Annotated in this window: 124 protein-coding genes and 1 pseudogene (1 of these 125 only partly in view); 67 read left to right on the forward strand and 58 right to left on the reverse strand. The window is 59.2% G+C overall.

Going from position 1 to position 110,486, the window contains the following annotated elements; genetic code table 11:
• Positions 1-101 carry the start of an ArdC family protein gene (locus PGB28_RS11655; RefSeq protein WP_271421693.1) on the reverse strand. Its footprint begins 838 nt before the window's first position, so 101 of the gene's 939 nt are visible here — the first part of the coding sequence; the start codon lies at positions 99-101; its stop codon lies off the left edge, out of view.
• Positions 102-141: 40 nt separating this feature from the next.
• Positions 142-612, reverse strand: coding sequence for a hypothetical protein (locus PGB28_RS11660; protein ID WP_271421694.1), 471 nt, complete (start codon positions 610-612; stop codon positions 142-144).
• Positions 613-903: 291 nt separating this feature from the next.
• On the opposite strand from PGB28_RS11660, the gene PGB28_RS11665 reads away from it, so the two are divergent.
• Positions 904-2,106, forward strand: a complete 1,203-nt coding sequence (locus tag PGB28_RS11665) for a Fic family protein (RefSeq protein ID WP_271421695.1) — start codon at positions 904-906, stop codon at positions 2,104-2,106.
• Between the two features lie 212 nt (positions 2,107-2,318).
• Here PGB28_RS11665 and repC read toward each other — a convergent pair whose 3' ends face one another.
• The 4 genes from repC to PGB28_RS11685 form a co-directional block, all read right to left on the reverse strand.
• Positions 2,319-3,374 carry a plasmid replication protein RepC gene (gene repC, locus PGB28_RS11670; protein WP_271421696.1) on the reverse strand — a complete coding sequence of 352 codons (1,056 nt, stop codon included), beginning with the start codon at positions 3,372-3,374 and terminating at the stop codon, positions 2,319-2,321.
• Between the two features lie 238 nt (positions 3,375-3,612).
• The gene (gene repB / locus PGB28_RS11675; protein WP_271421697.1) at positions 3,613-4,581 is read right to left on the reverse strand and encodes a plasmid partitioning protein RepB; all 969 of its coding nucleotides are present in this window, start codon (positions 4,579-4,581) and stop codon (positions 3,613-3,615) included.
• Complete coding sequence (gene repA, locus PGB28_RS11680; RefSeq protein ID WP_271421698.1) at positions 4,581-5,780, reverse strand: plasmid partitioning protein RepA; 1,200 nt, start codon at positions 5,778-5,780, stop codon at positions 4,581-4,583. Before repA ends, repB begins: the two co-directional genes overlap by 1 nt.
• 341 nt (positions 5,781-6,121) lie before the next feature.
• Positions 6,122-7,030, reverse strand: coding sequence for a recombinase family protein (locus PGB28_RS11685; RefSeq protein WP_271421699.1), 909 nt, complete (start codon positions 7,028-7,030; stop codon positions 6,122-6,124).
• Positions 7,031-7,256: 226 nt separating this feature from the next.
• Here PGB28_RS11685 and PGB28_RS11690 point away from each other — a divergent pair, with 226 nt between their 5' ends.
• Positions 7,257-8,324: a hypothetical protein gene (locus PGB28_RS11690; protein WP_271421700.1), complete on the forward strand. Its 1,068-nt coding sequence runs from the start codon at positions 7,257-7,259 to the stop codon at positions 8,322-8,324.
• A 328-nt stretch (positions 8,325-8,652) separates the two neighbouring features.
• Here PGB28_RS11690 and PGB28_RS11695 read toward each other — a convergent pair whose 3' ends face one another.
• Positions 8,653-9,054: a MerR family transcriptional regulator gene (locus tag PGB28_RS11695; protein WP_271421796.1), complete on the reverse strand. Its 402-nt coding sequence runs from the start codon at positions 9,052-9,054 to the stop codon at positions 8,653-8,655.
• A gap of 96 nt (positions 9,055-9,150) precedes the next feature.
• Between PGB28_RS11695 and PGB28_RS11700 the strand changes: the two genes are divergently transcribed.
• From PGB28_RS11700 to PGB28_RS11725, 6 genes are all read left to right on the forward strand, one after another.
• A complete protein-coding gene (locus PGB28_RS11700; RefSeq protein WP_271421701.1) occupies positions 9,151-9,558 on the forward strand; it encodes a mercuric transporter MerT family protein in 408 nt (135 codons plus the stop codon).
• Between the two features lie 12 nt (positions 9,559-9,570).
• Positions 9,571-9,876 (forward strand): heavy-metal-associated domain-containing protein, encoded by a 306-nt coding sequence (locus tag PGB28_RS11705; protein ID WP_271421702.1) that lies wholly within the window; start codon positions 9,571-9,573, stop codon positions 9,874-9,876.
• 22 nt (positions 9,877-9,898) lie between these two features.
• Positions 9,899-10,195: a hypothetical protein gene (locus tag PGB28_RS11710; RefSeq protein ID WP_271421703.1), complete on the forward strand. Its 297-nt coding sequence runs from the start codon at positions 9,899-9,901 to the stop codon at positions 10,193-10,195.
• A gap of 97 nt (positions 10,196-10,292) precedes the next feature.
• Positions 10,293-10,532, forward strand: coding sequence for a mercury resistance system transport protein MerF (gene merF / locus PGB28_RS11715; RefSeq protein ID WP_271421704.1), 240 nt, complete (start codon positions 10,293-10,295; stop codon positions 10,530-10,532).
• 109 nt (positions 10,533-10,641) lie between these two features.
• Positions 10,642-12,099: a mercury(II) reductase gene (merA, locus tag PGB28_RS11720; protein WP_408636247.1), complete on the forward strand. Its 1,458-nt coding sequence runs from the start codon at positions 10,642-10,644 to the stop codon at positions 12,097-12,099.
• 82 nt (positions 12,100-12,181) lie between these two features.
• The gene (locus PGB28_RS11725) at positions 12,182-12,370 is read left to right on the forward strand and encodes a hypothetical protein (protein ID WP_271421706.1); all 189 of its coding nucleotides are present in this window, start codon (positions 12,182-12,184) and stop codon (positions 12,368-12,370) included.
• Here the strand turns inward: PGB28_RS11725 and petA (PGB28_RS11730) are convergent.
• Positions 12,341-12,901, reverse strand: coding sequence for a ubiquinol-cytochrome c reductase iron-sulfur subunit (petA, locus tag PGB28_RS11730; RefSeq protein ID WP_271421707.1), 561 nt, complete (start codon positions 12,899-12,901; stop codon positions 12,341-12,343). The genes PGB28_RS11725 and petA (PGB28_RS11730) overlap by 30 nt on opposite strands.
• A 107-nt stretch (positions 12,902-13,008) precedes the next feature.
• Positions 13,009-13,533: a hypothetical protein gene (locus tag PGB28_RS11735; protein WP_271421708.1), complete on the reverse strand. Its 525-nt coding sequence runs from the start codon at positions 13,531-13,533 to the stop codon at positions 13,009-13,011.
• Positions 13,534-13,608: 75 nt separating this feature from the next.
• Here PGB28_RS11735 and PGB28_RS11740 point away from each other — a divergent pair, with 75 nt between their 5' ends.
• Complete coding sequence (locus tag PGB28_RS11740) at positions 13,609-14,175, forward strand: Crp/Fnr family transcriptional regulator (protein ID WP_271421709.1); 567 nt, start codon at positions 13,609-13,611, stop codon at positions 14,173-14,175.
• Positions 14,176-14,180: 5 nt separating this feature from the next.
• Here PGB28_RS11740 and PGB28_RS11745 read toward each other — a convergent pair whose 3' ends face one another.
• Genes PGB28_RS11745 through PGB28_RS11760 form a run of 4 tightly spaced genes read right to left on the reverse strand, consistent with a single transcriptional unit; the run spans position 14,181 to position 17,204 of the window.
• Complete coding sequence (locus PGB28_RS11745; RefSeq protein ID WP_271421710.1) at positions 14,181-14,630, reverse strand: DUF411 domain-containing protein; 450 nt, start codon at positions 14,628-14,630, stop codon at positions 14,181-14,183.
• A 3-nt stretch (positions 14,631-14,633) separates the two neighbouring features.
• Entirely contained in the window at positions 14,634-15,545 is a 912-nt protein-coding gene (locus PGB28_RS11750) for a sterol desaturase family protein (protein ID WP_271421711.1), read from the reverse strand.
• On the reverse strand, positions 15,542-16,540 hold the full coding sequence (locus PGB28_RS11755; protein ID WP_271421712.1) for a cation diffusion facilitator family transporter: 999 nt from the start codon (positions 16,538-16,540) through the stop codon (positions 15,542-15,544). The genes PGB28_RS11750 and PGB28_RS11755 overlap by 4 nt, the downstream gene beginning before the upstream one ends.
• Position 16,541: 1 nt before the next feature.
• Complete coding sequence (locus tag PGB28_RS11760) at positions 16,542-17,204, reverse strand: TVP38/TMEM64 family protein (protein ID WP_110796839.1); 663 nt, start codon at positions 17,202-17,204, stop codon at positions 16,542-16,544.
• Positions 17,205-17,463: 259 nt separating this feature from the next.
• Here PGB28_RS11760 and PGB28_RS11765 point away from each other — a divergent pair, with 259 nt between their 5' ends.
• From PGB28_RS11765 to PGB28_RS11810, 10 genes are all read left to right on the forward strand, one after another.
• On the forward strand, positions 17,464-18,681 hold the full coding sequence (locus PGB28_RS11765; RefSeq protein ID WP_271421797.1) for a sialidase family protein: 1,218 nt from the start codon (positions 17,464-17,466) through the stop codon (positions 18,679-18,681).
• Between the two features lie 2 nt (positions 18,682-18,683).
• Positions 18,684-19,412, forward strand: coding sequence for a response regulator (locus PGB28_RS11770; RefSeq protein ID WP_271421713.1), 729 nt, complete (start codon positions 18,684-18,686; stop codon positions 19,410-19,412).
• 5 nt (positions 19,413-19,417) lie between these two features.
• Entirely contained in the window at positions 19,418-20,851 is a 1,434-nt protein-coding gene (locus PGB28_RS11775; protein WP_271421714.1) for an ATP-binding protein, read from the forward strand.
• A gap of 143 nt (positions 20,852-20,994) precedes the next feature.
• A complete protein-coding gene (locus PGB28_RS11780; protein WP_271421715.1) occupies positions 20,995-21,543 on the forward strand; it encodes a L,D-transpeptidase in 549 nt (182 codons plus the stop codon).
• Between the two features lie 119 nt (positions 21,544-21,662).
• Positions 21,663-21,977, forward strand: a complete 315-nt coding sequence (locus PGB28_RS11785) for a c-type cytochrome (protein WP_271421798.1) — start codon at positions 21,663-21,665, stop codon at positions 21,975-21,977.
• A gap of 20 nt (positions 21,978-21,997) precedes the next feature.
• Positions 21,998-22,615, forward strand: coding sequence for a c-type cytochrome (locus PGB28_RS11790; RefSeq protein ID WP_271421716.1), 618 nt, complete (start codon positions 21,998-22,000; stop codon positions 22,613-22,615).
• A gap of 30 nt (positions 22,616-22,645) precedes the next feature.
• The gene (locus PGB28_RS11795) at positions 22,646-23,524 is read left to right on the forward strand and encodes a c-type cytochrome (protein WP_271421717.1); all 879 of its coding nucleotides are present in this window, start codon (positions 22,646-22,648) and stop codon (positions 23,522-23,524) included.
• Positions 23,525-23,533: 9 nt separating this feature from the next.
• Positions 23,534-24,922: a multicopper oxidase family protein gene (locus PGB28_RS11800; RefSeq protein ID WP_271421718.1), complete on the forward strand. Its 1,389-nt coding sequence runs from the start codon at positions 23,534-23,536 to the stop codon at positions 24,920-24,922.
• Positions 24,919-25,404 carry a c-type cytochrome gene (locus PGB28_RS11805; RefSeq protein ID WP_408636249.1) on the forward strand — a complete coding sequence of 162 codons (486 nt, stop codon included), beginning with the start codon at positions 24,919-24,921 and terminating at the stop codon, positions 25,402-25,404. Before PGB28_RS11800 ends, PGB28_RS11805 begins: the two co-directional genes overlap by 4 nt.
• 1 nt (position 25,405) lies before the next feature.
• Positions 25,406-26,134 (forward strand): DsbA family protein, encoded by a 729-nt coding sequence (locus PGB28_RS11810; protein ID WP_271421719.1) that lies wholly within the window; start codon positions 25,406-25,408, stop codon positions 26,132-26,134.
• A 2-nt stretch (positions 26,135-26,136) separates the two neighbouring features.
• Here the strand turns inward: PGB28_RS11810 and PGB28_RS11815 are convergent, their stop codons facing one another.
• Positions 26,137-26,331, reverse strand: a complete 195-nt coding sequence (locus PGB28_RS11815) for a heavy-metal-associated domain-containing protein (RefSeq protein ID WP_271421720.1) — start codon at positions 26,329-26,331, stop codon at positions 26,137-26,139.
• Between the two features lie 165 nt (positions 26,332-26,496).
• On the opposite strand from PGB28_RS11815, the gene PGB28_RS11820 reads away from it, so the two are divergent.
• The 6 genes from PGB28_RS11820 (at position 26,497) to PGB28_RS11845 (ending at position 33,474) form a co-directional block, all read left to right on the forward strand.
• Positions 26,497-29,007, forward strand: coding sequence for a heavy metal translocating P-type ATPase (locus PGB28_RS11820; protein WP_271421721.1), 2,511 nt, complete (start codon positions 26,497-26,499; stop codon positions 29,005-29,007).
• A gap of 13 nt (positions 29,008-29,020) precedes the next feature.
• Positions 29,021-29,419: a Cu(I)-responsive transcriptional regulator gene (cueR, locus tag PGB28_RS11825; RefSeq protein WP_271421722.1), complete on the forward strand. Its 399-nt coding sequence runs from the start codon at positions 29,021-29,023 to the stop codon at positions 29,417-29,419.
• 130 nt (positions 29,420-29,549) lie between these two features.
• Positions 29,550-31,001 carry a multicopper oxidase family protein gene (locus tag PGB28_RS11830; RefSeq protein ID WP_333908233.1) on the forward strand — a complete coding sequence of 484 codons (1,452 nt, stop codon included), beginning with the start codon at positions 29,550-29,552 and terminating at the stop codon, positions 30,999-31,001.
• An 80-nt stretch (positions 31,002-31,081) separates the two neighbouring features.
• Positions 31,082-32,032 carry a DUF305 domain-containing protein gene (locus PGB28_RS11835; RefSeq protein ID WP_271421724.1) on the forward strand — a complete coding sequence of 317 codons (951 nt, stop codon included), beginning with the start codon at positions 31,082-31,084 and terminating at the stop codon, positions 32,030-32,032.
• 70 nt (positions 32,033-32,102) lie between these two features.
• Positions 32,103-32,816 (forward strand): MauE/DoxX family redox-associated membrane protein, encoded by a 714-nt coding sequence (locus PGB28_RS11840; RefSeq protein WP_456300296.1) that lies wholly within the window; start codon positions 32,103-32,105, stop codon positions 32,814-32,816.
• Between the two features lie 16 nt (positions 32,817-32,832).
• Complete coding sequence (locus PGB28_RS11845) at positions 32,833-33,474, forward strand: DUF3047 domain-containing protein (protein WP_271421726.1); 642 nt, start codon at positions 32,833-32,835, stop codon at positions 33,472-33,474.
• Positions 33,475-33,479: 5 nt separating this feature from the next.
• On the opposite strand, the gene PGB28_RS11850 is transcribed toward PGB28_RS11845, so the two are convergent.
• From PGB28_RS11850 to PGB28_RS11860, 3 genes are read right to left on the reverse strand one after another with little or no spacing between them, the layout of a single operon-like run.
• Positions 33,480-35,537, reverse strand: coding sequence for a protein-disulfide reductase DsbD family protein (locus PGB28_RS11850; RefSeq protein ID WP_271421727.1), 2,058 nt, complete (start codon positions 35,535-35,537; stop codon positions 33,480-33,482).
• A 60-nt stretch (positions 35,538-35,597) separates the two neighbouring features.
• A complete protein-coding gene (locus PGB28_RS11855) occupies positions 35,598-36,071 on the reverse strand; it encodes a rhodanese-like domain-containing protein (RefSeq protein ID WP_271421728.1) in 474 nt (157 codons plus the stop codon).
• A 40-nt stretch (positions 36,072-36,111) separates the two neighbouring features.
• Positions 36,112-36,894, reverse strand: a complete 783-nt coding sequence (locus PGB28_RS11860) for a DsbA family protein (RefSeq protein ID WP_271421729.1) — start codon at positions 36,892-36,894, stop codon at positions 36,112-36,114.
• 181 nt (positions 36,895-37,075) lie between these two features.
• Between PGB28_RS11860 and PGB28_RS11865 the strand changes: the two genes are divergently transcribed.
• Together PGB28_RS11865 and PGB28_RS11870 are read left to right on the forward strand one after the other, a co-directional pair.
• Entirely contained in the window at positions 37,076-37,351 is a 276-nt protein-coding gene (locus tag PGB28_RS11865) for an SHOCT domain-containing protein (RefSeq protein WP_271421730.1), read from the forward strand.
• Positions 37,352-37,460: 109 nt separating this feature from the next.
• Entirely contained in the window at positions 37,461-37,949 is a 489-nt protein-coding gene (locus PGB28_RS11870) for a disulfide bond formation protein B (RefSeq protein WP_271421800.1), read from the forward strand.
• Here PGB28_RS11870 and PGB28_RS11875 read toward each other — a convergent pair.
• Positions 37,946-38,587 (reverse strand): hypothetical protein, encoded by a 642-nt coding sequence (locus PGB28_RS11875; protein ID WP_271421731.1) that lies wholly within the window; start codon positions 38,585-38,587, stop codon positions 37,946-37,948. The two genes, PGB28_RS11870 and PGB28_RS11875, sit on opposite strands and share 4 nt — an antisense overlap.
• A 265-nt stretch (positions 38,588-38,852) precedes the next feature.
• On the opposite strand from PGB28_RS11875, the gene PGB28_RS11880 reads away from it, so the two are divergent.
• On the forward strand, positions 38,853-39,515 hold the full coding sequence (locus PGB28_RS11880) for a L,D-transpeptidase (protein ID WP_110796866.1): 663 nt from the start codon (positions 38,853-38,855) through the stop codon (positions 39,513-39,515).
• On the opposite strand, the gene PGB28_RS11885 is transcribed toward PGB28_RS11880, so the two are convergent.
• Positions 39,512-39,781, reverse strand: coding sequence for a hypothetical protein (locus PGB28_RS11885; protein ID WP_110796946.1), 270 nt, complete (start codon positions 39,779-39,781; stop codon positions 39,512-39,514). The two genes, PGB28_RS11880 and PGB28_RS11885, sit on opposite strands and share 4 nt — an antisense overlap.
• Before the next feature lie 263 nt (positions 39,782-40,044).
• Here PGB28_RS11885 and PGB28_RS11890 point away from each other — a divergent pair, with 263 nt between their 5' ends.
• From PGB28_RS11890 to PGB28_RS11915, 6 genes are all read left to right on the forward strand, one after another.
• A complete protein-coding gene (locus tag PGB28_RS11890) occupies positions 40,045-40,449 on the forward strand; it encodes a hypothetical protein (RefSeq protein WP_271421732.1) in 405 nt (134 codons plus the stop codon).
• Between the two features lie 75 nt (positions 40,450-40,524).
• Positions 40,525-40,746: a hypothetical protein gene (locus PGB28_RS11895; RefSeq protein ID WP_110796868.1), complete on the forward strand. Its 222-nt coding sequence runs from the start codon at positions 40,525-40,527 to the stop codon at positions 40,744-40,746.
• Entirely contained in the window at positions 40,746-42,209 is a 1,464-nt protein-coding gene (locus PGB28_RS11900) for a TolC family protein (RefSeq protein ID WP_271421733.1), read from the forward strand. The genes PGB28_RS11895 and PGB28_RS11900 overlap by 1 nt, the downstream gene beginning before the upstream one ends.
• A gap of 11 nt (positions 42,210-42,220) precedes the next feature.
• Positions 42,221-43,579: a multicopper oxidase family protein gene (locus PGB28_RS11905; RefSeq protein ID WP_271421734.1), complete on the forward strand. Its 1,359-nt coding sequence runs from the start codon at positions 42,221-42,223 to the stop codon at positions 43,577-43,579.
• A gap of 48 nt (positions 43,580-43,627) precedes the next feature.
• On the forward strand, positions 43,628-44,404 hold the full coding sequence (locus tag PGB28_RS11910; RefSeq protein ID WP_271421735.1) for a copper-binding protein: 777 nt from the start codon (positions 43,628-43,630) through the stop codon (positions 44,402-44,404).
• A 129-nt stretch (positions 44,405-44,533) separates the two neighbouring features.
• The gene (locus tag PGB28_RS11915; protein ID WP_271421736.1) at positions 44,534-44,845 is read left to right on the forward strand and encodes a hypothetical protein; all 312 of its coding nucleotides are present in this window, start codon (positions 44,534-44,536) and stop codon (positions 44,843-44,845) included.
• A 129-nt stretch (positions 44,846-44,974) separates the two neighbouring features.
• Here the strand turns inward: PGB28_RS11915 and PGB28_RS11920 are convergent.
• A protein-coding gene (locus PGB28_RS11920; RefSeq protein WP_271421737.1) for an IS3 family transposase occupies positions 44,975-46,101 on the reverse strand; the annotation gives its coding sequence in 2 pieces (ribosomal slippage) (positions 44,975-45,837 and positions 45,837-46,101; 1,128 coding nt in all).
• Between the two features lie 408 nt (positions 46,102-46,509).
• Here PGB28_RS11920 and PGB28_RS11925 point away from each other — a divergent pair.
• The 3 genes from PGB28_RS11925 to PGB28_RS11935 all read left to right on the forward strand — a co-directional run bounded on the left by PGB28_RS11925 (position 46,510) and on the right by PGB28_RS11935 (position 50,793).
• Positions 46,510-46,935: a TRAP transporter small permease subunit gene (locus PGB28_RS11925; protein ID WP_271421738.1), complete on the forward strand. Its 426-nt coding sequence runs from the start codon at positions 46,510-46,512 to the stop codon at positions 46,933-46,935.
• Positions 46,932-48,269 (forward strand): TRAP transporter large permease, encoded by a 1,338-nt coding sequence (locus PGB28_RS11930; RefSeq protein ID WP_271421739.1) that lies wholly within the window; start codon positions 46,932-46,934, stop codon positions 48,267-48,269. The genes PGB28_RS11925 and PGB28_RS11930 overlap by 4 nt, the downstream gene beginning before the upstream one ends.
• Before the next feature lie 181 nt (positions 48,270-48,450).
• Complete coding sequence (locus PGB28_RS11935) at positions 48,451-50,793, forward strand: heavy metal translocating P-type ATPase (protein WP_456300297.1); 2,343 nt, start codon at positions 48,451-48,453, stop codon at positions 50,791-50,793.
• A gap of 292 nt (positions 50,794-51,085) precedes the next feature.
• On the opposite strand, the gene PGB28_RS11940 is transcribed toward PGB28_RS11935, so the two are convergent.
• Positions 51,086-51,436 (reverse strand): ArsR/SmtB family transcription factor, encoded by a 351-nt coding sequence (locus tag PGB28_RS11940; protein ID WP_058314138.1) that lies wholly within the window; start codon positions 51,434-51,436, stop codon positions 51,086-51,088.
• Positions 51,437-51,492: 56 nt separating this feature from the next.
• Here PGB28_RS11940 and PGB28_RS11945 point away from each other — a divergent pair, with 56 nt between their 5' ends.
• From PGB28_RS11945 to PGB28_RS11970, 6 genes are all read left to right on the forward strand, one after another.
• Positions 51,493-52,341: a cation transporter gene (locus tag PGB28_RS11945; RefSeq protein ID WP_037207713.1), complete on the forward strand. Its 849-nt coding sequence runs from the start codon at positions 51,493-51,495 to the stop codon at positions 52,339-52,341.
• The gene (gene lspA / locus PGB28_RS11950) at positions 52,338-52,847 is read left to right on the forward strand and encodes a signal peptidase II (RefSeq protein WP_058314162.1); all 510 of its coding nucleotides are present in this window, start codon (positions 52,338-52,340) and stop codon (positions 52,845-52,847) included. The genes PGB28_RS11945 and lspA overlap by 4 nt, the downstream gene beginning before the upstream one ends.
• A gap of 37 nt (positions 52,848-52,884) precedes the next feature.
• Entirely contained in the window at positions 52,885-53,406 is a 522-nt protein-coding gene (locus PGB28_RS11955) for a TRAP transporter small permease subunit (protein WP_271421740.1), read from the forward strand.
• Positions 53,357-54,769: a TRAP transporter large permease gene (locus PGB28_RS11960; protein WP_271421741.1), complete on the forward strand. Its 1,413-nt coding sequence runs from the start codon at positions 53,357-53,359 to the stop codon at positions 54,767-54,769. The genes PGB28_RS11955 and PGB28_RS11960 overlap by 50 nt, the downstream gene beginning before the upstream one ends.
• Positions 54,770-55,053: 284 nt before the next feature.
• Positions 55,054-55,968 (forward strand): cation diffusion facilitator family transporter, encoded by a 915-nt coding sequence (locus PGB28_RS11965; protein ID WP_072629712.1) that lies wholly within the window; start codon positions 55,054-55,056, stop codon positions 55,966-55,968.
• A 130-nt stretch (positions 55,969-56,098) separates the two neighbouring features.
• On the forward strand, positions 56,099-56,608 hold the full coding sequence (locus PGB28_RS11970) for a L,D-transpeptidase family protein (RefSeq protein WP_271421742.1): 510 nt from the start codon (positions 56,099-56,101) through the stop codon (positions 56,606-56,608).
• A gap of 32 nt (positions 56,609-56,640) precedes the next feature.
• Here PGB28_RS11970 and phnE read toward each other — a convergent pair whose 3' ends face one another.
• The 4 genes from phnE to PGB28_RS11990 are packed head-to-tail and all read right to left on the reverse strand — an operon-like array spanning position 56,641 to position 60,933.
• Entirely contained in the window at positions 56,641-57,399 is a 759-nt protein-coding gene (gene phnE, locus PGB28_RS11975) for a phosphonate ABC transporter, permease protein PhnE (RefSeq protein ID WP_271421743.1), read from the reverse strand.
• Positions 57,399-58,181: a phosphonate ABC transporter ATP-binding protein gene (locus PGB28_RS11980; RefSeq protein ID WP_271421744.1), complete on the reverse strand. Its 783-nt coding sequence runs from the start codon at positions 58,179-58,181 to the stop codon at positions 57,399-57,401. The genes phnE and PGB28_RS11980 overlap by 1 nt, the downstream gene beginning before the upstream one ends.
• A complete protein-coding gene (locus PGB28_RS11985; protein WP_271421745.1) occupies positions 58,181-59,050 on the reverse strand; it encodes a phosphate/phosphite/phosphonate ABC transporter substrate-binding protein in 870 nt (289 codons plus the stop codon). Before PGB28_RS11985 ends, PGB28_RS11980 begins: the two co-directional genes overlap by 1 nt.
• Positions 59,051-59,052: 2 nt before the next feature.
• A complete protein-coding gene (locus PGB28_RS11990; RefSeq protein WP_271421746.1) occupies positions 59,053-60,933 on the reverse strand; it encodes a cytochrome c peroxidase in 1,881 nt (626 codons plus the stop codon).
• A 92-nt stretch (positions 60,934-61,025) separates the two neighbouring features.
• On the opposite strand from PGB28_RS11990, the gene mntR reads away from it, so the two are divergent.
• On the forward strand, positions 61,026-61,487 hold the full coding sequence (mntR, locus tag PGB28_RS11995) for a manganese-binding transcriptional regulator MntR (RefSeq protein ID WP_271421747.1): 462 nt from the start codon (positions 61,026-61,028) through the stop codon (positions 61,485-61,487).
• 39 nt (positions 61,488-61,526) lie between these two features.
• Here the strand turns inward: mntR and PGB28_RS12000 are convergent, their stop codons facing one another.
• From PGB28_RS12000 to PGB28_RS12025, 6 genes are read right to left on the reverse strand one after another with little or no spacing between them, the layout of a single operon-like run.
• Complete coding sequence (locus PGB28_RS12000; RefSeq protein ID WP_271421748.1) at positions 61,527-61,976, reverse strand: DUF411 domain-containing protein; 450 nt, start codon at positions 61,974-61,976, stop codon at positions 61,527-61,529.
• A complete protein-coding gene (locus PGB28_RS12005; protein WP_271421749.1) occupies positions 61,973-62,599 on the reverse strand; it encodes an SCO family protein in 627 nt (208 codons plus the stop codon). Before PGB28_RS12005 ends, PGB28_RS12000 begins: the two co-directional genes overlap by 4 nt.
• Positions 62,599-63,042 carry a copper chaperone PCu(A)C gene (locus tag PGB28_RS12010; protein WP_271421802.1) on the reverse strand — a complete coding sequence of 148 codons (444 nt, stop codon included), beginning with the start codon at positions 63,040-63,042 and terminating at the stop codon, positions 62,599-62,601. Before PGB28_RS12010 ends, PGB28_RS12005 begins: the two co-directional genes overlap by 1 nt.
• A 49-nt stretch (positions 63,043-63,091) precedes the next feature.
• The gene (locus PGB28_RS12015) at positions 63,092-63,751 is read right to left on the reverse strand and encodes a DsbA family protein (protein ID WP_271421750.1); all 660 of its coding nucleotides are present in this window, start codon (positions 63,749-63,751) and stop codon (positions 63,092-63,094) included.
• A complete protein-coding gene (locus PGB28_RS12020; RefSeq protein ID WP_271421751.1) occupies positions 63,748-64,173 on the reverse strand; it encodes a disulfide bond formation protein B in 426 nt (141 codons plus the stop codon). Before PGB28_RS12020 ends, PGB28_RS12015 begins: the two co-directional genes overlap by 4 nt.
• Positions 64,170-64,766, reverse strand: a complete 597-nt coding sequence (locus tag PGB28_RS12025; protein ID WP_271421752.1) for an SCO family protein — start codon at positions 64,764-64,766, stop codon at positions 64,170-64,172. The genes PGB28_RS12020 and PGB28_RS12025 overlap by 4 nt, the downstream gene beginning before the upstream one ends.
• Before the next feature lie 184 nt (positions 64,767-64,950).
• On the opposite strand from PGB28_RS12025, the gene PGB28_RS12030 reads away from it, so the two are divergent.
• The 6 genes from PGB28_RS12030 to PGB28_RS12055 all read left to right on the forward strand — a co-directional run bounded on the left by PGB28_RS12030 (position 64,951) and on the right by PGB28_RS12055 (position 69,300).
• Positions 64,951-65,379 (forward strand): MerR family transcriptional regulator, encoded by a 429-nt coding sequence (locus PGB28_RS12030; RefSeq protein WP_271421753.1) that lies wholly within the window; start codon positions 64,951-64,953, stop codon positions 65,377-65,379.
• A 115-nt stretch (positions 65,380-65,494) separates the two neighbouring features.
• Positions 65,495-66,040: a c-type cytochrome gene (locus PGB28_RS12035; protein ID WP_271421754.1), complete on the forward strand. Its 546-nt coding sequence runs from the start codon at positions 65,495-65,497 to the stop codon at positions 66,038-66,040.
• Positions 66,041-66,145: 105 nt separating this feature from the next.
• Positions 66,146-66,916 (forward strand): transglutaminase-like domain-containing protein, encoded by a 771-nt coding sequence (locus tag PGB28_RS12040; protein ID WP_271421755.1) that lies wholly within the window; start codon positions 66,146-66,148, stop codon positions 66,914-66,916.
• Positions 66,906-67,826: a cation diffusion facilitator family transporter gene (locus tag PGB28_RS12045; protein ID WP_271421756.1), complete on the forward strand. Its 921-nt coding sequence runs from the start codon at positions 66,906-66,908 to the stop codon at positions 67,824-67,826. The genes PGB28_RS12040 and PGB28_RS12045 overlap by 11 nt, the downstream gene beginning before the upstream one ends.
• Before the next feature lie 174 nt (positions 67,827-68,000).
• On the forward strand, positions 68,001-68,375 hold the full coding sequence (locus tag PGB28_RS12050; RefSeq protein ID WP_408636251.1) for a methyltransferase family protein: 375 nt from the start codon (positions 68,001-68,003) through the stop codon (positions 68,373-68,375).
• Positions 68,376-68,544: 169 nt separating this feature from the next.
• On the forward strand, positions 68,545-69,300 hold the full coding sequence (locus PGB28_RS12055; RefSeq protein WP_271421758.1) for a hypothetical protein: 756 nt from the start codon (positions 68,545-68,547) through the stop codon (positions 69,298-69,300).
• 339 nt (positions 69,301-69,639) lie between these two features.
• On the opposite strand, the gene PGB28_RS12060 is transcribed toward PGB28_RS12055, so the two are convergent.
• Both PGB28_RS12060 and PGB28_RS12065 read right to left on the reverse strand, forming a co-directional pair.
• Positions 69,640-70,026 carry a DUF302 domain-containing protein gene (locus PGB28_RS12060; RefSeq protein ID WP_271421759.1) on the reverse strand — a complete coding sequence of 129 codons (387 nt, stop codon included), beginning with the start codon at positions 70,024-70,026 and terminating at the stop codon, positions 69,640-69,642.
• A gap of 196 nt (positions 70,027-70,222) precedes the next feature.
• On the reverse strand, positions 70,223-70,837 hold the full coding sequence (locus PGB28_RS12065) for an EF-hand domain-containing protein (protein WP_271421760.1): 615 nt from the start codon (positions 70,835-70,837) through the stop codon (positions 70,223-70,225).
• 193 nt (positions 70,838-71,030) lie between these two features.
• On the opposite strand from PGB28_RS12065, the gene PGB28_RS12070 reads away from it, so the two are divergent.
• Both PGB28_RS12070 and PGB28_RS12075 read left to right on the forward strand, forming a co-directional pair.
• The gene (locus PGB28_RS12070; protein WP_271421761.1) at positions 71,031-71,753 is read left to right on the forward strand and encodes a response regulator; all 723 of its coding nucleotides are present in this window, start codon (positions 71,031-71,033) and stop codon (positions 71,751-71,753) included.
• Entirely contained in the window at positions 71,750-73,126 is a 1,377-nt protein-coding gene (locus tag PGB28_RS12075) for an ATP-binding protein (RefSeq protein WP_271421762.1), read from the forward strand. Before PGB28_RS12070 ends, PGB28_RS12075 begins: the two co-directional genes overlap by 4 nt.
• Here PGB28_RS12075 and PGB28_RS12080 read toward each other — a convergent pair.
• The 20 genes and pseudogenes from PGB28_RS12080 to PGB28_RS12175 all read right to left on the reverse strand — a co-directional run bounded on the left by PGB28_RS12080 (position 73,115) and on the right by PGB28_RS12175 (position 90,595).
• Positions 73,115-73,585 carry a hypothetical protein gene (locus PGB28_RS12080; protein ID WP_271421763.1) on the reverse strand — a complete coding sequence of 157 codons (471 nt, stop codon included), beginning with the start codon at positions 73,583-73,585 and terminating at the stop codon, positions 73,115-73,117. The two genes, PGB28_RS12075 and PGB28_RS12080, sit on opposite strands and share 12 nt — an antisense overlap.
• Positions 73,586-73,659: 74 nt before the next feature.
• Positions 73,660-74,199, reverse strand: a complete 540-nt coding sequence (petA, locus tag PGB28_RS12085; protein ID WP_271421764.1) for a ubiquinol-cytochrome c reductase iron-sulfur subunit — start codon at positions 74,197-74,199, stop codon at positions 73,660-73,662.
• 58 nt (positions 74,200-74,257) lie between these two features.
• Complete coding sequence (locus PGB28_RS12090) at positions 74,258-74,755, reverse strand: c-type cytochrome (protein ID WP_271421765.1); 498 nt, start codon at positions 74,753-74,755, stop codon at positions 74,258-74,260.
• Between the two features lie 18 nt (positions 74,756-74,773).
• Positions 74,774-75,232, reverse strand: coding sequence for a hypothetical protein (locus PGB28_RS12095; protein WP_271421766.1), 459 nt, complete (start codon positions 75,230-75,232; stop codon positions 74,774-74,776).
• Positions 75,216-76,214, reverse strand: a complete 999-nt coding sequence (locus tag PGB28_RS12100) for a hypothetical protein (protein WP_271421767.1) — start codon at positions 76,212-76,214, stop codon at positions 75,216-75,218. The genes PGB28_RS12095 and PGB28_RS12100 overlap by 17 nt, the downstream gene beginning before the upstream one ends.
• 12 nt (positions 76,215-76,226) lie before the next feature.
• A complete protein-coding gene (locus tag PGB28_RS12105; protein ID WP_271421768.1) occupies positions 76,227-77,555 on the reverse strand; it encodes an APC family permease in 1,329 nt (442 codons plus the stop codon).
• Positions 77,552-78,277, reverse strand: a complete 726-nt coding sequence (locus tag PGB28_RS12110) for a ferric reductase-like transmembrane domain-containing protein (RefSeq protein ID WP_271421769.1) — start codon at positions 78,275-78,277, stop codon at positions 77,552-77,554. Before PGB28_RS12110 ends, PGB28_RS12105 begins: the two co-directional genes overlap by 4 nt.
• Entirely contained in the window at positions 78,271-78,837 is a 567-nt protein-coding gene (locus tag PGB28_RS12115; RefSeq protein WP_271421770.1) for a hypothetical protein, read from the reverse strand. Before PGB28_RS12115 ends, PGB28_RS12110 begins: the two co-directional genes overlap by 7 nt.
• A 28-nt stretch (positions 78,838-78,865) precedes the next feature.
• Positions 78,866-79,591: a methyltransferase family protein gene (locus PGB28_RS12120; RefSeq protein WP_271421771.1), complete on the reverse strand. Its 726-nt coding sequence runs from the start codon at positions 79,589-79,591 to the stop codon at positions 78,866-78,868.
• Positions 79,588-79,845, reverse strand: coding sequence for a DUF2933 domain-containing protein (locus PGB28_RS12125; protein ID WP_271421772.1), 258 nt, complete (start codon positions 79,843-79,845; stop codon positions 79,588-79,590). The genes PGB28_RS12120 and PGB28_RS12125 overlap by 4 nt, the downstream gene beginning before the upstream one ends.
• Positions 79,846-79,987: 142 nt before the next feature.
• Positions 79,988-80,210 (reverse strand): annotated as a pseudogene (locus tag PGB28_RS12130) (amino acid permease); the annotation flags it as partial.
• Entirely contained in the window at positions 80,207-81,301 is a 1,095-nt protein-coding gene (locus PGB28_RS12135) for a Rossmann-fold NAD(P)-binding domain-containing protein (protein ID WP_271421773.1), read from the reverse strand. The gene PGB28_RS12135 and the pseudogene PGB28_RS12130, both read right to left, overlap by 4 nt.
• Entirely contained in the window at positions 81,298-83,652 is a 2,355-nt protein-coding gene (locus tag PGB28_RS12140; RefSeq protein WP_271421774.1) for a copper-transporting P-type ATPase, read from the reverse strand. Before PGB28_RS12140 ends, PGB28_RS12135 begins: the two co-directional genes overlap by 4 nt.
• Positions 83,649-84,635 carry a ribose-phosphate diphosphokinase gene (locus tag PGB28_RS12145; RefSeq protein WP_333908235.1) on the reverse strand — a complete coding sequence of 329 codons (987 nt, stop codon included), beginning with the start codon at positions 84,633-84,635 and terminating at the stop codon, positions 83,649-83,651. Before PGB28_RS12145 ends, PGB28_RS12140 begins: the two co-directional genes overlap by 4 nt.
• On the reverse strand, positions 84,575-86,077 hold the full coding sequence (locus PGB28_RS12150; RefSeq protein WP_271421775.1) for a thymidine phosphorylase family protein: 1,503 nt from the start codon (positions 86,075-86,077) through the stop codon (positions 84,575-84,577). The genes PGB28_RS12145 and PGB28_RS12150 overlap by 61 nt, the downstream gene beginning before the upstream one ends.
• Complete coding sequence (locus PGB28_RS12155) at positions 86,074-87,456, reverse strand: MBL fold metallo-hydrolase RNA specificity domain-containing protein (protein ID WP_271421776.1); 1,383 nt, start codon at positions 87,454-87,456, stop codon at positions 86,074-86,076. The genes PGB28_RS12150 and PGB28_RS12155 overlap by 4 nt, the downstream gene beginning before the upstream one ends.
• A 34-nt stretch (positions 87,457-87,490) precedes the next feature.
• Positions 87,491-88,561, reverse strand: a complete 1,071-nt coding sequence (locus PGB28_RS12160; protein ID WP_271421777.1) for a YncE family protein — start codon at positions 88,559-88,561, stop codon at positions 87,491-87,493.
• 997 nt (positions 88,562-89,558) lie between these two features.
• Positions 89,559-89,798: a hypothetical protein gene (locus PGB28_RS12165; protein ID WP_271421778.1), complete on the reverse strand. Its 240-nt coding sequence runs from the start codon at positions 89,796-89,798 to the stop codon at positions 89,559-89,561.
• 169 nt (positions 89,799-89,967) lie between these two features.
• The gene (locus PGB28_RS12170) at positions 89,968-90,225 is read right to left on the reverse strand and encodes a helix-turn-helix domain-containing protein (RefSeq protein ID WP_028284972.1); all 258 of its coding nucleotides are present in this window, start codon (positions 90,223-90,225) and stop codon (positions 89,968-89,970) included.
• Positions 90,226-90,349: 124 nt separating this feature from the next.
• Positions 90,350-90,595 (reverse strand): hypothetical protein, encoded by a 246-nt coding sequence (locus tag PGB28_RS12175; RefSeq protein WP_271421779.1) that lies wholly within the window; start codon positions 90,593-90,595, stop codon positions 90,350-90,352.
• A 218-nt stretch (positions 90,596-90,813) separates the two neighbouring features.
• On the opposite strand from PGB28_RS12175, the gene PGB28_RS12180 reads away from it, so the two are divergent.
• The 15 genes from PGB28_RS12180 to PGB28_RS12250 all read left to right on the forward strand — a co-directional run bounded on the left by PGB28_RS12180 (position 90,814) and on the right by PGB28_RS12250 (position 102,520).
• Positions 90,814-91,182: a hypothetical protein gene (locus PGB28_RS12180; protein ID WP_055296398.1), complete on the forward strand. Its 369-nt coding sequence runs from the start codon at positions 90,814-90,816 to the stop codon at positions 91,180-91,182.
• A gap of 43 nt (positions 91,183-91,225) precedes the next feature.
• On the forward strand, positions 91,226-91,846 hold the full coding sequence (locus PGB28_RS12185; protein ID WP_271421780.1) for a lytic transglycosylase domain-containing protein: 621 nt from the start codon (positions 91,226-91,228) through the stop codon (positions 91,844-91,846).
• Between the two features lie 71 nt (positions 91,847-91,917).
• Complete coding sequence (locus PGB28_RS12190) at positions 91,918-92,238, forward strand: TrbC/VirB2 family protein (RefSeq protein ID WP_271421804.1); 321 nt, start codon at positions 91,918-91,920, stop codon at positions 92,236-92,238.
• Entirely contained in the window at positions 92,231-92,509 is a 279-nt protein-coding gene (locus PGB28_RS12195; protein WP_012187324.1) for a type IV secretion system protein VirB3, read from the forward strand. The genes PGB28_RS12190 and PGB28_RS12195 overlap by 8 nt, the downstream gene beginning before the upstream one ends.
• Positions 92,499-94,874, forward strand: a complete 2,376-nt coding sequence (locus PGB28_RS12200) for a VirB4 family type IV secretion/conjugal transfer ATPase (RefSeq protein WP_271421781.1) — start codon at positions 92,499-92,501, stop codon at positions 94,872-94,874. Before PGB28_RS12195 ends, PGB28_RS12200 begins: the two co-directional genes overlap by 11 nt.
• Positions 94,871-95,038: a hypothetical protein gene (locus PGB28_RS12205; protein ID WP_169739164.1), complete on the forward strand. Its 168-nt coding sequence runs from the start codon at positions 94,871-94,873 to the stop codon at positions 95,036-95,038. The genes PGB28_RS12200 and PGB28_RS12205 overlap by 4 nt, the downstream gene beginning before the upstream one ends.
• A complete protein-coding gene (locus tag PGB28_RS12210) occupies positions 95,028-96,182 on the forward strand; it encodes a lytic transglycosylase domain-containing protein (protein WP_271421782.1) in 1,155 nt (384 codons plus the stop codon). The genes PGB28_RS12205 and PGB28_RS12210 overlap by 11 nt, the downstream gene beginning before the upstream one ends.
• Complete coding sequence (locus PGB28_RS12215; protein WP_271421783.1) at positions 96,182-96,991, forward strand: type IV secretion system protein; 810 nt, start codon at positions 96,182-96,184, stop codon at positions 96,989-96,991. Before PGB28_RS12210 ends, PGB28_RS12215 begins: the two co-directional genes overlap by 1 nt.
• A gap of 114 nt (positions 96,992-97,105) precedes the next feature.
• Complete coding sequence (locus PGB28_RS12220; protein ID WP_037275527.1) at positions 97,106-97,759, forward strand: virB8 family protein; 654 nt, start codon at positions 97,106-97,108, stop codon at positions 97,757-97,759.
• 2 nt (positions 97,760-97,761) lie between these two features.
• On the forward strand, positions 97,762-98,457 hold the full coding sequence (locus PGB28_RS12225) for a TrbG/VirB9 family P-type conjugative transfer protein (RefSeq protein ID WP_271421784.1): 696 nt from the start codon (positions 97,762-97,764) through the stop codon (positions 98,455-98,457).
• On the forward strand, positions 98,454-99,833 hold the full coding sequence (locus PGB28_RS12230; protein WP_271421785.1) for a TrbI/VirB10 family protein: 1,380 nt from the start codon (positions 98,454-98,456) through the stop codon (positions 99,831-99,833). The genes PGB28_RS12225 and PGB28_RS12230 overlap by 4 nt, the downstream gene beginning before the upstream one ends.
• A 4-nt stretch (positions 99,834-99,837) precedes the next feature.
• Positions 99,838-100,824: an ATPase, T2SS/T4P/T4SS family gene (locus tag PGB28_RS12235; protein ID WP_271421786.1), complete on the forward strand. Its 987-nt coding sequence runs from the start codon at positions 99,838-99,840 to the stop codon at positions 100,822-100,824.
• Positions 100,821-101,015: a DUF4177 domain-containing protein gene (locus PGB28_RS12240; RefSeq protein WP_271421787.1), complete on the forward strand. Its 195-nt coding sequence runs from the start codon at positions 100,821-100,823 to the stop codon at positions 101,013-101,015. Before PGB28_RS12235 ends, PGB28_RS12240 begins: the two co-directional genes overlap by 4 nt.
• Complete coding sequence (locus tag PGB28_RS12245; protein ID WP_271421788.1) at positions 101,012-101,431, forward strand: hypothetical protein; 420 nt, start codon at positions 101,012-101,014, stop codon at positions 101,429-101,431. Before PGB28_RS12240 ends, PGB28_RS12245 begins: the two co-directional genes overlap by 4 nt.
• 12 nt (positions 101,432-101,443) lie before the next feature.
• The gene (locus PGB28_RS12250; protein WP_271421789.1) at positions 101,444-102,520 is read left to right on the forward strand and encodes a type IV secretion system protein; all 1,077 of its coding nucleotides are present in this window, start codon (positions 101,444-101,446) and stop codon (positions 102,518-102,520) included.
• 179 nt (positions 102,521-102,699) lie between these two features.
• Here PGB28_RS12250 and PGB28_RS12255 read toward each other — a convergent pair whose 3' ends face one another.
• The 5 genes from PGB28_RS12255 to PGB28_RS12275 all read right to left on the reverse strand — a co-directional run bounded on the left by PGB28_RS12255 (position 102,700) and on the right by PGB28_RS12275 (position 110,187).
• Complete coding sequence (locus PGB28_RS12255; RefSeq protein ID WP_009807932.1) at positions 102,700-103,899, reverse strand: serine hydrolase domain-containing protein; 1,200 nt, start codon at positions 103,897-103,899, stop codon at positions 102,700-102,702.
• Positions 103,900-103,995: 96 nt separating this feature from the next.
• On the reverse strand, positions 103,996-105,018 hold the full coding sequence (locus PGB28_RS12260) for an AraC family transcriptional regulator (protein WP_009807931.1): 1,023 nt from the start codon (positions 105,016-105,018) through the stop codon (positions 103,996-103,998).
• 246 nt (positions 105,019-105,264) lie between these two features.
• Entirely contained in the window at positions 105,265-107,265 is a 2,001-nt protein-coding gene (locus tag PGB28_RS12265; protein WP_271421790.1) for a type IV secretory system conjugative DNA transfer family protein, read from the reverse strand.
• Between the two features lie 8 nt (positions 107,266-107,273).
• Entirely contained in the window at positions 107,274-109,607 is a 2,334-nt protein-coding gene (locus PGB28_RS12270; RefSeq protein ID WP_271421791.1) for a relaxase/mobilization nuclease domain-containing protein, read from the reverse strand.
• Positions 109,594-110,187, reverse strand: a complete 594-nt coding sequence (locus PGB28_RS12275; protein WP_271421792.1) for a helix-turn-helix domain-containing protein — start codon at positions 110,185-110,187, stop codon at positions 109,594-109,596. Before PGB28_RS12275 ends, PGB28_RS12270 begins: the two co-directional genes overlap by 14 nt.
• Positions 110,188-110,486: the final 299 nt, after the last annotated feature.

Raw genomic sequence — 110,486 nt, forward strand, 5'->3', positions numbered from 1 at the left:
CATGGCTTGCGCCACGGCAGGACGCCGCGCTCAATAATACGGATGATTTCGTTTGTGATGACCTCGGAGGCATCGAATTTGGGCGTGCGGGATCGGGCCATGGCTGGCCTCCTTTCGAGTTTTGGTGAGAGGGAATGGTGATCAGATTGACTGACGGGGTCGCGGATCGTTGATGATCCTGGCGCCGAGCCCTTCGACCATGTCGATGTAGGTGGTCAGCGAGACGGACCTGCCAGGATCCGAAGAGTCAGGGTCGGCCGATCCGTCCCGCGCCACGCACGGCAAGTTCGCGAAGGCGATGACGTCACTGATGGGTCGGATATCGATGAACGGGGTTCCTCGTGCGACCGCGAGGGCGGCCAGGGGAAAGCGCTCGATCGGCGCGAAGGTCGAGACGGTGGTCCAACCGAGATGGATGAATGTCCCGCCCTCGCCGCAGATCACATGCGCGTTTGGCAATGACGCCGCCTGCTTCAGATAGCCGAGATCACGCAGGACGGTCTGGCGCTCGAGCCGCTGTGCCAGCGCCGTCTGGCCGGTTCGGCGTAGTTCCTTGTGTCGCCACCACGAGGCAGCGGTCGCGCGCAACACGCGCAAGACACCTGTTTGCATGGGAATGCCCTTCGTCAGGAACGGCAGACCGGAACCCGGCCCGGACCCATCCGAGGGACCGCAAAGGCCCTCATCCGGCAGTCACAAAACCCGAAGAACACTTTCTCTTTTCCTAGGCCCTTTCTGCACACAACAGAACTGAAACCTGGCCCATCTGCCGAAGCCATTGATTTCATGCAGCAATTTCAGATCGGCAGGCAAGATCGGCAACGCATATCGGCAAAACCTTGCTTGAAAGTACGAAATGTGTTTATTTTTCAGATACTTTGCAAACATAGAAGATCGGCAAAAATGCTGGAAACACTCGCCAGGATCGAACCCTGCTTCTTCGAGGAGCATATTCCAACAGAACTGGCAGACCTTTCGGTCGACATCCAGAGGGAAGCCACCGGGCTGGGACAAGGGTTGCATCCTGACAGCGCAGCCGAACTTGCCGATCTCGTCCGTGTGATGAACTGCTACTACTCCAACCTGATCGAAGGACACAACACGCGCCCCCGCGACATCGAAAGGGCGCTGGCTGGTGCCGAGCTTGAGGAAGAAACCCGTCCCCTCGCCCTTGAGGCCCGGGCGCACGTCATCGTTCAACGGACCATCGACGAGATGCATCGCAAGGGCACCCTGCCCCGCCCCACATCCGTCGAATTCCTGACTTGGGTCCATAAGAGCTTCTACGACGAGATGCCGGATGAGTTTCGGGTCATCGAACATCCCGACGGCACACAAGAGCCCATCGTTCCGGGACGCATGCGCCAGGATGATGATCGGGAAGTTGCGGTCGGGCGCCACCTACCTCCTTCATCGTCGCGCGTCGCGGCATTCATGGACCATTTCGACAAACGGTTTCAGATTGCGGCGCGGTCTTCGAGCGGACGGATCATCGCGATCGCGTCTGCACATCACCGGCTGAACTACATTCACCCTTTCCCGGATGGCAACGGCCGTGTCAGCAGACTGATGTCTCATGCCATGGCCCTCACAGCCGGGATTGGTGGCCAAGGGCTCTGGTCCGTATCACGTGGGCTGGCCCGCGGGCTAACCGATCGGGGCGAGTACAAACGGATGATGGATCTGGCCGACAGTCCACGCCGCGGAGACCGCGACGGACGGGGGAACCTGTCAGAAGCGGCACTGAAGACGTTTAGTGAATGGTTCCTAAAGGTGACGCTCGACCAGATCACCTTCTCAGCAAGATTGTTCGATCTCGGCGGACTGGACCAACGGTATCGTCGTCTTGTTGCAGATACCATCGATGACAAGCGAGCGCCGGAATTAATCTCGGCGGTTCTTCGGCATGGCGCATTGGAACGAGGCGATGCGCAGATTGTGCTCAAGACGTCCGAGCGTACTGCTCGCAACACGCTGAGTAAACTGACCGCCGCTGGATACCTGACGTCCGCCTCGCCGAAGACGCCAGTTCGGTTGGCGTTTCCGTTGGATTATCGAGAGCGGCTCTTTCCAAACCTCTTTGGAGACGGTGACCTCCCACAATAACTTTAGGCATTTAGGGTGTAATGCCTGGCGGCCGATTTCTTCCATGGCCGGCCAGATTTTCATCAAGGCTTGCTCGTGTGTCACTTGTCCACCGCGGTGGACATCTGCTGGTCTGAGATAAACTGAAGAACCACCACGCGCCGCTAGGTGCGTTTGGACAGTTTTGGTTGCCACAAGCGCCGCTCCTCGTTCGAAGTCCACCGCGGTGGACATTAGACAGTTCGCTCATTGTTTTCGGACAGTCGCTTGATCAAAGCTAATGGATCAAATTGGTTTTGCCTTTGACCCAGGGTGATACTGTGAAAATACGCTCCAAAATCCCTGATGCGTTTTCCAAGCTGTAGCATGATGAAGATCGCGCATGACGCTTTCTGAGCTCCTACAGCATTCTTGGCTTTCTCGAAAGTCTCTGGGTGAATGCCCATCATGGGTGCAAGTGTTCGAGCATGGTTTTCAATGTCCAACCAGTTTCTAAGTCTCTCTGTGGAGAACGATGTCGCCTGATCGCAGACTGAGGTCAGCAAGTCTGGTTTCAGGGCCTCAAGGCCTATGTTGCTATCTAAATCTTTTTTTTCTTCTTCAGACTTAGATTGATGCCGGACAGTTTGTCCGTCATTGGCGGGCAATTCCATAGTTTCAGGCGGGTCATCCGGGGCAGACAAACTCTGGCATTCTGCATCTGTATTGGCGAGCAGAGCGTGGTATTCGGGGAGGCTCAGCTTCCTGCGTAGAGCTTTCCGTGCGTGGTTGATGAATGCGTTGCTAGGATCGTGCTCTTCCAAATGGGCGAGCTTTGTAAGGATCTGTTTGCGGACAAATATCCGATCTCGCCGGTTATTCTCCATCTCTTGCGCGATGGCTATAAGCTCGCTCGCACGTTGGAGCAGGGGGGTGAGAGACAATCCATAACTGATGCACTCCCCGCCGGATGAGCGAACGCGGTAGCGCTTTCGGTTCGAGCTGTCATTGCGCTTGATGAACCCGAGTTCAACGAAGCGGTTGATGTGCCTCCGGAGTGTCCGTTCGTCGATTCCGCCAACGCGCTGGCAAAGTGAATTGTTAGACGCAAAAACCGTTTCGCCATGGCCAGGTTTCAGAAAACTGAGCATTGCTTGAAGTGTCTGTATGTGGCCAGGACGTAGACCAAACACGCCGCGTGCATCTCTCAGGGCTCTGAAGATGATCCAGACGTCGGTTTCAGACGGGGGAAATGAGCCGCGGGTTGCATCAGCACCTGCGACTTCGATCGAGAGTTTTGTAAATGCCATGGCTTGTTCACGACGACCGTTCGGCCCACAACTTCCCCGTCTCTTTCCTCGAATTTTCGCGGAAAAAGGCAAAAAATATCAGTCCACCGAATCGGTGACTCTTGACCGGTATGCTGGAGGTTGCTACATCAAAGATGCTAATCAGATGATGAGGGCTCTCCAGGGGAAACTTTGGGGGGCTCTTTTCTTTCGGGTCTTCGCTTTTCTCCTCTGCTCGTGTTGCTCTGTGTGGCCTGGGTTAGGACCCAGAGCCTCTCTCATTCCGCCACTGTACGAAGAGTTGCAAAAGCGTAGCTTCCGCGTGCTCTTCGAGCCATTGGCCGAATTCTGGATTGTCCTTTTTGGTGACCTTGAGCGCGATCGCCTTCTCATCGATTGTCAGCGTGCCCAATGAACTGCCGTTCTCATCATTGATGACCGAAGTCAGCCCACGATTGGGCGGCTTCTTGTCGCTACGTGCTTTGCTCGAGCAAGCCGAATAGACCGCTTGGAACTTTTCGGAACTAGGAGTGTCGTCGGGCAGGGCGGCGAGCGCCTCTTTGGCGATGTCTACCAAATCTACCTTCACCGACAAGGCAGCTAGATCACCCCACTGCCGTCGTCCGATCCCATGTGCTGGCCCGATGAGTTGAACAAGACCGTCTGGCAGTTGTTCTATGACGACCCTGTGGTTGGATACGCCTTGCCGGGTCAGACCTAGAGCATCTTGAATGACACCGGGTTTGTACCCGGATTCTTGCATCTCTTGGATAAAAAGAGACTTTTCTATAAAAGACGGATCAAGCCTGAGGTTGTTCTCCTGGCCTTGAGCGATCAGAGATGCGTCATCGTCCAAGGTTCGAACAATTGCCTTGACCGTTCCACCGACCTTACGGATCGCCGCAAGCCTGCGGCGGCCGTAGATGATGCGATATCTGTCCGGTTGGGCTGATGGACGGACCATGATGGGCACTTGTTGGCCATGCTTGCGAATGCTCTCGGCCAACTCATCGATACTGGAATCTTCCAGCACCAACCGATCGCGCAGCCCATCCATGTCAATCTGATCGGGTTCGATATCGCGAATCGAGTTTGCTGTGATCTCGCGCAAAGAGTCGCGCAATCCTCCAACAGATCCCGGCAGCTTTGCCGCTTTTGGCGGGGTAGGGGAGGGGCCTCCGCTCTCCGTCTCATTCCTTGGAGGCTGGTTGAAGATGTTTCGGGCCATCAGCGACGCCCCCATGCCATTTGGATCGTCTGCTCTAGCTCATCGCCAACGCCATTCACGCTGGTCAGGGCGCGATCAATTGTCTTTCTGATGAATTGGTTTGGATCGACTTCGTAGACGGTCTGCTGGGTCATCCCCGCGTCGGAGATCGCCGTAGACTTCAGCATCGGCTCTGTCATGACCTGACCTGCCAGAATTGATCTCAGGTAGCCTGCCATTTGGGTTTGCGGACCGTCCGACGGTTCATATCTGGTAATCAGGAACTTGACAAAATCCCATGTGACACGCCGACCGATGGCTTCCTCCACGGCCTTGACCGTTTCTGAAGCAAGCTTCAGGAATTGGCTCATGGATGCGATGTCAAGCATGCCAGGTACCACGGTAACCAAAAGCCCCGTCGAGGCTGCCAGCGCAGTCAGGGTTAGAAACCCAAGCTGAGGCGGGCAATCGATCAGGACGATGTCGTAGTTTGCCTCAACCTCTTCAAGCGCCAAGGCGAGGCGCTCTGCAAAGATGGGCTGTACGCGACGGGCGAGAGCGTTTGCGGTCTCGGTTTCGTACTCCGAGAGCATCAAACCGGCGGGCACCATGTCGAGCTTATGGAAGTAGGTCTTCTGGATGACGTTCGAGAGAGGAACTTGGTCCTCATATCTCAAAGCATCATAGATTGTGCCGCCATCGGCGAACTCAAGCTCGGGCCGAAAGCCGAAAAACGTGGTCAAACTTGCTTGCGGATCGAGGTCTAGGACCAGCACGCGGTAACCGCGCAGGGCATACCTTTGCGCAAGATGAATCGTTGCAGTAGTCTTTGATGAACCGCCTTTGAAGTTGACGACGGATATCACCTGGAGACGATCGCCATCACGTCGACCTGGGCGGTAGCTTTCTGCGTTCTTTCCAGTGCGTCCAAGAACATCGCGCAACTCATCAATCTCTTGGGCTGTGTAGAACCGGTGTCCGCGGTTGTCTGTATGCACTTCCGGGAAGCTGCCGTCCTTGTGCCGGTTGCGCAGGTTAGATGTGCTTACGCGCAGGAGGCCGGCGACTTCGGTGGAACTGAAGCGGCGTAGGGACTTTCGTTCTTCGGGTTCGAAAGCGATCTTCATCTGGCGATCCAAAGACTCAGCCAGATTGTCGGCAAATGCTCCGATATCGGAAGAGCCTATGCCTTGCGTGTATCCAATGTTACGATCATCCATGTCCTGCCGCCCACTCTCGGCCTCTGTTGAGGCTCTTAGTCATTCTGACGGTGTACAGCGTGTCTGACGCGTTTTGCCGTCAGAATGGGAATGCCACGATCCAGTGAGTCCGGCAAGAAGAATCTAAATGTAGTGTGAAAGTTATCCACAACACCTATAGGTGTTGCCGCGTAAAAAACTCAGCAAGTCATTGATATAGATATATTAAATGCAGATCTAACCGAATCGAGCCGCTACTCTGTTGAGTTGGCACATTAGCAGCTAACCCCAAGCAACTAATGGCACTTTCTGCCTCCTGCGGAGTTTTCTCCCGGTGAAATTTTTTGGATTCGGGTCAGAAGCTACATCTGATCTTGGCTCGATTCGTACGGCATGAGGCCAAGTCGTTCCGCCCGCTCCAACAGCATTTTCACCGAAGACGGCTGCCATCTTGTTCGGCCACGAGGCGTGCGTTCGCGCATAGATTCCAGCCGTTCACAGATCGCTTGAAGCGTGATGTCGGGATCTGCGCCCTTGATGCCAGCAATAATGGCGGGCAGGCGATCGTCCGTTTCGCGGCGCCCGGCGCGGGCCAGCACCTCGGTAGGCAGGAAGCCGTCGCGGACATAGGCCTTCACAGCGCGCAGCAGGCGGCTTTGGGTCCAGCGACGCGCCTCGGGCAAGGGGCCGTTGATGATGCGCAGCACGTCCTCCCAAGCCAAGTCGGGTCGCAATCGGCGCACGTGGGGCACCCAATCTTGTGCCGTTTCGTTCAAACGCTCCATGTAGCCGTCCTGTCGCGCCAGCCGCACTTTGCGAAGAGCAGCAGGGTCTTTGGCACGCAGCCCAGGGTTCCCGCCCACGCGGCCCTTTGTGCGCGCGCTGGCGAGGCCGGCCTTGGTGCGTTCCCGGATCAGGGCGCGCTCGAACTCGGCCGCAGCGCCCAAGACCTGCAGCGTGAACTTGCCTTGCGGGGATCCGGTGTCGATCGGGTCCTGAATGGAACGAAAGAACGCCCCCTTGGCCTCCAGCCGCTCGATCACCTCCAGCAGATGCGACAGGGATCGCGCGAGGCGGTCAATCCGCACGACCACCAGCGTGTCGCCCTTGCCGATGCGCTCCAACACCCGCGCAAGCACCGGCCGCGCACGATTGCCGCCGGAGGCCTGTTCTTCATGGATCTCGGCGCAGCCTGCGGATTTCAGGGCCTCAGACTGGGGCAGGGGGGTTTGATCCTCGGTTGAAACGCGCGCGTAGCCTAGCAATGGCATCAAAACAGTCTTCTTGCAGTTTCATATAGCGCCAATAAACGACCGTTTGTAAACGAATGCAAGCAAGTGCTCTCTCGTCGTGTTCGTCCAAAATCCCTTGGTTTCCTTGCGCAGAGCGCGATCTGAGAGGTTCCACCGGCAATCGCGCGCGCATACTATATAAAGAGCATGGGCAACGGCCAGAAAATCGCTTGGGTAATATGCATAATATAGGTATTTTGCACATATGAAGCCGCAAGAGTCTACTTTGCCTGATGATTTTGACGACCCCCGCATCACCACCGAGGGGGATGAGGAGTCTCACGAGGACGACCTCTGGTTCCTGCCGGGGCCGCTCGAAGAAGAACCGGATGATTTGCCCCCGGGGCCACGGGCGGAACCGCCTGATAACGCGCTCATCAACGACTGGGCAAAGGCGGAAGCGGCTCACGCTGCGCGGCTGGCAAAGGTGGCTGGACGCCTGGGTGCGCTGGATGACCGGTTGCTGCGTGGCCCGGATGGCTGGCGACACAGACTGGCACTGATCGAGGCGGCAGACCTCAGCTGGCTTGCAGGGGATCGGGTGAGTTCTGACCGCCTCGCTCTTTGGATATCAATGCGATTGTCTGGCGCACAGGATGACCCGAATGCCTTGGCAAGAGTTGGCTGGGCTGTTCGCCGCCTGACGGGTGGTCCGGGTCCGATGGTCGACCTGGCGGCATTTCTGGACCGCCGCGATCCCGAGAACATCGAGGATGCCACCGAGCGGCTAGAGGATCGCGCAGGCGGATGGCTGGAGGTGATGAAATCAGCTGTTCATCTACACCCGATCACGCGGGCTTGCATGGGGTTTCACCTCTGGAGCTTGGCGGGTCTCGGGCAACAAGGCGACCAGATCGAAGCAGCCGTTACCGCGGCAAGGATCACGGCCAGCGACGGAAGGGGAGCGAACTTTGCACCACTAGCTATGGGTGGGGCAGGGGGGTTGCGCGCGTCGGGCTTACCACCGGAGCGTCTTGCTCGCTGGCTGGATGGGATGGAGACTGCCTGCCTGACCGCGATGCGGCACTTGGACTATATCGAGACATGGTCAGCGAGGACAGAAGCAGAGATGATCTCGCTCTCAGGCAAAACTCCACCGGCTTTGCGCGCCGTGCTGACCGAATGGCCGCTCCTCTCCGCACCGATGGCCGAGGCCCTTACCGGCACCAGCCGAGCGGCGGTCCAGCGGAACCTGACCTGGATGGAAGTAAGGGGATTGGTCCGTGAGGTAACAGGGCAGGGAAGGTTTCGAATGTGGCGGACAGCAAATTAGAATTTGCCTAAATGCGAACAGGAACATGCCCAAGCGTGATTTCAGCCATTCAGTTTCCAGTAAAATACGCGACCTTCAGGAGAGGCGTGAGCACCTCGAAGCCGCGGCGCCGGATCGAGCGATGGATCTTGCGGTATCTTTCTGCCTGCACCTGTCCGAGTTGATCAGCTTGGCCGACTACAGCCTGATTCGTGGAGGTGGTGTCAAATGGCTGGTTGCCGGTTTGAGCAGGGTTTCTTCGCTGCCCGCGATATTGGTCACGGTGTTCCTAGCGCGGAAGCCAAGGACTGTCCGGTTTGATTGCCGCGGATTTCCTCAAGCACACCTTTTAGGCCACCTCCGTCAGCGCATCGATGACGGGGCATTCGGGCACATCGTCTCCGCTACATTGCGCCACGGTGGATGACAGGACGTGCTCGATGCGCTTGAGATCCGCGATCTTGGCGCGGACCGAGGCGAGATGCGCATTTGCAAGACCCTGCACCTCGCCGCAGGTCTGAGCCCCGCCATCGACCAATGCGAGCAGATCGCGAACCTCGTCGAGCGTGAACCCCAATTCGCGCGCGCGCATGATGAAGCGCAGACGCGCGACATGCCTGTCATCGTAGACGCGGTAGTTTTTGCTTGAGCGTGGCGGCTCAGGCATGACGCCTATGTTCTCGTAATAGCGAATGGTCTCGAGGTTGCAGCCGGTCAGCTTGGCGAGATCTCCGCGCCTGAGTACCTTCACCGATCTGTGATGATTTTTCACGTTTGACCCCCTTGAGCCTGTACCAGCTACAGACTCTAGATTGAGATCATCACTGAGGCAAGGATGATTCGAACCATGACTGAAACCACATCCGACGGCCCCCAGACGGCAATGGGCGAAACACCGGTAGCTGACAAAAAGGCATGGGCGACAACCGGGCTCGGCGTACTCGGCGCGTTGGCCATGACCTCATGTTGCATCCTGCCGCTGGTGCTTGTGAGCTTCGGCGTCACCGGCGTGTTCATCGCCCAGTTGGGTGCGTTCTATCAATATAAGTGGATCACCTTCGCACTGAGTGCCGCTTTCATCGGATACGGCTTTTACCAGGCGTATAGCCCGATCCCGGCCGAAGCCTGCGCTGATGGCACCTGCGCGCGACCGATGAACCGAACACTGATGCGGTCCATTCTCTGGGCTGCCACCGCGATCGTCGCCGTGGCGATGATCTTCCCCTATCTCACCCCATACCTCCTGTCCTACTGAAAGGCCAAACCCATGAAAACAATCCAACTCGCCATCGCGACTCTGGGAATTCTGGCCGCAATGCCTGCCAGTGCCGAAGAACAGCGCATCAAAGTCGGTGTCGGCGAACTCACCTGCCCGACCTGTTCGTTCACCGTCGCGGCGGCGATGCGCGGCGTGCCCTCGGTCGAAATCATCGATTTCCAGGACGGCGAGGAGTTTGGCACGGGCACTTACGTCGTGGCCTTCGACGATCAGGCTGCCAGCCCCGCCATGATCATCGAAGCGGTTCTGGCCAACGGCTATCCGGCCGAGGTGCTCCAGGCAGGGGAGTCCTGAGCACGGAAGGACGGGTAGGGCCATGAATGACAAGCACATGGGCGGGCTTCTGGCCTTCATCATTGCCGCGCCGATCATGGTGATCTGCTGCGGCGGCGGTGGCGTCATCCTGGCCACCATTCTCGGCGGGATTGGCGGGTGGTTGATGGGGCTCGGCGGTATTGCCGCGGTCGTCGCGGCAATTGGCGCGATGCTGGTTGTTCGCGAGATCAGGCGCAGAGGATCAGCAGGTGTCGGTGGCGCGCCGGATGAGACTTGCACCAAAACCCGGGCCGCCGGTGAGAGTATCCACCACCCGGCCGACTTCGCGGCCGAGTAGAGCAACGCACCGACATGAGGTCTTTTGGCTGTTCGGGTTGATCCCGGATCCGGTGAACCACGCAACCCATGCACCCGATATGAGGAAAGAAAATACGATGCCTTCAGACGACACATCTTCGAATGGCCTTATGAAAGTGGGCATCATCGGCACAATCATTGTGGCGCTCTGCTGCTTTACGCCCATTTTGTTGATCCTCTTCGGAGCAATCGGCCTGGCCGCCGTCGTTGGATATCTGGACCTCGTGCTGTTTCCGGCACTGGGCATCTTTATCCTGCTGACCATCTATGCGCTCTGGCGGAAGAGCGCGCGCGGTTCAGCATCTCAAGGGAATTGACACATAATGAATTCAGTTAATCCGAGCTTCACTTCCGACATCGGGTCGATGGTGGGAAGAGAAAATTTGGCCGAGCCATGAGGACGGCGCGGGTTGCCAGGAAAAGGAAATGAACATGAACCAGACCGTCAAAGCTCATGACTGCTGTCCGACCAACGAAGCCAACAGCGACAGCTATGACCTGATCGTGGTTGGCGCCGGCTCGGCCGGATTCTCCGCCTCCATCACCGCGGCTGAGGCCGGAAAGCGGGTGGCGCTCGTCGGCCACGGCACCATCGGCGGCACCTGCGTGAACGTTGGCTGCGTGCCGTCCAAGGCGATGATCCGCGCCGCCGAAGCGGTGCACAGTGGCGCGTCCGCTGCCCGGTTCCCGGGCATTGAGCCCTGCGCACACGCGGTGGATTGGCCCGCCGTGGTGAAAGGCACCGTCGAGCTGGTTGAGGAGATGCGGCACAAGAAATATATCGACCTGCTGCCGGCCTATGAGAACGTCACCTATATCGAGGAGGGTCCGGCGCGATTGGTCGAGGGTGGCGTCGCGGTCGGAGCACGAGTCATATCCGCCCCGTGCGTCCTGATCGCCACCGGCTCGCGCCCGCATATGCCAGCGATCGAGGGCATCGACACCGTGGATACGCTCGATTCCACCGGTCTGCTGACCCTGCCCGACCGACCCGACAGCATCATAGTGCTGGGCGGCGGCTATATCGGATGCGAGCTGGCACAGATGGCCTCAAGGCTGGGGGTGAAGGTCACGCTGGTGACCCGCTCGCGCCTTCTGCCCGGTGCCGAGCCGGAGGTGGCCGAGGCGCTGACGCAGGCGCTGAAGGCCGAAGACATCGCGGTCGAGACCGGTCTAAGATACGTCGCGGTCGCGCAAAACGCGGGCGGCGCCACTCTGACAATCGACCGGGGCGGTATGACCCAGGCTCTGACCGCTGACCGACTGGTTGTAACCACCGGCAGGATTGCCATTTCCGAGAACCTCGGGTTGGAAGACCTCGGGATAGAGACCGACGCGCACGGCTCGATCAAGGTCGGTCCTGACATGGCCACCACGCGGGCCGGCATCTGGGCTGCGGGCGATGTCACCGATCGTGATCAGTTTGTCTACATGGCCGCCTACGGTGCCAAGGTGGCAATCAACAATGCCCTTGGACTGAAACCGATGCGCTATGACAACGCGGCGATGCCCTGGGTCGTGTTCACCGACCCGCAAGTGGCCGGCGTCGGCCTCTCGGAGGCAGAGGCGAAGGCCGCCGGGCATGAGGTCAAGACGAGCGTGATTACACTCGACAACGTGCCCCGCGCTGCCGCCGCGCGCGATTCCCGCGGCGTGATCAAACTGGTGGCAGACGCCGAGACCGACCGCCTGCTGGGCGGCCAGATCGCGGCACCGGAGGGCTCCGACACGATTCAAACGCTAGCCATGGCGCTCAAGTTCGGCATGACCGCACGCGCGCTTGGAGAGACGATTTTCCCATATCTAACCACGGTCGAAGGGCTGAAACTCGCCGCGCAGACCTTCGACAAGGATGTGGCCAAACTCAGCTGCTGCGCGGGGTGACACCATGGCATCGCCCGAAAGAACGGACCTTTTGTCGACACTTCCTGGTCTGTTAATCGCCTGGGGCTTGCCCATTGCTGCGATGCTCCTGGCGATCGGTGTGCCACATCCGGTCAAGACCTGGGTCTGGGTCGGCACGCTGATCTGCATGTGGACGGCCTGTTTGTTGAATGCCCGCCGGTGCAAACGGCGGCATTGCGTCTGGAACGGACCGTTCTTCCCGGTGAACACGCTGCGCTCACTATCCAAGGGTCAGCACCATTTCCCCTGAAAGCGATAGCGGTGGAATGTGCAGGTTCTCTGGTGCCGGGCCTTTGCGGATCCTTCCCGCGGTGTCGTAATGCGACCCATGGCACGGGCAGAACCAACCGCCGAAGTCCCCAGCGCCATCTCCCAGAGGGACACATCCCAGATGCGTGCAGACGCCGATCATGACCAGGAAGGCTTCGTGCCCGGGGACCGATCTGTTATTATCAGTCGCCGTTGTATCAGCCGGAAGATTGGGGTTTCGAGCGTCGGTGTCCGGAAGTGCAGACACAGTTTCCGAGCGTGCCTCAGAAATTTCCGCATCTGTTCGAAGCCGGATGAATACCGGTTTCCCACGCCAATTGACGGTCAGTTGTGTCCCGGGAGGAAGGTCGGAGATATCGACGGAGATCGTTGCGAGCGCACGGACATCAGCGGAGGGGTTCATTTGGTCCACGAGCGGCCAGACGGCGGCGCCAGCAGCCACGATTCCCGCTCCTGCTGTGGCGTAGTAAAGAAAATCCCGGCGTGCTGTGTCCTCGTACGTGGTACTCATGTTACGTATTCTACGAGGCAACTGCGCAGGAGGGTCAACGGCGCACGTGTAATGTTTTGTAAACGAGACCCGCTTTCGTGGACGCGCAGGCGAGCGATCTCGTCCGACTAGCGATGAGGTGCCGCACCCCTGGCCAACATCAGATGATGTTCCTGGTGATGTGCACCAATCGCCATCAGACCAAAGAAGCCAAGCCCCTGTATCTGCGCGGCATTGCCATCCACAATGAGCGCCACCCCATCGTTTAGGTCCTCTGTCACAACATCCCAGCCAGTCTCGGCCTCGAGAAAGGGCGCATGGGCGGGCACCATGGCGCGGATGGCCTCTAGAATACGTGGGGTCCCCCAGATCTCGAACCGCGCGCCTTCGGGGCGCAGCATGCGGGTGACAACAGCATCCATGGTCAGAAGATCCATATTGACCAGATGGCGGCGCAATCCGTCGATATCGACCCGCTCCCAATCCGTCTCGGGATCGGCCTGCAGGATCCCAACGATTTCCGCCAGGGCGGCAAAGGCCGATTGCCCGGTTTCCTGCGGTCCGCCCATATCGTGACCGGTCGCGGAATGCGCGTGCTGGGCGGCCACGGGTGCCGCCATCAGTATGGCAAGGAGGAGGGGAATGAGACGCATGGACGGATCCTTCAGTGGGGTGCTGTCATATTTAGGCTAGCAGGGGCGGGCGCATCGCAATATGATTTCAATCATATGTTGCCAGACCCTTATGATCATATCCCGAGCTCAGCCCTGCGCCCACTTTCCGGCGCGGTTGGCGATATCGTGTTTCACCAAGGCGACCCCACCCACGGTCTCTATGTTGTACAAACCGGACGCGTACATCTCGAACGGGTCGGTCCGGGTGGCGAGCGGTTCATCATCCACCGTACCCAAGCCGGGACAAGCTTTGCCGAAGCCTCCGTGTTTTCAGATGTCTATCATTGCGATGCGGTCTTCGTGGAGGCCGGGGCGTTGGTCCGGATCGACAAGGCCGCTGTCTTGGCCGCCTTTGCGGAGCCGGAGTTTGCGCGCACCTATTGCCGCCAGGCAGCTCAACAGATACAGGCGCAGCGACAGATGCTGGAGATCGTCGGCATTCGGCGCGCAGAGGACCGGGTGATGGCGGGGTTGGTCGCGGGCCTGCTCGAAGGCTCCGTGGTTGAGTTCGCCGCCCGGTTACAGCTGAGCCATGAAGCGACCTACAGAGGCTTGCGAAAGCTCGTGCAGGACGGGCGGGTCGCAAACCCGTCCCGTGGGATCTATCACCTGCGCCATTGAGCCGATCAGCTGTGGCTGGCAAAGACGGAGGTCGCGCCGTCGGACGCCACAAGCAAGGTATCAAAAGCGTCACCGGCCCCGGGACCGCCCATGCCGGGCGAACTCATCGGCATGCCGGGGACAGTCAAACCGCGCGCCACCAGTTGTTCTGCCAGAAGCCGCTTGATGTCCGAGGCGGGCACATGGCCCTCAATGAAGTAATCGCCTACCACCGCGGTGTGACATCCAGCGAGTTCCGGTACGATTTGCAGACGGTCTTTGAACGCATAAAGCGCATCCTGATCGACATCCTGCGCTTCGACGGCGAACCCTGCCTGGCGAACATGTTCAACCCAGGCTGTGCAGCACCCACATGTCGGGGTCTTCAAAACCCTGATGATGGGGGCCGCATCGGCGAATACGGGGCGCGCCAGTACCACGGCGGCACCAGACATCAGAAAAGCTCGTCTGTTCATGCGTCAATCCTTATCTTTGTTGGTCAGAACAATAGCCTCGTTAGATTTGCCGTCGAGAGTGTTCTCTTCATGCGTCATCGTTCGCTTGGGTATGTCGAGCGCGTGCCCGCTTGCTGGCCCCCGAATTGGCTGAACCAGCATTCTGTCGATCCAAAGATCTCGCTTTGTGCGAAATTGCTCGATGCCAATCTCCATTCCGGTATGACCCTTGGCTGGCTGGGCAACATAGGTGCCGAGCAATCGATCCCACCAGGGCAGATTGAAGCCGTAGTTTGAATTCGTCTCCTTAGGATCCACCGAGTGGTGCACGCGGTGCATGTCTGGCGTGACAAGAACCCATCTGAGCCAGCGGTCGATAGAGACCGGCAAATTGATGTTGGCGTGATTGAAGAGGGCAGTGGCGTTGAGGATCACTTCGAAGAGCAGAACCGCAAAGGCTGGTGGGCCGAGTGCCGCGACGACCGCGAGCTTGATCGCCATCGAGATCACAATCTCGACCGGGTGAAAACGAAGCCCGGTTGTCGCATCGAAATCAAGGTCGGCATGGTGCATGCGGTGCAGCCGCCAGAGGGCAGGGACAGCGTGAAACATCACATGCTGCAGATAGATGGCGAGATCAAGCAGCAGCATCGAGACGAGTGCGGCGGCCCAGACGGGGATGTCGAGATTGTTGAACAACCCCCAGCCACGATCTTCGCCCATCACTGCCAATCCGACGGCAAGGATGGGGAAGGTCAGACGCAGGATTACCGTGTCGACGATGACCAGCGCCAGGTTATTGGTCCAACGGATCACACGCGGAAAGTCCCGGCGCCGGCGCGGAGCCGCAATTTCCCAGAGTGCCATGGCGGCCAATACGCCCAGAAAGGCCGTCAGGCGAATTTCGGGTTCCGCAACAAGGATGGTTTCGATCACTTTCCAGCCTCCCGTGATTTCAACCCGACACCATGGCTCGCGTGCGGGTTTGACGATGACGTCGTTGCCTCTCCTTCGTTGGCTTCGGACGCATTGGAAATGTCGAGATCTTGGGCATGCGCCTCGTCGAGACAATCGGTCTCCAATTGCAAGGTGACCATGTGAAAGCCGTGCTCGTGGGTGAGCCGGTTATAGGCGCTTTCGAGAATGCTGGCGGCGTCAGCGGAATCGGCATGGCGCAGGTGGGCCGAAAACGCGTGTTTGCCACTTGTCAGGGTCCAGGCATGCACGTGATGGACATCGAGGACATGCGCCTGTTCGCGAAGATCTGCGATGACTGCTGGAAGGTCTGTGTCTTCCGGCGTCCCTTCCATGAGGATGTGAACCGCTTCGCGGATCACGCCGATTGAGGCCCAGAGGAGCACGACGCCGAACGCAGCGCCGAGGATCGGGTCGATTGCGAGAAAGCCGGTGAACTTGATGACCAGGGCGGTCACGATGATCAGAAGGCTACCGACGAAGGTCTGGATGATATGCCAGAGCGCGCCACGGGCATTCAGATCGTCTTTGCTTGATTGCCACATAAGGCCGAGCGAGATGACCTCAGTGACCAATCCACCGAAGGCCACCCAAAGCATGGGCCCCGTCGGCAGATGGATCGGATTGCCGAGCCGCATGACGCCCATCCAGATCACGAGAAGCGCCATGCCCAACAGAAAGCCGCCATTGACGAGCGCACCGATGATCTCGGCACGATACCAGCCGAAACTGCGCTCCGGATCGGCAGGCCTGCGGGCGATACGCTGAGCGACAATCGCCACCAGAACCCCACCGACCGCCGAAAGTGTGTGAAAAGCATCGGACAGGACAGCGATCGAACCCGTCCATAGGCCAACGGCCAGCTCGATGACGAAATAGATACCCGTCAGCCATGCGGAGATGACCAGCGCCTTGCCTGACGTGGGCATGTGTCCAGTGTGAGAATGGGATGCCATGTCAGCTCTCTTTCCTTGTAGGGCGGCGTTCGCGCCAAATCGCGACAAGCAGGGACAATGCGGTAAACCCGCCGAGCGCGACTGCCGTCCAGGTGGCAGTGCGGGCATCCCCGTTCATGGCCTCGCTGCCGAGGTGCGCGAGAAGAAAACTCGCCGGGATGATTCCGGCCAGGGTCGCAAGCGCGAAGCGCCACAGATGCAATTTACTCAGCCCGGCCGCATAGCTGATCATGTCGAAGGACAGAAACGGCAACAGCCGGCTTCCGAAAACCAGAAAAGTCAGGGTGTTCTGCGACCCGAGAAAGTACGGGCCTGTCTTTTGGCCGAAGTGGCGTTCGACGAAGGGTTGGCCGAGCCAACGGGCGAGGAGAAAGGCGCCGAGTGCCCCGAGTTCCGCACCGAGGACGACAAGTAACGTCCCGAACGTGTGGCCATAAGCGGCGCCAGCAGCGAGCGCGATCGGGGCGGAGGGCAACGGACTAGCAACGATTGCCGCCGTCATGAGCGCGACCACAAGTATGGGCCCCGTAAGTCCCGCGGCATCGATCCAGCGGTCAAGGTCCTCACGTTCGGGAAGATTGATGTCAAAGCCCAGAACATCCGGCAATGCTAGAACGGAGATCGCGAGCACCAGAAGGAGCAGTAAGGCAAGCCGAAACATCATGGCCAACCCCACGGCTGCCTGGCGTCCTGTTCAGAGTTTTGTTGTCTCGCGCCTATCATGAGGCGTGACATAGGGCTTCCAGTCGCTGGAAGGTCAAGGGCCAACATCGCTTTGATACATTTTGCGACAAAGGAAGTTCGGGTCATTTGGGAAAGAACAATCTATTCTGCGCGTTATGACATGCCGAACAAAAACCAGAGATCATAGACGATCGCAGGGCCTGCGAAGCGCGAAGACTTGGATCGGGCCCCTTGCATTGGTGATCGCGGCGAGTGGCTTCGTGCTGCCGCAACCCGTTACGGCTCAGACGGGAGCTGCACTTATCGATCAGGTAGAAGACATTGTGCTGCCGTCGCTGCCAGGAGCGCATGAGCCCTCTCTTACGCGCCACGATGGCGTAATCTACATGAGCTGGATCGAGCACGAAGGGGGTCAAACCAAAGTCATGATGGGCCTCCGGTCCGCGCAAGGCTGGTCAGAACCGCGCCTTGTGCATCAAGGATTCGATCTGTTCGTGAACTGGGCTGATTTTCCCGGCATCGCGCTCTTCGACGATGGCACGATCGCGGTTCACTGGCTTCGTGAAATCGGTCCGTCGAGTTTCGACTATCAAGTCGAGATCGCGCTTTCGCGCGACGGTGGCGCGTCCTGGAGCGAACCGCTGATTCCGCATGAAGACAGGTCTTTTGCGCAGCACGGGTTCGTGTCGATGCTGCCTGCGGGTGCGGAAACTCTGGCCGTCATCTGGCTTGATGGGCGCGCCTATGGTGCTGATCGCAACGAAGCATCCACGACGCCTGATGCCATGCAATTGCGGGCAACGACGCTGGCAAGCGACGGCTCTCTCGGCCACGACGTTGCCGTCGATGTGCAGACTTGCTCCTGCTGCCAGACAAGCCTCGCAGCGACCGGGAATGGCACGATACTCGCCGCTTACCGAGACCGAACGGATGGAGAGATCCGGGATATCTCCGTCGTGCGGCTGAACGTTGATGGATGGCAAAGGCCCGTGACGGTTCACCATGATGGGTGGGAGTTGGCGGGATGCCCGGTCAATGGTCCGGCAATTGCTGCCGATGGCGATGACGCGGTCGTCGCTTGGTTCACCGGTGCGAACGACCTTGCGGCTGTCAAGGTGGCTTTCTCTGGCGACGCGGGTCGCAGCTTTGGCGCGCCGGTCCGGGTCGATCTCGGCAATCCAGTCGGCCGGGTCGATGTCGAGCTGCTCGAGGACGGGACCGCGTTGGTGTCTTGGGTCGAATGGACCGACGGGAATGAAGCGCTCATGCTGTGCCGTGCGGAAAAGGAAACCGGATGTGTGGCACAGGAGGTGCTGGCGACAAATTCGGCAGGTGCGTCCGTGAACTTTCCAACCATGGCTCGGCTGGACCGTGACATCTTCATCGCCTGGACCCAGCCTGAAGAGACGGGCGACCGCATCGCCATGCGCCGGGTCAGACTGACGGAGATCGACTGATCATGTCCGCCCCGCCACATATCCTCGTGGTCGATGATCATGCCGAAATTCGGCAATCGGTCACACGCTATCTCCAGAAAAACGGGATGCAGGCCACCGGTGCGGGCAACACGTCCGAAATGGATGACCTTCTGGGCAGGGAAACCATCGATCTGATCGTGCTGGATATCATGATGCCGGGAGAAGACGGTCTGGCTGCCTGTGCGAGGTTGCGCCGCGAGCATCGGATGACCCCTATACTCATGCTCACCGCGCTCGGCGAAGATGACGATCGCATCAATGGGCTCGATACGGGGGCAGATGACTATCTCGCAAAACCTTTCAACCCGCGCGAGCTTCTGGCCAGGATCAATGCCATCCTGCGCCGTTCGGGCGAAGCATCTTCGCCACACGGCGGCGCGCTTGCAGGAAAACGCGCGAGATTTGCCGGTATCACGTTTGACCATGACGCCGGCCAGGTGACCAAACAGGACGGCACGGCAAACACGCTGACAACTGCAGAAGCGAAGCTGCTGTCGGTCTTTCTGGAACGTCCACGCGCCGTCATCAGCCGGGATGAGTTGCTCGAGTTGAGCGCCGGGCGCATCGCTGGACCTTTCGATCGAACGATAGACAATCAGGTCTCCAGACTGCGCAGGAAGATCGAACCGGATGTCTTGCGGCCGCGGATCATCACGACAGTGCGCAATGGCGGCTATTGTCTGAACTGCGACGTGGATCTGGAGAGCTGATGCGCATGGGGTTTCGCACGCAGATCGCCATCCTCGTTGTGTCGGTTCTGTTCGTGGCGCAAGTCGTCGGGTTTTGGCTATTCGTGGATGAACGGTCTCTGGCAGTACAGGCGGCCATCGGGAGCGAGGCGGCGGGGCGTGCGGCCAATGTTGCCCGCCTCATCGAAGCCGCCCCACCCGATTTACGCGATGAAATCGTCGCGGCGGCGACCTCGCCCCTGGTGCGCTTCGAGCTTGGTGATGAGCCGTCGGTCACGCATACACATCATGACGAGAATGGTGCCGTAGATGCCCGAATTCGCGCGCTTTTGAACGATGGTTACAGTCGGGACATCCGCGTTGAAGTCCATGAGATTGAACAGGGGCTTCTCCCGTTGCCGAACCTGTCGCCAGAAATGGCCGAGATGCACGCTGAAATGATGCGAGGACGTTTGGCGGCGATCGAAATGGAGGTATCGATCGCGATCGCGGGAGGCCGCTGGTTGAACGTCGCAACAAGGTTCGAGCGTCCGCCGATTCAGTGGTCCTGGGCGTCCACGTTTTCATTTGTGCTGACGTCGGTGGTACTGCTCCTAGCTGTATTCTGGTTTGTTCTGACGCGCTTGACGCGCCCTCTGAACGAACTCGCGGCATCTGCGGACGAATTCGGTCGAGGGGGAGGGCAGGGGCCGATTGCGCCTGTCGGTCCGACAGAGGTTCGGGATCTGACGATTGCCTTCAACGACATGCAGGCGCGCCTTGCACGGTTCGTCACGGACCGCACCCAAATGCTTGCGGCACTTGCGCATGACCTGCGGACACCCCTGACAGCGCTGCGGGTCCGGGCCGAAATGGTGGACGATCCCGAGACCAAAGACGGCATCGCGACATCGCTCGAGGAAATGCAGGAGATGGTCGAAGCCACGCTCGCCTATGCCCGCGGCGTCGGGCAAGGCGAAGAGTTACGGCGTGTCGACGTGGCGGAATACCTCTCTGAACTCCACAAGAACACACAAGGCGACCTTGATCTGCAAGTGGGCCCCGAGGCAGTGGTGCAGATCAAACCCATGGCCATGCGGCGCGCGCTGCGCAATCTGATCGACAATGCACAACGCTACGGTCGCGACCCCGTTCTTTCGTGGGATATGTCCGGGGCGAGCGTTGAAATACGGGTCGACGATTGCGGGCCCGGGATCCCTGAAAGCCGCATCAGAGAGGCGTTCCAGCCCTATCAGCGGATCGAACAATCCCGATCACTGGATACAGGCGGCCACGGGTTGGGGCTCTCTATCGCGCGCAGTATCGTTCTGGAGCATGGCGGTGTCATAGACTTGTCGAACCGCGATGAGGGTGGGTTGCGCGCGCGCGTGGTGCTGCCTCTGACCGGCACGTCCGACGTCGGCGAGCGCTTGGATCGGGGATCTCACGACCTATTGGAGGTGCCAGGACACGGAACCTGACCGGCTTTCCAGCTGCTGCGTTGATACATATCATTACAAAAAACCAAAGCGCCAAACGTTCCTGAATTCTTCCATGTCCGCTAAAATACAAGGCAATCGACATGGAATGAGACAGAACCATGCAATCAAGGAACCGATACCTGATGTCCAGACGCGCCTTCGCGGGCGGTTTGGGTACAACGCTCCTATTTGCGCCGTCCGTTGTCACCGCTGAGACCGCTGAGCCAGTTCGACGGAATGTCTCGTCCTTTCGTACCCACGCTTGGGAAGACCATTTCGACACACTCGGGGTTGGGCTCATCATCTCTGACACGACATCGATGGTCCTCCAACATTGGACCGCTGAGGGAGAGATGCGTCTATATCCGACGTCTGTTCCGATCTCGGATGAATTGACACGGCGCGGCTACACAGAAGTTGTAGAGAAGCGAGAGAACCCGAGTTGGGCGCCGACGCCATCCATGCGCGAACGCAACCCTGAATGGCCACTGCGCATTCCGGGCGGTGATCCAGCCAATCCGCTTGGCACGCGGGCCCTTTATCTTTCCTGGGAGTATTACCGGATCCACGGCACGCAAGACACGCGCAAGATCGGTCGTCGCTCATCGAATGGCTGCATCGGTCTTTACAATGAACACATTGAAGAGGTGTTCGATCGCGTCCCGGTCGGCACACAGGTCAAGCTGATCTGATGGGACGATACACTCTCATCGCGGTTGCTCTGGCAGCATTACTGGGCTTTGGTTTTTGGTGGTCGGGAGAAGGCGATGAGCCGGATGTTGCGTCAAGCTCGGACAGAACTGGCCCAGCAATGGTCGATGTCGCGGTTCCGGAGATGCTTTCAGCGAATGCAGAAATCGGCAAAGCCGCTTTCGATGCAAAATGCGCTGCCTGTCATGGCGCGAATGCGGCCGGACAGGATGGCGTCGCACCTCCCCTTGTTCACAAGATTTATGAACCGAGCCACCACGGCGACGCGGCTTTTCTTCTTGCAGCCAAGAATGGCGTCCGCGCGCACCATTGGCGCTTTGGCAACATGCCGCCAGTCGAAGGCGTGACCGATGGCGATGTGAAAATGATCGTGGCCTATGTGCGCGAATTGCAGCGCGCGAACGGGATCAATTGAGGAACAATGAGGAGCGCAAAATGCAATTGAAGACTTGGGCAATGGCCGCTGCTATCTCGGCCGTCGGACTGGCGGCACTCGCGCATTCCGGCGCGACCGGGGTGATGAAAGAGCGGATGGATGCAATGGGCGAAATGGGCGACGCTATGAAGCGCCTGACGCCCATGATGCGTGGCCAGACCGCCTATGACCCGGACGTCGTGCGCAATGCGGCTGACACGATGATCGGTCACGCGGGCACCCAGATGACCGAGCTGTTCCCGGAAGGGTCAAATGGAGCCCCGTCGGAGGCGCTCGACGCGATCTGGGAGGATTGGGAAGAGTTTGCTGCTCTGGCGGAAGCCCTACGATCCAGTGCTGAGGGCATGAAGCTGGCCGCGGGCAATGGCCTCGGTGGCCCCGGGGACATGCCCGGCAGTGGCATGATGGGGACAGACCAGGGAATGATGGGAACCGGTCAGACCATGATGGGCGGCGGCCAGGGGATGATGGGAACGGGTCAAGGCATGATGGGTGGCACGCCAGGACAGATGATGACCACCGAAATGCTGGCAGAAATGCCCGTCAATGCAGGGTTCATGGCCGTGACGCAGACGTGTTCGGCCTGTCATCAGAAGTTCCGGGCTGAGGAAAACTGACGCGTGCGGTTGCTGTTCCGGGGACTCCTAATGGCTGCGACTGTTGGCGTGACGGGAGGTATAGCCCTCGTTGCATGGCCAATCGGGATCGAGCCGCCTGAGTCACTCGAGGTCCTCGAAGGCGACGTGGTTCGCGGGGCATATCTGGCGCGCGCGTCCGGATGCATTGCGTGTCACAGCAATTTCGAGGCCGGAGGCGCACCGCTGGCCGGGGGCGCACCGCTCGTGACGGACTTCGGAACCTTCTACCCGCCAAACCTGACAACCGATCCCGATCACGGAATGGGAGCTTGGACGATCTCCGACTTTGCGCGCGCCGTCCGGCAGGGCGTGTCGCCGGAGGGTGAGCCGTACTACCCCACATTCACCTATCCGTTCTACGCGCAGTTCTCAGATCAGGACATCGCCGATCTCTGGGCAGCTTTTCAGACCGTTCCAGCGGTTCCAGAACCATCACCAGCGCACGCGGCCAGTTTTCCATTTGATCAACGCTGGGGGCTGAAGCTTTGGCGGGCGGCCTATTTGTCGGAGCCGGACACCGATCCGGTTGAAGAACGCAGCAATGCCTGGAACCGCGGCAAATGGCTGGCGCGAGGGGCGGCCCATTGCGGCGCCTGTCACACGGACCGAAACATTGCCGGGGCCCGGATCGCGGACCGGATATTTGCCGGAAACGACAGTCTGCCGGACGGCAAAAGTGCGCCCTCGATCCTGCCCGCCGATCTTCAGGCCGCAGGTTGGGACGCTGACAGCTTGGCCTATGCTCTCCGCACCGGGATCACGCCAGAAGGTGATGTGTTCGGCGGCAGCATGGCGGAAGTCGTGAATTACGGAACGGCGTTTTTGAGTGATGCTGACCTTGCCGCCATGGCCACTTACATCCTGGACAACGACCTGTCCGAAAATTGAGAGTTATTGATGACCCTGAACCTCAGCCGCAGAAAGTTTATCGCCGCAGGTGCCGCGCTCGCAACGCTTGGCGCAGGGCGTGGCTGGGCAGCCACCCCAATCGACCTGCACACGCGTGTCGCCGATGTCCAGCTTCTGCCAGAGAAATATGGGCAGACCCGTATCTGGGGTTTTGACGGAACGGCGCCGGGGCCGGAAATCCGGGTGGCGCAGGGCGCGCGCGTTCAAAGGCGTCTGATCAATGACCTGCCCGACGCGACCTCCACCCACTGGCACGGGATCCGCATCGACAACGCGATGGATGGTGTTGCAGGTCTCACCCAGGACGCCATCGCGCCCGGTGCATCGTTTCAGTACGACTTCGTGGCACCTGATGCGGGCACCTACTGGTACCACGCGCATAACCAGTCGTTCGAACAGGTAGCACGCGGCCTTCATGGCGCGCTGATCGTCGAAGAGCCGGAGCCGATCGATATCGACCGTGAGGAGGTTCTGATCCTTGACGATTGGCTTGTCGACCCCGAGACCGCCCAGATCGCGGATACCTTCGGGGCGATGCACGATCTGAGCCACGCCGGGCGGCTAGGCAACTACATAACCACGAACGCCACCTATAACCTCGCACTGCCGGTCAAGCGGCACGAACGTCTGCGCCTGCGCATGATCAACGCTGCAAATGCGCGCGTTTTTCAACTGGCGCTCGATGGTCTCGAAGGCTGGATCGTTGCGCTCGATGGCATGCCCCTCGCCCAGCCAAGGCCGATCGATGGGAATATCGTCCTGGCGCCCGCGCAGCGGGTCGATCTGATCGTTGACGTGACTGCGGAAGCTGGTGGCGCCGGACATATCGTGCAGATCGACCGCAACGAGAGTTTTTCGCAAGTGGCTTTCGAAGTGACCGGAGACGCTACCCGCGCGCGACGGGACGCTCCCCGCGCGCTGCCCCCGAACGCCCATGCGATACCGGATCTGGCCGAGGCCACAAAACTTGAATTGCTCATGCAGGGCGGTGCTATGGGCGGCATGATGGGAGCGATGATGGGCGGGCAGATGTCGTCCATGCGCGACATGATGCAGTCCGGCAACTTTTGGGCGTTCAACGGAGCGGTCGGCGGCATGGACGGCGCACCGCTCGCGGCCTTGTCGCGCGGTGAGACGGTGCGCCTGAAGATCACCAATGATACGGCGTTCCCCCATGCCATGCATCTGCACGGAATGCATTTTCATGAAATGGCACCCGACGGGATCCTTGGGCCGCTTCGGGATACGACACTGCTGGATCGTGGCGAGGTCCGCGACATTGCGTTCGTGGCCGACAACCCCGGCAAATGGCTGCTGCATTGTCATATGCTGTCGCACTCAGCTTCGGGCATGATGACCTGGATCGACGTGGCATGAACCGGGGCACTGCCTTTGTCGGGGCTGTTTCTATCGCCATGGTTGGAGCGGGGATCCTTTTCTGGATGGCCAATGCGGCAGGCTCCGATAGCGGGGTCATGCCAAAAGACGTGGATATCACCGCGGGCCAAACCCTTTACGTCGAGAATTGTGCGTCCTGCCATGGTGCCAGTCTGGAAGGACAGGAGAACTGGCAAAGCCCGGGCGAGGACGGTCGCTTACCGGCACCGCCGCATGACGAGACAGGACACACCTGGCATCACGGGGATCAGGTTCTTTTTGAGTACACCAAGCTTGGTGGCCGCGCACTGATGGCGGCTCAGGGCATGGAGTTCGATAGCAGTATGCCAGGCTTCGGGGATCAGCTTTCCGATCAGGAGATCTGGAACATTCTTGGATACATCAAATCGACCTGGCCCGACCGAATACAGGAAATGCAAGCGGTGCGGACCGAAGGCGAGACACGGAAGAGGGAAAATTGAGATGAAAATACTTTTGAGGCTGGTTTTGGCGTCGATCCTCGTTGTCCCACTTGCCGTTCAGGCCGACGGTCTAAGCGAAGATCGCGTCAAGGAACTCGTGCTTGAGGCTATTCGCGAGAACCCCGAGATCGTATTGGAGGCGGTTCAGATCATAGAGCAGCGCGAGCAGCAGCGTCAGGCCGCAGCCGCTGCAACCGTTCTATCCGAGAACCGCGATCTACTGGAAAACGACCCGAATGCGCCGGTGCTCGGCAATCCAGAAGGCGATGTGACAGTTGTCGAGTTCTTCGACTACAACTGTCCTTATTGCCGCCGCGTGAAGCCGCATATCGAAGCATTGCTGGAAGCAGACCCGAATGTCCGGCTGGTCTATCGGGAGTGGCCAATTCTGGGCGACGGGTCCGTCTTTGCCGCACGCGCGGCGCTCGCCGCACGCGAGCAGGGCAAGTACGAAGAGTTCCACTGGGCGCTTATGGGGATGGCCGGACGGGCCGAAGCGGCCTCTGTGATTCAGATGGCCGGGCAGGTTGGACTGGATGTCGCGCAATTGCGGCGCGACATGGAGTCTCCGGAAATCGATGCGCATATCGCAGCGTCGATGGAGCTGAGCCGTGCGCTCGGTTTCAATGGAACACCATCCTTCGTGATCGGCGATGCGCTCGTTCCCGGCGTAATCGAGGCGGACCAGATGATTCGTCTCACGGAAGAAGCGCGTGCAGCAAGCCAGTGATCTTACACCGGTGCCGCCTCGTACCCGGCAGACTTGATTGCTTGGATCACGGCCCCGTCGGTTTGGGAAGTTGTGACTTCAACCGTCCGGGCATCGAGGTCGGTTGAAACCTGAGCTGCAGGATCGAGACCTGCGATTTCTTTTGTGATTGCAGCGGTGCAATGGCCGCAGCTCATGTCTGGTACGTGGAATTTCATGTGAGGTCCTTTCCTGACTTGGGCTCGAGATAGGGATTCCAGCAAGTGGAAGGTCAAGTGGAGGTCGGTGAGTAGGGCAAAACAAAAATATTTTCATCTGCCCTATTGAGCTTCCAGTCACTGGAATCCCTATATCCGTTGTGAACTCAGATAAGGCGAACCGACATGATCCAAAACTCGCAAGTCACTCTTAGCATCGAAGGCATGACCTGCGCGTCTTGCGTTGGTCGTGTGGAAAAATCCCTTTCGGCGCTGGAAGGCATCTCCGATGTCTCCGTCAACCTCGCGTCTGAATCCGCACGACTGTCCGTCAACGACCCGGCCCGTCTGCAAGACGCCGCTAGGGCGCTGGATACACTGGGCTACCCTGCGCGGACCGCGAGGGTCACTCTCAACATTGCATCCATGTCCTGCGCCTCCTGCGTCGGGCGGGTCGATAAGGCGCTGGCTGACGTGCCAGGTGTCTTGTCCGTGACCGTGAATCTCGCCGCCGAGACAGCCGTCGTCGAATTCCTTGAAGGTGCAGTCGCGACGGCTGATCTGATGGCTGCGACTGCGGCCATTGGTTACCCCGCCGAGGTCGCGGAAGCGAACGCCAGCCAGTCGCGCGTAGAACGCAAGGCGGAAGAAGCGGATAAACTCCGCCGCAACGTCTTCTTTGCGGCGGCTCTGACACTCCCGGTCTTCGTTTTGGAGATGGGCGCACACCTTGTCCCGGCCTTTCATATGGCCATAGCGAACAGCATCGGGACCCAGACATCCTGGGTCATCCAGTTCGTTCTGACGACGATCGTTCTCTTCGGCCCCGGCAGGCACTTCTTTTTGAAGGGTATTCCGGCGCTGCTTCGCGGTGCCCCGGACATGAACAGTCTTGTCGCTGTAGGCACAGGTGCCGCTTGGACCTACTCGGTGGTCGCAACCTTCCTTCCCGGCCTGCTGCCTGTGGGCGTGCGCGCAGTATATTTCGAGGCCGCTGCCGTTATTGTCGTGCTCATCCTGATCGGACGCTGGCTCGAAGCCCGAGCGAAGGGACGGACTGGCGCGGCTATCCAGTCGCTCCTGGGACTTCAGGTCCGTACCGCCCGCGTCCTGCGTGATGGTGAGACCGTCGAGGTTGACGTCGATGCGCTCGGCGTTGGCGACACGATCCTCGTGCGCCCTGGCGAGCGGATTCCCGTCGATGGTGAGGTCGTTGATGGGACCAGCAACGTTGACGAGAGCATGATAACAGGCGAGCCTGTGCCCATAACGAAAGCCGCAGGCGCAACCGTCACCGGCGGCACGGTAAACGGCACCGGCAGCCTGACTTTCCGAGCGTCACGCGTAGGCTCTGACACGACGCTCGCGCAGATCATTCGCATGGTCGAAGAGGCGCAGGGCGCCAAACTGCCAATCCAGGGACTGGTGGACCGGGTAACGCTTTGGTTCGTGCCCGCCGTCATGGCCTTGGCAGCCCTGACAGTTGTTGTTTGGCTATTGGTCGGCCCTGACCCGGCATTGACCTTTGCGCTGGTGGCGGGAGTGTCAGTGCTGATCATCGCCTGCCCCTGTGCCATGGGGCTTGCCACGCCGACCTCGATCATGGTGGGGACAGGTCGCGCAGCCGAGATGGGTGTTCTGTTTCGCAAAGGTGACGCGCTTCAGGAACTCTCAACCGTCAATGTCATCGCGCTTGATAAGACCGGAACGGTGACAGAGGGCAAACCAACGCTGACCGATGTCGTCGTCGCAGAAGGCTTCGACCGCGAATCCGTCCTGGGTCTGATCGCTGCCGTGGAGGAGCAGTCAGAGCATCCGATTGCCGAGGCCATCGTCCGAGGCGCGCGCAGCGAAGGCATCACAGTTCCCTCTGCGTCCGGCTTCCGGTCAGTTACCGGATACGGGGTCGCGGCCATGGTCGATGGCAAAGAGGTCATGGTTGGTGCGGATCGCTACATGATCCGCGAGAACGTCGACATCGCGTCCCTTGTCGACACCGAAAAAAATCTGGCCAGCCGTGGTCGCACCGCGCTCTACGCGGCCGTTGATGGCAAGTTGGCTGCCGTCATCGCGGTTGCCGATCCGGTAAAACCCGCGAGCCGTGACGCAATTGCCGCTCTCCACGGCCGAGGCTTCCAGGTCGCCATGATTACCGGCGACAAGCAGGAGACGGCCGAGGCCATCGCCCGCGAGACAGGGATCGACCAGGTCATCGCGGGCGTGCTGCCGGACGGAAAGGTCGCGGCGCTTGATGACCTGAGGGCAGGGGGCCGCAAGATTGCCTTCGTGGGCGACGGGATCAACGACGCGCCTGCGCTGGCGCATGCCGATGTGGGCATCGCGATCGGCACGGGCACGGACGTGGCGATCGAGTCCGCCGATGTGGTGCTGATGTCAGGCGATCTGCGCGGCGTGGTGAACGCGGTCGAGGTGTCGAAGCGGACGATGTCGAATATCCGCCAGAACCTCGTTTGGGCGTTCGGCTACAACGTGGCCTTGATCCCGGTTGCTGCGGGTGTGCTTTACCCCGCCTTCGGGTTGCTGCTGTCTCCAGTTTTCGCCGCGGGCGCGATGGCGCTGTCCTCGGTTTCGGTCCTGACCAATGCGCTGCGCCTGCGCCGTATTGCCCCCGCGATGTATGAGCCGCCAAAGACTGAGACGCCACTCACGCAGGCCCATACCCAACCGGCAGAATAGGAGATTGAGCCCCATGAATATTGGAGAAGTCGCGGAACGCTCTGGTATCCCGCCCAAGACCATTCGCTATTACGAGGATATCGGTCTGGTTCGCCCGCAACGAAGTGGCAACGGCTACCGGGCCTTTCGCGAGATGGATGTGCACAAGCTCGCATTTCTCGGTCGTGCCCGCGCCCTCGGGTTTTCCATCGAGGACTGCCGGACCCTGCTCAGCCTCTATGAGGACGAAAGCCGCGAAAGCGTGCAGGTCAAGGCCATTGCAGAGGACCATCTGACCGCGATTGACGAAAAGATCACGCAGCTTCAGTCAATGCGAGAGACGCTCTCCCATCTGATCAAATCCTGCCACGGCGACCATCGTCCGGATTGTCCGATCCTGAGCGACCTGGCCGGCGATCCGGCACGATCCTAGGCGACGACACGTAATTCTGCAGCGGGCAACGGTGCCCTTTTCGAAAGCAAGTCAAATGAAGTGTCTTTCGAGGCGCTCCTTCCTCTCCAATTCCGCCGCTACGTTCGCCGTTTATGCTGTCCCGGCCGTAGTGGGCGCAGAGGCACTTACGCAGTCGGACGCAACAACCCTGAAAATAACGACCCGAACGCTCGATATCAGTGGCCGGGCGGCAACTGTTAAAGGGATCGTGGATGCGTCAGGAAGATCTGGCCTGGTTCTTGATCCCGCGGCACGTTTCCGGGTCGACCTGTCCAACAACCTGAACGAAGAAACCATCGTGCACTGGCATGGACAGATTCCTCCAAACGTCATGGACGGGGTTTCGAACACGAACCCCATGATCGCGCCAGGCACAAGCCGCTCGTTCGACTTCATGCCGCGTTCAGGCACTTATTGGATGCATAGCCACGTTCCAGCCCAGGAAATCGATCTCCTCGCGGCACCGCTGATCGTGCGCAGCCCATGGGACATAGCGAACGACAGGCAGGAAGTCGTGATGTTCCTGCACGACTTTTCTTTCCGGTCCGGCGAGGAAATCCTGGCGGACTTTACCTCAGGTGCTGCGATGGATCACGGCAGGGTCCAGGATGGCAGCCAGATCGGCGCGAAACCGCGACAGATCATTGGCAGCCACAGCTCTGATCCCATGCAGATGCCCGGCATGGCCGGAATGGACCACGGTGCGATGGCGATGCCCGGCATGGATCACGGGGGCATGACGATGGATTTGAACGACTTCGAATTCGACGCCCATATTGCGAACGACAGGACTCTCGACGACCCCGAGATCGTGCCAGTCGACAAGGGGGGAAGTGTTCTCCTGCGCATCATCAACGCCTCTTCGATGACGGCATTCTGGATCGATCTTGGAGGATCGAACGGCGAACTGGTGGCAGTTGATGGAGATCTCGTAGAGCCAAGTTATGGAACGCGGTTCGGGGTCGCCATGGGTCAGCGACTGGATATCGAAGTGCGGATTCCCACAGACGGCACAACCGTGCCTGTTCTGGCCCTGCGCGAGGGGGCACGAGAACGGACCGGGCTCATCCTCGCGCCCGCTGGTGCGCAAGTGCCCAAAATCGCGACGATGAGCGACAACACTCACCCGGCGTTTTCCGGAGATGTTTCGTTGGAAACGGCGCTCCGGGCGAAGCATCCGCTGGCATTCAAGCGGCCCGACAGGACCCACATGGTCATGCTCGGCGGCGCGATGTCGCCCTACTCATGGACGATCAACGGTCAGCTGTGGGGAAGGCACACTCCAATCGCCGTTCTTCAGGGCGAGCGGATCGAGATGATGTTTCACAACATGTCGATGATGGCGCACCCAATGCATCCCCATGGGCACGTCTTTCAAGTCGTCAATGTTAACGGGATGCAAATTGCAGGAGCCGTCCGCGATACCGTCCACGTCCCTGCCATGGGCATGGTGACGGTGGCTTTCGACGCTGGCGAAGTCGCGCCCTGGATGCTGCATTGCCATCACATGGCGCATATGGCGACCGGAATGATGACGGAGCTGGATGTTCGAAGTGTCTGATGTGGTGCGGTAATTCGGATTTTCGGGAACCTTCCACGCTGGAGGGTCGTTTTGTTGGCAGAACATACCGGAGGTTCACCATGTCCAATACGACACAACAGAACGCAGACGTGTCGCGAGAGGGGTCTCGAACCGATCGTGACACGGATACCCACCGCCCAGGTTCGGCCTATGGCCGCTTCTTTGCCATGGTTGGGACGTCGACCGCGCTGATGTTCGGTCTGATGTATCTGAACACATACGCTTTCGAGCACATCTACTGGAGCGAAACCCGATTTTACATGATGTTCGTCATGGGGGCGACAATGGCGATGGTCATGCTGCTCTTCATGTGGGGCATGTACCGCAACGTGGCGGCCAACGCGGCAATCCTGTTGGGTTCTGCGGTTCTTTTTGCCGGAGCCCTTTGGCTGGTGCGCAGCCAGGAAACAGTTCAAGACGAAAGCTGGATGAGTGCCATGATCCCGCACCACTCAATTGCGATCATGACCAGCGAGCGGGCTGAGGTCACTGACCCGCGTGTCGCCGCGCTTGCGAAAGAAATCGTTCATGCTCAGAACCGGGAAATCGCGGAGATGCGGTTCCTCTTGGCCGATATCGCAGCAAACGGCGAGGCGGGTCCTGACTGGCCACTTGGCAAGACCGAAGGTCCGACGCCGATTGAAAGTCTGTCTCAGGCGATTTCAACGCCGGTTATCGCGGGAATTCGTCCTGCTCCGCTGTCGGAAGAGGAAATCACCCGCGTTCTTGGAGCAGACCCGGCCTGCACTTTCGTTCGTGCTGTGAACGCCGATCCGGTTCTAGCGACCGATGGGAGCGGCAACGGCGTGGCAAAAGTATCGGGCGCACTCGTGACGTTCCAAGCAGACGGTGGTGTTTCGAATGGGGGCGTCATGAGTGGCGATGGCGGCCGGTTGACGGTTAGTCCAGGCGAAGGAAACGACGGGGAAGATGCGACGCTTCTCTTCGAACTGACCAGCGAACCAGCGCTTGCCGTGGGCTTCATGGGTTACTGGAACTGCGCCGCCTAACGGGGAAGAGATTATCGTGCCGAAGGATACAGCATCTCACGAGAAAAAGGCCGTTCTCTACCGAATGGTCATGGCAGATCATCTCTGCCCCTATGGGCTTAAATCGAAAGACCTACTCGAGCGCAAGGGATACGAGGTTGAGGATCACCACCTTACGTCGCGCGAGGAAACCGACGCGTTCAAGAAGAAGCACGCCGTCGAAACGACGCCTCAAACCTTCATCGATGGTGAGAGGATCGGCGGCTATGACGCGCTACGGCAGCACTTTGGACAGGAGGTGCGTGGAGCGGACGAGACCACATATCAACCGGTTATCGCGATCTTCGCGGTCGCGCTTCTAATGGCCCTCGGGCTCAGTTGGGCGTTCTTTGGGTCGATCCTCACAATCCGGGCCTTCGAGTGGTTCATTGCGATCTCGATGTGCTTTCTCGCGGTACAGAAATTGAAGGACGTCGAAGCGTTCTCAACGATGTTCCTGAACTATGATTTGCTCGCGCAACAATGGGTGCGCTATGGCTATGTTTATCCGTTCGGGGAGGCGCTGGCCGGCGTTCTCATGGTTGCTGGCGCTCTGGTCTGGGTAAGTGCACCAATCGCGCTTTTCATCGGGACCATCGGCGCTGTTTCGGTCTTCAAGGCGGTCTATATCGACAAGCGAGAGTTAAAGTGCGCCTGCGTGGGGGGTGGCTCCAATGTGCCGCTTGGCTTCGTGTCGCTCACCGAAAACCTGATGATGATCTTTATGGGGCTATGGATGCTTACGCGCGCACTTGGATGGATTTGACCTGAAGAGGCTGAGTATGAGGAATCTCGCGTTTGCGGCCGTGGTCGCGTTCCAGCCCGCTATTGCCCTCGCATCTGAGACCGTGACATTCGACGGGAGCTGGAAGGAGCAGGGGTTCCTGCGTCTCTTTTCCAACGATTACATTCAGCGTGGACGGCAGCTGGATGTGATCTCTGATGGCACGGTTTCGCTGTTGTGGCGCCCCGTCGGGAAGTCTCATCGTTCGGCGGAAACCGCCAGCTGGGCGTGGCGTGTGCGGGAAGGTGTCTCCGCGACGGATCTCACGATCAAAGGCGGGGATGATCGAAACTTGTCGGTCTATTTTGTCTTCGTGGATCCAGACCGCGCCAATGCGCTCGCTGGCCAGAACGCGCGCCGCATCTTGCGAGAAGACTCCGCGCGGGCCCTGATCTACGTGTGGGGTGGTGCGCATGAGTTGGGGTCTATCTTACCCAGCCCGTACTCGCCACGGTTGCGCACAATGGTCCTGCGAACTAGCGATGCGGGCGAACATTGGGAAAGTGTCGATCTGGCGAGAGATTTCCGAACCGCATTCGGCGAGAACCCAGGCACGCTGGTCGGACTGGCTATTTCTGCCGATAGCGACGACACGGACGGAAGAATTGTCGCCTGGGTTGCGGACCTCGTACTGGAATAGCTTCCTCAATCGCGTACGACGTTTCTTGTCGAGGCACGATTGAGCGCTTCAAGCACGAGTGTCTGGCTCAGGACTTCCGGCAGAGCGATGCCGGACGGGGCTTCTGGCCCGAACACGATGTTGAACGGAATGCCGTACCGGCCATGGCGTTCCAGGAATCGCGCGATCTCGTCGTCAGGTCTCGTCCAGTCTGCCTGCATCGCGATAACCGCCTCGTCGCTTAGTCGGTCAGCGACAGAATCGCGATCCAGAACCAACGTCTTGTTGGCCTTGCAAGTGAGGCACCAATCAGCCGTGACATCCACAAAAACCGTGTGGCCCTCCGATACGTGCCGAGCGATGTCCTGCGGAACGAATGCCTGCCAATAGGTGGTCCCGGTCGAAGCCTCGGATCGCTGTTGCGAGGAGAACAGCCCGACGCCCACGAGCGGTATTGCGAGGCTGGCGGCCATCAAGATGCGCCGCAGAGACACGGATGACCATTCCGTCATGGCCAGAAGAATGAGCACGCCGACGGATACGGCCACCAGCACCGTCGCGCGCCACCCGGCCACACCGACGAGAACGAAAAGAAGCCAAGCGGCAGTCGCGAGCAAGAGAACGCCGAGCAACATCCTGACAAACAGCATCCAGCGTCCGGGACGTGGTATACGTTCGATCAGTGCAGGTCGCGCGGCGATCAGAACATAAGGCGAAGCCAGGCCGATGCCGAGTGCCGTGAAGACGACGAGAACGTCGACCGCGTTACCGGCCAGAGCGAATGTAATCGCCGTCCCGAGAAACGGAGCCGAGCATGGCGTGGCAAGAATTGCCGCAAGCAGGCCGGTCCCGAAATCGGCAGCATATCCGGCGCGATCACTCCCCGCACCGAGGCGGTCCTGGATGCCCACTGGCAAGGCGATCTCGAACAGACCGAACAGGTTTGCGGCGAAAGCGGCGACCACGATGAACATCAAAGCGACAAAAATGGGGTTCTGAAACTGGATACCCCAGCCGACCGAAACGCCGATCCATTTGAGAACGAGAATAAGCACTGCGAGCATCCAGACGAATGTCAGAACACCAAGAGCTGAAAACAGAAAGCCATTGCGGATCACACGTCGGGGCTGGTCTGACACTTTCAGAACCGAGGCGAGCTTGATCGACAAGACGGGAAGTACGCAGGGCATGACATTGAGGATCAGCCCTCCGAGGAAAGCGACCGCTGCAATCAAAACCAGCTGAAACGGGCCGCTTCCAGATGCGGAACGGGCATATGGCGGGGCAGGGATGTCCGCACTCAACACCACGGGAGCCGTGACCGCCCGATCCGCGTCCGTGACGGTCATGAGAGGCGCTACGTAATCGTCCGACCACGCGTTCAGCGGAATCCGAGCCCAAAGCTCGGACCGGTCAGGGCTGAGCCGGATATCCGGTTTGCCGAAAGTCACAAGCGGTCCGAACTCTGGAAAGATATCGACCGTCTGGAACGGTTGGGTGCTCTGAGCGGTCACGAATAGCGAGGAAGTCTTTGCATCGAGGGCGACTGTATCGATCTCGATATCGCTTTCTTCTGGCGCGGCCGGCACCTGAAAAACGAAAGTGGCGATTGCGTTGGCTGAGGCCCGATCAATACCTGTGCCATTGGCCAGATCCAAAGCGAGATCGAAGGTGTGCGGCACGCAGACGTTGGAACACGTCAAAAGCGCCACGCGAGCGCGCAATTCTAAAGGCTCGCCTCGATCTTCCAACATCACCCGGATTGGCAGGACGACCTCGCCAGAATACCCGAAATTCTCGATGCCGAAGGCTTCAAAGCGTTCCGGTGCGGGCCAGAGGATTTCGGCTGAAGCGAGATTGGATGAGCCCGTCCAGTCGATTTCGGGAGCCAGCCCAACTTCACCAGGCGTTCGCCAATACCCTTTCCAGCCTTCACCATATTCAAGGACCAACCCAAGCGAAATAGAGACAGCGTCCGGGGCGACGCCGTTTTCAGCCGAGACAAGTCGAGCGTTGACCGCCGAGTTCGAATAAATGTTCGACTCCGCGGCACGAACGCCTTCGGTCAGTGTGAGAGCGACCAAAGACGCGACAAGCGCTAGGAGGCACAAAGAAAACCGGGAAGCCCTGACGCGTGTCCCCATTCAACGTAGCGCTTCAGGGAGCGTAGCGAGAGCCGTCTCAAGATCAGTTATCGGCAAGCCGCGCGCGATCCATCCAGGGCCGCGGCGAGACCCAAGCATGCCTTCCGAGACGTCGATGAAGCCCGGATATCCGGCGCGCTTGAGGGCTGCGAGCAGCCGCGCGCTACGACCCCCAGTGGCACAAATCAAAGCGACGGATCTTTCAGCAGAAAGATCGCGGGCCGCAAATAGCCGTTGCTCGAAACCTCGCTCGTGCATGCTGATAGGCCATGCACCCTTCGCCAGACCGGTCTCGGTCCATTCCGCACGTGTACGCACATCGATCAGGGAAATGGCATCGTCTTCAAGAGCGTCAGCAGCCTCCTGAGCCGACCAGATGTCGCGGGTCACTGCCCGCGCAAGACCGGGCATCACACTGATGCCCGCAACGAGCGCCAGAAAATGTCTTCTCTGAAAGCGGTCTCCGATCCTCATTGTACAACCTTAGCAAAAGATCTTTTCGGGGTGGATGGTATCACGCGGACATACAGGCTGAATCCCAACCATCCTCGCGTTCCAGATCGATAATTTCGCGGAGCATCCTATCGCTGATTTGCCCTTGAACGACAGTACGGCCAATGACGAGTGCAGGTGTGCCAACAAAGGAAAACACACGCGCAAGAGCGGAGCTGTTTTCCAGTTCTCGGACAACCTCGGCGCTCTCCATGTCCGAAACCAATTGATCCTCATCGACGCCAAGATCGCCGGCGAGGCGGGACAGATATTCAGGCGACGCCTGGAACGGTGTCTTCATCAGTCTCTCGTGGAACGAGACATAGGCGCCCTGACGTTTCGCTGCCAAGGCAGCTTTGGCAGCGAGGTTTGAGCTGTCACCTAGCAGAGGCAGTTCATGCCAAGCGACCGCGACTTCATTCGGCATCGAATTCGTCATCTCCGCCAGCCGCTTGGTTTGAACGCGGCAGTATGGACAGTAGTAATCTGAGAATGAGGCCATCGGCACTCTGGCCGCGCTTGTCTCGAGGTCACCATAGAGCGCGCCGCAGATATTGTCTGAAACACGTTCGAAAGCGGCTTCCTTGCGCGCGACAATCTCGGCACCCTCTGGTGTGTCCAGCCCCACAAAAAGATCAAACCCGCCCGACGTGTCGCCCGCGACATACTTTCGGAAGCCGGTTGGGTTTTCGAGCGGCTCGAGTTCCAACTTTTCGGGCAGAAGGGAGGGAACGGTGCGCAAAGCTGCATATCCCGCGACAATCGCGCCAAGCGTAAGTAGGGTCGATCGCTTCTTGGAATCCATGCCACGCCCTTGTTGGTCCGTGCCACTGGGTATCGTCACGTCGCGGCGCAGGTCAACTTTACAAACTGATACATTTCTCGCCGTGAGATCAGGGCGTTGAGCACGTATAACTTACATCATCGCTATTGGGCGACAAGCAGTGCACGTGGAGGAGAAAATGTACCGATTAGGAGTACCGGCAGTGTTGTTCGCTACACCGGCCTTGGCCGACGCGGATGGCTATGGCCACATGTCGGGCTATGGATATGGAATGGGCATGATGTTCGGTCCGATCCTCTGGATCATCGTCTTGGGTCTGGTGGTCGCAGGTATCATTTGGTTCGTTCGCAGCTCTGGCGTTGGAGACCAAAGACCGGGAAAATCTGATGCCATAAGCGAACTCGACCTGCGTTTCGCCAAGGGTGAGATCGACGCAGACGACTATGCCGCCAGGAAAAAGCTGCTGACCGACAAATAGCCACGCAGGGCGAAAAACGGGGAGGGAAGACCTCGTCACTCTCTCAAACAGGCTGAGCCCCACATCCAACTGAATGGAAGTAGCACAAGTGACCGGCAAACACCTTGGCATGCTCGCTGCCGGAGGATCCGCTGTCCTCCTGCTGGCCGCATTTGTTTTTCAGGCGCTTGGCTATGCACCTTGCGCGATGTGCATCTGGCAAAGATATCCGCATGGCGCGGCAATTGCTGCCGGCGCGCTCTTGGCCGTCGGATTGTCACCCGTAGGTCTCATGGTCATCGGCGCTGCAGCCGCGGCTACCACATCCGCCATTGGCGTTTTTCACACGGGTGTCGAACGAGACTGGTGGCAGGGTCCAACATCTTGCACGGGGTCGGGGCTGGATCTGTCGAACCTTTCCGGATCGGACCTCCTTCCGTCAGCATCATCTGGTCCATCAACTCTGGTGATGTGTGACCAGGTCGCATGGGAATTTCTCACTCTGTCAATGGCCAGTTGGAACGCCTTGTGGAGCGCTGCTCTCGTCGGGCTATGGCTCCTCGCATTCGCTCGAGAATGGCAACATCGCCAGGCTCAGAGTACGTATTCGGCCACCTAGCCTTGCAAGTATGCGATAGTTTCGGCGACGACCGTCAGTAACGCTACCGAAAGCCCAAAGCTCAGGATTGCAATAATGGTCACGGCAAAATTCCGTGGGCCAAGTCTGACGTATGGCCGTAGGGTCTGGGACTGTTTGATTGTTGTGATGTACAGCGGCAGCGCGCTCACCATCGTTGCGTAGAGATAAACACCCGAGATGTTTTCAAAGAATGCAGAGCGCGCAAGCGTCGGCGCGACAACGCTCAAAGCTGTTTTGCGACTACCACCAAACGACCCGAACCAATCCGCTGACAAGACATAGATCAAGGCGTGCAGCGCGAGAAACAGAAAAACCCGAACCCCGATATCCACCAATACAAACATACTTGGGTCTCGGTGACGCGCCGTTCGCTGTTGCGCAACGGCAAACAGGAAGAAACTCAGATAGTTGATGGCAAAGACGACCGGTAGACCGTTGGTCGCAACCTGTCTGAGAAACCGCCCGAGCGCGGGACCCCCTCCGAGCAATGCTGAACCAAATCCCGGGGCGAGCAAGACATAGAGACAGAGAACTGGAACCAGCGCCGCGAGGCTGAACAACAGGACGTTTCTCACGAAATGAACACCTGGCATATCCGTGGAGAAGTATCGTTCCATGTGGCTAGGCTGACATAGCGATCACAGCAAGTCGACCTGCATGCAGCTGGCTTTGAGAAATGACAGCTGTCACTTGTGACCGGCATGGTTCGTCTCGTTCACTGGAAATGCCTGCACGGCGCGCTTTGAGATCCTGCCGACGTTACACAAGCGCGTGTGAAACAGACTTTCTTCTTGAATTACCAGTACATGTAGAATGTACCATCGGTTGAACCGAGCGCGCCGCGGGCTCGCCAACTGACGAAGAAAACCGGAATTGAACCAAATGCTTACGAGACGACATTTCATCGCGACCGGCACGGCGCTTTTCTCAACGCCGATTGCACCTCCCGTGCTCGCAAGTACTTGGCCGACAGCGTCGCAAAAAGCGGCCTGGGATGCGCAGGTGACGCCTGCGAATTTCGATCTTGAGACCTCGAACCCCTGGGGTCTGCAACCGCGTTTCCTGCCGCGCCGGGTTGAAGCGCGGGCTGGTCTGACGCCGGGAGACATCCATGTCGATGCAGTGGCACGGTATCTCTATCATATCGAAGAGGGCGGGACAGCGATGCGATATGGCGTGGCGATTGCCCGTGGCAATCTTTACGAGCCGGGGACCTACACGATCCGACGCAAGGTCGAGTGGCCGCATTGGACGCCAACCAAGTCCATGATCGAACGCAATCCGGAATACGCCCAGTTCGAAGACGGGCAGGAGCCGGGTCCAACGAACCCCCTAGGCTCGCGTGCACTGTATCTGTTTGTCGGCCAGCGCGACACGTACTTGCGGATCCACGGATCACCGCAATCGAGGTCGATTGGCGGGCGGGCCAGCTCTGGATGTGTTCGAATGGTCATGGCGCACATCAACGAACTCTATCCCAAGGTCGCAGTTGGCTCGACGGCCCACCTCTACTCTGCCGAAGATAGTGTCACCGCCCGCAGCTAGGTTGCCGGCTTGACGCAGATCGGATTGCCGCCAGCCGTCCTGAGCGGCAATGGCGTTGTTTCAACCGGACCCGCATGCATGTACCAGTAGCAGTTGTCCTCGGGCCGAAAGTACGCGGTCGCGAGGTCCTGGTTTGGTGCTGCCAGTTCTACGATATTTTCCGGTAACTGCGGGCGTGACGACGCGCCTTTTGAATTCGAGAAAGACTCCGAGCAAGCCCCCAAAGCCAAACCGGTTGCGAGGAAAATCGTGCTTCTTATGTACATAAATCGAAGATCCGTCTGGCTGGTCTGACATCGGTTGCATTGTGTCACAGGTTTCCGAACCATAAGAAATAGTCTTCCCTGCGTCAAATCGCTATCGCTCAGAAAAGATAGGCCCAGCGAGTAAGGCTTCTGTCGAGAACCAAAGTATAGCAGTGCGTACGAAACCTTTCCAAGTGGGGCAGATCACGTTAATCTGAAGTGTATCAGAATGTAACGCACCCAAGTCATTGACAGACTAGGATTTTACCTTCATCGTTTTGACAATGAACGGTTTCTTTGGGATATCTCAAGTGCTTGCTGCAGCTTTAAACCTACTGGCAGTGGTCTCTTTGGTTCTGGCATCATCCGGTGCGGGCCACGCTGAAAGCCATTCCCTTGGGCACGCACAGACAGAGACGATTGTTGGACATGGCGCAAGCGCCGCTGACGAAGTACCAGACCACTCTTCTATCGCTTCATTTGCCGCGTGTAATACTGATAAAACGACCTCGGCTGGACAGCAAACGTCAGATAATTGTTGCAGCGGATTCTGCATGTCTGTTGCGTTGCATCAATCGCACAATGCCGCGTCACATTTTGCGTCCGTCGAAAGCTACGTGCATCATGTCGAACGCGAGACGTCGGTAAATGCACTTGCTTTAGAACGCCCCCCTCGACACCTGATCTGATCCTTAAGCTTTGAGTTTTGTCATGCGGTTCTAGTGCCGTCGTGTCACACGTCTCTTACAAATCAGGTACCATCCATGAAATTCTATATCTTTCCGGGGGCCGCTGCCCTCGCGCTCGGCGCGTGCAGTGTTGACCCCACACCCTTGCCTAGTGTGGCCGATCAACAGGCAGTTTCAAACGCGTCCGTGTCATCACCAATTCAATATCAGAACCCCTTGGCCGGCTACACCTATCGTGCGCCGACCGGCCCACGTGATTGGCGATCTGTCAACGAAGAACAAACGGAGGGTAACTGATGCGTGTTTCAAGACTATCTCTAATTATCGGGTTTCCACTGTTCTTGGGCGCCTGCGCGACGGCTGTTCCGGGTATCTACACCGAGCCAAAGGCCGGGTTCGCAAATGTGTCGAGCCAAACGACGGCAGCGATTGGCAAACGTACCGCCTTTGCAGAAACGCAAGCTGAGAACGAAGCCTTGAAAAAGCAAGTTCGAGCGTTGGTCTACCGCAAAACACTGTCCGCAGACACCGCGGTTCAGGTTGCTCTGCTGAACAATAAAGGTCTGCAAGCCGCGTATGCCAACGTCGGGCTTTCGGCTGCTGAGGCATGGCAACAGTCCACGCCCCAGAATCCAATTGTTTCAATTGGGCTCGTTGGAATTGGAGCACCCGAACTGGGGCTCTATCGGAGTATAGAAGGTCTGATCCGAACAAATATTCTGGATGCGACGACTCGAAAGCAACGAATGGCAATCGCTGAAACTGCATTCCAGCAGGCCCAGCTGACAGCAGTGAACGATACGCTTTCCTTGGCCGCTGAAACGCGAGCTGCCTGGATTGAAGCCGTGTCCGCTTTCGAGACAGTCGGTTATCTCAGGCAGGCAAAGGCGACGTCCGATGCTGGGTCTGAGTTGGCCCTGCGCTTGGGGGAGACTGGGGCGCTTAACAAGGCAGGCCAGGCGCGGGAACAGGCGTTCAACGCTGAACTTGCCGGGCAATTGGCCCAGGCTCGGCTCAATGCCGCGCGTTCTAAAGAGAACCTTGCAAGACTTATGGGGTTGTGGGGATCAGACGTTGAGTTTTTTGTTCCTGATGCTTTGCCACAACTTCCCAGATCGATTGGCCGTGTCACAAGTATCGAAGCCAAGGCATTGGCCAACCGAGTAGATTTACGCGTCGCCCAGTTGGGTTTGGAAGCACAAGCACGCGCTTTCGGCCTCACGGACAAGACTAGGATCGTAAGCGATCTTGAACTTGTTGTCGGAGCTGAGTCGGAGCGGGAACGTGAGGACGGTCGAACCGAAACCGAAACGTTGCCACAGCTTGAGTTGGAATTCGCAATCCCAATTTACGATACGGGCAAAGCGCGTATGCGAAAAGCGGAGCTGATGTATTTGCAATCGGCGAATGTATTGGCGGAAAAGGCCGTCAATGTGCGCTCTGAAGCACGCAGCGCAGAGACTTCCTACCACGCATCCTACCAAATCGCGCGCCATTACCGCGATGTTCTTGTTCCACTTCGAACAACCGTCGAAGAGGAGGGTTTGCTGTCCTACAACGGCATGATCACCAACACTTTCGAGTTGCTTACTGACGTGCGCGAAAAACTAGGCGCGTCACTGGAAGCAGCAAATGCAAAGCGTGAATTCTATTTGGCCCAAGCTGACCTGACCGCTGCCATCTACGGCGGTGGTGAAGGCAGTGCTGGCGCTGGTGGAGAAGGCGCATCACTTGCTGCCGGTGGCGGCGCAGGACACTGAAAGGAACTGACATGTTAAACAGACGTCAATTACTCGGAGCCGGTGCCGCTGGTGCCACACTGGTTTCTTCGCAAGCATGGGGTCAGACCCTGAACATGGGCTTGCCTGAGGCTGCTCAAATGGACAGCGCCGCTACAGCGGTCACGCCCAGGCCGTCGTCAGGTGTGGATTACAATCCTGTCGTCACACTGAATGGCTGGACCTTGCCGCACCGTATGAACAACGGGGTGAAGGAATTTCATCTTGTAGCCGAGCCGGTCGAGCGAGAGATGGCCGACGGAATGATCGCGCACCTGTGGGGTTACAATGGCCAATCGACCGGCCCGACTATTGAGGCCGTAGAGGGCGACCGTATCCGAATCTATGTCACCAACAAGCTGCCGGAGGAGACGTCGGTCCATTGGCATGGGTTGATACTGCCCTCAGGTATGGATGGCGTGGTCGGTTTGAGCCATCCGGGGATCAAACCCGGCAAGACTTTTGTCTATGAGTTCGATCTCATCAAATCTGGTACCTTCATGTACCACCCTCATGCGGATGAGATGACCCAAATGGCTATGGGCATGATGGGCATGTTCGTGGTCCATCCCAAGGACCCGACCTTCATGCCCGTCGATCGGGACTTCCTGATCATGCTGAATGCCTTCGACATTGATCCCGGGACATATGTGCCGCGCATCATGACAATGACCGACTTCAACCTTTGGACTTGGAACAGCCGGATTTTCCCGGACATAGACCCGTTGGTCGTGAACAGAGGCGACAAGGTCCGTGTTCGTGTTGGCAACCTGACAATGACAAACCACCCGATCCACATGCACGGATATGATTTCAAGGTCACTTGCACGGATGGTGGATGGGTTCCTGAATCTGCCCAATGGCCAGAAGTTAGCATCGACATTCCCGTTGGCGCCATGCGGGCATATGAATTCGTAGCCGACAATTTGGGTGATTGGGCGATTCATTGCCACAAATCGCACCACACAATGAACGCTATGGGACACGATGTGCCAACTTTCATCGGTGTGAACAAAAAGCAACTGACCCAGAAGATCCGCGAATTCCAACCGGAATACATGCCGATGGGGACTGCCGGTATGGGCGATATGGGCAAGATGACCATGGAATTGCCGGACAACACCATTCCTATGATGAACGGCTGGGGTCCGCATGGACCACTCGAGATGGGTGGCATGTTCTCAGTCGTGAAGGTGCGTGAAGGTATCGATACAGACGATTACTCTGATCCCGGCTGGTATGAAAACCCTCCGGGTGAGCAAGCATATGAATGGACAGGCGAGTTGCCTGAGTTCGCTTCCAACAACAGCCCACAAACCATCCTCACACCCAAACCAACCTCGAAGGGCTGACCTGCCTTTCGACAATCTTCAAACACTCAGAAAACACAGGAAAAACCGATGAAGAATCTTCTTTTGACAACTGCTATCGCGTTCGCTTTGGGGATGCCGGCATATGCCGCAGGCACCCATTCTGGAGGACATGATGAAGTAAAGACCAAAGAGGCCCACGGTCACGGCGTCGGCGGCCACGGAAATGATGGCCACGGCGATGCGCACGCAATGATGGCGGCGGGCATGCCGGGTATGGCAGATGAAGTAACACGCATGATAGATGTGATCATGCGCGAAACAGATGACGGCGAGATGATCTTTGAGCCCAACACGTTTGAATTTGAACAGGGTGAAACCATCCGATTCAACGTCATGAATAAAGGCGAGCTCGAACATGAGTTTGTGATCGATAATGTCGAGGGCAATGCCAAGCACAAGATGGCGATGGCAGAGATGGATATGGAACATGACGATCCCAATTCGGTGCGTCTTGACGAAGGGAAATCCGGTGAAGTTATCTGGAAGTTCGCCAATGCCGGTACATTTGAATTCGCCTGTCTGATCCCCGGCCACTACGAAGCCGGCATGCATGGGCCAATCAAAGTGTCACAGAAAATGGCCCAGGCGGACGTGGAGTACACCCAAGGCAAGATCAAGAAGGTTGATGCAAAGGGTGGGAAGGTCACCATCGTCCACGGCCCGTTGCTCAATCTCGATATGCCTGCCATGACAATGGTTTTCCGGGCCGATGAGGCCATGATTGCCAGAATGTCCGAGGGCCAGGACATCGAATTCGTCGCCGAGCCGGTAAAAGGCAAACTGACCGTCACAGAAATGAAATGAGAATGCCGGGGGCTATTTCGGCCCCCGGCAAACAACCGTGTAAGGACCAGGTTCCAAGTTCAAACAGAAGTACCGGCTTACACACATGAAACGGGAGCGAAGCTCTCACAACATAAGGAAGAACTAAACATGAAAATTTTTCTCATAGCAACAGCAACCTTTAGCATCACAATCGGCGCGGCTTTTGCCTCCCAAGATTCTACATCAGTCGAGCAGATGCTTCGTTTGAGCAATGACTCCGCAGCCGAGCGCTTGTTGCCAGAAACAAGCACAGGCGATGCCATGGCTGCTAGGAAAAAATTTGCAATCTCAGAGGATTCGGCGGCGGAACGCGACGTTTTGTTGCCTGAAGAGATAAATGCTCACAGCGAAGATATGGCGAAGGAAAAGTTTGCAACGTCGAAAGACTCGGCGGCGGAGCAAGTCGTCCACTTCCACTAGAATGTAGTTCTATGTCAATGGCAACTGAGCAGCGTTCTATAACTACTCAGTTGCCATTTAAACCAATTATGCCGTGGGATAGACGTGATCTCTATTGGCGTGCCCCCATCGGGTGGTCCGATTTGATTGTTAGTGCATCGTTGGCCTCTGGTCCAATGGAACGATGCTTTCCGGCGCAGGCGGGCGGTATCCCAGAGCGCTGTGCGGCCTGACGGTGTTGTAATGGATACGCCATTGTTCGATCAGGATTTGCGCCTCCCTTAGGCTGTAGAAGATTTCGCCGTTCAACAGCTCGTCTCGGAACCGGGCATTGAAGCTTTCGCAGTATCCGTTTTCCCATGGTGATCCTGGCTCGATGTACGCTGTTTTCGCCCCGACGGCGGCAATCCAGTCCCGCACCTTCTGAGCGATAAATTCCGGCCCATTGTCGGATCTTATGTATTCCGGGGGGCCGCGGAGGATGAACAGGTCTGTCAGTGCGTCCAGCACATCGGTTGAGTTGAGCTTGCGATCGACGCGGATCATGAGCGCCTCCCTGGTGTATTCGTCGATGATATTCAGCGTCCGATAGACGCGCCCGTCAGCAGTGCGGTCCTGAACGAAGTCATAAGACCAGACATGGTTTGGACGCTCTGGCCTGAGCCGGACGCATGACCCATCGTTCAGCCAGAGCCGCCCTTTCTTCTTCTGTTTCTGGGGGACTTTCAGCCCTTCGCGTCGCCAGATGCGTTCGACCCGCTTGTGGTTCACACACCAGCCCGCGTTGTTCAACAGACCCGTCACCATCCGATAGCCATAGCGGCCGTACTGGTCGGCCAACTCGATGATATCGTCGGTCAGCCGTTCTTCATCGGCGTGGCCCTGCGGCACCTTGCGCTGCGTGGATCGATGCTGTCCAAGCGTGCGGCAGGCGCGGCGCTCGGATACGCCAAGCTCCTGCCGCACGTGGTCGATGCATTTGCGGCGACGCGAAGGGCTCAGAAGTTTCCCCGTGCCGCCTCGGTCAGAATGAGCTTGTCCAACGTCAGGTCCGACACCGCCCGCCGCAACCTTTGGTTCTCTTTCTCAAGCTCTTTCAGCCGAGCGAGTTGCGACCGCTGCATCCCGCCATAGAGCTTCCGCCATCGATAAAATGTCTGCTGCGTCACGCCGATCTGGCGCACCGCCTCGGCGATCGTCGCGCCTTGTCCCTGCAGAACTTCAACTTGCCGAAGCTTCGATACAATATCTTCGGGCTTCTCTCGTTTTCCAGCCATCGCTGATCCTCCAAGTTACGGGACAAAACTATCCCAGTTGGTGGACCACTTTCAGGGGGCTATTCCAGGTTTTTCCCCGAAGCAGGCGCGACCCTTCGATCTCCGATTTTTGTTTCTCTCAGCCAAAACTTTTTCCTTGAACCTCCAGTTGCTAGAGGGCGTATGCAAGACACTTCAACGTGACTTTGAGAAAACATGATGCGGCTTGATGTCACTTACTAAAGGTGTGGTCACGCAAGGATGCTGTCCCATCGGACGAAGAATTCTGGTGCAAAGCGCAACGCAGTTCGCAGACGCAACGAGGGCCCGTGGGAGAAACAAGAAATGATTGTAAGAATTGAGAGATTTCTACGCCTCGTTGGCATAGCCGCAGCCTGCATACTTATCCCCGCTCAGATACTTGTCTCATTGAGCTATCTGACCGGTCGCCGGATTATCCACTTTGGCACGACACCACTGCAGGAACTTGAGTGGCACATCTTCCTGGCACTCATCTTTCTTTCGTTCGGCCCAGTTTACCTGGCCAATCGCCATGTTCGCATCGATGTATTCAGGGAACGGTTTTCCGAGCGAACACGCGCTTATGTTGAACTCATCGGTATCTTCTTTGCCCTCATCCCATTCGCGCTGGCATTGACATATTTCGGTGCAAGCTTTGCCTGGAAGGCTTACCTAGTCGACGAAGGGTCCCGCGCAGCGCTTGGTCTGCCCAATCGTTGGATTATCAAATCGATGATACCAATAGGCGGGCTTTTAATGCTGCTGGCTGGGCTCGTCAAAGCAAAACAAAGCCTGTCAACTCTTCGCGGGACAGCGGTAGGGACGGGCGCATGATCGAACTATTGCCTCTTTTCATGATCCTCTCGCTTGTTGTGTTTCTTTTTTCAGGCTACCCGGTAGCCTTGGTCCTGACCGGCGTGACAACGGTTTTTACGGCGCTCGCCATTGGGCTGGACCTCATGTCGGTCGCCAAGCTGCAGCTGTTTACCTTAAGGTCTTTTGCGTTACTGGCAGACAGCTTGATTTTTCCGGCTGTGGTACCCCTGATTTTGATGGGCGTGATACTTGCACGCAGCGGACAAATCGAGAGTTTTATGGGAACACTCTCGCATCTCTTGCGCCGAGTGCCAGGTAGTCTTCCAATAACAGTCCTAGTCGTCGGTATCTTGATTGCTCCCTCCGCCGGTCTGATTGGCGCTGCGGTCGGCACCCTCACGATTGCAACGCTCCCAACACTCTTGGCGCAGCGATACAGCGCCTCCGTCGCGACAAGTGCCGTTGCAGCAGCCGGGACGCTTGGGGTGATCCTGCCGCCTGCGGTTATGCTGTTTTTCCTGGCTGATCTGGCGGAATTGCCAATCCTGGAGACCTTCACTGGAGTCCTGCTACCGGCAGGATTGTTGTTCGCACTCTATGTAGTGTATTTTGTCATCCGGGGTCGGTCCGCCCCCGCGGAAGTACAGATACCCCAACCGACGCGGCTGACACTTAAGTCCATGATCAGCATCTTGGGGCCTATTTTTGTTGTTGGCGCCGTACTAGCATCCATCGCAACCGGGTGGGCAACGCCAACGCAATCGGGGGCCATCGGCGCGTTTGCCGCATTTTGCATGATGATATTGACGCGCCCGCTGACGTGGAATTTGTACAAGAAAATTTGCGTCGAGACAGCGACAATCGTCGCCATGGTTTTCCTGATCATCCTTGCGGCCAATGCCTTCACACTGGTCTTCCGGATTTTGGACGGTGATGAAATGGTCGAGGGTTTTCTATTTGCTCTCAATCTTGGAACTTGGGGGACACTGCTCTTCGTACTTGCCGTCGTATTTATCCTCGGTTTTTTCATCGACTGGCTGGAGATTGTTGTGATATCACTCCCGCTTTTCATGCCAGTTCTCGTCGACTTGGACTTTTCTCAACACGTAGGTTCCCCGTTGATGATCAACGTCTGGTTGGCGACGTTGTTTGCATTGGTGCTTCAAACATCCTTCGTCACGCCCCCGTTCGGGTTTGCATTGTTTTTTCTGCGGGGATCCGCACCACCGGGTGTGTCAATGGCAGACATCTATAGAGGTGCAGTTCCAATTGTCGGATTGCAGCTCGTTGTATTGGCGTTGGTTCTCCTTTTCCCCTGGCTTGCTACCGCAATCGCTTCTGGTCTGCGATAAGCAGCAATTTAGAAGACCAAAGCGACTGAAGGTCAGGCCACATAGTGCAGGGGAAAGGAGGTGAGACTTACCCAAGGATACAATAACACAATGAGTAGCGACAAACGTCGCGTTTTCCCTTGAACCTCTAGTTGCTGTAGGTCGTATGAACCCCCCACAGTTTCGAATCCGAGGATAATCCATGCCACATGACGGTGCACAAAACAGTCAGGTCCATTCGCCTGCATCCGAGGACACCTGCGACAGCTGCGGCGGCGGAAAGGCCATTGAGCCAACGAAGGTACAAGCCTCGGATGGTCGCAGCTTCCATGTCAGCGGTCTGGATTGCGCCGAAGAGGTGTCCATCCTGAACCGGGTCGTCGGACCCGCGGTCGGTGGCACGGAGTACCTCGCATTTGACGTCATCAATGCGCGAATGACAGTTCTGGATGGCGGAGAGAACCCGTCCTCAGACAAGATCATTGATGTTGTTGCAACTACCGGGATGACGGCCAAACCATGGGATGCCGAAGACGCCAGCGCAGATCAGGCCGCACATCTGAAGAAACAAAAACTGTTCACTATGCTCAGTGGCGGCTTCTGGGCTGCGGGTTTTCTGTACCACATCGTCGAAACAGGATTTGAAGGCGCAATCGGTTTGTTCTCCGGTCATGGCGAAGCGCCGATGCCCATGGCTGAAGCAGGACTGTTCGCGATAGCTATCCTTTTTGGCGTCTGGCTGGTCGCACCCAAAGCATGGTCGTCGGCGCGCCGGCTCTCTCCTGACATGAATCTGATAATGGTGGTGGCTGTGGCTGGTGCCATCGGGCTTGGCGAGTTTTTCGAGGCCGCAACGGTAGCCTTCTTCTTTTCGCTCTCGCTGTATCTTGAAAGCTGGAGTGTCGGGCGGGCGCGCAATGCTGTCTCCGCGCTGCTCGACCTTGCACCTCCAACAGTCCGGGTGCTCGATGATGATGGTTCGGAAGCCGACGTTCCCGCTGCGGCGGTGGCTGTTGGCGCACGGTTCGTCGTACGTGGCGGGGATCGTATTCCTCTCGATGGAGAAGTTGTCGACGGGGCAGGGGCCGTCGATCAGGCGCCCATCACGGGCGAGAGCGCACTGGTGCCGAAAGAAGCAGGCGATGATGTCTACGCAGGCACGATCAATGGCGAGGGCACTCTGACCGTGCGGGCTACCAAGCTTGCCACTGACACGGTGTTGTCCAAGATTATCCGCATGGTAGGCGATGCCCATTCGCGCCGTGCCGAGGTCGAACAATGGGTAACAAAGTTTGCCCGCATCTACACACCGGTTGTGATGGTGCTCGCCATGCTTATTGCCTTTGTCCCCCCGCTTGTCGCGGGCGGTGACTGGGGCTTCTGGTTCTACAACGCGCTGGTTCTGCTGGTCATCGCCTGCCCGTGCGCCCTGGTGATCTCCACGCCGGTCTCTATCGTCGCCTCCCTTGCCGCCTCGGCGCGCAACGGCGTGCTGATCAAGGGCGGGGCCTATGTCGAAGCGCCCGGTCGCACCACTGCACTGGCCATGGACAAGACCGGCACGATCACGATGGGGGAACCTGAGGTTGCGGCCATATACCCGCTCGGCGGAACAACCGAGCGCGATCTGATGGCACGGGCCGTTGCCCTCGAGGCGCGCTCGTCGCATCCGCTCGCACGAGCCATCCTGGGCCGGGCGGAACAGGATGGGATGCAAGTCGTCGCCGCCGAAGATACCCGTACAGTGCCTGGACGCGGTCTTGAGGGCGAGCTTGATGGCCAATTGATCTGGTTGGGTTCGGACCGGTTTGCCGAGGAAAAGGGCCTTGGCGGGGACATCCCGACAGACCTGCGCGATCGGATCGAAGGGGCGGGGAGCACGCTGGTTGCCATAGGCGATGCCAATGGAGTGAGCGGTGTGCTGGAACTGCGCGACCGGATCCGGCCCGATGCCAAGGGGATCGTTGCTCGTCTGCATGCGCAGGGGGTCAAGAAGATCGTGATGCTTACCGGCGACAACGCGGCAACAGCAAGGGCGGTTGCCGCTGAAGTGGGGATCGACGAGGTGCGCGCCGAACTCCTGCCCGAGGACAAGGTCACCGCCATTGAGGAACTGGTGACACAGTACGGAACTGTCGCGATGATCGGGGATGGTGTGAATGATGCGCCGGCGATGGCACGCGCGCATTACGGCATCGCTATGGGAGCCGTGGGATCGGACGCCGCAATTGAAACGGCCGATATCGCGCTGATGACAGACGACATTGGCAAAGTGCCATGGCTGATCGGGCATTCCCGCCGAACCATGGCAATTATCAAGCAGAACATCGGGCTGTCTCTTGCGACCAAGGCCGCATTCGTGGTGGCAACAGCCTTCGGCATGGCCTCGATGTGGGGCGCGATCGCGGCCGATGTTGGCGTTTCCCTTCTCGTTGTCGCCAACGCCTTGCGGTTGCTGCGCGCGCGCGACAACGACGATGAACCGCGTGGTGGCGATGAGGTTGGCGAAGAAATGGCAAAGGCGGCACTGGCGCACGGTCACTAGCAATGTGACTGGCAAGAACCAGTGGGAGCAGGCGGTTTGCAACTGTTAGATTGGATTGAACGTTGGGTGCAGACTATTGCCCCTCGGTCAATGGTGCCCTGACCGACCAAAGCGGCAAATGGTCCCGCCGTAGCTAGAGTTCGGTCTGTCTGGAACTACCGACCTTATCGTACCCTGAACCGGCAAGGGCAAAAAAACCGCCAAATCCTCAAGGGTTTTGCCGGGGTTTTGTCCAGACTAAGCAATTGACCTGGCATGGGGTGGGTTAGGGCAGAGCAGCAAAAAAGGTCGCTTATGTCCCGCGATAATTGTCACAAGCATCAACACCTTCTGCGACCACATCGAGAAGGACGTCCACATCATTCAAAAGAGCTGTAATGCGCGGGCTGCTGATACGGTAGCGGATGAAACGTCCGTCGCGGTCGCTGGCGACAAGCCCACAATCCAGAAGACACCTGAGATGGTTGGAGACGTTTGGCTGCAATAACTTCGTGCAAGTCACAATCTCATGAACGGCCAACGGCGCTTCGCGCAAGGCGTCGAGAATCGCGAGGCGGCTTGGGTCCGCAAAACCGCGAAACAGCTTCGCTCTTCTCTCAATAGCGGTTGTCCCACTATTGCAGCAGGCGACAATTTGATCCATATCACTACTCACTGATATATTATTTCTTTTCCCACTTTAGCAGGAGAACTGCGATCATGGCCAACGCAGAAAGCGCGATAGCAGATATCCCATCCTTCCGTTACCGCGTTTCCGGTATGGATTGCGCCAAGGATGCCGCCCAGATCGAGCGGGCGGCGCAATCTGCAGGTATCGCGCCTGACGCCGTGAAAGTGTCTACTGCAACGCACATAATGACTTTGACAGCTCCCGAAGCGCGCTTGCCGGAAATTGAAAAAGCCGTCGAGACAACAGGGTATGGGTTTGACCGCATCGAGAGCGACGAAGATATTCAGCAAGGTGCGGCCCATCAGGACCCTGGCTATCGCCGCGCGCTCTGGATCGTTGTGATCCTGAATGTTGGTTATGGCGTTCTTGAAATGATCGGCGGGTTCATTGCCGGGTCACAGGCCGTGAAGGCCGACGCGTTGGATTTCATTGGCGACGGCGCAATCACCTTCCTCGGCCTGTTGGCCATCGGCTGGAGCCTCGCTTGGCGAGCGCGGTCGGCCCTGATCCAGGGCATCTTCCTCGGCCTGCTTGGTCTTGGAGTCTTTGGCACGACCATCATAAGGGCATTCGAGCCGACAACCCCAGACGCCACTTTGATGGGGATTCTGGGCCTGATTGCTCTTGTGATAAATGTCATCTCCGTGCTGCCGTTGCTGCGGTACCGCAAGGGCGACGCGAACATGCGCGCTGTCTGGCTGTTCTCGCGCAACGACGCCATCGGCAACGCCGCAGTCGTTATCGCCGCCGGGCTGGTGGTTTGGCTAGGCAGCGCATGGCCCGATCTCATCGTAGCCTTCGGGATCGCCGGACTGTTCCTGCACTCGTCATGGGCGATCATCCGCGACGCGCGGGCCGATCTGAAGGCGGTGGCATGAACAGCCGCGTTCTCGGTGGGCTTTGCGCCATCGCCGCGTTTGGTGTTGATCAGGGCACCAAGGCTCTTGCCCTGAACTCCCCGGCGCTTGAGAACGGGGTCGAGGTTCTGCCCTTTCTCAACCTCGTGCGGGTTTTGAACGATGGGGTCAGCTTCGGTATGCTCGGCGGGGTCGTACCCTGGTGGGGTCTGGTCGCACTTGCTGCCGTGGTCGTGGCATGGCTGCTGATCTGGCTGTGGAAGGCTCCGGACAGGCTGACAGGTGCGGCGCTCGGTCTGATCATCGGAGGCGCGCTTGGCAATATCCTTGACCGTCTGCGCTATCAGGCCGTCCCTGACTTTCTCGACTTCCATTACGGGTCATACCACTGGCCGTCCTTCAACTTGGCTGACGTGGCGATCTTTTGTGGGGCAGCATTGCTGTTCTGGGACAGCTTTCGCACCTCGAAAGTCAGGCCGGAAAATCGGGAACAAGACAATCGCAAGGGAGATGTCACGGGGGGATAACAGCTAACAGGCAAAGAACTTTGGGAGGGAATTCGGCTTGAGATTTTTGGATTGGATTGACCGTGGCATTCGCGGCATCGGCGTCGTGACTGCGTGGCTGACAGTTGTTTCGATTGCTGCTTATGGCGCGCTTCAGATGCTGGATCGCAAGCTACAACTTGGCGTGTCGAGCTATTTGCCGGACCTGTCCACGTCACTGCTGTTCATCCTAATTTTCTTGACCTTTGGGTATACCTATCTACGCGACGGTCACGTGCGCGTTGATGTTCTTCGCAGACATTGGTCCGCGCGCCGCATTGCGTGGATCGAACTGATTGGCGGCCTTTTTGTCCTTCTGCCGCTCGCCGCCATCCTGACCTACTACGGATGGGACGGTTTGATGCGCACCACGAAATTCGCGGAAACCCAGTTGTGGGCACAACGCATTGCCGGGGTCATCGGCCCCATCCTGCTGGCTCTTGCCGGGATGATCGTAGCCCTGCGCAACGTCGCCTTTCTGACAGGGAGACGTGCGCAAGGTGCACCGGAACAAGCAAGCGGCCTGCACAATGGTGAATGAGGTCCTCACGATCGCCATGCTTGTCGTGATGGCCATCGGGGTCTTCAGCGGCTTTCCGGTGGCTCTGGTGCTCGCGGGGACAGGCTTCTTGGGGTTTGTCGCTGCGGTCTGGGTCGGTATCACTGATTTTCAGCATTTGGGGCTGATCTACCTGCGAGCCCGTGGTGTATTGACCAATGAATCAGTCCAATTCACCAGCGTTCCAATGCTAATATTTCTCGGACTGATCCTGAATGCCAGCGGGGTTGCAGAAACCATGTTTCGCCTGCTGGGGCGTCTTCTGACAGGCGTTCCCGGTCGCTACGCCATTGCGACTTTGCTGATCGGTCTCGTCCTCGCTCCAGCCGCCGGGGTGATCGGTGCTTCCGTCATAACTGTGGCATTGGTGGCTTATGCTCCGATGATGGCGTCGGGCTACGCACCGCGAACAGCGGGAGGTGCTGTTGCGGCCTCTGGTGCACTGGGTGTAGTGTTCCCGCCTGCCGTGATGCTGTTCTTCATCTCGAACGTGTTCTATCTGCGCATCGGATTGATGTATGTGGCCCTCATCGTGCCTGTGCTTCTGATGGTCATGGCCTTCGCGATCTATTTTGCCGTCACCTTGAGAAAAACGGTCGAAATCCCGCTGGACACACCCAAGACCAATCTTGTGTCAGACCTCTTGTTCGTCCTCGCGTCTGTCGCGGTCATCGCATCCATTCCGCTCAGCATCATTCTGGGCTTTGCGACACTCACAGAGGCGGCTGGAGTAGGGGTTTTTGGCGCGCTATTGGTCGCGCTGGCGCGAAAGCGCTTGTCTTTCTCATCGTTGAACTCTGTCACGGTGCAGACAAGCACGATGACGTCGATGGTCTTCTTCATCGTATTGGGCGCATCGGTATTCTCGCTCAGTTTCCACCTGGTCGGTGGACCGGACGTCATCTTCGAGTGGATATCCGCATTCGATCTCACCCGGTGGGAACTGTTGGCGATCCTCCTTGGCGTGATCATCATACTTGGGTTTGTTTTTGACTGGATCGAGGTGCTGCTGGTCTTTGTACCCGTACTGATGCCGATTATTTCAGAGCTCGACTTCGCAGATCACGTCGGCTCTGCCTACTTTGCGCAGATCTGGATCGCTGGCCTGATTGCGTTGGCCTTGCAAACGTCCTTCCTGACGCCTCCTTTCGGCTATGCCCTGTTTTTTGCTAAGATGGCGGCACCGAAGGGTATCAACCTATCCGATATCTATCGCGGAGCGGTACCTCTTGTTGCCATTGAGATTGTATTGATCGTGGCGCTGATCTCGTTTCCTCAGCTTATCACTTGGCTGCCTGAGATGGCCCTTGGGACCGCAGATATGCCGCAGCTGATACAGCGGTGACAGATGTTGCATACTTTGGGTATCGGCTGTGATTGATCCTATTGGGAGCGAAATTGCTTGAACCTCTAGTTGCTAGAGGTTGTAGCATGTGTGTTGAGCTGTGGAGGAGCTAGACTTGCGATAGCAATCTCGCCTGTTTCAAAGATCTTCTGATCGTGTCCTAGAGAGAGTGACAAGAGAAGTAGAGCGTCTCCTGCGTTGCAAGAAGAGCATCGACGCAAGGAGATCAGCGGCAGTATTTTTGGTCGAGCAGAGTGCTCGGCCGGACAAGGTTTGGCCGGTACATGAAGAGCGATAAGCAAATCGAAGTGTTCGCGGGCGTCGCCAGTTGTCAGAGGCAAGCGCGATGGAACAAGTGGTTGTACTTGCCGATTGCCTTGGCGTTGTCTGTCGGCAGCCTTTTTTCTGGAAGCCTTGCCCTTATTGCCATCGCATTGCTCTACGCTTCGGACGTGGTCGAGTTGTTGATGAGTTCAGCGGCGACTAGGCTGACACGACGTCAGAAAGAGGACCGCGTTGTTCTAGGATATGGGCGATTGGAAATTGCGACAGAGTTGGCGAATTGTGTTGCTGTGGTACTGCTATCCGCTTCGGTCATTTACCACGGCGTTATGCGCCTAAATTCCCCTCATCTGGCGCAAGGCTGGATCATAGTGGTGCTCGTCTCTGTCTTGATAGGGATTGAGTTACTGGTGTTCTCGAAACCGGCACCAACATCGTGGCGCCGACGTAAAATCGGCACGTCACCGCCGCTATGGTCAGACCGTTTAGCGTTCTTGCTACCAGTTCTCGCTGGCGGCGTAGCTATTTTGTTGCTTGGTTCCGGGCGAACTGACACGATTATTGCAGTTTTATTGTCCGGCGCGCTTCTTTGGTTCGCCCTCCGCGGTATTGGGGAGGCGCTTAGATCGTCGCTGCTTGGAGCGCCATCAAACCTGGATGCGGCAGATGTTGTGCAACAAATAATTTCCGTAGAAGGGGTGCAAGATATTCATCATCTACACTTCTGGCGGCTCCCGGAACAGAGACTGGCCATCGACGCTCATGTCGTTGTCACAGTACCGAATTGGCCTAAAGCCGAAGCCATCAGGGATCACATCGAAGCAATTCTAATCCATAAGTTCGGAGTAGAACACAGCACCCTCGAGATGGAAACGCCGGACAGGGAGCTGGATTCTTGCCATGTTTACGGCACTTGAGCTTGTTGACATTCATGCACGCCCGCAGCAGTTGGAAAGTCTTTCGCTCGCTGGCAATGGTTGATCCAAAATCAACTTTTAGATACTATTGTCTTAATCAATTAGTCCGAAAAAGGGGCCGCGAGCAGTAATGATTGACAGACTTCCGAGACGCTTCTTTCTCTTGGGTGGCGTGGCGGCCTTTCTCTCGGGATGCGCCAGCAAGTTTTGCACTTACAATGGGCCAGAGGTGACGCGCGTGCGCCTCTACAAGTCGCAAAGACTGCTGGTGCTTGATGGCACGGAGGGCGTTTTGCGCACCTATCCGGTTGGCTTGGGGTTCGCGCCGGAAGGACACAAGCAATTCGAGGGCGATGGACGCACGCCTGAAGGTGCGTACACCATCGACCGCCGCAATCCGGACAGCCTGTTTCATCTGTCTGTCGGAATTTCCTATCCGAACGAGGAGGACATCGCCTTTGCTGAAGCGCAGGGCAAATCTCCTGGCGGTGATATCTTCATCCATGGCGGTCCCCGAAAGGGCATCGACCCGATGAACAAGCGGGACTGGACGGCTGGATGCATCTCGGTCACCGATCGGCAGGTCGAAGATGTCTATGCAATGGTGCGCGATGGGACACCTATCGAGATTTATGCCTAGCAGCTTCTGAGACTCACTGAAGCTCAACCGGATCAGGCAAATCGGCGGCGCAGCGCAACATTGATCCCTTCAATGGCGATCACCATGATGACCACTGCAATCGTCACGCTCGCCGCCTTATCGTATTGGAACGAGCGCACATAGGTCTGAATGTAGAACCCGATCCCGCCAGCCCCGACGATGCCAAGGATCAGCGACTCTCGCAGGTTCAACTCGAACCGAAAGATCGTGTCGCGGGCCACGACCGGGGCCATTTGCGGCCAGATCGCATAGCGCAAACGCAACAATGGCCCGGCTCCGGCACTCTCCAAAGCGGCAATCGGAGCACGGGACACGCCATCAATCGCTTCGGCGTAGAATTTGGCCAGCATGCCTGTCGCGTGGAACGCCACCGCGATGATGCCGGGCAAGGGCCCCAGCCCAACCGCGCCCACCATCAACATCGCCACCAGGATCAGCGGGATCGCGCGGATAAATGCCAGAACGGTGCGGACAGGTCGGTGCACCGCTGCGGACACCATCGTCTCCGAGGCGAGAATGCCAAGCGGAACGGAAAAGAACACGGCACCGAGAGTGCCGAGGATCGCGATCCGCAGCGTCTCGGCGCTCCCCTTCCAGATCTCGTCCATAATGGTCGGATCCGGCGGGAACATGCGTCCAAAGAAATCCGCAATGCGAGGGCCTGCAGACAGTAGTCGGGACAGTTCGACATCGGTGGTGATCAGCGACCACAGCAACACTCCGGCAACGAACAGCCCAGCCCAGAACCCGCCCAGATCGCGCGACCGCATCAGCTTACGACCTTGAGCCGTGCGCCGGATGCCGGGTCTGTATCATCATAGAGCGCCGCCGTCGCGTCATCCGTCAAATCGCGCGTCGCGACATCAAAGACGATCCGACCGTTGCGCATTCCGATGATACGGTCGGCAAAACGCCGTGCCAGTTCCGGTTGATGCGACGAGAACACAGTCGTCGCCCCGCGTGCCTGGGCGGCGCTGGTGAGAAGCGTCAGGATGTCCGCTGCTCTGGACGGATCAAGGTTGCTGACCGGCTCGTCCGCGAAGATCAGCTTAGGCTCTTGTGCGAGACAACGGGCAATTGCCACCCGCTGCCGCTGGCCGCCGCTGAGCGAGTCCACGCGCCGGTCTGCGAGGTCCGCGATGCCGCAGTCGGAGAGTGTCGATCGGGCTATGTCCATGTCAGACTTCGACACATTGCCGAGCAGTGCGCGCCAACCGGGCATCCGGCCCAGCCTACCGTTCAACACGTTGCGCATCACTGTCGATCGTTCGACAAGCGCAAACTCCTGAAAGATGAACCCGGTATCAGCGCGCTTTGCCAAGGGCAGGGCGCGGGTGGGTTCGAATGGCGTGCCAAGGACTGAGACCCGCCCCTGCCAATCGCGCAGCCGTCCGTCCAGCAACGTCAAAAGTGTGGTCTTTCCGGCTCCGGAAGGACCAAGAAGGGCAACGCACTCTCCGGCCGCAATGTTCAGGGATACCTGATCGATGGCGCGCTGCTCAGCACTGTGATGGCCAAAGCTCAGATCGTCGATGTGAATGGCGTTTTGCATCATAGCAATCCGAAGCGCTGCGCCATGGTCCGCACACCGTCGAACACCGAAGGGTCGGCTTCGACATAGCCATCCGGGCCGTAGAGATAGCGGAGTTTGTCACGGTGCTCGGGCGTATTGAGCTTCATCATGGCAGCAATGAAGTTCTCGCGAAGCTCGGCGTCCAGTTCGGGACGTGCGATGACGACGTGGCTTGGAATGGCATCGCTTTCCGCGATCCACGTAACCTGCGATTGCTGCTCGGGGGTGAGAAGAAGGTCGGCGTATTGGCTTGCCCCAGCGGCATCAACCAGGCCTTCCGCCATCGCCTGCATCGCCTGTTGGTAGCCACCGGCAAAGAAAATGCGGCCAAAGAAATCCTCTGCCGCATCCGGGCTGGATACCAGGCCTGCGCGCTCGAACTCGGCCAAGGGGTACATGTATCCCGATTCCGAAATCGGGTCGGCAAAGGCGATGTCGCGACCTTCCAGATCGGCCAGCGTCTTGAAGCCGCTGTCACGGCGCACAAAGACGCGGCCCGTATAACTGGGCGCATCGCGGTAGACCTCTGACAAGAGCGGCACTGCACCGATTTCTCTTTCAGCCAGAACGAAGGGCAGGGCACCCATGAACGAGATATCGGCATCGCCATTGCGCAACGCCTCGACGGCCGCCGCATGGTCAATGGTCACGAACCCCTCGACCGGCATTCCGATTTCAGACGACAGCCAGGCGGTGATCGCCTCGATATCGCCCAGAAGCTTGTCGGGGTTCTCCTGCGGTATAAAGGCCAGGCGCAACGGGCCAGACTGCGCCAGAGCAGGCATCGGCTGCGAGACAAGACCGGCCGCTGCGAGAATAAGAAGGTGACGGCGGTTCAAGCGAGGCATCATCAAAACGCCTTTCCTTCAATGGCGGCGGCATCCGACTTGAACAGACTCCAACTCGCTTCCGCGGCCGCCCAGTCCTCTGCCCGAACGGCTGCGCCGACCTCTGCCAAGCGCTCGGCCAGTGCGTAGACCTCGGGCCGCAACGAAAGATTGGCCATCGTGCCTGTATCGGCCGCAAGATCGGCCGCAACCGTGTCGGTCAGGACCAGGATGTGCTGCGCATCGCGTTTCGGTAGAAGCGTGCCGAGCGTCGAGGCAAAAGTGGTGAGCTCCGCGAAGGCCAGACGGAAAGGCGTATTTGCGGCATTGAAAGCCTCGTATGGCTCATCAGCTGCGCCGACCGTGTCCAGATAGGCGGTCAGGTCCGACCGCTCGGCACCGGTCAGGCCAAGGTTCTTTGTCTCGTCGAACCAATCCACAACGCTTGCCAGCGTCGGCAGGGAGCCGTCGTGGAAATACGGCGCTGTGTAGAGCGTACCGAGCAAGGTGGGCGTGTCGAGGGCGCCCGCATGTGACCCTTCGTAAGCCACCGCCACCGACCCGATGTCATGGGATTTGCGATCAAGAAAGTTGCCGGACGGCGTATGGCAGCTGGCACAGGATTGGTTGCCCATCCCTGCAAAGGGGCGGTTGAATACCTCTTCGCCACGCCGCGCAGCATCCGGCGCGGCCTCCGTCAATTGGCCGTCGCCGGTGACCAGGGAATTGGGCAGGAAATCGAACTCGGTCATGTAGGCCACCAGTGCGTCCAGCATGAAGGGTGTAGGTTCTTCGCCCGCGAATTCGTTGACGATCACATTGCGGGAGAAATCCCGAAGCGACGCGAAACGTCCGTCTCGCCCGTAAGGTCCGGTAAACCGCAGCCCGCGCAGGCTTGGGATATCGATCGGGTCGTCGCGGCGATCGTTGAACATCGGGTTGAAGAAAGCGCCATCAACGTCGACCGCGCCGGGCTGGTGACTGGCGCCGGGAATGAAAAACCGCTGATTGATGTCCGAGCGATTGTGGCAGGTCGAACAGGCAATACCCAGATCGCGGGCCGGGCCGCCGAAGATCTCGGCACTGTCGAACAACATGTCGCCGTAGGCGATGAGCGGAAGGTCCGTTTCGTCGATCCCTTGTTCTTCGAAATTGAGCACGAGAAGTGGCAGGGGGTCCTGATCGAAGATGTCTGAGCCGGGGGGCAGAGCGGCGGGCAATTCAACCGGCTGTCCGGTTCGGGCAATCGCCTCGGGCACGGCAGTCAGCGTCTGGCGCGGGGCAGGATCCGCGACGAGGTAATTTTCGGCCAGATAGGCTGAAATTTCCGCGCGTGCAGCAGTCATTTCCTCAACGTCCCTATCCATGGTTCCGGCGCCGAGCACGCCTGCTGAGCCTGTGGCATTGTTGAGTTCCAACCACGCCCGACCCAGTGTCCGGGCCGCACTAGGGTCCGCGGCTTTGATATGATCGGCAAACGCGCGGTAAAGCTCCTTGGCAGTAGCCACTGCCTGTTGCGATACCGCCGGGTTGTCGGCAGCAATGGCTGCATCCAGCTCTTCTTCGATTCTCAGCGCGATAAGGCGGGTGGCTGCCACATGAACGGCATGCCGATCCTGCCTGCCAATCGCGTCGGACAGATCACCGACATCAATGGCGCTTTCTCGGTCCAGCCAGTCAAGGGCTCCGAGACGATACTCCGATCCGCGATAGGGCTCGGTCCAGGCTTGTTCCACTTTGTCCCACGGGACCGGCGCGAGATTGCCCAGAAACAGCGTCAACCGATAGGCTGCCGCTTCGGGCAGCCAAGGGGCTTCCTTGGCGGGTGTAGCCGAAGAGGGACCAGCCAACACCGAAGCGGTGACAATCGCGTAGAGGATCACGCGCAGGACGTGATGGATCACAGGCGGCTCCATTCAAAAAGTTAGACGCGTCTAACTTATCTACCCAAAGCCAACTTGTTGTCAATCCATCAACCATCGGGCAAAGTCGTCATATGTCGCCCGGCGCATCACAGACGCGTGAAGATTTTACGCCTGATTCCCGCGATCCCGAAGCCCAGGCCGACGGGTTCGCCAACGTGCGCAATGCCCATGAAAGCGAGATGGCGGAAGACTATGTGGAACTGATCGCGGAATTGATCGAAGCCCATGGAGAGGCGCGACCGGTCGACATCGCGGAACGGCTGGGGGTCAAAGCCCCGACGGTAACCAAGAATATCTCGCGCTTGAAAGTGGCGGGGTTGGTGCATCGAGAAAAGTATCGCTCGATATTCCTGACCGACAGAGGCCAAGCCCTCGCTGAGGCCTGCCGAAGGCGCCACAGGATCGTGGTCGCGTTTCTGCAAAGCCTCGGAATTGACGAAGTAACGGCCGAGCGTGATGCCGAAGGAATCGAACACCATGTCAGCGACGAAACGCTCGCCGCATTCGAGAAACATATTAATGGGTCGGGTTGATCGCCATTGCGATGAGGTAGGCTTGGCAGGATCTGCCCGTCAGTCGCCAGGATAGCTGGAGAAAACTTCCGTCGATCCATCGTTGTTGATGAGAAACACGTCATAGGCCTCACGCCAGCGGCTCTGGTCCATTCCGGGTGAGCCGAGTGGCATGTCTGGTACGGCAAGGCCTACAGCGTCCGGTCTTTCGCTGAGTAGTCTCCGAATATCTTCCGCTGGCACATGACCTTCAATCACGTAGCCCTCGACCAGGCCCGTGTGACAGGACACCATGCGTTGCGGGACACCGTTGTCGAGCTTGAAGCGGACGAGCAGCCCAGCAAACATGTCCTCGCCCTTGGGTACGAAGCCGTTCTCCTCGAGGTGTTCCATCCATGCAAGGCAGCACCCGCAGCCATTTGTCTTTTTGACGTCGATCGGTGTGGCTTCCGCGACCGCCTGAGCGGCGAGGCTGAGCGAAAGCATAGTTGCAAGCGTGAACAGCTTCATGACGTTTGTTCTCCGGTTGTTGCAAGAACGCGGCGGATCTTTGGCACCGCGAATTCTCGCGGTTCATGGTAGTCGATGGTACCGGCAAACTGTCCCTCAGCATCGAACAGAAAAACGCTCGCTGTGTGGTCCATCGTGTAGTCGCCACCTTCAACGGCGACTTTCTCATAGCTTGCGCGGAAGCCTGCTGCGGCGCGTGCCGTTTCATCCAGCGTTCCGGTCCACCCCTGGATCGCTGGGTGAAAATAGCTGACATACTCTGCCATGCCGTCCACGGTGTCGCGCTCCGGATCGACCGTGATGAACACGACATTCATCTCCGCGACGTCGTCTCCAAGGTCGTCGAGCCAACCAGAGATATCCGACAATGTGGTGGGGCACACATCGGGGCAGTATGTGAAGCCAAAAAACACCATGGATGGATTGCCCAGAAGCGACGCGGGTCCGACAGTTGCACCGCCTTGATCGGTCATCTGGAATTCCATCTGGGTGAGCGGCAAGGGTCGCTGAGCTACAGGTTCAGGCGCGCCGGGACCGTCCACGCGCCACCAGCCGATGAACAGCGTGAGTGCAGCCACTCCGGCAATTGCGGCACCATAAGTAAGGAGAGTTCTTCGGCTCATCAGCGCTCCGGCCCACGCGCCGCAATACCAAGAATAGGAACATCAACGGTCAGCGTCCCGCCATCGGCAAAGTTCAATGTCAGCGGAAAGGTCTCGCCTTCCACCATCTTGATTTGCAACCGCATCAGCATGGCATGCATGCCACCTGGTTCCAGCGCAACGCTTTCGCCCGCTGGGATGGTGATTTCACCGACTGGGCCCATGGAACTCACACCATTTGCGTCGGTCGTCGTCTCATGGATGTCCGGCATCATAGCGAGCGGCGTTTCCAGCCCCACCAATGTTACCGGATCGGGGCCTGTATTGCGCACAGTCATGTAGGCCGCGCCCGGACGGTTGGTGCCGATAGAGGCGCGGGCCCATGCGTCTTCAACGACAATATCCTCAGAGCCAGCAGAAGAGGTGGTCGGTAATCCGACAAACACACTGAATGCAAGTGCGATGGCTGCAACGGTTGATTTCACAGGTTTGCTCCTAAAATCAGTCTTCTGATCACGACCCGGCCGCCGCGACTTCCGCTGCAACAAGGGCGCGCAGCTCGTCAGCGCCAAAAGGATCGAGGGGTTTGCCGTTTACGAAGAAGGTGGGGGTACCACGCACGCCGACAGCGTCGACATCTGCGCGATCTTGATTGAGAACGCCAACCGTCTGTGGTGCCATCATTTGGGCTTTCGCGGCTTCCGCGTCCAGGCCAGCCTGCTGCGCAATCCCAAGGATCAAGCCAGGGGCGGGCGCACCATGGGACGCCCAACGCGGCTGATACTCGAGGAGCGCTTCGAGGACCGGCTCGAAAACACCTTGCATACGTGCCGCCTCGAGGACACGTATGGCCTGCTCTGAGCCTTCCCCGTGGAAGGGCGTATATCTCAGCACAACACGCACTGCGCCGTCATGTTCCGCCAGTATGTCTTTCACAATCGGATGAAAGGCGCGGCACGCTTCGCAAGCCGGATCAAAGAACTCGACGATGGTGACCGGAGCGTCTTCCGGACCGAGGATCGGAGAGTAGGACCGGATCAGTGCCTCTGCAATTTCGGGTTGGACAGGTTCGACCTGAGCAACCGGCGCAGGGCGGGTTTGGTACCAAACGGCGGCGGCAAAGATCGCAAGGCCAACGATTAGGACCGATAGAACGATAGATTTGTTTTTCATGTGCGCTGCTCCTTCAGGGAGAAAATGGACAGGATCGCGATCAACCCAAAGGCGATAAACGACAAAAGCGGGATTGGGACGCCGAGGAAGACCTGATTGTCATCGGTGCAGGACGGGCCGGTCGCAGTGCAGGGTTGGATACGCTCCGGGAGGAGCCCGGTATAAAGGCCCAGATGCCAGAGTGCGATGGCGGCCCCACCAATGGCGAGCGCAACACCGTAGCGACCGACCCGATGATCCTCCCACCAGAGACCAAGGGCCAGAATGACGGCCAGAGGGAACATGAAGGCGCGTTGAAACCAGCACAGATTGCACGGAGCCTGCCCCAGAACCTCACCGATATAGAGCACGGCCAAGGAACTCCCCAAAGCGACGATCCACGCGGCGGTCAAAGCCGCCTCTTTTGACATCACCCGGCTCATAGCGACATCCGCGCCTTCAGATCGGCAACGATCTCCTCTGCCGGCGTGCCGTATGTCCAGGCCCCGACATATCCGCCTTGCGGGTCAAAGAGAAAGAGCTGGGAGGAATGCCCCATCGTATAGCCGTCAGGGGAGGCGGCTTCCTCGATCTTCTCAAAGTAAACGCGGAAACTCTCAGACGTGCGTTTGATCTGATCGGGTGTACCGGTCAGCCCAATTATGTTTGCCTCAAACGCCGGGACAAATTCCGCTAGTTGCTCAGGCGTGTCACGTTCCGGATCTATCGAAATGAAGAGCGGCTGGACTTGGGTCGCATCTGAACCGAGTGCATCCATTACGGCGGCAACTTCGGCTAGGGTCGTTGGGCACACATCGGGGCAATTCGCAAATCCGAAGAAAACGAGCATCCAGCGCCCTGCGAAATCTTCGTCCGTCTGCACCATGCCCTGGTGATCAGTCAGTTCGAAATCTGCCCGGAACGCAGGCTCACCCGTTCGCTGTTCGCCTTTGGTAGAAACTTGTAGCCAGACGAACCCCACGATCGCGATCGCGACGAGGCCCCAAAGAACTTTCTGAAATACTGATAATCTCATTGGTAGAATTGCGCCTGACTCCGCCCATTTTTTGAGCCTTGTAAATGTTCTAGTAGCTAGAGGTTCAAGCTGTTTCTTTACACAGAGGCGGTGTGTCACGGACCCGTGATTACAAGACTGGCTTGCGCATACCAATAGCTATAGCTATAGCTATAGCTACCAAAACTATAGATATGGAGGTTGCATGCTGACAATCGGAAACCTGGGAAAGAAGACCGGAACGAAGGTTCAGACCATCCGGTACTATGAACAAATCGGGTTGATGCCTGAGCCCGGTCGGACAGAGGGGGGACAGAGGCGCTACGGCGATGCTGATGTCGACCGCCTGTCCTTTATCCGGCATGCGCGACAGTTAGGGTTTCCCCTCGAAGCGATCCGCGAACTTCTCGATCTCAGCGACAATCCGGATCGCTCATGCCATGAGGCCGATTCCATCGCGCGCCGGCAACTTAAGCAGGTCGAGTTGCGGATGGACCGCTTGAAGGCGCTGCGCACCGAGCTGAAGCGCATGATCCACGAATGCAGCGGGGGCAATACGGCCGATTGTAAGGTTCTCGAGGTTTTGCGCGATCACTCGGAGTGTCTGACTGATCACGATGAGATTGGCGCCTAAACTCTGCAACGCTGTGCATTCGCTCTTTGCCCGCAGTTGCTCTGTCTCAATGACGTAGATCAGTTTCGGTGTCAGTTTTGTCGAGAGGAATTACCAACCATAGGAGCGGCCCGCCATGAAGCAGAGAACATTTCTTAGTCTCGCCGTAGTCGCGGCAATTGGTGTTGGGTCAATTGGCGCATTGGCCCAACAGAATAATGGCGGCTGGTGGGGGCACGGTCGGATGAGTTCCGGCCAAATGGGGTCTGATCACATGCAAGGTTGGGGTTGGGGCAACATGGGGCCCGGACAACAAATGCGCATGCAGCGGCATTGGACGTACATGAACGAAGGGGTTCCCACAGCCTATCGCGGTGCCCGCAGTACGGTGCGGGGCACGGCACAGATCATCGCGGACGGTAAGGCGCTCTATTCGAATTCCTGTGCAAGTTGCCATGGCGCAAAAGGCCTCGGAGATGGTGAGGCCGGACGCTCTTTGGTTCCGTCCCCGGCTCTTTTGCAAAGCTTCGTGCAAATGCCTATGGCGGGAGACGAGTACCTTCTCTGGGCGATCTTCGAAGGCGGTGAGCGTTTTGGAACTGATATGCCAGCTTTTGAAGAAGTATTAAGCGAAGACGACGTCTGGAAAATTATTGCATACATGCGCGCGGGTTTTCCGTAAGGCACTGCCTGACATTGACGCTGGATTAGCTAGCAAATTTGGTACTTGAAGCTACAGTAACTATAGCAATTACAACTCTCCTAAATCGAATCAAGGAGAGTGCCGATGACAATCGCTGAACCGTTACTTGCACCAACCCCAATCCTGAACTTCGACCATCCGTCGATTGCACGATTGGTCAAGGCTAGAGCTTGGAACACCCTGTCTACACATGATCGGATCGGGCCTGTCTACGATTTCGTGCGCAATGAAATTGCCTTTGGGTACAACCGCTCAGACGACATCTCTGCCACCGATGTGCTCGCTGACGGTTTTGGTCAATGCAACACCAAGGGCACGCTTCTCATGGCGTTGTTGCGCGCGGTCGGCGTACGCTGCCGTCTTCACGGCTTCACTATTCACAAGGCGCTGCAACGCGGTGTCGTTCCGGAACTGGTCTATCCCCTCGCACCGGAAAAGATTATTCATTCCTGGGTCGAGGTGGAGACCGAGACAGGTTGGGTCAACCTCGAGGGGTTTATTCTCGACGCTGCGTTCCTGTCATCTATCCAATCCACATTTTCCGGGACCCCCAGCCTTTGCGGATACGGGGCAGGGACTGATTCCCTGCAGGCCCCGCCAGTGGAGTGGACCGGCGGCGACACCTATATCCAGGAAACAGGCATCGTTCAGGACTTTGGTACCTTTAACGCGCCCGACGATTTTTACGTCAACCATCGGCAGTCGTTTAGTTTGGTAAAGGACTTGCTGTATCGTCATATCATCCGCCATTGGATGAATGCCCGCGTGCGCCGTATTCGGTCCGGTAGCGTACCGCAAATTCCTGGCTTGGCGTTGCCCAACCATAAACACGAAGAATCCCGTCATGCCTCATGATCACGGCCACGCGCATATCGATCCCGCTTCGGGGGACCGCCGTGTCTCCATCGCGATCTGGGCCAACGCGCTATTAACCGTTGCGCAGATCATCGGCGGGATCTTGTCCGGCAGCCTCGCTCTCATTGCGGATGCGCTGCACAATTTCTCGGACATGGCATCCTTGGTGATCGCCTTTGCTGCGCGAAAGATCGCCAGACGCCCCGCCGACGAACGCATGACCTTCGGCTATGGCCGGATCGAAGTCGTCGCTGCATTGATCAACTACACCACCCTCATCCTCGTCGGCGTCTATCTGATCTACGAAGGCGGGATGCGGCTCATCGAACCGACCGAGGTGGCCGGTTGGACTGTGGTGATCTTGGGCTCAGTGGCGCTGATCGTCGACACATTGACCGCCGTGCTAACCTACTCGATGCAAAAAAGCAGCGTGAACATCCGCGCTCTCTTCCTGCACAACCTGTCGGACGCATTGGCCTCTGTTGCTGTGATTATCGGCGGCTCCCTCATCCTGCTCTATGACATGTGGTGGGTCGATCCTGCGATCACGATCGGTATCGCGCTTTACATCCTCTATCTCGCTCTGACTGAAATCGGCCGCCCGATCCGCATCCTGATGCTCGGTAGCCCGCCCGACGTCGACAATGACGCGGTTGTCGCTGCAATCAGGGACGTCGACGGAGTCCATGACGTTCACCACGTTCATCTTTGGCAGATGCAGGAGAATGAAGCGGCGCTGGATTGCCATGTCGTGACCGCTGATGGCGCATCCGGTGAAGGGATCAAAGCTGCCGTAAAGGCGCGCCTAGCCGAGGAGTTCGGCATCCGGCATTCCACGCTTGAATTGGAAGATCTTAAGAATGCGCACAATGGCGCGCGACTCTATGGGCATGAAGAGGCCGGACCATGATGGAATCGACGCTTCTCTTTCTCGGTCTGGGGCTTGCAGCAGCGACACTGGCTTCGATCCTTTGGTCAATCGCCGTTCCAGAGCGTCGCATCTGGCCACCTAAGCGCTACACTGCTTTCACACCCGTTCTGGTCTGGGTGCCGACCTTCTCCTTATTCGGCATCCTCATTTTGCTTGGCGTCTTGGGGGTGGGGCGATCTGGCAGTTCCAGGATGGCTGCGTTTCGGGATTGGGATACCCCTCATCGTGATAGGCAATATTGTCGTCTGGTCCGAAGTTGCCCATTTCGGGGTGCCGCAAACCGGCGGCGCGAAAGGCACGCTGAGGACCGCTGGCATGTATCGCTACTCACGCAACCCTCAATACGTGGCCGATATTGCCATTGTCGGTGGTTGGATGATCCTTACATCTTCACCTTCGGTGCTCATTGTAGGACTAGCAGCAATCCTTGTTTTGATAGCCGCACCCTTCGCAGAGGAGCCGTGGCTGAAGAAACAGTACGGTTCTGAGTTTGAGGACTATGCGGCTAGGGTGAGGAGATTTCTTTGACTCAATATCTAATCGTGCTGAAGCCAACGTTCACAACGGTGCAGCAATGCCAATGATAGGATAGCGGCTTATTATTTAACATAATAAACCTTATGCGACTAATATACTTAGCGTTGCGTTAGTATATTATTGTATGTATGCTGGGAGTCCCCTGCCAAGGAACCCTAGCATGAGTGTCTTACTTAGAATTCGACTTATACCCTTGGTCTTTGCCCTTGCATTGACGGGCATTTCGCTGCCCTCTAGCTCAAGGGCTCAAACGTATCCCATCGATTGCGCGATTCTGCTGTGCCTGTCTGGCGGTTGGCCAGCTTCCGTTCCATGTACGCGTGCGCGCGCCGAATTCATCCGGCGGATCACACCCTGGCCCGTGGAACCGCCGCTGCAGATTTGGCGCTGTCCCATGGGCGCGTCCTACGAGATCGAACGTCAGCCGAACGAAACAGACCAAATCTACCACGCCTTGTTCCGAACAGAAGATATTCGCCCACACCAGTCATTCCCCACGACCCATCATGCACCTGAAGCAATGACAGAAACGGCCGTTTTGAGCATTGGTGAAACCTCAAACGAGCTCGTCCCCGTGGATCTTGCCCTGCGCCGCGTCCAGGATCGTGCAGATATCGACATCAGCGGACCGGAGTTCAATTTCGTGCGGTCCATCCGCGTCTTTGATGTTCGTTATGCACGGCAGCACGAATCCGGGCGAGATGGCGACTGCAACCGCAGTGCGGTGGTCGTCCTTGGCACCTACGGGACCCAAGGTGACTTCTCCTGGCAGAGATCTTCCACCGCCGCCCTCCCCTCGGCCCATGTGGGGCTTGAACGCTGGGGAGATCATTGCCCAAGCATCTATCATCGGTCGGTATTCGTGGATTGGCGAGACTTTGAGGGTAACTATGGGTTTGAGCAGGTGAACTACTAGTTCAGCGCGGAGTAATCTACTGCCCTTATGACGCCGGAGCGACGCGCAGGTCGTAAGAACCCCAATTGGCTCGATAAGTCAGAACCGTCGCGCGAGACAGAAAGAAAAAACCGGATCCGCCTCTGAGTGAACTGCTGGTTCGCCGTCAATCGGCGCATAGCCCCCCGCGCCCCTGTCCATCCGAGACGGTCGCGCAATTCAGGCCTAAGGCGACAGACGTTGAGGCTAAACAAAAGATTCTACGACACAATCCCGATTTTTCAGAATTGCTTCAATGTCTTCAATCCCGCCCCGGTATCGGTCATGTCACAGGAAGAGCCATCCGGGCCTATTTGGCGATCAGATCGCGGCTACAGCTGCGGCCAACAAGTTGCGGACCCGTCCGGCGACGGCCTTCAGTTCGCTATTGTCGATCGCCGTCATCGAGGCGACGGGGTCAATGGCCGAGACCTCCACCCCGTCGTCGGTTTCGCGCAGAATGACGTTGCATGGCAGCATTGCGCCCACCCGCGGCTCGATGCCGATTGCCTGATGCGCCATCTTCGGATTACAGGCACCGAGGATGTGGTAGCCAGACATGTCTACATCCAACTTCTTCTTCGTGGTCGCCTTGACGTCGAGCTCGGTCAGAACACCGAAACCGGCATCGGCCAGCGCCTTGCGGGTGCGTTCGTCAATTTCGGCCATGCTGGCGGCGGGAAAGCTGCGATTTATGGTATAGTTCATGATTTGCCCTCCAGGTCATTTGCGCAGGTATTTGATCAAGCCGGCGATCGCCAACCCAGTCAAAACCAGTATCAGGATCATCCAGAGCCAGCCGAATCCCATGCCAAAGCCTATTCCAAATCCGTTCATCATCGTCGCATCTCCTTATGGTGTCCCGGACAGAGCCCTTGCGGACCCGGCCCGGGAATTGACATCGTCAGTTGTTGTCCGTCATGTCGTTGTCGTCGCCATCCATCATCGGCATGCGCTGTTGGCTGCCGGCTTCGCGGCGATCCATCATGCGCTGCATCCGATCGGCGGGTGCGGCGATCTCCTCGGCGGTGACTTGCCCGTCGCCGTCAGCGTCGAGCGCCTGAAAGCGGTCGACTGTCATTTCGCGGATATGCGCCGCGTGCAGGGTCTCGAATTCGTCGAGCGAGAGCGTGCCGTTGCCATCGGCATCATAGGTCTTCAGCGCGTCAACCATTCCGGTGCGAAGTTCTTCGGGCGTCACCGTGCCGTCCTTGTTGGCGTCAAAGATGGTCTGCAGGTGATCCCCTCCCCCCATCATCGGTCCGGCAATACCCATCATGCCGGATCCCATTATGCCAGCCTGGCCGCGGGGCATCATCTGCATCATGCTCATCATCTGACCCATGTCACCGCCCATCATTGAGCCGGGATGCATTTGCCCCATGCTGCCGGCCCGGTCGCCTTGGCGACCTTCACGATTGCCATGATTGCCATGATTGCCATGATTGCCATCGGCCAGAACCGGGATTGCGCTGCCGATCACGGCGACGGCTGCGGTTGCGAGTACAAGACGTTTCATTGTTTGATCCTCCAAGGAATTCATTTCGATGATCAGGATTTGGGAGCCACCTGTCGCAGAAGTTTGTCAGCCGGGCATGAAAAGTGTCGCAAACTGTGTCAGACCGGGTAATTGCCGGAGTTTCCGAAGTTTTTTGGGGCATTCCGACTTAGATATCAGCTAGAAATGAAGTTAGGAGAGCCCCGGACGGATTATGGCAGAGAGCCCGCACATCCTCGTCGTCGACGATCACCGCGACATCCGTGACGCGCTTGCCCGATATCTCGAAAAGAACGGGATGCGGGCGACGGTGGCTGCGGACGCGCAAGCGATGGATGCAGCCATGAAGGTCGGGCGGTTTGATCTGATCGTGCTGGACGTGATGATGCCGGGCGAGGACGGATTGTCAGTCTGTCGCAGGCTCCGGGCCGAAGGCGATGTCCCGATCCTGATGCTAACCGCTCTGGGAGAAGAAACCGACCGCATCGTCGGGCTGGAAATGGGCGCCGACGACTATCTGGCCAAGCCGTTCAGCCCTCGCGAGCTTTTGGCACGGGTAAAAGCGATCCTGCGCCGCAGCCACGCTGCTGTGAAAGAGGGCGGTGCGCTGGCTGGTCACAAGCTCGTATTCGACCGTTGGGTACTGGACACGGACCGGCGGGTTCTGATTGCCGACGACGGCGCGGAGGTCGCTCTGACAACGGCAGAATTCCGACTACTAACCGTGTTTCTGGAACGCCCGCGTCATGTTCTGAGCCGAGCGCAGCTCCTGGATCTGACCAGCGGACGACAGGCGCAGGTCTTTGATCGAGCCATCGACAACCAAATCAGCCGGTTGCGGCGCAAGATAGAGCGCGACCCTTCGCATCCTGAACTGATCGCCACAGTCTGGGGCGGTGGCTATTCGCTGTCGGCCGACGTGAGGGAAGCGTCATGATCCGGCAGTTCTGGCCCCAATCGGTCGGCGCGCAGCTGCTGGTCATGTTGCTGCTGGCGCTCGGCATCAGCCAAGGCCTTAGCCTCCTGGTCTTCAGCGACGAGCGTGACCGTGCGGTTCGGGCTGCTTTGGGATATGAAGCCGCCGGTCGGGCGGCGAACGTTGCGCAGTTGCTAGATCAAGCGCCGGAAGGGTTGCGCTCGCAGATCGTCCTAGCGGCGAATTCGCCCTTGGTCCGGTTCTGGATCGACGATAGTCCGGCCGTCGATCATGACAGTCACGATGCCCAGGGCATAGCAGATCGGTTGCGCCGCACCTTGGGCGATCCGCCCCGCGAAGTTCTGGTGGAAATCCACGACAGAACAGACGCGGTGCCGGGCGTCGAAGATGTTCCGAATTCGATGCGCCAGATGCATGCCGCGATGCTGGCCGAGCGGACCGGCCCGCTGGAATTGGCGATGTCTATCCAGCTTGCCTCGGGTGACTGGCTCAATGTCCGGTCGATGTTTCACCGTCCTGTTGCGCAATGGCTGGTTTCAGATATCGCGGCACTGGCCATCGCCGCCATTCTGGTCACGTTCGTCGCCGTGGTGACGGCCGTCCGCATCGTGCGCCCGATGCGGAAACTTGCCAATGCGTCCGATCGGGCCGGAAAGGGCGAGCAGCTGGCCGCCCTGCCGGAATCCGGTCCACAGGAACTCCGTGATACCGTGCGTGCTTTCAACCGGATGCAAGCTCGGATCAGGAGGTTCGTTTCCGGCAGAACGCGCATGCTGGCAGCCTTGGGGCATGACCTGCGCTCGCCTCTGACGGCGATGCGCCTGCGCCTTGAACTGATCGATGAGAGTGAGGATCGGGACCGCCTTGAGGCTTTGGTCGATGAAATGCAGACGATGGTCGAGGCGACGCTCGCATTTGCCCGGGGCGAGGCTGAAACCGAAGAGACGGTCGCTGTGGACCTGCGCGACCTTCTGCAAAAGCTTGTCGCAGAGACCAAAGGGGTACGAATTGACGGACTTGGCGAAGCAGCGGCGGTTGTCGCGCGCGTACGTCCTGTGGCCCTGAAACGCGCGTTGAGAAATCTCATCGACAACGCGGTCCGCTATGGCGAGAACGCGGAAGTCGGCCTTTTGCGTGACCGAGATGCCGCTATCATTTCCATCTCGGACAATGGCCCGGGCTTGCCCGAAGATCAGCTCGAAGCGGTATTCGAGCCATTCCGGAGGCTCGAGACATCTCGCAGCCGGGATACCGGCGGGACCGGGCTTGGCCTGGCCATTGCCCGTACGGTCATCCGCGCGCACGGAGGCGAGGTTACCCTGCAAAATCGGAAGGCCGGCGGCCTCAAGGCGACGGTGGAGCTACCGCTCTAGCGTTTTGGCGCAATGCGGTTGTAGTCGCCGAAGATACCACAAGACGACAAGGGGGATGATGACCCACTGAGCAAGCGGTGCCAGTCCGGTTCCCAGAACCGGCAGACGCAGCATGTCCGGACCGTAGGTCCAACGGCCCAGTACCTCTGTGTTGAGGTATTCAAGCGCGATGGTCGCGATGAGACCGACGGCAAGAAACACAACAACGCCGCGCCCAAGTGCGGATTTGTTCCACGCCGGTCCGGCCAGGGCGCGCGCGGCAAAAAAGGCGGCGATCATGATAAGAACATCGCCAAGCGTCGCCCACGCGCATTCCACAATACCGGCGAAATGGCTTGCGCCGTCGAGGCTGGAGAACAGAGGCGCTTGCAGTATCTCCCAAGTGAAATGCAAAATCCCCGACAGGACCACGAGATCGAGCACGATCCAGACCGCGGATGCATTGTCGTCCACCTTCATCACATTCCTCGTCGCCGGTCCGTCACCGGCGCTTGAGTGCGACACGGACCCTGCAGCCGTCAAGCGATAGCGCCTCAACCGATGCTGACTAGGGTATCGGATTTGAATTCGTAAGATGGCAAATCGAGATTGCGCGGTGCCGGTCCTTTGCGGATGCGCCCGGCTGTATCGTAGTGAGAGCCGTGACACGGGCAAAACCAGCCGCCCCAGTCTCCGAGCGGATCAGCACCGCGCTGTCCTAGCGGGATGCAGCCAAGATGTGTGCAGACCCCGATCACCACCAGCCATTCCGGCCTGACCGCACGATCGGCATCGTGGGCCTGATCCGGCAGCGTCGCCGTATCGTCGGCACGCGCCTTGGCAATCCGCTCTTCAGTCCGGTGATCGATGAAGACCGGTTTGCCGTTCCACTTGACCGTAATCCGCGTACCCGGCGCGACACCGTCCAAGTCTACCTCGACGACGGACAATGCTATCACGTCTGCACTTGGGTTCATGCTGTTAATCAACGGCCAGACGGCAGCGCCAGTTGCCACAGTCCCTGCGCTTGCAGTTGCGAAATAGATAAAATCACGACGTGATTTTGCGTCATGTGGATTTGCGATTTCCGACATTTGCAGTCCTCCGTCTCAGGGGCCACCGATAGCAGGTGGCCCATTGGTCAAGATGCGGTTAGCCGTGGTCGTCCTCCTCGCCCTCCTCGTGGTGATCATCTTCACCTTCATGGTGCATCATCTCCTCGATCTCATGCGGGATATCCGCCTTGGAGAAATTCCGTTGCTCCGCTGCGTCGTGCACGAAAGCGATGATGTCGGCCAGTTCCTGGCCGCTCAGGTCTATCTGACCGCCCAGTTCGTCTTCCTGCAACGCGACCATGGCCCCCGCGCCGCGCCACATCCTGGCCGCGAATTCGAAGGGATTCATGACCTCGTCCATGGTATCGGCGTCCAGCATCGGAGCGTCTTCGCCACCGACGCCGTTGACGGAATGGCAAACGACGCAGCCCTTCTCTGCGAAAAGCACCCGCCCACGTTCGGCGTCCATGTTCGGCATCAACAATCCCGGCGACATCATTTTGTCGTTCATTGCATGTGTACCGCCATCAGATGCATGGCTCTGAGTCGCGGCCATTGCTGCCGTTAATACGATTGCTTTCATCAGGTGTTTCATTGATCTACTCCTTTTGTTTCAGAAAGCGGCCCGAGTTGGCCGCCCGTAGATAAGCCAGCCGTAAAGCAAGCCGCCGAAAATCGCTGGGACAACGCCGGACGCCACGAACAAAAGGCTGTTCTCGGCTCCGCCGAAATATTCGAAGCGCGCGTCAACCCGGCTGCAGAGCCAGGCGCAATAGGCACCCACGAGCGCGACGGTCAACGCGGCGACCCAAAACGCCGTTGCAGTGCCGCGCCTCGGTTCCGCAACCATCAGAGTGAATGCACCCATGACGGCGCCCATCGCCAAGCCGCATGTGAGGGTCCAAACCGTTTTTCCAAGCCAGCTTCCCATTGGAAACAGCCACATGCCCCAGACTACGAGATAGATGATCTCGGCCGCGGTCGTCATCAGGATCGCCAAACCCAAAACATAAGCCACGCGACGGTTCACAGTCCGGTTGATCTTGCCCGGCGGTTCAATAGTCCTCGCCATATCCTCCTCCTTCAGCGGTTTTCACGCCTGCCAAATGGTTCACTTCATCATGATGTTGCTTCCTCTGGCCCAGACCATGTCGACCCGCCTGACCGCGCCAACACATATCGCAGACGCTATCGCCATGACTCAGCGTGTGCGGGCGTTCGTAATGCCCACGTTTCCCGTCGCCTGCGATCAGATCTGCCCCCGGCCAGTCATAGCGGCACCAGCTTTGCCTGAATGCTTCCAGATCATTTCTGTCATCGCGGTCGATCAGCTTCCGTATGAAGGTCTGGGGCGGGCAGTGCGTAAAATGGGTTGTAATACCGGCGTCATCGGATCGCGCGAGGACGGCGTAGCCAGGTGCGCCCGGGGCATGAAACGGGAACCACAACAACGCCCGAATCGTCCGTCGCAATCGAGTGGCCGGATCACGGCTCGATAGCCGGAACGGCAAGGAACTAAGCCGTAACATCCGCGAATAAACGATCCACCCGGCATCTGCGACGGCAGAGCGCGCATGGTCTGGCTGGAATCCGGCATCAAGCAGAACGCGGTGTGCCGCCGCCGTGAATACCGAAAGCTCGACCATCAGACGATTGCCGAAGCTCGGCAATTCGGCAAGCGATGCATGAATACGGAGCTGCTGTGCCATCGGCTCGATCGCATAAAAGAGCCGATCGATCTGGCCCGCCAAAAGGCGTTGCGGACCATTGGATCCTGCGATTTCGCGCGAGGAAAGCACTGCAAAGAATGCGGGGCGCAAGAAGACAAGGATGCAGGTCCGCACCAAACGCCATCTAATTCTTCTCTCTGGCCTGGTTGCCCGAAAGATCCGGATCAACCGCTGACTTGCCAGCACCGACAGCAGCAGCGCGGCAAGAACAATTACCAACAACGGGACCCAAATTGGTGCTTTCGCGACGACAACCAATACTGCGCCCAATCCCAATGCAGCCGCGACTGCGAGGAATATTGAATTTGCGCGTTCTGTTGGCATGTCTCCCTCTCCTTACATCTCCGGAGCCTGTTCCCGGGTCCAAGAGCCCAGAAACAACCTTTCGTAGGCGAAGACCGCCAGAATGCCTGCCGCGGCGTAGATCACGATCATCGGGTCGGATTGCCATTTCAGTGTCCCGAACGCGGCCAACACGACCGCGTCAAGCGCAAGCGCCGTCATCAGAACCCATCCGCGTGCACCGACCTCATGACGCAGGCTGCGCCAGACGCCCCAATGAACCGCCATGTCCATCACCAAGTAGAAGAATGCGCCCAGTGAAGCGATGCGCGACAGGTCGAACAAAACGGCAAGCGCTCCCGCAATCACGACCGTGTAGACAAGCATGTGCGAGCGGATAGAGCCAGACATCCCAAAATGGCTGTGCGGGATCATTTTCATGTCGGTCAGCATCGTCAGCATCCGCGACACGGCAAAGACACTAGCAATCAAACCTGATGCTGTGGCGACCATCGCCAAAGCGACGGTCAGATAGAAACCGGTGCGACCCAGAACCGGCTCTGCGGCTTCGGCCAAGGCGTAGTCACGCGCGTTCGCGATTTGATACGGCGAAAGGCTTGATCCGACCGCCAGGGCAACGAGCAGGTAAGTTACGGCGCATATCGCGATCGAGATCATGATGGTCCGTCCGACATTGCGGTGTGGATCAGTGATTTCGCCGCCTGAGTTCGTGATCGTGGTGAATCCCTTGAAAGCCAGGATCGACAGCGCGACCGATCCGACAAATCCGAGCGGTGCAAAGCCTTCGCCCGATATTGCCGGACCCGGGTTCAGACCGCCCCCGGCCCAAAGTGCGGCAATCGCGAACACCAGGATGCCAACGATCTTTAGCGCCGACATCAGGATCGACAGAAACCCCACCGACCGGTTGCCCGACGCATTCACCAGATAGGCGAATAGGATGAGACCCACAGCGATGATCGGCACCAACGGTCCGCCCTCAATGCCGAAGGGTCGCAGCGCATATGTGGCAAAGGTGCGCGCCACCAGGCTTTCGTTGATGACCATCGACAACGCCATCAGGAGTGACGCAGCCGCTGCGACTGCCCCGGGACCATATGCCTTGGTCAGGATCATCGCGATTCCGCCAGAGGACGGCCAGCGGTTCGACATGGCGATGTAGGAATAGGCACTGAACGCGGTCACCACTGCCCCTGCGATGAACGAGAGAGGAAACCATGGGCCGGCAAGTCCGGCGATCTGGCCAGTCAGCGCAAAGATGCCTGCACCAATCATAACGCCCGTTCCCATGGCCACGGCGCTGGTCAGGCTTATCGATCCTGCGCTTCCCGCCGAGTGGTTTTTGTGAGCGTGACTAGTCATTGCTTGGCACCGCAGGATCCTTGCGAACTACATCTGACTCTTTCTCGCGCGCGTTGGCGTCGCCACGTTCCTACCGTTGCAGCGCTCTGGATGAGGATTACAGTCAACACCAATCCCACAAACGGCAATTGCGCCCAGTTCGGAGCTGGAATCGCACGGTGGAAATCGAGAAAATGGACGAACAGAAAGTAGCCGGTGTGAATAATAACCAGCCACCACAGCACGTAGGCACCTTGCTGTAAAAACTTCCATACGCTGGCACCCAGCACACGCTGGCTCAGGTCGTTCGAGGTGCCTGCCAGCACGAAACCGTATAGCAACGCCACGACGCCCAACGCGTTGGCAAGTGCAAACCCATGGCGGACCATGACGTATTGTTGCAGCTCCGGGTGGAACTCGAACCCGAACAGGCGCCAAAGATCCAGTTCCACCCACCCGATTAGGATGATCGCTGTGTGGATAAAGGCGGCGACTACGGACCAAATCCCTAGCTCGCGCCGATAGAGAAGGAGTCTGCGGACCCATTTCCAGTTGGTCAATCGCAATACGGGTCCAATTGCCATTGCCATGGAAAGGAGGATTAGTGAGACGTCGCCGACGGCCCGGTTGTAGCGGTGCATCTCTGACCATTCCGAGCGCGACAACAAAAGCGCGTAACCTAGGAGAATTGCCAGCGCGAGAACGATTACATGCCTGGATAAGGTCAGTTGCGAATTTACCATTCAGTACCTCCGGAAGTTGCTTTTATGCTGGTCTGGAATGCGTCCGTCGGAGACAGGCCGTCGAGCGGGCGAATCGCGTGATCGAGTCGGCGCGCTTCGTTGTAACCACTTGCCGCATCCCGCGTCGGCGCCCTGCCGTAGGCCGCGCGATAACGGTCGGCGAAATTGCCCTGTTGCCAGACCGTGTCGGGCGGTAATGTGCCGGGCCGTACGATTGGGACCCCCGGCGGAAGCATCGCGTGTTGCACCGGTTCGTCGCCGAAGATCACGACGACATCGGGACGCTGCGAGGGATTTCCGGAAAGCCCGGTCAACCCGGCACCGGACCCATGGGGAAGGGGCAGAATCTGCACGTCCACGCCCCCGAGATGACCATCCGAAGTCTCGTTGGCATGGCCGTCGCGTTCATCAGCCGCCAGCAGAAATCCGTTCACCACTTCGGTCAGGCGGGGCACAGCGTCCGATCCGGTGACGAGCAAACCCGCCGTGAACTCGTGCGCTGCGGCCGAGGAGGCGAGCCCTGCGAAAATGGCTCCTGAGAGAAAACATTTGAAACTCATATCGGCGTTCTCCTGAATGGCAGCGAATTCACAATTCCTTGTCCTGCCGAGTTGCAGTTGGATTGCGGTTTGAGTCGAGTACCGGGTTCTGGATGCCCGTCGTTTGGAAACGAGTGGCACGGTGATTTTTGCGCGGGAAGAAAGCGGGTACTTGCGCCGCATACGAGGCCCATGTGTCGCGGAAACGCGAGGCGCTGTCAGCTTCCTCACTCCGGGCGAGGCGCACATACATCCAGACGAGCACCGGGAACATCGCGAGTGTGAGCAACGTCGGCCACTGCACGAGGAACCCGGCCATGATGAGAACGAAGCCGACATATTGCGGATGCCGGATCCGGGCGTAGGGTCCCGTCATCGCCAGGCGTCCCTGCCGCTGCGCTGCCCAGAGATGGTGCCAGGCCAGCGAGATCAGCCAGAAGCCGGCACCGATCAGGGCGAAACTGAGAAAATGGAACGGCCCGAAATGCGGATTTGACCGCCAACCCAGGATCATTTCCGGCAGGTGCCCGCTATCATGGGCGAACCAGTCAATCCCTGGCCAATTTGACTGCAACCACCCGGAAAGAAAAAAGATTGTCAGTGGGAAGCCATACATTTCAGCGAAGAGTGCAACGATAAAGGCACTGAAGGCGCCGAAGCTACGCCAATCGCGCGATGTCTGCGGCTTGAAGAAGCTGAAGGCGAAGACAATGAAGACAGCCGAATTGATAAAGACCAACAGCCACAATCCATAGGAAGTTTCGGGATCGGTCATGATTTTTTGCCTCCGGATCCGTGCCCGCCATGGCCTCCATGCATGAAAAAATGCATTCCGACGCAAATCAGAAGTGGCAGCCAGAGGATCCAGTTACTGGCGAATATGTGCACGCGGTGTTCGTAACCCAAAAGCAGCCCCGCCAGAACCAGCGCGACGATCAAATAGATCCCGGCGAGCGATTTCCAGAATGACGGTGTCTGCGTGGCTTGGGGGTTTGCAGTCTGGGTTTCTCGATCTGTCTTGTGTTGCATTGTCATAGGTATTCCTTTCAAATTTTTGCGCGGCGCGGTCGCAGCGATTTCAGCACCACCGAAATCGACGAGGCGCTCATCGCTAAGGCGGTGAACTTCGGGCTGATTAGGTTTCCGAAGACCGGGAACAGGAGCCCCCTCAGGAAGACGGCCACCGGTTCGACATGGCGATGTAGGTCTGCACCGAACGCCGTGACAATTGCGCCTGCAATGAACGACAGCGGAAACCGCGGCTTTGCAAGCCCGGCGATCTGGCCCGTCAGCGCGAAAATCCCCGCGCCGGTCATCACGCCAGTTCCCATGGCCACGGCGCTGGTTAGATTTATCTTGTCGCGATCAGAAGTGATATCGTGCGTATGAGTCATGACCCAAACTCCTGTTCGCGCCTGCTAAATGCCTGGGCAGTTGGATCGGCAGCTTGTACCGCCCCGGAAGACAGAACAGTCCCCGGACACGCCTGGCGAATGGCGTTGACGACTGCCTCCAAACCCACCCAATCCGCGATCGTCGTGATGCGCTGCATCGGTTCATCGCTCGATCGTCGTGCGACCGCGGCGATCACTGCGGCTGTGGCGCGGCTCTGCTCACCTGTGGCGAGACGCAAAAACCCGGTAGTCTGGCCCGCCGCATCGGTCCCCCGCGCGACGATCCGGGTTGTCGCACTGCCGAATGTGGGACCGGCTAGCGCGAGCTTGGTCAACATGTGCGCGTTTTGGGCCAGCATCCCGCCAAACCCCAGTCTCAACCCGAAAAGGAGTAGCTGCGTAACCCAAGACGGTGACAGCGCCAGATAGGTTTCGACAGTTTCGACTTGTGGCGAGAGTTCCTCTGCCAGGATTTCCCGTTCAACGAACGGAAAGTTTAGGGCAAGTCGTTTCGGTTGTCTGGCGTCGAAGGCCACATCCCAGATCTTCTGGCCAGTCTTGAACGATTGCGACGACGTCGATTTGCCGGTTGTCTCAAGGCTCTTGAAGAACCACTGGGTTGCCGCGGTGCCGGCATGCTCGCCCAAACCCAGCTCACTCGCAATTTTCAAGTGCCTGGTGCCAGGTTGATCCCGAACGATCCGATGCGCCATCAGGTTGGACAGACCCGGCGCCATGCCAACGCAGCCTATGAATTGCCCTGCCCCCTCCGTGTCGCTTGCCGCATCGCGCAGTGACTTCACATAGTCAATCGTAGCCGAAGTATCGATGAAGATGGCGCCGCGTTTGATCGCTGCGGCAACGACACTTGGGCTTGTCGCCTCGGTCAGATTGATGATGCGGTCGCCCGACCTGAACGCCGGCAATGTCAGTGGCCGCGAAAGGTCCATTTGAACATGTGTGCGTCCGTGGCCCGCGGTGGCTGGATGACGGGAGATTGTGATAGTCTCACCCGCATCCGGCGCCAAAAGTCCGGTCAGCTCGGTGGCAACTTTGCCGGTGCCGCCTAAAATCCACACACGCCCCATCATATCTTGGTACTCCTCAGCCTGAGCGAATTCAGCACCACCGAGATTGACGATGCACTCATGGCGAAGGCGGCGAACATCGGGCTAATGAGAATGCCGAAGAATGGAAACAATACACCGGCGGCCACTGGCACGCCCGAAGCGTTGTAGATCAGCGCAAAGAACAGGTTCTGGCGGATGTTACGCATAGTGGCGCGGGCCAGACGCCGGGCGCGAACGATCCCGTCGAGGTTGCCCTTGACCAGCGTGATCCCGGCGCTTTCGATAGCCACGTCGGCCCCGGTGCCCATGGCGATGCCCACATCAGCCTGGGCCAGCGCCGGAGCATCGTTGACGCCATCACCGGCCATTGCAACCTTGGCGCCATTGGCCTGAAGTTCCTTGATGATCGTCACCTTGTCCTCAGGCAGAACGTCGGCGCGGATTTCGTCGATGCCCAGGCGTGCGGCGACCGCTTTGGCAGTCCGCTCGTTGTCCCCAGTGGCCATGATGATGCGGAACCCCAACTCGTGCAGGGCCTTCAGTGCGGCAGGCGTGGTTTCCTTGACCGGGTCAGAGACAGAGACCAGCCCGGCCAGCGCATTTTCCACCACGACGAACATCACCGTCTCGCCTTCGTCCCGGCGCGCGTTGGCCACCTCGGTTAGCGGGCCGGGGCGCAATCCCAGATCCTCGATCAATTTGCGATTGCCTAACGCCACCGACTTGCCGTCGACGGTGCCCTTGACACCCTTTCCGGTCACCGCCTCGAAGTCGCTGGCCTTGCCCATGGCTACGCCGCGTTCCTCAGCGCCCTCGACGATGGCTTCAGCCAGTGGGTGCTCGGAGCCTTTTTCGAGCGTCGCTGCAAGACCTAGGACTTCGGCCTCGTCATGCCCTTCTTCGGGCAATACCGCTACCAGCCGAGGCTGACCCATGGTCAGGGTACCGGTCTTGTCAACGATCAGCGTGTCGATCTTTTCAAACCGCTCCAGTGCCTCGGCGTTTTTAATCAGCACACCCGCTTGTGCACCGCGTCCGGTGGCCGTCATGATCGACATCGGTGTAGCAAGGCCAAGCGCACAGGGGCAGGCGATGATCAGAACCGCGACGGCCGCGATCAGTGCGTAGCTGAGCGCAGGGGCCGGCCCCCACATCGCCCATCCGATGAAGGCCAATACCGCAATGGCGATCACTGCCGGAACAAAATATCCGGCGACCTGATCGGCGTATTTCTGGATCGGCGCGCGCGAACGCTGGGCGTTCGACACCATCTCGACGATCTGCGCCAGCATGGTGTCGGCGCCAACACGAGTGGCCTCGATCACCAGCGAACCCGTACCGTTGATCGTAGCGCCGGTCACGCCATCGCCGGCGACCTTTTCCACCGGGATCGGTTCGCCGGAGATCATGCTTTCGTCGATCGACGATCGGCCTTCGGTCACGACGCCGTCCACCGGCACCTTGTCGCCGGGCCGCACCCGCAGGCGATCTCCGACCTGGACATCTTCAAGCGGGATTTCATCTTCGCTGCCGTCCTCGCGGAGGATTCGCGCGGTCTTGGCCGCCATGTCCAGAAGCGCCCGGATCGCTTTGCCGGTGCCTTCACGCGCGCGCAGCTCCATCACCTGACCCAGCAAGACCAGCGTGACAATCACCGCCGCCGCTTCGAAATAGACACCGACGTGACCCTCGGCGTCGCGGAACCCGTCGGGGAAGATGTCAGGCATCAGAACAGCTACGACGCTGAACAACCAAGCGGCCAGAACTCCCATGGAAATCAGCGAGAACATGTTCAGGTTTCGGGTCCGGAACGAATTCCAGCCGCGCACCATGAAGGGCCAGCCGCACCACCAGACCACGGGCGTTCCAAGCACCAGTTCAATCCAAAGAGTGGCACGCTCGCCAAAGATCTCGCGCACGCCCGGAAAGCCGACAAAGGGGGCCATGGTGAAGATCAAAAGGGGGATTGTCAGAACAGTACCGACCCAGAAACGCTGGGTGAAATCCACCAGTTCGGGGTTGGGGCCTTCTTCGGCCATGGCCGCGCTTTCCAGCTCCAGCCCCATGCCGCAGATCGGGCAGGACCCGGGGCTGGTTTGGCGCACCTGCGCATGCATCGGGCAGGTGTAGACAGCACCTTCATATCCGGCTGGCACCACATCGTATTCGCCATCATCCCTCGCGTTATGGCCATGATGCTCGTGGGTATGGTGATCGTGATGCGCGTGCGCTTCAGCCTCCGCCGCCGGCACCAGATGCATCCCGCATTTCGGGCAATCACCCGGCCCATCCTGACGCACCTCGGGGTGCATCGGGCAGACATAAATCATGTTTTCCGCCTTGGCGTGGGTTTGATGATCGTGATTTTTCATCTTTGTGCTTCCATTGGTGTTTCGGGAATCCGGCTTGTGTCTTGCGCCGCCGATTGCACTGCCGGAGCCAGCAAAGGGGCCAACCCGATGGCGTTGCTGGAATGCGGTATGGTGTCGGTCGTAATGACCCGCTCTGCACCTGCCGCAAGGATATCATGGTAGGCGTTGTCAGCAAAAACGGCGTGTATGATGATGCAGACCGGCGGCTTGGTTCCGGCGGCGCGAAGGAGGTCAATGGCCTGCGTCATCGTTCGCCCTGAAGACGCGATATCATCAAGGACAACGGGCGTGCCCTGCGTCAAAGCCGTGCTTTGCGGCACACTGATTTCGACCGTCCGGTCGCCCGAGCGGACTTTGGTCAGCACTTCATACGGCTTATCGGCCAAAGCGGCGACGTCAGCCACCCATTGCTGGCTTTCGCTGTCGGGACCCAGGATTACTGCATCAGGAACGTTCGTAACGATCCAGTCCGCAATCAGCGGGGCCGAGGCGACCCTGAGTGCCGAGAAACGGAATACCTCCTCCAGCGCAGAAATGCGGTGCAGATGCGGATCGACCGTAACGAGCCAGTCAAAGGATTGCTCAAGAAAACGGGCAAAAATCGGCGCGCTGATCGCCTGACCGGGTGCAAATCGCCGGTCCTGCCGCATGTAGCTCAGATAAGGCGCAACCAAGCCGACGCTGGACGCCCCCAAATCGCGCGCGGTTTCGGCGGTAAAGCGCAGCGGCAACGCCACTTGATCGGGATCGCGCAGGTTGGCCACGACACTGACCGCCCGCCCATCTATGCCTTGCGGAAGAGTGACCAGCGTTTCGCCATCAGGAAACTGGTGAAGCCCGACCGTTTGCGCCTCGCCATCCATCAGATCGGCGATCCGGTGCGACAGCGGTTCTATACCGGGAAATGCCAGAAAAAATGGGGTCATCGGGGATCCTCGATTCCAAAGGGGTTCACACCGCTGTCGGCATATTCCCTCGACCATGCCAATTCGCCCGGGGTTTCGGCGTGGATTTCATAGAGCGGCTGGTTCCGCTCGACCGCATCCCCGACGCGCGTCAGCAACAGAACACCCGAGGTCTTGCGCCCCGGTGCGCCGGCCAGTTTGGCGATCTTGGCGATACGGCGGTTGTCGATGGCTGCGATCACGCCTGCGCGGCCGGCGGTAACCACTTGCCGCTGCGGCGCGTGACCGGGTTCGGTGAACCCGCCCTGTGCGGCGCAAATCGCCATGAAGGTCGCCTCGGCCGCACCGCTGTCCAATATCTCTTTTGCCCGTTTTCGTCCGTCGTCTCTGGCAAGATCAAGCAGGGCGCCGGCAACATCCAACGCCCTTTCGCGCAGGTCAGCAGGCGCGTCCGGCGCGCGCCGAAGAACTGCCAAAACGTCATGTGCCTCCAGCGCCGGGCCAATGCCCCGGCCCACCGGGGTCGACCCGTCGCTGAGATGAATGGCGATCTCTTGACCCAAAGCGTCAGCCACGACCCGCAACCTGTCTGATAACATCTGCGCGGCGTCAACCGAGCGCACCTTGGCGGTCGGTCCCACGGGCATGTCGATCAGCACGTGGTTGGACCCGGCAGCCGCCTTTTTGGACAGGATACTGGCCACCATCTGCCCCTCGCTGTCAAAGTCGAGCGGGCGCTCGATACGGATCAGCATGTCGTCGGCCGGGCTGAGATCCAGCCCGCCGCCCCAGACGATGCAACCGCCCTCGGTTTCGACCACGCGGCGCAAGGCAGCGATGTCCAGCGCGACGGGTGCCATGACTTCCATCGTGTCAGCGGTTCCGGCGGGCGACGTGATGGCGCGGCTGGATGTCTTGGGGATCAGGTGCCCGGCTGCGGCCACGATCGCCACCACGATCGGCGTTGTCCGATTGCCCGGTAGGCCGCCGACGCAATGCTTGTCCAGCACAGGCCCCGCGCCCCAGTCCATCCGCCTGCCAGCATCGCGCATCGCCATTGTCAGCGCGATGGTTTCAGCCTCGTCCATTCTGTCACCTGCGCAGGCCGTCACGAATGCAGCGAGATCTAGGTCGGACAGTCGGCGGTCCATCGTATCGGCGATGATGGCACGACAGGCGTCGCCGTCCAGCCGACCACCATAAACCTTGGTGCGGATCGCCGAGGCCGATGCAGGAGGTTCGGGGTGCGAAAACCGGCCTATTGCCCCTGTCTCTGGCCCCAGAGCATCCCAGGCGGCGTCGCTGAGAGCGGCGATATGCGGCGGCGGCCAATCGCCGCCTGTGACGACGTTGAGCGTTGCGATGATCCGTTTGCCGGCGACCTCCACCTCGATGCGGGTATGGGTGGCAAAACCCTCCGAGCGGCACAGATGGCAGTCCTCTCGCATGTAGACCACCGGCTGGCGGTAAGTATCGATCCCGGCGGGCATCAGGGCCAAAGTATTGTGTTCGTCATTCATTTCGGCGCGTCCAGACGGATGGTTTCCAGATGTTCGGGCACGCGGGCATTGCGCCCCAGCTCATGCGCAACCCGGCGGCGCAGGGTGTCCGCCGCCTCTGGCTCGCCGTGGGTTAGATAGGTGATCTTCGGCGGCCGCCCGGCATCCATCCAGGTCAGGATTTCGTCTGCATCCGCATGGCCCGAAAATGTCTCGAGTTGTACGACCTCGGCGTCAATCCGATGCTCACGTCCGAAAATGCGCAGTTTTCGCTGCCCGTTTGCCAACGTTGCACCGCGCGTTCCACCGGCCTGAAATCCCGACAAGATGATCGCATTCCTCCGATCTCCGCCGAAACTGATCAAATGGTGCAGAATACGCCCGCCCGTTAGCATCCCGCTCGCCGAAATGATAATCATGGGCCCCTGCCGGGTATTGAGCGCCTTCGACTGCTTGACCGTGTTTACCCGCTTGGCCACGCGGAACATGTTCACGCAGTCTTCCCAACTGACATGGTGCTCGTCGTGGTGGCGGTGGTAGATCTCGGTCGCATCCACAGCCATCGGACTGTTGAGGAAGACCGGGACATACGGAATCTCGTCACGCTTCATCAGGCGGGCGATGTGGTACATCAGTCCTTGCGCCCGCCCGACGGCAAACGACGGGATCAGCACGGTACCGCCGCGCGCGAACACGCGCTTCAGCACCGGCACAAGCTCTGCCTCCGGATAAATATCGGAGTGCTTGCGGTTGCCATAGGTGGATGCGCACACCAGCACGTCCGCCCCACCAAACGGCACTGGAGCCCGCATCAGTGGGTCCTTGTCATGGCCCAAATCGCCGCTGAAGTGCACGGTGGTGCCGTTGAGCGTCAGCTTGATCTGCGCCGCACCTAGTAAATGTCCGGCCGGAATGAACTCTGCGTAGATGCCGTCACCCAGATCGATGCGTTGCTCGAAGTCGACGGTGGCAAGCTGCTCCAGCGCCGCTTTGGCATCGTTTAACGTGTAGAGCGGCTTCGGTTTCTTGTGGTCTGAGTACTTTTTACGGCGCGCGTATTTTGCCTCCTCTTCCTGAAGGTGTCCGCTGTCGGGCAGGATCAGGCCGCACAGCTCCTTCGTGGCCGGGGTGCACAGAACCCGGCCACGAAACCCCGCGCGGATCAGCGCCGGAAGGTAACCGGAGTGATCCAGATGCGCGTGGGTCAGAAGGACCGTGTCGATCGTATTTGGACGCGCCGGAAAAGGTTTCCGGTTGCGGCGTCGCAATTGCTTGAAACCCTGAAACAATCCGCAATCCACCAGAATCCTCCGGCGACCCCACTCGACCAGATAGCGCGAGCCGGTCACGGTGCAGGCTGCGCCGAGAAACCGAAGCGTTGGTTGACCGTGAAAGCTCATCGTTACCTCCTTTCGCAGGGGATATGGCGGCGGATCACTCGGTCCCCATCGCCACCATCTGATGCCCTTCACCCTCGATCGGGAATTCCTTCGTGGCTTTCAGCGTGTCGGCATCGACAATCCAGACCTTGGGCTCGTCACGGCTGGAGACGAACACCGTCCCGGTCCCGGGAATCGTCGTCAGGTGATAGGGGGCGGGGGACAGCGCGCCGCTGATAATGTTGCCGGAGTCGAGGTCGATCGATACAAGTCGATCGGTTTCCTTCGCGGCGACAATAAGGTGGGTTTGGTCCTCGGAAAGAGCCAATCCGTGAATCTCGCCGCCGATCTCAAAGGTGCGCGATTCCCTGCCGGTTGCGAGCTCTATCTCGACGACCCGCCCGATGTCAGCGTCAGCGACAAACATAGAGCCTTTGTCCGGACTTATGGCCAGATGCTCGGGCGCCTCGCCCGCGATCATGTTTCGGCGAACAATGCCGATCTCGAGATCAACCTCGCTGACCGTACCGTTGCCGGCATTCGACACATAAGCGACGCTCGGATCGGTGCCAAAGCCGACGTAGTTCGGCATTGCGCCCGTGGGGACCCAGGCGGACAGCTCGAAGGTTTCGAGATCCACAACAGAAATGCCGTCGCCATTGGGGTGGGTCGATACAGCGAACCGCCCGTCCGGCGAAATCGCGACGTGATGCACGGCACCGGGGACCTCGATCTTTCGGAGTAGTTTGCCGCTGGCCGCGTCGATGACCGACAACAGGCTCACGCCCGCATCTGCCGGCCCAAGGACCTCTTTCGGTTTGGCGTGATGGGCGACATGTTCGTCTTCGCTGACATCCGAGGGCGTTGCCATGTCGGCGAGAGCTTCGCGGTCAGATTCCATGTAGCTGCCGGCTATCAGATATGGAGAATTTCGGTGGCCGGCGAGCCCGTGAACGGCCTGGATGTCGTCTATGCGCCCAAGAACCGCTCCTGATGTGGCATCGACTATCCTGACTGCATCCGCGCTTCCTTCGGGAATAAAGACGCGATCCGTCCCTGCCAGGGTTGTTGTGGCCGAGAAAGCCGTTGCCGCGACGATTATCGTAAATACAGAATTGCATTTCATGGTGTGGAGCCTTTTTCGATTTGGTTTTCGATTGTGGGTTCATCTTCCGATGAACTGTTTGACTCGCCTTGTCGGAACCGCGAACCACCAAAGGTTCGGCACCGCGTCAGGGCGGCGACGCGCAGCAATCGGTAAAGTGTAATGGAAGTGCGTTTTTCCCGAAGTCGCGCGTCAGGCGCGCGCGCGAAGCGGCGGAGGGATCTCGACGTCTGTAGAACGCCCAGTCAACGAAATTCCTGAGTCAGGTCGCACGGTGCCAGAAAGCAAATGCCTAACTTTCACGCCAAAGGACGTGCTCTGCAGAACTGGTTGCGAATGGCACAAAAACCCGTCCGGGCAATAGGAATAGTCTGAAGCTTCCGACTCCGGGTTTTCATCCAATGTGGACGCGATCTGTGTGGTGACTACCGAAACTGAGTCTAGCCCAATGCTTTCCATTTCGAGTTGATGGGACGCGGAGTTCGCGGTTGTCATGGCTATAGAAAGCAACAGTATTGCCGTACCGACATACCGAGTCAATTTCTTCCAATATACCGATGCATTAGCCACGTTGAACTCCAAGATTGGTGACTTCCCATAGCATTTGTCGCATTTTTTACCGTGACGCAGATCAAGATCTGCCAAGTTTTGGTTAAGCGCTGTCACAATAGATAGGGTATCCAGTAGCTGTAAGGTCAAGGCGCGCTGACATGGGATCCTAGTAAAACTTCTGTGAGATTCGAATTTGGGCGAGGCCATTGCATCGTACCTTTGAAACCACTCAGAGCATTTGGGGCTGCCCTGCATGCTAAAACGAAGACTGGGTGCCGTTTTACTGCCTATCCCCTGCCAATTCGCACCCGCAGCGAACGGCGGCCTCGCCCATTCTATCGGTTGGTTCACCGTGCAGCATCCGACACTTTGGGCAAGTTCGAGGCCTTCGCCACAAACGCTCTCGAGGTCCAGTTTCTTCCGGGTACTGTTTCTCAACTGCCATCCGCATTGAGCTTCGACGTTGCTACGGCCGATCTTTCCCGCTGCCGCGCCTTCGAATTCTCTTCAAGCCATCGAAGTCAATTTCACCCTTCTCCGCATCGCAGAGGTCGGGCTGAATGCTTGAGACCCGCTGCGGACCGCTGACGTTCCACCGCACTGCGAGCGCGCCGGTATTCCAGCGATACACCCAACCGACCACACTACGCTCATCCGTCCCGATCAAATTCGCAATCGCGACGCCTTCGACCTCATCTTCGTTCACTGTTTACTGACTTCCTGCACTGTGGCGCTGCGAAATGCGGCGTGAGGTTGCAGAGCGTTCACTACGACCGCGCGCCGGACTTCTTTGATGTTGGCTAACTGGTCCTCGAGGAGGGAATGATCATCAGACCGGGAAAATGGGTTCCCGTGTTCTCAACAATTCATTTGGTTCAAATCCTGTGGTCGGGCTCCGTGGCGGCTTCGACAATCGACAGGACTTCATCTTTGTCAAAACCAATGACCCTCGCCAGAACTGTAAACTCCACGACGTCGATACGACGCTCGCCACTTTCGAGACGTGCCACAAACGACTGGTGGCGTTTGAGCTTCGCCGCCAACTGCTGCTGGCTGAGACCCGCATTTTGACGTGCATCAACCAACGCACGGACGAGCGCCAACTGGCCATTTGTTCTGATTGTCTTTGCCACGCGTCACATACCTTTTGTGACGTCGCTAGCGGATGAAATCTGTTATCTAAAAAGTAGATATTTGAGGGTGTTATCGGCGTCTGGTTTCCACGGGCTGCAAGTCTGATGCTCCCGAAGCTGCCCATCAATCCCCTACCAATTGCAGAAATCGTCCGTAATCCTCGCTGACCTCCCGTGCTTCCTCAAACGCACGGGCGCGCTCGTCGTCGAGGCAACGGAAGTAGCTCTGGATATCCTGGATGTAGTCTTCGAAATCGGCGCGGATGAGGTCGGTGTAGTCACGGGCCGCTTGCGAATCGCTTGGCAGGAAGGGACGGGGCGGTGGAAGACAGGATTCCGCGGAACTTGCGCCAGGGAGGAGGATGACCATGGCTATGGCTTGCAGAGCAAGCAGGCTCCGCAACCACAGGTTTCTAGAACCTCTTATTTCCTTGATAGACGCCAATGGCCGTGCCTAGAGTTTGAGTAACCGAGATACAGCCGTATCTGTCGCAATATATCTTGCGGTTATTAATATACTATCGTAACTCTGGGCTTCAAGTAGGAATGCCCGGGCGTTGCGTTTTTGGAGAAAGCGTGGGCCGGGCCATGAACTGGGACATCGAAGCACCAAATGTGGTTACGGAAGCGCGTTTCCGCGAACTCGTGGAAAGCGGCTATAGCGCAGAAATCCTGTGTCAGGAGTCGGCACACAAGAAAGGCCCTAGCTATTACGGGGTCTGGATCATGCGTGTTGTCTCTGATGACGGAGTGGAAAAGCTCCTCGTCACCGCCCGCACGCGAACGACCTACAACGATATCAAGATCCGCGAGTTCAAGACGATCTCCGGCGTGGTGTCTTTCTTCATTGGCCTTGGCTTTGCACATGTCGACCTGCCGCTTGAGGCGGGTACAAGTCGCACGCACAAACTCGCCCCGTCAGACAAAGCGCCATCAGACAAGGGCGCTGACAACTAACCTCGTCTGTTTCTGGCTGGTCGCCGCGCCAGCTTCAGCGCAAATGGTCCTGATCATGGAGAGCGACGGCTCTCTGACCCCGTCGCGGTCTCAGAGCGGTTTTGCTCGAAACTACAATGACGGCATTGGTCAGGGATCGGCGTCCGATGGTTTGGCCATTCTTGGTGAGACTGAGGCAGCTTCCGAGCCTGACGCACTGAGGTTTGCGGCACTCGCCCAGCCAGCACCCTTGCCCCGCGCAGACGTTCTCCTGGGCATCGAGGCAACGGCCCTGCGCTATGCCAGCCATCCCGGTCCTCGCCGCGCGGGGCTGTCCGTCACGGATTGGCTGGCTCTCTATCGCGCCAATATCGAGGTGGAGAGCGCCTATCGGCAGAATGCGGTCTCCAGCGCAGGCGCCATTGGCCTTGGCCAGCTGATGCCCGCCACTGCCCGTGATCTCGGCATTGACCCGCGAGACCCGCTGCAGAACCTCGACGGTTCCGCCCGCTACCTCGCGATGATGCTGGAGCGCTTCGGCGATCCGCGCCTGGCGCTGGCGGCCTATAACGCCGGACCCGATGCCGTGCGCCAATTCGGCGGCATCCCCCCCTACCGAGAAACCCAAAACCACGTGGCCCGCGTCATGGCCGTCGTGGCCCGATTGGAAGGATCAAATTCGTGATGTCCCAACCTTTTTGGAAATCATTCCTCAAAACACTTATCGGCAATGTCACGAGAGCGCGCAGCGCGACAGTGCATTGGCGATACCGCTTTTTCCAAACAAGTTGGTTTTCAAACCTCTTTGTCGCCTCGCTGGCGCTCTTCCTGCTGATTGCCGAGCCCGCCCTTGCACAGAGCATTGATCTCTCCCCGATCCAGAGCCTGTTACAGGGCATCGTCGATGCGCTGACCGGCCCACTTGGCGTTGTCATCGCGACGCTTGCCGTTCTGGGGGTCTTTCTCAGCTGGTTTTTCAACATCATCGATCTGCGCCAGGCGCTCTGGGTCCTCGTGGGCATCGCTGGTGTTGCCGCCGCCCCCACCATCGTTGCCGCGGTCTTTGCCGGTGGCTGAGCGCGCGCCTCTCTTTCTCGGCCTCGTGCGCCCGCCGAAGCTTCTGGGCCTGCCCATCATGTATGCGATGGTCTGGCTCTTCGGTTCGGTGCTCTTGTTCGTCTGGGTCCAGCACATCGCGGTGCTGGGCGTGGCCGCCCTTCTCTATCCGGTGCTGTGGAAGGCCGCGGATTGGGACCCGCGTTTCATCGACGTGATGATGACGGCGCTGCAGGAAACGCCACCCACGCGAAACCGCAGCATTCATGGCGGGGACAGCTATGCACCGTGATGAAGCACGTGATGCGGCGCTCGATGCCCGCACAATGACGCCAGACTGGTATGCGCGCGAGACCCGCCTCGCGCATATGCTGCCCTATGTGAGCCTCGTTGACGACCAGACCGTGCGGACCCGGGTGAACGAACTCTTCCGGTGCATCCGGCTCGAGGGGATCAACAGCTACACGACCGACGATGCCTATCTCGACAAATTGACGGCGCTTTTTGCCCGCATCGTCGCACAGCTTGGGCCGGAATTCAGCTATTACGTTCACAAGGTCTCCAAGGCCATCAAACCTGATCTCGACCCCATCCGTGAGGACAGCTTCGCAGGCGAGGTCGACCGGCGCTGGCGCGCGAAACTCGAGACCAGCGGGCTGCGCGACAAAACACTGACGCTCACCGTCATTCACCGCCCGCCCCCGAAAAGCCTCCTGCCGTTCCTGAGCCGCAGCGCGCCGGACCGACTGAAGGAGGAGACCCGCAAACGCCTGCAGCGCCTCGGTGAGGCCGTGAATGTCTTCCTCTCGGGCCTCACCGAGCTCAAGCCGCGGCTTCTCTCCGCCGCATCGGGGGAATTGGTGGGGTTTCTGGGCGCACTGAACACGGGGCAAGAGCTGCCGCTCTACCCGGCCAACACCTACGGCTTTCTGTCCTTCAACGTCGCCAATACCCGCGTGACCTTTCACGGCGACCATTTCGAGCTTTCCGAGGGCGTCGTGGGCCACCGCTACGGCAAGAGTTTCACCATCGGGGAATACTCGGAAGGCACCTCCTGCACCATGTTCGACATGCTGAACCTGCCGGTCGACATGATCGTCACGCATTCCTTCACGCCGATCAATTCGAACCTAATGGCAGGCCGCATCAAGCGGCAGAAGCGGCAGATGCAGGCCAGCCAGGACGCAGCCCTTTCGCTCCTGGAAGCCCTCGACATCGCCGCCGATGATCTCGAGGCCAAGCGCCAAAGCTTCGGCGAACACCATATGGTCGTGACGCTCTTCTGCGAAACGCTCGAAGAGCTGCAGACCCTCAGCGCGGAGATCGTGAACGCCGCCGCGACCGAGGGCGTGAAAATGATCGGCGAGCGGGTCGCCGCAAAGGCGCATTACCTGAGCCAGCACCCCGGCAACCAGCCCAAGCGTGTCCGCGCGAGCGCCGTCACCAATCGCAACTTCGCGGATTTTGCGGCCTTTCACCGGACACAGCTCGGCAAACCCGCCGCGAAAACCCCATGGGGCCGGGTCGTCACTTATTTGCCCACGCCGGAGCAGAGCGCCTACCGGTTTTCCTACCACGAGCAGGGCAGCCCGGACAAAGAACCGACCAGCGGGCATACCCTGATCATGGGTCGGCCCGGGTCGGGCAAATCGGTGCTGTCCGCCTTTCTGATGACGCAAGCCCGTCGCGCAGGTGCCCGGATCTTCGTCTTCGATTACCGTCTCGGTATGGAGATGGCGGTCCGGGCTAATGGCGGGCGCTACGCCTCCCTGAACGCCGGCCAGCCCACGGGTCTCAATCCGCTCTGGACCGAGACCGATGCGCGCGGCACCGCCTGGCTCTCGGATTGGCTCACAACGCTGCTCTACCGCGCCGACAAGCCGCTGACGCCCGCGCAAACAAACCGCATCCAGGAGGTCGTGCGCCAGAATGCGCAGGCCACCAATCCGGCCCTGCGGAACTGGCGGGATTTCGCGTCGCTTTTTGTGTCCACCGATGATGGCGGCGATCTGCACCAGCGCCTGCTCGAATGGACCGAAGACGGCCGCTATGGCTGGATCTTCGGGCAGAGCCTTGAGGACACTTTTTCACTCAAAGGCGATGTCGTGGGCTTCGATCTGACCGGCATTCTCGACAGCGAGGCCGACAAGGAACGGATGGCGGTCCTGTCCTATCTTTTCCGCCGGGTCGAGCGCGAGATCGAGGACCGCCGCCCCACCATCATCGTAATCGACGAGGCCTGGAAGGCGCTCGACAACGCATATTTCGCCGAACGGCTGTCGAACTGGCTGGTGACCGCGCGCAAGCAGAACACCGTCGCGGTGATGATGACGCAATACGCCAGCCAGCTTGAGCGCACCCGGACCGGCAAGACCATCGTCGAGGCGGTGCCGACGCAGATCCTGCTGCCCAATATCCGCGCGCAGCCTGCGGACTACGCCATGCTGAATCTCACGGAGAAGGAACTCGACGTCCTTCTCAACACGGGCAGCAACAGCCGCCTCGCACTGATCCGTGACGATCAGGGCTCGATCGTCGTCGATGCCGATCTGAGCGCCCTTGGGCCCAATCTCACCATCCTTGGCGGCATGGAGAAAGGCGAGGCGCTCGTCGGCGCCGATTACCGCGACCGCCCGGACTTCTGGAGGCTTTCATGATCCGTATTCTTGTCGCTTTGGCTGCGCTCGGCGCGCTGGCCTCCTGCACCCAGTACCGGGAGCCGCAGGCGAACTGCTTCACATTCCTTGCGTCCACGGCACCCGTCGCGCCTGATTGCCACTTCACGCCCCTTGGCACCCCGGAGGGCGACATTGAAGTCTAGCCTGCCTCATATCCTCGCATTTTGCTTGCTGCCCGGTCTCGGCTTCGCCCAAGGCGTGCCGACCAATGACAGTGGGCTGACCGCGCGTGACATCGTCGAGACCGGCGATCGCGAGGCTGACTTGGCCGTTCAGTCGGACAAGCTTGCCGTGCGCGAACTGATTGCCGAGATCGAACGGGAGCAGCTGGAAACCCTGCAACGCATCCTTGATGCCCAGACCAGCTTCGGCGGTCAGGGATTGCCGGCTATGGTCTCGGGGCTGGAAAGCGGCAGCGGCGATCCCAACCGCTCGGTGGAAGCCGTCTATGGCACGGGCGAGATCGACCCCAATCCCGGCGGGGCGCAGATGTTCGGGGACGCGTCTGAGACCATCGAGCAGCTCATCATCCGCGTCGCCCAGGAAACCAGTGGCTTTGCGGGTGTTGGCCGCGCGGGTCTTTCCCCCGTCCAATGGCGCGCGCTGCTGCAAGCGCTGATCTGGCAGGAGAGCCGGTTTACGATTGGGGCACGGTCTCCCGTCGGCGCCTATGGTCTCACCCAGATCATGCCGGGCACGGCCAGCGATCTGGGCATCAACCCGGAATATTACGACAGCCCCTACCTTCAGGTGCATGGCGGCGCGCGCTATCTCGCGACCCAGCTCAACACATTCGATGGCAATATCATCAACGCCCTCGCGGCCTATAACGCCGGACCCGGCCGGGTTTTCGAGTATGGCGGCGTGCCACCCTTCCGCGAGACCCAGCACTACGTGTCGGTCATCCCTGAACGCTACAATCTCTATCTAAGCCGTATCGGCGGGATCGATGCGCTTGGCACGATCGATCCGGCGCTTCTGGCCAATGCCAACCTCTCAATCACCGGGCACGGCGCGGCCTTCTATGGCAACAATTCCCCAGCGGCGATTAGGCAGGCCGCCTTGCGTATTGCGGACATCGTCGAGCGGATTTCCGAAACCGAGGACGTGCAGGAGAGCGTCGCACTCAACACCTATGCCCGCGCCGAACTCCTGCGCCTCGTCGCTGCACGCATCCGGCTTCAGGCGGCACGCACCCGCGTCCTTTCTGCCGAAGAGCTGGCCCAGGCCAGCGCCCGCATGGCCGAAGGCGCGTTCATGGATTTTACGATGAGGGAGATTGAATGATGGGACGGATGTTTCTGAGAACGGCCTTGGCCACGACGCTTGGGATCGGTCTGCATCTCGGCACCCTCTCCCCTGCCGCAGCGCAGGGCGTACCCGTGGTCGACACCCAGAACATCGCGCAAAACATCCAGCAACTGCGGCAGATGATCGAAGACGAGATCCTGCAGAACGAGCAGCTGACGCAGCTCCGCGAACAGCTTGCCACACTCACGGACCAACTCGCGGAGCTGCAAAGAACCTACGAGGCCCTCACCCGCCTCGCCGAGCTTCCAGAAATCATCCGGACGGAAATGGAAGACGAGTTGAACGGTCTGCTCGACCAAGAGTTCGGGGACATCCTCGCCACGATTGAGGCGATCAAGACTGGGGATTTCTCGGGCCTCTCGGGCTCCGGCGCAGGCGAAATCGAAACCCAGATGGATCGGGTGCTGGCCGATCTCGGATTTGACGATGACACCCTCTCGGAAATGGCCACGAGCGGCAATCCCGGGGCCAACCGCGTGGCGACGCAGGCCACCACCGGTGCCCTTGTCTCGGCGGCGGCCCAGAACAGCTATGAGGATGCCGGCCAATCGCTCGAGCGGGTCGACCGCCTTGTCGGACTCATTGACGACATGGACGAACTAAAGGAAAGCATCGATCTCAACACGCGCGTGACCGCGGAGCTCGCCATTGCGCTGGTCGCCATGTGGCAACTCGAAGCCATCCAGACCGTGGGCGATGGCACCGGCGGCGTGATCGATGCCGCCACCATCGCCGAAGAGCAGCGCTTCATGGATTTCACCTTGCCGGACCTGCGGGCTGATTAAGGCGTTTCGAAATTGATCCCCAAAAACAAATATCGGTTTTCGCGTTCGAGCGCAGCGAGAGGCAGCGAAGAACCGATTCAACTCATTTCGAAACGCCGGGCGGAGGCATGACGCGTGGCGACTGAACAAGAAATCATCGAGGAAGAACTGGTCTACGGTGCCCTGCGCCGCGAACGGCTCTGGCAACGCCTTGGCCTGATGGGCCTTGTCTTCGGTATCATCGGCTGTCTGAGTGCCGCGGCTGTCTCGATCCTCGATGTCGACCCGCCCCCCGTCGTTGTCCCCTATGATCCCGCCACCGGCTTTGCACTCCCCGAAGCCTCGGTGGGCGCCTCCTCGGTGACCGCCAACCAGGCGATCATCGAGGCGGAGGTGTTCCGCTATGTGACCGACCGGGAGGTCTATAACCAGCTCGACAACGATCTGCGCATCCGCAGCGTCCTGCGCCGCTCGGACGGGGCGGCCGAGAGCGGGTTGCGCCAGATCTGGAACAGCGCAAATGAGAACTATCCGCCGACCGTCTATGGCCCCAATGCCCGGCTCGACGTGGAAATCCTCAGCATCAACCGGATCGGAACCAACCGCGCGACGGTCCGCCTGCGCAAGCGTCTGACCTCCATCAACGGCACCCAGACCGGCCTCTTCACTGCGACGCTTCTCTTCGAGTTCCGCCCGGAGACCCGCCGCTCCATCGATGAGGTCTGGACCAATCCATTCGGCTTCACCGTCCTCGAATATTCCATCCGCTCCGACAGATTGGAGAACTGACGTTGTTGTTTATAAGATCGCTTATTTTTGTCATTGCCCTGTTGCCCGGCCTCGCCTCTGCCGAAGCCATCCCGCGTGGCGGTCCCAACGACAGCCGGGTGCGCTTGGCCACCTACCAGGAGGGTCAGGTCTACCGTCTCAGCGTGTCGCTCACCCATGTGACCACCATCGAGTTCGGCGAGGGCGAAAGCATCCGCTCGATCATCGCGGGCGACACCGAGGGCTTCGAGATCGACGGCGTCCCGGGCGGTCAGGCCTTCGCGATCAAGCCTGTGGCGCGCGGGGTGCATACCAATGTGACAGTCTATACGAACCGCCGGAGCTATTACTTCAACGTCCAGGAGGTCCGCAGCCCAACCTTCTACGTGGTGCAGTTCCGCTATCCGGAGGACGATGCGCGCCCGACCCGGGCCATCGCCGCCCAAGCGCCAAACTACAATTACGGCGCCAGCGCGCGGACCGAGTTCACGCCAACGCGCATCTGGGATGACGGGACGTTCACGTATTTCGCGTTTCCGCGGAACGCGCCGGTGCCCGCGATCTTCCGTTACGCGAATGGCCGCGAGCGGACGGTCAACACGCAGGCCACCGAAGATGGCGTGATCCGGGTCTCTGGGGTGAACAGGCAGTGGGTCCTGCGGATCGGTGACGAGGTGGTCTGTATCGAGGCGACGCCGCCTGCGGGGGTGGGGTCATGAGCGACACCGGAAACGCAGACCTCGAAAAACGCCTCGCTGCCCTCGAACAAGGCAAGGGCGCAGGTTTGCCCCCTGCCCCACGGCGCTCACCGCTGCTCGCACTGGTCGTCGTCCTCGTGATCGGCGCCGGCGGGGCGCTGCTCTATCTCCTCTCACAGCCCGAGGAAGAGGAAACCCTGCCCACGGCCACACCGGATGTGTTTCAAAACGAGGGCGACGGGTTCGGCGCTATCGAGACCTTGCCCCCGCCCGAGCCCGAGGTTGTGTTTGTCGGACCGGATCCAGTCGAGCCCAACGCAGAGCTTCTGGCGCAGATCACCGCGCTGCAGGCTCAGATCGAGGAATTGCGCAACGCGCCCGAACCCGTCGTCGAGGAAGACACGGCTGCCGCGGAAGCCATTGATGCACTGACCGCCCAGATCGCGGCGCTGCAAGCGGCGTCAGAATCCGCGCAGCAACAGTTTCGCGATGAGCTCACAGCGCGCGATCGCGAACTGGAGCAACTCCGCATGGACCTCGAACTCGCGCAGCTCGAGGCCAACCGACCGCTGCCCGCACCCATTGGGCCCACCGAGGACGAGTTGCGGGCGCGGGAAGAAGAGCGGCTGCGGCGCGAGGAGGAAGCAAGACGTCTCGCGGAACTCGAGCGCCGCGCGGCCGAGGAACGCGCCTTCCAGGAGCGCCGCATTACCTCGCCCACCATCGCCTTTGGCGGCACATCCGGTGCAAATGAGACGGCGCTGACCGAGCGCACCTTTGGCGAGGTGACGGATTTCGTGCTGAACGGGGCGCTGCCCTCGACGGTGACGCAGGCCGAGGTGATCGCCAATCCCTCCAACACGATTCTACAGGGCACCATGATCCAGGCCGTCATGGAAACAGCCCTCGACAGCTCCCTCCCCGGCCAGACCCGCGCCGTGGTGTCCGAGGATGTCTACAGCGTCGATGGCGCGCGCCTCTTGATCCCCCGCGGATCCCGTCTCGTCGGGCGCTACCGCGCTGGCGTCGATATCGCGCAGCGCCGCGTCACGATCGCCTGGGACCGGATCATCCTGCCCGCGGGCCAAACCGTCCAGATCAGCTCCTTCGGAGGTGATGAACTGGGCCGTTCTGGCGTCACCGGCCTCATAGACACGCGTTTTGCCGAGCGTTTCGGGTCGGCCGCCCTGATCTCGCTGATCTCGGCCGCGCCAAGTGCCGCCGCTTCCGAGGTCCAGGATGAGACTGCCGCCGACCTTCTCGAAGACGTTGGCGATGATCTGGCAGATGCCACGGACAGCGTCATCGGTGATTACCTCTCCATCGGCCCCGTCATCTATGTCGACCAGGGCGCCCGCGTCACGGTCATGGTCGACCGCGATCTGGAGATATTCTGAGCCCATGTCGCTGAGCTATCTCGAAACCTCGCTCGACCGGATCGACGCCGCCGCCCGCGACGATGTCATCGAGATCTGCATTAACCCCGACGGGACCTGCTGGGGCGAATTCCAGGGCGATCACTTCATGCGCCCGCTGGACCAGAGGCTGACGGGCGTTCAGGTCAGGGACCTCGGCAACCAGATCGCCTCCTCGGCCAATACCACGATGAGCAAGGACCGCCCCATCGTCTCGGTCTCGATCACCTATAAGGGGCGCCCGATCCGCGCACAGGTCATCACCCCGCCCGCAGTGCTCTCGGCCATGTCGATCAGCCTGCGGTTCTTCTCAAGCCTGCCACTCGAGGGCATTGCGCTCGATTTTCTCTACGGAAAGGAGCGAAAGCTCGAAGACCTGCGCGTGGAAAAGAAAAGTGCCTTGCGCGCAGTGGTGGCCGCGGGTTTGATCGATGATGCGCTGGCCTTCTGCGTCGAGAACAAACTCAACATGATCGTCTCGGGTGGCACCTCCACCGGCAAGACCGTCGCCGCGCGCAAGATCCTCTCTCACGTACCGGCCGAGGAACGCATCGTCACCATCGAAGAAGCCGCCGAGCTTCTGCCGACCCAGCCAAATGCCGTGACCCTCATCGCCAACCGGGATGCGGAGTTCCAGACCGCCGATGTGCTGCTCACCGCCACGCTGCGGATGCGCCCCGACCGGATCATCCTCGGCGAGGTGCGCGGCAAGGAGGCCATGACCTTTCTGGAAGCCATCAACACCGGCCACGGCGGATCCATGACAACCCTCCATGCCGAAACCCCGCAATTGGCCGTCCAGCGGCTCGCGATCGCCGCGCTCAAGACCGAGATCCCGATGACCTATGCCGACATGATCCAGTACATCGAGAACTCCATCGACGTGATCATCCAGGCCGGCCGGCATGACGGCAAACGCGGCATCACGGAATTCTACCTCCCCGGCGCAACCGAGATTGGAACTTCCCCATGAAGACCTTTGAATATGACATCCTGTCCTTTCCCATGACCCGTAAGACCAGCCTCTCCGACATGCAGGCCAGCCTGAATGCCAAAGGTGCAGAAGGCTGGGAGGTGGTGTCGATCAGCTCCTCGGAATTCGCCAATATCGGGCACACCGTTTTCCTGAAGCGCGAAACCACACCCGCTGGAGTCACGGCATGAGAGTGACGCGGTTTCGCCTCATCCTGGCTGCGCTCGCCCTCGGCCTCAGCCTGACGTTCACCCCCGCGTTCGCCGAGCGCGACCTAGTCCCTACCTTGGAGCGCCGCTTCGATGTCTGTCCGGACCGCCCCACTGAACTCAGCTGGATGCAAGAAATCCCCCTGCGCCAAGCCTATCAGCGCGTGCTGGTCCAAGATATCTACCGTGCCCAAAACCTTGAGCGCATCGTCGAGACTGGCAGCTGCGATTGCGAGATCCGGTTCCCGTCCTGGGACGATGCCGAGGCGTTGTTTCGCGAGGTCCACGCGAGTGACGAACGATGGGAGATGCTGCAGGCCTCGGACGCCTACAACCGCCGCGCCAACGCCGCCCGCCGTGCCGCCAAGGCCATCTGCGAAGCCGCGGGCAATTGGTAAGGCTGATCCCCGATGAGCGTCGTCACCTATTTCGTTGAAACCTCCCAAGCCTATCTCGATACCGCTGCCGAAACCCAGTTTGGTGCGGTTGCGGCAACGGTCGGCACGCTCCTGGTTTTGGGGACAACGCTGGTGGTGATTCTCGTCGGCATCAACATGATCTATCAATACCGGGCCATGGATGGGCACACGGCCTTCTGGCTCGCGGTCAAGATCGGGCTCATCGGGATATTCGCGACCAACTGGATGCAGTTCAACGCGTTCTCGTCTGCCATTCTCTACGGGATCGACAGTATCGCGGGCGCGCTGGTGGCCTCGGTCGGCGGCGGCAGCCCGGGACCCTCTGGAACTTTCGCCGAAGAATTCGACCGCCTGATCGCGGAGCTAGGCGACTATCTGAACGCTGCCGGGTCCGAGCTGAACTGGATGGCTGGCGCCATGCTCGACATCGTCGGGGTGCTTTTGCTCTCGATCCTCGGCGGGCTGGCCGCCTTCATCCTCGTGGCCTCCCGACTGATGATCGCGCTTCTGATCGGGATCGCCCCGGTGATGATTTTCCTGACCCTCTTCGAGGTCACCAAGGATTATTTCGCGCGCTGGTTATCCGCGCTTATCTCCTTCGCGATCTACCCTATCGTGGTCGCAGGGGTCTTCGCGACTATCACAGGCGTTTCCTCCGCGCTCATCGGTGAACTAGGCGATCCCGAAGGGGCCTCAAACATCGGCGCGCTCATCCCCTTCTTCATGATGGTGCTCATGGCCAAGGGCTTCATTATCGCCACGCCCTTCATCGTCCGCGCGATCTCCGGCAACATCATGATGCCCGCCCTCTCCGGAGGTCTCGGCAGCGGCTACAGCTTTGCCCGCGCCGCCATGGGAAGCCAGCAGGCCTACAATCGCTACCTCATCGGCGGGGCCAGTGGCGCAGAATACGCAGCCCTCAGGGCGCGGCAGTTCTTTGGCGTGCAGCAGATTCCCGTGAGGCAAGGCATGGGGCAGAAGGGTTCCGGAGGAAGCACAGGATCCGCAGACTCAGGGTCAAAAATGCTGGCGCAGCTGGCGAGACTGGGACGGCTTGGGCGACGGTGACGGCCCGCGGCCGACCTTCGTGCCAGGCGCAGCAGATGGTCGGTCTATCCCATTAGCAGTCGTTCGGTCCAAACCCGTCCAATGGCTTCTTTATCTCATAACCTATCTAAGGCGTGAAAACCGGCAAGTCCGACGGGGCGCGCATGCGCCCCGCCCTTTGGCATAGCAGGAAAATGCCGTTATTGCCCCGAGAGGGCCGCGTAGACCGCGCTCTCGAAATCCATATACCCTGGAAAGGAGACCCCATCTGCGAACGGCAGGATCTGCGTTGCCCAGTAGCCGCCGATCCCATTCTTTCGATCTATCCAATAGTAGCTGTTCGCCAGCCCGGCCCAGCCGATGGCGCCGGCCGGGCGCCCGGTGGACGCGTCTTCGGTGTTGACCATGAAGGTGTAGGACCAGTCCTTGGGTATGCCCGGAAAGAACTCTGCATCATTCGAAAGCGAGGGAATGACGCCGGGCAGCATGGTGACTTTCTGCGGTGGGACAAGTGCGCCCTGCACGGCCCATTCGACGGTTTCGGGTTTCAGGACCCGCCCGTTCGGACCGGCACCGTCGTTCAACCACATGCGGATAAACTTCATGTATTCCGGCACAGTCGCGTAGAGCCCGTGGCCGCCCATGTGGACCTCAGGGTCATCAGGTAGTGCGAAGTCGTCCATCGGGGTCAGCCCGCCATCCTCGCCCCGCGCGTGGATGGTCGCGGTCCGCTCCTTCATGTCGGGCGTCCGGGTAAAGGCGATATCCTGCATGCCGAGCTGGTCGAAGATCCTCTCTTTCATAACCTCGCCCAGGCGTTTGCCGCGGATGCCTTCGACGACCTGTCCGACCCAGTCGATGTTCGTGCCGTATTCCCACTTCGTGCCCGGATCGAATAGCAGCGGGGTTTCGATGCAGGCGCGGCTGCCGGTGACGACAGAGGGCTGGCCCTGCTCTTCGGCGAGGCGCTTATAGGTCTCGTTAAAGAAATCATAGCCAAAACCGGCCGTGTGCAGCATCAGTTGGCGGGTCGTGACATCACTTTTGGGGGCGCGCAGTCTGGGGGTGCCGTCCGCGTCGAACCCGTCGATCACCTTCAACTCACCGATGGCCGGGGCGTAGTTTTTCGCAGGCGCATCGAGGTCCAACAAACCCTCCTCGACACATTGCAGGGCTGTGGTGCCAGCGATTGCCTTGGTGGTCGAGAAGATGGCGAAGACCGTGTCCTCCGTCATTGCGTCGCCGTCCAGCCGCCGCTCTCCGGCCGCGCCGGCGTAGATATCGCCATTGCGGTCCGTTGCCATCGCGACAACCCCGGGCACACGCGACGGACCGGTGCCCAGTCCGTTCAGAACGGCGTCACACCGGATTTTCAGATCGTTTGGGTTGATGTCCTTCATTGGTTCCTCCCTTGAAGATGTGAAGAGAAGAATGCGGAACACTGATCGGCCGCGCTGTTCGCAACCGGTATGTTCTGTCCGATTTCGGAAACGAAGTCAGTGCGGGCGGACGCGTCGTGCGACCCGACCACGCGTCTGCGACGGCGTTTCTCCGAACCTTTCTCGATACCGGCCGGCCAGAGCGCCGAAGTTCGAAAAGCCCCAGTCTGCGGCGATCACGGTGACGGTCACATTGGCTGGCAAAGTTTCAAGATCCCGGCGAAAGCCGTCAAGCCGCCGCGCCACGAGGAATGCCCGAGGCGAAATACCTCGAAACTTCTGAAATCCGCCGGACAGTGTCCTTGCAGAAACGCCGACACGCTTGGCCACATCGCCGATTGAAGGTGCTTCGCGCGCTTCGGCTTCCATGATCTCCTCGGCCGCGCGAACGTAACCGGGGGCTGCACAGCGGGCCCCGGTCTCAAGGCTCAACCCAGCGGCCGATGCCCACTGTCGCAGAAGTTCGACGCAAAGCATCTCTTCGATATGCCGCACCAAGACTGCGTCGGATGAGACTTCGCCCGCGCGCGTTAAGGCACGGGTGGCATAATCGAGAAGCGCGGGCCAGGCTGAGTTGGGGCCGCCGATCTTGACACGGCTCGTCCACAGGCGGTCATCCGGCACGAAACCGAACCACCTCTCGGCCGTATCAACCATCGCCTGATGCGGGATCGTGAGGTTCAGCTGCATATGGTCGGGATCACCCTCAAGCCAATATTCGGCTCGGGAGCAATCTACGACAAAGCTTTCCCCGGCAGCGGTTGCAATAGAGCCACCATCGGTTTGATGATCCAATGCCCCGCGCAGGGTGTTAAGAACAAGGATGTTTCCGGCATCAGGATCGAAACGGTCAAGGTGAATGCCGGTGCCGTAGGCAAACCGGGTCATGGTCACACAGCCCGCCTTCGCCGAAATCATGGTCGCATCCGGCAGGGACAAGCGATCCAAAGGCCGCACCCGATATCGCATATAGACCGACCGGCAGAAGTCCTCCACTTCGTCCCAATCAGCTGAATGGGTTTTCTGCCGGTGCCTGATCGGCGCCCCTAACGAATCCAGAACAAGTGCATGTTCCAGCAAAACCCCGCTCCTCCTCGTGATTCCATTGTCAATGTAACACGATATTGGCGAGGTAGACATCCGGCATTGGTCGTAAAGAAATGAACGTGTTGGTGGGGACGCGCCGACACGGTCGCGATCTGGCGTAGGTTCTGATCGAGCGCGTTGTCCCCCCGGCGTGTGAGGCTCTACAATGCCGACATTGGTTCAAGCCGCAGCGAATGACCGCTCCCCGCCCTCCCCGACAAACAGGCGATGTCCGCCACCCTATCGCGCAACCAGCCTTTCACCATCCTCCTCTCGCAGCATCGCTTCCATTTCGTCCAAGCCATCGACTGCAGAGCGCATCTGCGCCTCATCAGCTACGCTCGCAGCTTCAGAATCCACGACGCTGCTGCCAAAATCCATCTCCATCTGGCGCTGTTCCTCGGCGATGACGGCTTGAACGACAGGCGCGGTCTTCTTTGGAGCGGCGTCGGCTTGGCCTGACGGTTGACCATCGCCAGCCTGGCTCGCCCTCTCCATATCGGCTTCTGTTCCCCCTGGCCCATCCGACGGCGGCGTCATCGGCATGGCGCGCACACTGAGCGGCAGGTTCCCCTGCAGCCCCCCTCCCCCCGGCTCCGGAAACGGCAGCTCCCCCGTCTGAGCCGCATGGATCGCCTTGAACAGCCGATCATCAAAATATTGGATCCGCTTTGCACGGACCGGCATTTGCGCATCGATCACCATGACGATTTCATCAAGCGGCAGGCGGCGCGCCTCATCTTCGGGTAGCAAAGAGCTTTCTTCGGTCCGTGTGGATTGGCTGCGCCCTTCAAAGGGGTTCTTCCCGATTGACTGGGAGCGCGTGATGACGGTCTTGGTGGTCTTGCCGACAGCCTTGCTGAGCTCTTCGACGGTTTTTTCATCCGAGGGCGTCAGGTAGAGCTTCACGCCTGCATTGCCCTGCAGGGCGCGGCGGGTGTTCTCGCCATAGATTTCATCTAGGGCGGGGATGGTCTGGGTGACCACGGCCAGATGACCACGATAGGTCCGCAAGGTCTCGATGCTCTCGACCACGATGGGCATCTTGCCGAGACGGTTGAACTCATCGAGCATGATCATCACGGGCCAGGGCTCATCCGGCCCGGGGTCCTTTTCCTGCATGGCCGAGAGAAGATCAGAGAAGAAGAGCCGGATCAGCGGCGCCAGCGGCTTCACCATCAGCGGCTGGACCACGAGATAGACCGAGAAGGGCTTCTTGCGGATTGTCCGGAAATCGAAGTCCGACACCGCCGTCGCCTCATCGATGGCCGGGTTCTGCCATTGATCGAGCCCCGAGGTCATCAGGAGCGAGACGTAAGAGGTCAGCGTGTCGTTATTGGTCGAGGCCAGCCGCGTGAAGATCAGTTTGGCGGCCCTGTTGTCGACCTCGTGGCCCCGCGCGAAGTATTCCTTCTGCTTGTTCCCACCCGAGGCCGCGATGCGGTAGATCTCGCCCAAGGTGGGGCGCTTGCGCTGGAACGCCAACAAGCCTGCCGCCACGAAGAGATCGATCCCGCCTTTGAGGAGGCCCTGCACCCGGTCGTTGTCGCTCTGCAGGAAGAGCGTCGCCAGGAGCTGCAGTTCCATCTGCTGGCGCGCGGGATCTTTCAGTTGATGGATGCGCAGGAGCGGGTTGTAACGATGCGTGCGCTTGCCCTCCCAATCGGTGGGGGCAAAGCGATAGACCTTGTCGCCTTGGGCTGCGCGGTGCCGGGCCGTGGCCTCAAAGCACTCGCCCTTCACATCGAGCGTCACGGCGGAGCCCTGCCAGGTCAGCAGGTTCGGAATGACAAAGCCCGTGGTCTTGCCACGGCCCGTGGGCGCCACGATCAGCGCATGGGGGAAGACCTTCGAGCAAATGTAATTGGCGCGGGAACCCGGCGGTCCCAGTTTGCCGAGGATGAACCCGGTCCCGGGTGCCCCAAAAAACCCATTGGCCTTCATCTCGCGCGCAGTCTGCCAATGGGTCTGGCCAAAGCGTGTGAGGGCGGACCCCGAGAGGGCGAGGCTCAGCATCAGGCCGGCGGCGGCAAAGCTGCCGATGATCAGGTGAATAAGTTGCGCGTCCTCCGGGCGGCGATCAAGGATCGCCAGATAGTTCTGCGCGATATATGCAAAGTCGATCTCGGCCCCGAACCCGAGATCCTGATAGGTCAGCACCGCCGAGGCGATGATATAGCCCATGGCCCCGGTCACCAGCGTTACCAGCAGGACGCCCGTGGCGATCCGCGCTTTTCCCATGGCGGCGCTCAATGGACCTGTCCCCGCTCGGCCTCGCCATCCACGTCTGTGGTGCGGTGTTTTTCATATTCGGTGTCGGCAAGATCATCGACCACCTGGCGCAAGGCCTCCGTGTTGGCCGTCGCGGCATCCGATTGCAGGTAGACCTTGGCGACATAGAGCCGGTCGAGGCGGTCCTCGAGAACCTTGTCCAGCGCATCGGCATCGCCAGATGTGAGCCGGTCGAGTTGGCGAACGTCCAGTACCCGTGCGATCTCGTCGCGGAAGGCGTCCCGCTCCGCCTCGGTCTCGAAGGGCGCGGACAACTCCCCCGCCCGCTCATGGTCCAGGACACGCGCAATCTCGTCTGCAAGGCGGTCGGCACGGTCAGACTGCGAAGCAGTTTCACCGCGGGCTGCGAGGAGTGCGTCGCGCGTGCCAACCCCAAGCCCCTCGCGCATCTCGGTTTCGCGGCGGACCTGATTAATGGCCTCCGTGTCCCGGATCTCGACGACGGCCGCATAGGTCGCGCCAAGCCCGCGGGCGAGGTGGGACGGCATGTCCGGATAGCGCGCGCGCAAGTCATCTGCGACAGCATCCGCAACAGGTGTGCGGAGGTCGCGTCCCGCCATGATCCGGTCGACCTCGCGGGTGATCTCGCTGGCGCGGGCCGCATCGGTGATGGTCTCTCTATAGGGCTCAGACCGGTCGATCACATCGCCAGGATGTGCGAGCAGGTCCGGGTGTGCCTCGAGATACGCGCGCTGCTCCGTCTCGATCCGGCGCTCCGCCCGCGAGACAACCTCCCAATCCCGGTCCTCGATCTGCTGCGCTGTCAGGCCGTCTGCGCGCATCTCCTGACGGATTGTCCCTTCCATCGCCCGCACCGCGCCCTCATGATAATGGAACCGCTCGCTGACCGCTTCCGCTTCCATGACCCCATCCCGGCGCAGCACGTTCTCGCGCTCCAACAGCGTGCCAAGTTCGACATGCACATCGTTGAGAATGTCGCGCGCCTGTTCCAGATCGGCGCGGCGTTCAAGGTTCAGATCGCGCGCCTCGGCCACTTTGGTGAGATCATTGGCGATCCATTGATGCTCGAGCGCTGCATTTGAGGCGCCCGTCTCGATCCGGGCCACCACCTCCGATGTGCTGATCCCCGTGCCGCGCAGGGCCGCGTCGATCCGTGAGCGCAGGCCTGGCTCGGCAAGACGTTCTAGCTGGTTGGTGTCGATATTGGCTTCGGAATAGATCCCGCCCTCCGAGGGGGTCTCTGACAGCGTGGATGATCGCAAACCGAGAGGCTGCATGTGCTGGACCTGCGTCTGGATCTCGATGAGACGTTTTTCCAGCACGGGACGTTCCGCGTCAGACTTCTCGGCGATCATGCCCTGCACCCGCGCGAGCTTTTCCGCATAGAGGCTTCTGAGATCCTCGAAGCTTTGATCCTCGGCCATATACACATCTCCTGTTCGGTCCACCTGCCCGCCGCGCGCCAGCACCTCGCCCGCTCGGAAGAGTGCTGCGGCAATATCCTCGCGGGCTTCACGCGAAGCCTCCGCGGCCAGCGAATGGTAGACAGTTCTGGTGTTGGCGATCTCCGCCAGCGTCCGGGTCAGGTCGGCCCCCACGCGTTCGCGCTCGCGGGGTGCTCGACCCTCTTCTTTCGCGGCGTAGACCTCGCTGGTGCGGGCTGGGTAATGCACAACCCCGCGATCCACCCGCCGCGTGGCTTCCAGTCGCACGCCATACTTTTCCGCCTCCTCGACCATGGCGAGGCGGAAATCGTCGTAGTTGAAGCGGTGGTTGCGCCCCAGAAAGAAGAACTCGCCTTCTTGCGAGCGGCGGTTCAGCACCAGATGCGCATGCGGGTGATCGCGGTCCTCATGCACCGCGATGATGTAGTCGAAATGCCCCTCATCAGTCTGGAAGAACCGCTCGGCCACGTCCGTCGCGATGTCGCGCACGTCCTCGCCCCCCGTGCCGATGGGGAAGGACATGAGCATATGGGTGGTCTGCCCGAGCTTGGGCTTGAAGCCCGCATCCCACCGCTTGGCAAAGCGCTCGGTCAGGTCCTTGATGTCGCCCGCCTCGAGCTTCGCCTTGCCATCCAGAAACCCGCTCGAGTCGACGATATGGGTGGACTTGGTCGTGAGGTAATCGAGCTGGTTTGCGAGCTGCGATTTGGTATGCGTGCCCCCGCCTCGGATCGCCTTGAAGACCGCCGGACGGTGCCCAGCCGCCGCGCGCATGAGCTGTTTCTGCTTGGCCACATGCAGCCCCTGCATCGAGCCCCGGACGCGGCTCCAGCCATCCCGGAAGACCTCGCCCGTGACAGCGTCGACGGCATCATTCAGCCGCATGGGCAAACTCCCTCAGCGCGGCCGTGGCCTCGAGCTGCATCGCGTCCCGACGACGGCGCAGAAGCAGGTCGATCTCGTCAGCACTGTCTAGGATGAACCGCGCCAGCCCGCGCATCTGCGCAAGGCGCGGCTCAGAAAACTCGGCACGCGTGCCGCCCACGGCCTCTTGCCCCATTCGATTGGCCCGCGTCATCTGCTTGGCGATCTGCGCGACCCCATTGCCGACCTCGTGCAGTGAGGCGCGGTAGTGCGCCATCTCAGCCGCCATCTGCGCGCCCGGAACGAACACCCCGCCTGCGGCCTGAATGAGCCGCCGCAGCCCCTCGGCCCTGCTCTCGATCCCCGCCTTCGCCAACACCGCGTCGAGCGCCTCAAGCTCCGCAGCCGTGACCTTCACACTGACCGCCGAGACCGGGATCGCGGCATCCATCTGACGCTCGGCATCGGCTTTCAGAACGTAGCGCACGGCCCGCGATGAGACCTCGAAACGCTCAGCCAGCTCAGACGTCGACACACCCTCCGCGGCCTCGCGGACGATCTGCATCTTCTCGATCTCTGTCAGGCGTTTTGTTCGGGACATGCGGAAGAAAGACCCCCTATTTCCTGCCACCTTCCACCAAGGCTGCCCCCACCTTACGATAATATACCTATATGTCAATTATATACTTACGTTGCATTCAGGCTCAGGCAGCCTTGGTGTCGGCTTCCCCCGCAGCCCGTAGGGGCGCGGGCCTGCCCCCTCACCACCAGCACAGCCTCCAACTTCGGAGTCCCCCTTCCCCAGCACCGCCCGAGGGTCTGGCCGAACACGCATGTGTTCGGACGGAACCACGGGCGGGCGCAAACTCCACCGACAGGACGGACAGGCAGGGTCAAGGA

This window comes from Primorskyibacter aestuariivivens (assembly GCF_028023675.1).
GTDB classification, from domain to species: Bacteria; Pseudomonadota; Alphaproteobacteria; order Rhodobacterales; family Rhodobacteraceae; genus Marinovum; species Marinovum aestuariivivens.

What these genes read in the sequence shown, in the direction of transcription:
- PGB28_RS11660 (WP_271421694.1), bottom strand. Translation starts at nt 612, where the DNA reads ATGCAAACAGGTGTCTTGCGCGTGTTGCGCGCGACCGCTGCCTCGTGG.
- PGB28_RS11665 (WP_271421695.1), top strand. Translation starts at nt 904, where the DNA reads ATGCTGGAAACACTCGCCAGGATCGAACCCTGCTTCTTCGAGGAGCAT.
- repC (WP_271421696.1), bottom strand. Translation starts at nt 3,374, where the DNA reads ATGGCATTTACAAAACTCTCGATCGAAGTCGCAGGTGCTGATGCAACC.
- repB (WP_271421697.1), bottom strand. Translation starts at nt 4,581, where the DNA reads ATGGCCCGAAACATCTTCAACCAGCCTCCAAGGAATGAGACGGAGAGC.
- repA (WP_271421698.1), bottom strand. Translation starts at nt 5,780, where the DNA reads ATGGATGATCGTAACATTGGATACACGCAAGGCATAGGCTCTTCCGAT.
- PGB28_RS11685 (WP_271421699.1), bottom strand. Translation starts at nt 7,030, where the DNA reads ATGCCATTGCTAGGCTACGCGCGCGTTTCAACCGAGGATCAAACCCCC.
- PGB28_RS11690 (WP_271421700.1), top strand. Translation starts at nt 7,257, where the DNA reads ATGAAGCCGCAAGAGTCTACTTTGCCTGATGATTTTGACGACCCCCGC.
- PGB28_RS11700 (WP_271421701.1), top strand. Translation starts at nt 9,151, where the DNA reads ATGACTGAAACCACATCCGACGGCCCCCAGACGGCAATGGGCGAAACA.
- PGB28_RS11705 (WP_271421702.1), top strand. Translation starts at nt 9,571, where the DNA reads ATGAAAACAATCCAACTCGCCATCGCGACTCTGGGAATTCTGGCCGCA.
- PGB28_RS11710 (WP_271421703.1), top strand. Translation starts at nt 9,899, where the DNA reads ATGAATGACAAGCACATGGGCGGGCTTCTGGCCTTCATCATTGCCGCG.
- merF (WP_271421704.1), top strand. Translation starts at nt 10,293, where the DNA reads ATGCCTTCAGACGACACATCTTCGAATGGCCTTATGAAAGTGGGCATC.
- merA (WP_408636247.1), top strand. Translation starts at nt 10,642, where the DNA reads ATGAACATGAACCAGACCGTCAAAGCTCATGACTGCTGTCCGACCAAC.
- PGB28_RS11725 (WP_271421706.1), top strand. Translation starts at nt 12,182, where the DNA reads ATGCTCCTGGCGATCGGTGTGCCACATCCGGTCAAGACCTGGGTCTGG.
- petA (WP_271421707.1), bottom strand. Translation starts at nt 12,901, where the DNA reads ATGAGTACCACGTACGAGGACACAGCACGCCGGGATTTTCTTTACTAC.
- PGB28_RS11735 (WP_271421708.1), bottom strand. Translation starts at nt 13,533, where the DNA reads ATGCGTCTCATTCCCCTCCTCCTTGCCATACTGATGGCGGCACCCGTG.
- PGB28_RS11740 (WP_271421709.1), top strand. Translation starts at nt 13,609, where the DNA reads ATGTTGCCAGACCCTTATGATCATATCCCGAGCTCAGCCCTGCGCCCA.
- PGB28_RS11745 (WP_271421710.1), bottom strand. Translation starts at nt 14,630, where the DNA reads ATGAACAGACGAGCTTTTCTGATGTCTGGTGCCGCCGTGGTACTGGCG.
- PGB28_RS11755 (WP_271421712.1), bottom strand. Translation starts at nt 16,540, where the DNA reads ATGGCATCCCATTCTCACACTGGACACATGCCCACGTCAGGCAAGGCG.
- PGB28_RS11760 (WP_110796839.1), bottom strand. Translation starts at nt 17,204, where the DNA reads ATGATGTTTCGGCTTGCCTTACTGCTCCTTCTGGTGCTCGCGATCTCC.
- PGB28_RS11770 (WP_271421713.1), top strand. Translation starts at nt 18,684, where the DNA reads ATGTCCGCCCCGCCACATATCCTCGTGGTCGATGATCATGCCGAAATT.
- PGB28_RS11775 (WP_271421714.1), top strand. Translation starts at nt 19,418, where the DNA reads ATGGGGTTTCGCACGCAGATCGCCATCCTCGTTGTGTCGGTTCTGTTC.
- PGB28_RS11780 (WP_271421715.1), top strand. Translation starts at nt 20,995, where the DNA reads ATGTCCAGACGCGCCTTCGCGGGCGGTTTGGGTACAACGCTCCTATTT.
- PGB28_RS11785 (WP_271421798.1), top strand. Translation starts at nt 21,663, where the DNA reads ATGGTCGATGTCGCGGTTCCGGAGATGCTTTCAGCGAATGCAGAAATC.
- PGB28_RS11790 (WP_271421716.1), top strand. Translation starts at nt 21,998, where the DNA reads ATGCAATTGAAGACTTGGGCAATGGCCGCTGCTATCTCGGCCGTCGGA.
- PGB28_RS11795 (WP_271421717.1), top strand. Translation starts at nt 22,646, where the DNA reads ATGGCTGCGACTGTTGGCGTGACGGGAGGTATAGCCCTCGTTGCATGG.
- PGB28_RS11800 (WP_271421718.1), top strand. Translation starts at nt 23,534, where the DNA reads ATGACCCTGAACCTCAGCCGCAGAAAGTTTATCGCCGCAGGTGCCGCG.
- PGB28_RS11805 (WP_408636249.1), top strand. Translation starts at nt 24,919, where the DNA reads ATGAACCGGGGCACTGCCTTTGTCGGGGCTGTTTCTATCGCCATGGTT.
- PGB28_RS11810 (WP_271421719.1), top strand. Translation starts at nt 25,406, where the DNA reads ATGAAAATACTTTTGAGGCTGGTTTTGGCGTCGATCCTCGTTGTCCCA.
- PGB28_RS11815 (WP_271421720.1), bottom strand. Translation starts at nt 26,331, where the DNA reads ATGAAATTCCACGTACCAGACATGAGCTGCGGCCATTGCACCGCTGCA.
- PGB28_RS11820 (WP_271421721.1), top strand. Translation starts at nt 26,497, where the DNA reads ATGATCCAAAACTCGCAAGTCACTCTTAGCATCGAAGGCATGACCTGC.
- cueR (WP_271421722.1), top strand. Translation starts at nt 29,021, where the DNA reads ATGAATATTGGAGAAGTCGCGGAACGCTCTGGTATCCCGCCCAAGACC.
- PGB28_RS11835 (WP_271421724.1), top strand. Translation starts at nt 31,082, where the DNA reads ATGTCCAATACGACACAACAGAACGCAGACGTGTCGCGAGAGGGGTCT.
- PGB28_RS11840 (WP_456300296.1), top strand. Translation starts at nt 32,103, where the DNA reads ATGGCAGATCATCTCTGCCCCTATGGGCTTAAATCGAAAGACCTACTC.
- PGB28_RS11845 (WP_271421726.1), top strand. Translation starts at nt 32,833, where the DNA reads ATGAGGAATCTCGCGTTTGCGGCCGTGGTCGCGTTCCAGCCCGCTATT.
- PGB28_RS11855 (WP_271421728.1), bottom strand. Translation starts at nt 36,071, where the DNA reads ATGAGGATCGGAGACCGCTTTCAGAGAAGACATTTTCTGGCGCTCGTT.
- PGB28_RS11860 (WP_271421729.1), bottom strand. Translation starts at nt 36,894, where the DNA reads ATGGATTCCAAGAAGCGATCGACCCTACTTACGCTTGGCGCGATTGTC.
- PGB28_RS11870 (WP_271421800.1), top strand. Translation starts at nt 37,461, where the DNA reads ATGCTCGCTGCCGGAGGATCCGCTGTCCTCCTGCTGGCCGCATTTGTT.
- PGB28_RS11875 (WP_271421731.1), bottom strand. Translation starts at nt 38,587, where the DNA reads ATGGAACGATACTTCTCCACGGATATGCCAGGTGTTCATTTCGTGAGA.
- PGB28_RS11880 (WP_110796866.1), top strand. Translation starts at nt 38,853, where the DNA reads ATGCTTACGAGACGACATTTCATCGCGACCGGCACGGCGCTTTTCTCA.
- PGB28_RS11885 (WP_110796946.1), bottom strand. Translation starts at nt 39,781, where the DNA reads ATGTACATAAGAAGCACGATTTTCCTCGCAACCGGTTTGGCTTTGGGG.
- PGB28_RS11890 (WP_271421732.1), top strand. Translation starts at nt 40,045, where the DNA reads ATGAACGGTTTCTTTGGGATATCTCAAGTGCTTGCTGCAGCTTTAAAC.
- PGB28_RS11895 (WP_110796868.1), top strand. Translation starts at nt 40,525, where the DNA reads ATGAAATTCTATATCTTTCCGGGGGCCGCTGCCCTCGCGCTCGGCGCG.
- PGB28_RS11900 (WP_271421733.1), top strand. Translation starts at nt 40,746, where the DNA reads ATGCGTGTTTCAAGACTATCTCTAATTATCGGGTTTCCACTGTTCTTG.
- PGB28_RS11905 (WP_271421734.1), top strand. Translation starts at nt 42,221, where the DNA reads ATGTTAAACAGACGTCAATTACTCGGAGCCGGTGCCGCTGGTGCCACA.
- PGB28_RS11910 (WP_271421735.1), top strand. Translation starts at nt 43,628, where the DNA reads ATGAAGAATCTTCTTTTGACAACTGCTATCGCGTTCGCTTTGGGGATG.
- PGB28_RS11915 (WP_271421736.1), top strand. Translation starts at nt 44,534, where the DNA reads ATGAAAATTTTTCTCATAGCAACAGCAACCTTTAGCATCACAATCGGC.
- PGB28_RS11930 (WP_271421739.1), top strand. Translation starts at nt 46,932, where the DNA reads ATGATCGAACTATTGCCTCTTTTCATGATCCTCTCGCTTGTTGTGTTT.
- PGB28_RS11935 (WP_456300297.1), top strand. Translation starts at nt 48,451, where the DNA reads ATGCCACATGACGGTGCACAAAACAGTCAGGTCCATTCGCCTGCATCC.
- PGB28_RS11940 (WP_058314138.1), bottom strand. Translation starts at nt 51,436, where the DNA reads ATGGATCAAATTGTCGCCTGCTGCAATAGTGGGACAACCGCTATTGAG.
- PGB28_RS11945 (WP_037207713.1), top strand. Translation starts at nt 51,493, where the DNA reads ATGGCCAACGCAGAAAGCGCGATAGCAGATATCCCATCCTTCCGTTAC.
- lspA (WP_058314162.1), top strand. Translation starts at nt 52,338, where the DNA reads ATGAACAGCCGCGTTCTCGGTGGGCTTTGCGCCATCGCCGCGTTTGGT.
- PGB28_RS11965 (WP_072629712.1), top strand. Translation starts at nt 55,054, where the DNA reads ATGAAGAGCGATAAGCAAATCGAAGTGTTCGCGGGCGTCGCCAGTTGT.
- PGB28_RS11970 (WP_271421742.1), top strand. Translation starts at nt 56,099, where the DNA reads ATGATTGACAGACTTCCGAGACGCTTCTTTCTCTTGGGTGGCGTGGCG.
- phnE (WP_271421743.1), bottom strand. Translation starts at nt 57,399, where the DNA reads ATGCGGTCGCGCGATCTGGGCGGGTTCTGGGCTGGGCTGTTCGTTGCC.
- PGB28_RS11980 (WP_271421744.1), bottom strand. Translation starts at nt 58,181, where the DNA reads ATGCAAAACGCCATTCACATCGACGATCTGAGCTTTGGCCATCACAGT.
- PGB28_RS11985 (WP_271421745.1), bottom strand. Translation starts at nt 59,050, where the DNA reads ATGCCTCGCTTGAACCGCCGTCACCTTCTTATTCTCGCAGCGGCCGGT.
- mntR (WP_271421747.1), top strand. Translation starts at nt 61,026, where the DNA reads ATGTCGCCCGGCGCATCACAGACGCGTGAAGATTTTACGCCTGATTCC.
- PGB28_RS12000 (WP_271421748.1), bottom strand. Translation starts at nt 61,976, where the DNA reads ATGAAGCTGTTCACGCTTGCAACTATGCTTTCGCTCAGCCTCGCCGCT.
- PGB28_RS12005 (WP_271421749.1), bottom strand. Translation starts at nt 62,599, where the DNA reads ATGAGCCGAAGAACTCTCCTTACTTATGGTGCCGCAATTGCCGGAGTG.
- PGB28_RS12015 (WP_271421750.1), bottom strand. Translation starts at nt 63,751, where the DNA reads ATGAAAAACAAATCTATCGTTCTATCGGTCCTAATCGTTGGCCTTGCG.
- PGB28_RS12020 (WP_271421751.1), bottom strand. Translation starts at nt 64,173, where the DNA reads ATGAGCCGGGTGATGTCAAAAGAGGCGGCTTTGACCGCCGCGTGGATC.
- PGB28_RS12025 (WP_271421752.1), bottom strand. Translation starts at nt 64,766, where the DNA reads ATGAGATTATCAGTATTTCAGAAAGTTCTTTGGGGCCTCGTCGCGATC.
- PGB28_RS12030 (WP_271421753.1), top strand. Translation starts at nt 64,951, where the DNA reads ATGCTGACAATCGGAAACCTGGGAAAGAAGACCGGAACGAAGGTTCAG.
- PGB28_RS12035 (WP_271421754.1), top strand. Translation starts at nt 65,495, where the DNA reads ATGAAGCAGAGAACATTTCTTAGTCTCGCCGTAGTCGCGGCAATTGGT.
- PGB28_RS12040 (WP_271421755.1), top strand. Translation starts at nt 66,146, where the DNA reads ATGACAATCGCTGAACCGTTACTTGCACCAACCCCAATCCTGAACTTC.
- PGB28_RS12045 (WP_271421756.1), top strand. Translation starts at nt 66,906, where the DNA reads ATGCCTCATGATCACGGCCACGCGCATATCGATCCCGCTTCGGGGGAC.
- PGB28_RS12055 (WP_271421758.1), top strand. Translation starts at nt 68,545, where the DNA reads ATGAGTGTCTTACTTAGAATTCGACTTATACCCTTGGTCTTTGCCCTT.
- PGB28_RS12060 (WP_271421759.1), bottom strand. Translation starts at nt 70,026, where the DNA reads ATGAACTATACCATAAATCGCAGCTTTCCCGCCGCCAGCATGGCCGAA.
- PGB28_RS12065 (WP_271421760.1), bottom strand. Translation starts at nt 70,837, where the DNA reads ATGAAACGTCTTGTACTCGCAACCGCAGCCGTCGCCGTGATCGGCAGC.
- PGB28_RS12070 (WP_271421761.1), top strand. Translation starts at nt 71,031, where the DNA reads ATGGCAGAGAGCCCGCACATCCTCGTCGTCGACGATCACCGCGACATC.
- PGB28_RS12075 (WP_271421762.1), top strand. Translation starts at nt 71,750, where the DNA reads ATGATCCGGCAGTTCTGGCCCCAATCGGTCGGCGCGCAGCTGCTGGTC.
- PGB28_RS12080 (WP_271421763.1), bottom strand. Translation starts at nt 73,585, where the DNA reads ATGAAGGTGGACGACAATGCATCCGCGGTCTGGATCGTGCTCGATCTC.
- petA (WP_271421764.1), bottom strand. Translation starts at nt 74,199, where the DNA reads ATGTCGGAAATCGCAAATCCACATGACGCAAAATCACGTCGTGATTTT.
- PGB28_RS12090 (WP_271421765.1), bottom strand. Translation starts at nt 74,755, where the DNA reads ATGAAACACCTGATGAAAGCAATCGTATTAACGGCAGCAATGGCCGCG.
- PGB28_RS12095 (WP_271421766.1), bottom strand. Translation starts at nt 75,232, where the DNA reads ATGGCGAGGACTATTGAACCGCCGGGCAAGATCAACCGGACTGTGAAC.
- PGB28_RS12100 (WP_271421767.1), bottom strand. Translation starts at nt 76,214, where the DNA reads ATGCCAACAGAACGCGCAAATTCAATATTCCTCGCAGTCGCGGCTGCA.
- PGB28_RS12105 (WP_271421768.1), bottom strand. Translation starts at nt 77,555, where the DNA reads ATGACTAGTCACGCTCACAAAAACCACTCGGCGGGAAGCGCAGGATCG.
- PGB28_RS12110 (WP_271421769.1), bottom strand. Translation starts at nt 78,277, where the DNA reads ATGGTAAATTCGCAACTGACCTTATCCAGGCATGTAATCGTTCTCGCG.
- PGB28_RS12115 (WP_271421770.1), bottom strand. Translation starts at nt 78,837, where the DNA reads ATGAGTTTCAAATGTTTTCTCTCAGGAGCCATTTTCGCAGGGCTCGCC.
- PGB28_RS12120 (WP_271421771.1), bottom strand. Translation starts at nt 79,591, where the DNA reads ATGACCGATCCCGAAACTTCCTATGGATTGTGGCTGTTGGTCTTTATC.
- PGB28_RS12125 (WP_271421772.1), bottom strand. Translation starts at nt 79,845, where the DNA reads ATGCAACACAAGACAGATCGAGAAACCCAGACTGCAAACCCCCAAGCC.
- PGB28_RS12135 (WP_271421773.1), bottom strand. Translation starts at nt 81,301, where the DNA reads ATGATGGGGCGTGTGTGGATTTTAGGCGGCACCGGCAAAGTTGCCACC.
- PGB28_RS12140 (WP_271421774.1), bottom strand. Translation starts at nt 83,652, where the DNA reads ATGAAAAATCACGATCATCAAACCCACGCCAAGGCGGAAAACATGATT.
- PGB28_RS12145 (WP_333908235.1), bottom strand. Translation starts at nt 84,635, where the DNA reads ATGGTCGAGGGAATATGCCGACAGCGGTGTGAACCCCTTTGGAATCGA.
- PGB28_RS12150 (WP_271421775.1), bottom strand. Translation starts at nt 86,077, where the DNA reads ATGAATGACGAACACAATACTTTGGCCCTGATGCCCGCCGGGATCGAT.
- PGB28_RS12155 (WP_271421776.1), bottom strand. Translation starts at nt 87,456, where the DNA reads ATGAGCTTTCACGGTCAACCAACGCTTCGGTTTCTCGGCGCAGCCTGC.
- PGB28_RS12160 (WP_271421777.1), bottom strand. Translation starts at nt 88,561, where the DNA reads ATGAAATGCAATTCTGTATTTACGATAATCGTCGCGGCAACGGCTTTC.
- PGB28_RS12175 (WP_271421779.1), bottom strand. Translation starts at nt 90,595, where the DNA reads ATGGTCATCCTCCTCCCTGGCGCAAGTTCCGCGGAATCCTGTCTTCCA.
- PGB28_RS12180 (WP_055296398.1), top strand. Translation starts at nt 90,814, where the DNA reads ATGAACTGGGACATCGAAGCACCAAATGTGGTTACGGAAGCGCGTTTC.
- PGB28_RS12185 (WP_271421780.1), top strand. Translation starts at nt 91,226, where the DNA reads ATGGTCCTGATCATGGAGAGCGACGGCTCTCTGACCCCGTCGCGGTCT.
- PGB28_RS12200 (WP_271421781.1), top strand. Translation starts at nt 92,499, where the DNA reads ATGCACCGTGATGAAGCACGTGATGCGGCGCTCGATGCCCGCACAATG.
- PGB28_RS12205 (WP_169739164.1), top strand. Translation starts at nt 94,871, where the DNA reads ATGATCCGTATTCTTGTCGCTTTGGCTGCGCTCGGCGCGCTGGCCTCC.
- PGB28_RS12215 (WP_271421783.1), top strand. Translation starts at nt 96,182, where the DNA reads ATGGGACGGATGTTTCTGAGAACGGCCTTGGCCACGACGCTTGGGATC.
- PGB28_RS12230 (WP_271421785.1), top strand. Translation starts at nt 98,454, where the DNA reads ATGAGCGACACCGGAAACGCAGACCTCGAAAAACGCCTCGCTGCCCTC.
- PGB28_RS12235 (WP_271421786.1), top strand. Translation starts at nt 99,838, where the DNA reads ATGTCGCTGAGCTATCTCGAAACCTCGCTCGACCGGATCGACGCCGCC.
- PGB28_RS12240 (WP_271421787.1), top strand. Translation starts at nt 100,821, where the DNA reads ATGAAGACCTTTGAATATGACATCCTGTCCTTTCCCATGACCCGTAAG.
- PGB28_RS12245 (WP_271421788.1), top strand. Translation starts at nt 101,012, where the DNA reads ATGAGAGTGACGCGGTTTCGCCTCATCCTGGCTGCGCTCGCCCTCGGC.
- PGB28_RS12250 (WP_271421789.1), top strand. Translation starts at nt 101,444, where the DNA reads ATGAGCGTCGTCACCTATTTCGTTGAAACCTCCCAAGCCTATCTCGAT.
- PGB28_RS12255 (WP_009807932.1), bottom strand. Translation starts at nt 103,899, where the DNA reads ATGAAGGACATCAACCCAAACGATCTGAAAATCCGGTGTGACGCCGTT.
- PGB28_RS12265 (WP_271421790.1), bottom strand. Translation starts at nt 107,265, where the DNA reads ATGGGAAAAGCGCGGATCGCCACGGGCGTCCTGCTGGTAACGCTGGTG.
- PGB28_RS12270 (WP_271421791.1), bottom strand. Translation starts at nt 109,607, where the DNA reads ATGCGGCTGAATGATGCCGTCGACGCTGTCACGGGCGAGGTCTTCCGG.
- PGB28_RS12275 (WP_271421792.1), bottom strand. Translation starts at nt 110,187, where the DNA reads ATGTCCCGAACAAAACGCCTGACAGAGATCGAGAAGATGCAGATCGTC.